85 protein-coding genes and 1 tRNA gene (2 of these 86 cut by a window edge) are annotated in these 115343 nt (G+C 40.6%); 40 read left to right on the top strand and 46 right to left on the bottom strand.

The features are described 5' to 3' along the window. Together dinB and CKW03_RS04655 are read right to left on the bottom strand one after the other, a co-directional pair. On the bottom strand, nt 1-1094 hold the 5' portion of the coding sequence (dinB, locus tag CKW03_RS04660) for a DNA polymerase IV (RefSeq protein WP_093098840.1). It extends 97 nt beyond the left edge of the window; only the first 1094 of its 1191 coding nucleotides appear in the window; it begins with the start codon at nt 1092-1094; the stop codon falls past the left edge of the window. Nucleotides 1095-1155: 61 nt separating this feature from the next. Then, nucleotides 1156-1959, bottom strand: a complete 804-nt coding sequence (locus CKW03_RS04655) for an alpha/beta hydrolase (RefSeq protein ID WP_093098838.1) — start codon at nt 1957-1959, stop codon at nt 1156-1158. Nucleotides 1960-2082: 123 nt separating this feature from the next. On the opposite strand from CKW03_RS04655, the gene CKW03_RS04650 reads away from it, so the two are divergent. After that, nucleotides 2083-4839, top strand: coding sequence for a DNA gyrase/topoisomerase IV subunit A (locus CKW03_RS04650; RefSeq protein ID WP_093098837.1), 2757 nt, complete (start codon nt 2083-2085; stop codon nt 4837-4839). A gap of 211 nt (nt 4840-5050) precedes the next feature. On the opposite strand, the gene CKW03_RS04645 is transcribed toward CKW03_RS04650, so the two are convergent. From CKW03_RS04645 to CKW03_RS04610, 8 genes are all read right to left on the bottom strand, one after another. After that, on the bottom strand, nt 5051-5947 hold the full coding sequence (locus CKW03_RS04645; RefSeq protein WP_093098835.1) for a fimbrillin family protein: 897 nt from the start codon (nt 5945-5947) through the stop codon (nt 5051-5053). Between the two features lie 236 nt (nt 5948-6183). Further along, on the bottom strand, nt 6184-7209 hold the full coding sequence (locus tag CKW03_RS04640; protein ID WP_236736518.1) for a clostripain-related cysteine peptidase: 1026 nt from the start codon (nt 7207-7209) through the stop codon (nt 6184-6186). A gap of 142 nt (nt 7210-7351) precedes the next feature. Then, complete coding sequence (locus tag CKW03_RS04635) at nt 7352-8395, bottom strand: endonuclease/exonuclease/phosphatase family protein (protein ID WP_093099073.1); 1044 nt, start codon at nt 8393-8395, stop codon at nt 7352-7354. A gap of 4 nt (nt 8396-8399) precedes the next feature. Then, nucleotides 8400-9749 (bottom strand): DUF5689 domain-containing protein, encoded by a 1350-nt coding sequence (locus CKW03_RS04630; protein ID WP_093098834.1) that lies wholly within the window; start codon nt 9747-9749, stop codon nt 8400-8402. A gap of 12 nt (nt 9750-9761) precedes the next feature. Next, nucleotides 9762-12509, bottom strand: a complete 2748-nt coding sequence (locus CKW03_RS04625) for a TonB-dependent receptor (protein ID WP_093098832.1) — start codon at nt 12507-12509, stop codon at nt 9762-9764. Nucleotides 12510-12583: 74 nt separating this feature from the next. Further along, nucleotides 12584-13981: a fimbrillin family protein gene (locus CKW03_RS04620; RefSeq protein WP_093098831.1), complete on the bottom strand. Its 1398-nt coding sequence runs from the start codon at nt 13979-13981 to the stop codon at nt 12584-12586. 31 nt (nt 13982-14012) lie between these two features. Then, on the bottom strand, nt 14013-15575 hold the full coding sequence (locus CKW03_RS04615) for a DNA/RNA non-specific endonuclease (RefSeq protein ID WP_093098829.1): 1563 nt from the start codon (nt 15573-15575) through the stop codon (nt 14013-14015). Between the two features lie 307 nt (nt 15576-15882). Further along, nucleotides 15883-16917, bottom strand: a complete 1035-nt coding sequence (locus CKW03_RS04610; RefSeq protein ID WP_093098828.1) for a glycosylasparaginase — start codon at nt 16915-16917, stop codon at nt 15883-15885. A 171-nt stretch (nt 16918-17088) separates the two neighbouring features. On the opposite strand from CKW03_RS04610, the gene CKW03_RS04605 reads away from it, so the two are divergent. From CKW03_RS04605 to CKW03_RS04580, 6 genes are all read left to right on the top strand, one after another. After that, a complete protein-coding gene (locus CKW03_RS04605; protein ID WP_093098826.1) occupies nt 17089-18306 on the top strand; it encodes a C40 family peptidase in 1218 nt (405 codons plus the stop codon). 2 nt (nt 18307-18308) lie between these two features. Beyond that, nucleotides 18309-19361 (top strand): dipeptide epimerase, encoded by a 1053-nt coding sequence (locus CKW03_RS04600; RefSeq protein WP_093098824.1) that lies wholly within the window; start codon nt 18309-18311, stop codon nt 19359-19361. Nucleotides 19362-19434: 73 nt separating this feature from the next. Then, nucleotides 19435-22608 carry a SusC/RagA family TonB-linked outer membrane protein gene (locus CKW03_RS04595; protein WP_093098822.1) on the top strand — a complete coding sequence of 1058 codons (3174 nt, stop codon included), beginning with the start codon at nt 19435-19437 and terminating at the stop codon, nt 22606-22608. An 18-nt stretch (nt 22609-22626) separates the two neighbouring features. Beyond that, the gene (locus CKW03_RS04590; protein WP_093098820.1) at nt 22627-24078 is read left to right on the top strand and encodes a RagB/SusD family nutrient uptake outer membrane protein; all 1452 of its coding nucleotides are present in this window, start codon (nt 22627-22629) and stop codon (nt 24076-24078) included. A 367-nt stretch (nt 24079-24445) separates the two neighbouring features. Beyond that, nucleotides 24446-27598, top strand: a complete 3153-nt coding sequence (locus tag CKW03_RS04585; protein ID WP_093098818.1) for a SusC/RagA family TonB-linked outer membrane protein — start codon at nt 24446-24448, stop codon at nt 27596-27598. 11 nt (nt 27599-27609) lie between these two features. Continuing rightward, nucleotides 27610-29031 (top strand): SusD/RagB family nutrient-binding outer membrane lipoprotein, encoded by a 1422-nt coding sequence (locus tag CKW03_RS04580; RefSeq protein ID WP_093098817.1) that lies wholly within the window; start codon nt 27610-27612, stop codon nt 29029-29031. Nucleotides 29032-29349: 318 nt separating this feature from the next. Here CKW03_RS04580 and CKW03_RS04575 read toward each other — a convergent pair whose 3' ends face one another. From CKW03_RS04575 to CKW03_RS04505, 15 genes are all read right to left on the bottom strand, one after another. Continuing rightward, nucleotides 29350-30858 carry a M14 family zinc carboxypeptidase gene (locus tag CKW03_RS04575; RefSeq protein WP_093098815.1) on the bottom strand — a complete coding sequence of 503 codons (1509 nt, stop codon included), beginning with the start codon at nt 30856-30858 and terminating at the stop codon, nt 29350-29352. A gap of 1 nt (nt 30859) precedes the next feature. Beyond that, nucleotides 30860-31906, bottom strand: a complete 1047-nt coding sequence (locus CKW03_RS04570) for a S66 peptidase family protein (RefSeq protein ID WP_093098813.1) — start codon at nt 31904-31906, stop codon at nt 30860-30862. Between the two features lie 3 nt (nt 31907-31909). Then, a complete protein-coding gene (locus tag CKW03_RS04565; RefSeq protein ID WP_093098812.1) occupies nt 31910-33244 on the bottom strand; it encodes a dihydroorotase in 1335 nt (444 codons plus the stop codon). 72 nt (nt 33245-33316) lie between these two features. Next, a complete protein-coding gene (locus CKW03_RS04560) occupies nt 33317-34036 on the bottom strand; it encodes an ATP-binding cassette domain-containing protein (RefSeq protein ID WP_093098810.1) in 720 nt (239 codons plus the stop codon). After that, nucleotides 34020-34310, bottom strand: a complete 291-nt coding sequence (locus tag CKW03_RS04555; RefSeq protein ID WP_093098809.1) for a hypothetical protein — start codon at nt 34308-34310, stop codon at nt 34020-34022. The genes CKW03_RS04560 and CKW03_RS04555 overlap by 17 nt, the downstream gene beginning before the upstream one ends. A gap of 388 nt (nt 34311-34698) precedes the next feature. Then, on the bottom strand, nt 34699-36468 hold the full coding sequence (locus tag CKW03_RS04550) for a RagB/SusD family nutrient uptake outer membrane protein (RefSeq protein ID WP_093098807.1): 1770 nt from the start codon (nt 36466-36468) through the stop codon (nt 34699-34701). A gap of 13 nt (nt 36469-36481) precedes the next feature. After that, nucleotides 36482-39733, bottom strand: a complete 3252-nt coding sequence (locus CKW03_RS04545) for a SusC/RagA family TonB-linked outer membrane protein (RefSeq protein ID WP_175486311.1) — start codon at nt 39731-39733, stop codon at nt 36482-36484. 335 nt (nt 39734-40068) lie between these two features. Continuing rightward, the gene (locus CKW03_RS04540) at nt 40069-41436 is read right to left on the bottom strand and encodes a sulfatase family protein (protein ID WP_093098806.1); all 1368 of its coding nucleotides are present in this window, start codon (nt 41434-41436) and stop codon (nt 40069-40071) included. A gap of 92 nt (nt 41437-41528) precedes the next feature. Continuing rightward, complete coding sequence (locus tag CKW03_RS04535; RefSeq protein WP_093098804.1) at nt 41529-41945, bottom strand: cytochrome C; 417 nt, start codon at nt 41943-41945, stop codon at nt 41529-41531. Beyond that, complete coding sequence (locus tag CKW03_RS04530) at nt 41929-42207, bottom strand: hypothetical protein (protein WP_093098803.1); 279 nt, start codon at nt 42205-42207, stop codon at nt 41929-41931. The genes CKW03_RS04535 and CKW03_RS04530 overlap by 17 nt, the downstream gene beginning before the upstream one ends. 2 nt (nt 42208-42209) lie before the next feature. Beyond that, complete coding sequence (locus tag CKW03_RS04525) at nt 42210-43208, bottom strand: cbb3-type cytochrome c oxidase subunit II (protein WP_093098801.1); 999 nt, start codon at nt 43206-43208, stop codon at nt 42210-42212. 11 nt (nt 43209-43219) lie between these two features. Continuing rightward, on the bottom strand, nt 43220-45355 hold the full coding sequence (locus tag CKW03_RS04520) for a cbb3-type cytochrome c oxidase subunit I (protein WP_093098800.1): 2136 nt from the start codon (nt 45353-45355) through the stop codon (nt 43220-43222). A 302-nt stretch (nt 45356-45657) separates the two neighbouring features. Further along, complete coding sequence (locus CKW03_RS04515) at nt 45658-46239, bottom strand: Crp/Fnr family transcriptional regulator (protein WP_093098798.1); 582 nt, start codon at nt 46237-46239, stop codon at nt 45658-45660. Beyond that, nucleotides 46240-47268, bottom strand: a complete 1029-nt coding sequence (locus CKW03_RS04510) for an SDR family oxidoreductase (RefSeq protein ID WP_093098797.1) — start codon at nt 47266-47268, stop codon at nt 46240-46242. A gap of 119 nt (nt 47269-47387) precedes the next feature. Continuing rightward, nucleotides 47388-47675 (bottom strand): DUF8817 family protein, encoded by a 288-nt coding sequence (locus CKW03_RS04505; RefSeq protein WP_236736517.1) that lies wholly within the window; start codon nt 47673-47675, stop codon nt 47388-47390. A gap of 412 nt (nt 47676-48087) precedes the next feature. Between CKW03_RS04505 and CKW03_RS20620 the strand changes: the two genes are divergently transcribed. The 4 genes from CKW03_RS20620 to CKW03_RS04490 all read left to right on the top strand — a co-directional run bounded on the left by CKW03_RS20620 (nt 48088) and on the right by CKW03_RS04490 (nt 55399). Then, nucleotides 48088-48420, top strand: coding sequence for a carboxypeptidase-like regulatory domain-containing protein (locus CKW03_RS20620; protein WP_197700977.1), 333 nt, complete (start codon nt 48088-48090; stop codon nt 48418-48420). Nucleotides 48421-48423: 3 nt separating this feature from the next. Further along, nucleotides 48424-51141 (top strand): SusC/RagA family TonB-linked outer membrane protein, encoded by a 2718-nt coding sequence (locus CKW03_RS04500; RefSeq protein ID WP_261772005.1) that lies wholly within the window; start codon nt 48424-48426, stop codon nt 51139-51141. A 17-nt stretch (nt 51142-51158) separates the two neighbouring features. Further along, the gene (locus CKW03_RS04495) at nt 51159-52781 is read left to right on the top strand and encodes a SusD/RagB family nutrient-binding outer membrane lipoprotein (RefSeq protein ID WP_093098795.1); all 1623 of its coding nucleotides are present in this window, start codon (nt 51159-51161) and stop codon (nt 52779-52781) included. Between the two features lie 212 nt (nt 52782-52993). After that, on the top strand, nt 52994-55399 hold the full coding sequence (locus CKW03_RS04490) for an ABC transporter permease (RefSeq protein ID WP_093098794.1): 2406 nt from the start codon (nt 52994-52996) through the stop codon (nt 55397-55399). A gap of 47 nt (nt 55400-55446) precedes the next feature. On the opposite strand, the gene CKW03_RS04485 is transcribed toward CKW03_RS04490, so the two are convergent. Further along, nucleotides 55447-56730 (bottom strand): Gfo/Idh/MocA family protein, encoded by a 1284-nt coding sequence (locus CKW03_RS04485; protein ID WP_093098792.1) that lies wholly within the window; start codon nt 56728-56730, stop codon nt 55447-55449. A 169-nt stretch (nt 56731-56899) separates the two neighbouring features. Between CKW03_RS04485 and CKW03_RS04480 the strand changes: the two genes are divergently transcribed. After that, on the top strand, nt 56900-57577 hold the full coding sequence (locus CKW03_RS04480; RefSeq protein ID WP_169918978.1) for a response regulator: 678 nt from the start codon (nt 56900-56902) through the stop codon (nt 57575-57577). On the opposite strand, the gene CKW03_RS04475 is transcribed toward CKW03_RS04480, so the two are convergent. Then, nucleotides 57574-59493: a sensor histidine kinase gene (locus CKW03_RS04475; RefSeq protein ID WP_093098789.1), complete on the bottom strand. Its 1920-nt coding sequence runs from the start codon at nt 59491-59493 to the stop codon at nt 57574-57576. The two genes, CKW03_RS04480 and CKW03_RS04475, sit on opposite strands and share 4 nt — an antisense overlap. A gap of 195 nt (nt 59494-59688) precedes the next feature. On the opposite strand from CKW03_RS04475, the gene CKW03_RS04470 reads away from it, so the two are divergent. After that, on the top strand, nt 59689-60483 hold the full coding sequence (locus CKW03_RS04470; protein WP_093098788.1) for an oligogalacturonate-specific porin KdgM family protein: 795 nt from the start codon (nt 59689-59691) through the stop codon (nt 60481-60483). Nucleotides 60484-60528: 45 nt separating this feature from the next. On the opposite strand, the gene CKW03_RS04465 is transcribed toward CKW03_RS04470, so the two are convergent. The 6 genes from CKW03_RS04465 to CKW03_RS04440 all read right to left on the bottom strand — a co-directional run bounded on the left by CKW03_RS04465 (nt 60529) and on the right by CKW03_RS04440 (nt 71506). Continuing rightward, nucleotides 60529-61644: a BT3233 family polysaccharide utilization protein gene (locus CKW03_RS04465; protein ID WP_093098786.1), complete on the bottom strand. Its 1116-nt coding sequence runs from the start codon at nt 61642-61644 to the stop codon at nt 60529-60531. Nucleotides 61645-61700: 56 nt separating this feature from the next. Beyond that, nucleotides 61701-62321 carry a hypothetical protein gene (locus CKW03_RS04460; RefSeq protein ID WP_093098785.1) on the bottom strand — a complete coding sequence of 207 codons (621 nt, stop codon included), beginning with the start codon at nt 62319-62321 and terminating at the stop codon, nt 61701-61703. A gap of 982 nt (nt 62322-63303) precedes the next feature. Further along, nucleotides 63304-63377 (bottom strand) — tRNA-Pro (locus tag CKW03_RS04455). A 142-nt stretch (nt 63378-63519) separates the two neighbouring features. After that, nucleotides 63520-66558 carry a beta-L-arabinofuranosidase domain-containing protein gene (locus CKW03_RS04450; protein ID WP_093099070.1) on the bottom strand — a complete coding sequence of 1013 codons (3039 nt, stop codon included), beginning with the start codon at nt 66556-66558 and terminating at the stop codon, nt 63520-63522. Nucleotides 66559-66768: 210 nt separating this feature from the next. Continuing rightward, nucleotides 66769-68253, bottom strand: coding sequence for a SusD/RagB family nutrient-binding outer membrane lipoprotein (locus CKW03_RS04445; RefSeq protein ID WP_236736516.1), 1485 nt, complete (start codon nt 68251-68253; stop codon nt 66769-66771). Between the two features lie 13 nt (nt 68254-68266). Continuing rightward, nucleotides 68267-71506: a SusC/RagA family TonB-linked outer membrane protein gene (locus CKW03_RS04440; protein WP_093098783.1), complete on the bottom strand. Its 3240-nt coding sequence runs from the start codon at nt 71504-71506 to the stop codon at nt 68267-68269. A 388-nt stretch (nt 71507-71894) separates the two neighbouring features. On the opposite strand from CKW03_RS04440, the gene rplS reads away from it, so the two are divergent. Further along, nucleotides 71895-72239, top strand: coding sequence for a 50S ribosomal protein L19 (rplS, locus tag CKW03_RS04435; RefSeq protein ID WP_093098782.1), 345 nt, complete (start codon nt 71895-71897; stop codon nt 72237-72239). Between the two features lie 76 nt (nt 72240-72315). On the opposite strand, the gene CKW03_RS04430 is transcribed toward rplS, so the two are convergent. Next, a complete protein-coding gene (locus CKW03_RS04430) occupies nt 72316-73305 on the bottom strand; it encodes a potassium channel beta subunit family protein (protein WP_093098780.1) in 990 nt (329 codons plus the stop codon). Between the two features lie 240 nt (nt 73306-73545). Between CKW03_RS04430 and CKW03_RS04425 the strand changes: the two genes are divergently transcribed. Together CKW03_RS04425 and yidC are read left to right on the top strand one after the other, a co-directional pair. Beyond that, nucleotides 73546-75156 carry a CTP synthase gene (locus tag CKW03_RS04425; protein ID WP_093098779.1) on the top strand — a complete coding sequence of 537 codons (1611 nt, stop codon included), beginning with the start codon at nt 73546-73548 and terminating at the stop codon, nt 75154-75156. Nucleotides 75157-75194: 38 nt separating this feature from the next. Further along, nucleotides 75195-77030: a membrane protein insertase YidC gene (gene yidC, locus CKW03_RS04420; protein WP_093098777.1), complete on the top strand. Its 1836-nt coding sequence runs from the start codon at nt 75195-75197 to the stop codon at nt 77028-77030. A gap of 274 nt (nt 77031-77304) precedes the next feature. Here yidC and CKW03_RS04415 read toward each other — a convergent pair whose 3' ends face one another. Next, nucleotides 77305-78654 (bottom strand): acyl-CoA dehydrogenase family protein, encoded by a 1350-nt coding sequence (locus tag CKW03_RS04415; RefSeq protein WP_093098776.1) that lies wholly within the window; start codon nt 78652-78654, stop codon nt 77305-77307. Between the two features lie 236 nt (nt 78655-78890). Here CKW03_RS04415 and CKW03_RS04410 point away from each other — a divergent pair, with 236 nt between their 5' ends. The 10 genes from CKW03_RS04410 to CKW03_RS04360 all read left to right on the top strand — a co-directional run bounded on the left by CKW03_RS04410 (nt 78891) and on the right by CKW03_RS04360 (nt 87857). Beyond that, nucleotides 78891-79109, top strand: coding sequence for a hypothetical protein (locus tag CKW03_RS04410; RefSeq protein WP_093098774.1), 219 nt, complete (start codon nt 78891-78893; stop codon nt 79107-79109). Between the two features lie 389 nt (nt 79110-79498). Then, complete coding sequence (gene purB / locus CKW03_RS04405) at nt 79499-80848, top strand: adenylosuccinate lyase (RefSeq protein ID WP_093098773.1); 1350 nt, start codon at nt 79499-79501, stop codon at nt 80846-80848. Between the two features lie 74 nt (nt 80849-80922). Further along, a complete protein-coding gene (locus CKW03_RS04400) occupies nt 80923-81477 on the top strand; it encodes a NifU family protein (RefSeq protein ID WP_093098771.1) in 555 nt (184 codons plus the stop codon). A gap of 490 nt (nt 81478-81967) precedes the next feature. Then, nucleotides 81968-82816, top strand: a complete 849-nt coding sequence (locus tag CKW03_RS04390; RefSeq protein ID WP_093098768.1) for a transketolase — start codon at nt 81968-81970, stop codon at nt 82814-82816. 25 nt (nt 82817-82841) lie between these two features. Next, nucleotides 82842-83795 (top strand): transketolase family protein, encoded by a 954-nt coding sequence (locus CKW03_RS04385; protein WP_093098767.1) that lies wholly within the window; start codon nt 82842-82844, stop codon nt 83793-83795. Nucleotides 83796-83801: 6 nt separating this feature from the next. Then, on the top strand, nt 83802-84347 hold the full coding sequence (locus tag CKW03_RS04380; protein WP_093098765.1) for an RNA polymerase sigma factor: 546 nt from the start codon (nt 83802-83804) through the stop codon (nt 84345-84347). A gap of 34 nt (nt 84348-84381) precedes the next feature. After that, nucleotides 84382-85317: a hypothetical protein gene (locus CKW03_RS04375; RefSeq protein ID WP_093098764.1), complete on the top strand. Its 936-nt coding sequence runs from the start codon at nt 84382-84384 to the stop codon at nt 85315-85317. Further along, nucleotides 85317-85748, top strand: coding sequence for a hypothetical protein (locus CKW03_RS04370; protein WP_236736515.1), 432 nt, complete (start codon nt 85317-85319; stop codon nt 85746-85748). Before CKW03_RS04375 ends, CKW03_RS04370 begins: the two co-directional genes overlap by 1 nt. A 121-nt stretch (nt 85749-85869) precedes the next feature. Next, nucleotides 85870-87057 (top strand): aspartate aminotransferase family protein, encoded by a 1188-nt coding sequence (locus tag CKW03_RS04365; RefSeq protein WP_093098761.1) that lies wholly within the window; start codon nt 85870-85872, stop codon nt 87055-87057. 44 nt (nt 87058-87101) lie between these two features. Further along, a complete protein-coding gene (locus CKW03_RS04360) occupies nt 87102-87857 on the top strand; it encodes an SGNH/GDSL hydrolase family protein (RefSeq protein ID WP_093098759.1) in 756 nt (251 codons plus the stop codon). Between the two features lie 139 nt (nt 87858-87996). On the opposite strand, the gene CKW03_RS04355 is transcribed toward CKW03_RS04360, so the two are convergent. Beyond that, nucleotides 87997-89181: a class I SAM-dependent rRNA methyltransferase gene (locus tag CKW03_RS04355; protein ID WP_093098758.1), complete on the bottom strand. Its 1185-nt coding sequence runs from the start codon at nt 89179-89181 to the stop codon at nt 87997-87999. Nucleotides 89182-89353: 172 nt separating this feature from the next. On the opposite strand from CKW03_RS04355, the gene CKW03_RS04350 reads away from it, so the two are divergent. Beyond that, nucleotides 89354-90499, top strand: a complete 1146-nt coding sequence (locus CKW03_RS04350; RefSeq protein ID WP_093098756.1) for a TlpA disulfide reductase family protein — start codon at nt 89354-89356, stop codon at nt 90497-90499. Between the two features lie 72 nt (nt 90500-90571). On the opposite strand, the gene thrC is transcribed toward CKW03_RS04350, so the two are convergent. From thrC to thrA, 3 genes are read right to left on the bottom strand one after another with little or no spacing between them, the layout of a single operon-like run. Next, nucleotides 90572-91879, bottom strand: coding sequence for a threonine synthase (gene thrC / locus CKW03_RS04345; protein ID WP_093099067.1), 1308 nt, complete (start codon nt 91877-91879; stop codon nt 90572-90574). A gap of 16 nt (nt 91880-91895) precedes the next feature. Continuing rightward, nucleotides 91896-92888: a homoserine kinase gene (locus tag CKW03_RS04340; RefSeq protein ID WP_093098755.1), complete on the bottom strand. Its 993-nt coding sequence runs from the start codon at nt 92886-92888 to the stop codon at nt 91896-91898. A gap of 19 nt (nt 92889-92907) precedes the next feature. Continuing rightward, nucleotides 92908-95355, bottom strand: coding sequence for a bifunctional aspartate kinase/homoserine dehydrogenase I (thrA, locus tag CKW03_RS04335; protein WP_093098753.1), 2448 nt, complete (start codon nt 95353-95355; stop codon nt 92908-92910). 480 nt (nt 95356-95835) lie between these two features. Between thrA and CKW03_RS04330 the strand changes: the two genes are divergently transcribed. Both CKW03_RS04330 and CKW03_RS04325 read left to right on the top strand, forming a co-directional pair. Beyond that, nucleotides 95836-96411 carry a C40 family peptidase gene (locus CKW03_RS04330; RefSeq protein ID WP_093098752.1) on the top strand — a complete coding sequence of 192 codons (576 nt, stop codon included), beginning with the start codon at nt 95836-95838 and terminating at the stop codon, nt 96409-96411. A gap of 103 nt (nt 96412-96514) precedes the next feature. After that, nucleotides 96515-97030, top strand: a complete 516-nt coding sequence (locus CKW03_RS04325; protein ID WP_093098750.1) for a phosphoribosyltransferase family protein — start codon at nt 96515-96517, stop codon at nt 97028-97030. A gap of 44 nt (nt 97031-97074) precedes the next feature. Here the strand turns inward: CKW03_RS04325 and CKW03_RS04320 are convergent, their stop codons facing one another. The 6 genes from CKW03_RS04320 to CKW03_RS04295 all read right to left on the bottom strand — a co-directional run bounded on the left by CKW03_RS04320 (nt 97075) and on the right by CKW03_RS04295 (nt 103608). Next, entirely contained in the window at nt 97075-98526 is a 1452-nt protein-coding gene (locus CKW03_RS04320) for a lytic transglycosylase domain-containing protein (protein ID WP_093098749.1), read from the bottom strand. 151 nt (nt 98527-98677) lie between these two features. After that, on the bottom strand, nt 98678-98893 hold the full coding sequence (locus CKW03_RS04315; RefSeq protein ID WP_093098747.1) for a Sec-independent protein translocase subunit TatA/TatB: 216 nt from the start codon (nt 98891-98893) through the stop codon (nt 98678-98680). 75 nt (nt 98894-98968) lie between these two features. Next, complete coding sequence (locus tag CKW03_RS04310; RefSeq protein ID WP_093098746.1) at nt 98969-100246, bottom strand: murein hydrolase activator EnvC family protein; 1278 nt, start codon at nt 100244-100246, stop codon at nt 98969-98971. Between the two features lie 109 nt (nt 100247-100355). Further along, complete coding sequence (gene lolB1, locus CKW03_RS04305; protein WP_236736514.1) at nt 100356-101138, bottom strand: lipoprotein insertase outer membrane protein LolB1; 783 nt, start codon at nt 101136-101138, stop codon at nt 100356-100358. Beyond that, a complete protein-coding gene (locus tag CKW03_RS04300; RefSeq protein ID WP_093098744.1) occupies nt 101116-102822 on the bottom strand; it encodes a tetratricopeptide repeat protein in 1707 nt (568 codons plus the stop codon). Before CKW03_RS04300 ends, lolB1 begins: the two co-directional genes overlap by 23 nt. Before the next feature lie 570 nt (nt 102823-103392). Continuing rightward, nucleotides 103393-103608, bottom strand: a complete 216-nt coding sequence (locus tag CKW03_RS04295; RefSeq protein ID WP_093098743.1) for a hypothetical protein — start codon at nt 103606-103608, stop codon at nt 103393-103395. 957 nt (nt 103609-104565) lie between these two features. Here CKW03_RS04295 and rplM point away from each other — a divergent pair. From rplM to CKW03_RS04240, 11 genes are all read left to right on the top strand, one after another. Continuing rightward, on the top strand, nt 104566-105009 hold the full coding sequence (gene rplM, locus CKW03_RS04290; RefSeq protein WP_093098741.1) for a 50S ribosomal protein L13: 444 nt from the start codon (nt 104566-104568) through the stop codon (nt 105007-105009). Between the two features lie 11 nt (nt 105010-105020). Further along, complete coding sequence (gene rpsI, locus CKW03_RS04285; protein WP_093098740.1) at nt 105021-105407, top strand: 30S ribosomal protein S9; 387 nt, start codon at nt 105021-105023, stop codon at nt 105405-105407. Nucleotides 105408-105425: 18 nt separating this feature from the next. After that, entirely contained in the window at nt 105426-106232 is an 807-nt protein-coding gene (gene rpsB, locus CKW03_RS04280; RefSeq protein ID WP_093098738.1) for a 30S ribosomal protein S2, read from the top strand. A 191-nt stretch (nt 106233-106423) separates the two neighbouring features. Continuing rightward, entirely contained in the window at nt 106424-107260 is an 837-nt protein-coding gene (tsf, locus tag CKW03_RS04275; RefSeq protein ID WP_093098737.1) for a translation elongation factor Ts, read from the top strand. A 515-nt stretch (nt 107261-107775) separates the two neighbouring features. Next, the gene (locus tag CKW03_RS04270; protein ID WP_093098735.1) at nt 107776-108840 is read left to right on the top strand and encodes an AI-2E family transporter; all 1065 of its coding nucleotides are present in this window, start codon (nt 107776-107778) and stop codon (nt 108838-108840) included. A 169-nt stretch (nt 108841-109009) separates the two neighbouring features. Then, nucleotides 109010-109753 carry an SDR family NAD(P)-dependent oxidoreductase gene (locus CKW03_RS04265; RefSeq protein WP_093098734.1) on the top strand — a complete coding sequence of 248 codons (744 nt, stop codon included), beginning with the start codon at nt 109010-109012 and terminating at the stop codon, nt 109751-109753. A gap of 231 nt (nt 109754-109984) precedes the next feature. Further along, nucleotides 109985-110851, top strand: coding sequence for a bifunctional transcriptional activator/DNA repair enzyme AdaA (locus CKW03_RS04260; RefSeq protein WP_093098732.1), 867 nt, complete (start codon nt 109985-109987; stop codon nt 110849-110851). After that, entirely contained in the window at nt 110838-111440 is a 603-nt protein-coding gene (locus CKW03_RS04255; RefSeq protein WP_093098731.1) for an alpha-ketoglutarate-dependent dioxygenase AlkB family protein, read from the top strand. The genes CKW03_RS04260 and CKW03_RS04255 overlap by 14 nt, the downstream gene beginning before the upstream one ends. A 153-nt stretch (nt 111441-111593) precedes the next feature. Next, the gene (locus tag CKW03_RS04250) at nt 111594-113183 is read left to right on the top strand and encodes an ABC-F family ATP-binding cassette domain-containing protein (protein WP_093098729.1); all 1590 of its coding nucleotides are present in this window, start codon (nt 111594-111596) and stop codon (nt 113181-113183) included. Between the two features lie 16 nt (nt 113184-113199). Further along, nucleotides 113200-113736, top strand: coding sequence for a dihydrofolate reductase family protein (locus CKW03_RS04245; protein ID WP_093098728.1), 537 nt, complete (start codon nt 113200-113202; stop codon nt 113734-113736). A gap of 224 nt (nt 113737-113960) precedes the next feature. Continuing rightward, a complete protein-coding gene (locus tag CKW03_RS04240) occupies nt 113961-114485 on the top strand; it encodes a hypothetical protein (protein WP_093098726.1) in 525 nt (174 codons plus the stop codon). A gap of 558 nt (nt 114486-115043) precedes the next feature. On the opposite strand, the gene CKW03_RS04230 is transcribed toward CKW03_RS04240, so the two are convergent. After that, on the bottom strand, nt 115044-115343 hold the end of the coding sequence (locus CKW03_RS04230) for an LptF/LptG family permease (protein WP_093098724.1). 1164 nt of this gene lie beyond the right edge of the window; the window shows 300 of its 1464 coding nt (coding positions 1165-1464); its start codon lies off the right edge, out of view; it ends in the stop codon at nt 115044-115046.

Genomic DNA, 115343 nt, shown 5'->3' with positions numbered 1-115343 from the left:
GCCTGGTACAGTCTCACGGCCTCTTCGGTATCTTCAAACAGATTGATCTGTTGTGAACCCTGTACCAGATGGCTGAATCGAACTCCGATCAACCGAACCAGCATCCGACGATCGTAGAGCTTGGCAAAAAGCTCTTTGACCTTCTTCAGCAGCACGGTATCCGAGGCGGTATAGGATATTACCATCTGCTTACTGACCGTATCAAAGTTGGCATACCGCAACTTGACCGTGACACAGCCGGTCAATCGTTCCTGTCTCCGCAATTGAAAAGTCAGCCGTTCGGTCATCCGGATCAATTCACTGTTCAGGAACTGCATGTTGATGGTATCTTGCACAAAGGTTTCTTCCGTACCGATGCTCTTTTGTTCAGAATAGGGAATAATCGGTGAAGGGTCGATGCCATTGGCTTTTCGGGAAAGGTCAATACCGTTTTTCCCTAGAAGGTTATGCATCATCGGAACAGGGATCTCACTCAATATCTTGATCGTTTTCACGCCCATCTGCAGCAAGAGCATACTGGTCTTGTCCCCTATTCCGGGCATCCGCTGAATCTTTAGAGGAGCTAGGTAATCTTTCTCCAGACCATGCAGGATTTCCTTGCGGCCATCCGGTTTCGCATCATCGGTCGCCACTTTACTGATCAGCTTATTGGAGGCCAGTGCATAACTAATTGGCAGGCCACTCTCCTTTTGGATCTTCCCTTTCAGGTCGACCATAAACTGACTACACCCAAAAAAACGGTCAACTCCTGTCAGGTCCACATAAAACTCATCCACACTCGCCTTTTCCATGACCGGAACAGTCTCCCGAACCACATCGGTCACCACCCTTGAATAATAGCTATAACTGTCCATATCCCCGCGGACCACAATAGCATGCGGACATAAACGCAAAGCCAACTTCATCGGCATCGCGCTATGCACCCCAAATTTCCGGGTCTCATAACTGCAGGCCGAAACGACCGCCCTATCGCTCATTCCTCCCACAATCAAGGGTTTACCAATGAACTTACTGTTCTTCAGACGTTCTACGCTTACAAAAAACGTATCCAAGTCCAAATGAGCCACAAACCGCTTATTATCAACCAAATTCATAGTAATTCCAAATATGAAACAATTCAAAATTACTAAAAATATTAGTAAAATAAATTTTTATTTATTTATTCAAGCGTTCGATTTCTTTCAATAAAAGAGGGAAAGCTGGATAGGCCATTCCATGATCGTATCCATCCATTTCCAACAATTTAACCTGGGGATGGCCTACGATCTTAAACATTCTGGCCAGGTAGGCATTCTCTTCATATCGACCTACCATTTCAAGCTCACGATCACCCGTAATCAAGGTAATGGGAACCTTGTTTTTTCGAACCCAATACAAGGGAGCAAACTCATCCACTACAGGCTGATTGATATTGATTCCTTTTTCGGCACGAGCCGTAAAATGGCTGATGCATTGAGCACTGAAGGGAACAACAGCAAATAGATCGTCTGCATTGATACCCTCATCAGCTAAATAGCGGGCATTCAAGGCAAGCATCAGGTTCAAATATCCTCCAGCGGAATGCCCTGAAAGAACAATCTTTTTATTACTGCCACCAAATTCAGCAATATGATCAAATGTCCAATGAACTGCTTTTGCAGCATCTTTGATAATATCTTCAACCTTGACCTTTGGTGAAAGTCGATAACCCACCCCTACTACAGCAACCCCTTTCTCTTTCAGATAAGCAGGAATTTCCTTCTTACCTTCCGTCAACCCACCACCATGAAACCATACGATGGTAGCAAAATCTTTCTTGTCCTTGGGGTAATATACATCCACTTGACAACGCTCCTTGCTATAGGCATCCGAGTCAGAGGACACATAGGCAATATTCTCTTTCAGTCCATAATTTGCACTTTGGGCAAAAAGAAAATTCAAGGAGAAGCAAAAAAACATGAGGGTCAAAAATCTTTTCATCTGTTAGGGTTTTGATAGATTGTAGAATAATCCTAAAAATAAGACAAATAAAATGAATTTTGTATTTTTACGAGGTTTGCGGAAATCAATCCTGCAAACCCATCAAAATCTTACGAAAATTTCATGAGTGACGAAATCAACGATATAGAAGAGAATAACGACTCAAACCCAAATCAAGACCAACAAAGCAATACCATCCCCTTATCGGGACTATATGAAAATTGGTTTCTGGATTACGCTTCTTATGTCATATTGGACCGCGCTGTACCTCATATCAATGATGGTTTCAAGCCTGTCCAGCGTCGAATCCTCCATTCCCTAAAGGAAATGGACGATGGACGGTACAATAAAGCGGCGAATGTCATCGGTAATACCATGAAATACCACCCTCACGGTGATGCTTCCATTGGTGATGCCATGGTTCAAATAGGGCAAAAAGATCTTTTGATCGATTGCCAGGGTAACTGGGGAGATCCCATAACGGGAGACTCGGCAGCTGCCCCTCGTTATATCGAAGGTCGACTGTCCAAATTTGCCAATGAAGTGGTCTTCAACCCGGATACCACCGACTGGCAATTGAGTTATGATGGCCGGAATAAAGAACCTATCACCCTTCCTGTAAAATTCCCTTTGCTTTTGGCTCAAGGTGCCGAAGGTATTGCCGTAGGTTTGGCAACCAAGATCATGCCGCACAACTTTATTGAGCTGATCGATGGTTCCATCCAGGTATTAAAAGGCGAAAGACCCGCAATCTATCCGGACTTCCCGACTGGAGGGATGGCTGATGTAACGGGATATAACGAAGGACAGCGTGGAGGAAAAATCCGTATCCGCGCAAAGATCGAGGAACGCGACAAAAAAACATTAGCGATAACCGAAATCCCATTCGGAACAACCACTGGCTCATTGATCGACAGTATCGTGTCGGCCAATGAAAAAGGGAAAATCAAGATCAAGAAAATTGAAGACAACACCGCAGAATTCGTTGAAATCATCGTCCATCTTGCACCAGGGATTTCACCTGATGTCACGATAGATGCCCTCTATGCTTTCACGGGCTGTGAATCTTCCATTTCGCCAAATACCTGTGTCATCAAGAACAACAAGCCTCATTTCATGAGTGTAAATGACATCTTGATCGAAAACACCAAGCAGACCAAGAACTTATTGAAACAAGAGCTTGAAATCAGGCTGCATGAACTTCAGGAAAAGATTTTCTTTAGCTCCTTGCTGAAGATATTTATCCAAGAAGGCATGTACAAGCATGCTGACTATGAGAATGCTGGCGATTTCGATACCGTGGTAGAAGTCTTGAATCAGTTATTTGAACCATTCTTTGATCAGTTCTATCGTGCAATCACCCCAGAGGATTTCAAGAGATTGATCGATAAACCGATGAGCAGCATCACTCGCTTCGACGTCAAAAAGGCTGATGAGCAAATGAAAGCGCTTGAGGATGAAATCAAAGAGGTTAAAAAGAACTTAAGAAATCTTACGGAATACACCATTAAGTGGTTTGAATATATCCGTGGAAAATACAGTAAGGGAAGAGAAAGAAAAACTGAACTCCGAGTATTTGATAAGGTAGAAGCAACTCAAGTTGCCTTAGCCAACGCAAAACTTTATGTTAACCGCGAGGAAGGTTTTATTGGAACCAATATGCGTAAGGATGAATTGGTTTCAGACTGTTCCGACATCGATGACATCATTGTTTTCCGTGCAGATGGTAAATATTCAGTTGTCAAAGTTCAGGACAAGGTATTCGTAGGAAAAGACATCATCCATGTTGCGGTCTTCAAAAAAGGAGATGACCGGACTGTATACAATGCCATCTATAAAGATGGAGCTTCAGGAACCAGTTACATCAAACGTTTCTCCGTTACGGCAGTGACGAGGGACAAGGATTACGATATCGGCAAAGCCAGTAAAGGCACTAAAATCCTTTACTTTACAGCCAATCCAAATGGAGAGGCCGAAATCGTAAATATCCAGCTTAAGCCACATTCAAAATTGCGCAAGCTGAACTTTGATATGGATTTTGCAGAAATCGCAATCAAAGGCCGTGCTTCCCAAGGAAATATCGTCAGCAAATACCCTGTTAAAAAAGTAACCTTCAAAAGTGCTGGGGTCTCAACACTTGCAGGGAGAAAAATCTGGTATGACGATATTTTAAAACGCTTGAATGCTGACAATCGAGGTAAGTTCTTAGGTGAATTCGATGGTGATGATAAAATCCTCATGGTGGTTAATGATGGTACTTATGAATTGACCAACTTTGACTTGAACAATCACTTCGACGAGAAGATGATCCGTTTGGAAAAATTCATCCCTGAACAAATTTATACAGCAATTCACCAAGACAGCAAATCTGGAACTTACTACGTCAAGAGATTCAACTTCGATGACAACCCAGTAGGCAAACGAGTTCGCTTCATTCCGGAGGAAAGCAAATTGCTTCTATTGACCAATAATGACAACCCAGTGGTTTCATTGGACATCTTAAAAGGCAAATCCCAGACCCATGAACATTTAGAGCAAGAATTAAATGAAATCGTGGATGTCAAAGGGATGAAAGCTCAGGGTAATAGGCTGTCTTTCCATACGGTACAAAAGATAAAACTCTTATCTGAAGAAAAGGATCTCTCGATTTCTCCAGAACCAGAGGAAAAAGAAATCATCGAAACTGCTTCTCCAATTGTGGAAGAGAAAGAGATCAAGACAGATAAACCGGTTTCGGAACCTGAAAAACCAAAGGAAACAAAATCTGCAGAGCCTGAAGACATCCCATTTGAAATCACCAATCCAGATGATATTCAAATCGACAATAATGGACAACTAGGGTTGTTCGGCGGAAATGAACAAGAGGAAGAAGATAATTAAAATAAAAAAATGGGGACTAGATCCCCATTTTTAATTTATTAACAATTTAGTTCCTGCAACCTTGGTTTAATCAAACCTGTAACTTTCGCTTACCTCATTTAGTATCACCAAACTTGCAACAAGACAAAAAACCATTTTTTTGTTTCTATCTTGATTTTTTATCATTTACATTATCAATATCTTTCTCGTTGATCAAAGCCTAGTATTTGAATCAGTCTGCTTGAATTACATCGACCTGTCCTGAAGGTACAGCAATCCAATTTGTGATAGTCGCGTTTCCTTCTAATTTTACTGCTTTAGAACCCAATAAGGTCACTGAATAAGCATATCTTTTTCCAGATTCCAGTTTGGTATTTGCAGGTATAGTCCATGTATAATTATCATTAGCTATGGAGAAAACAATCTTCTTACCTTCATAATTTCCAGGAATCAAAATAGCTTCAACCAATTGATCCGCTTTTTGAACTGAAACTTTGGCCTCTACATTTACTTCGGTACTACCTTGGTTTATTTTACCGGTTGCCAAATCCAATAATGATTTTGTAGGAATTGAAGTTAGGCCCGCCTTTAAACCAGTTAAATTTGCAATTCCCGTCCCAGCCTTAACCAAAATTTCAACTTTGGACAACATATGTGAAAACTCTAATTTCGCTGTTCCAGATTTCTTGTTTAATCCCCTAGCATTGTCTGAGTACATAACATCAATCTTTGCTTGATTCTTTTGATCAGCAACATTGATCTCCACCGAATTTTTACTTACTGCAGCAGAAAAAGGATAATAAGCAATAAAATCAACTTGTCCTTTTGCAGGATAATTTAAAATATCATCGCCAGTTGAAGAGAAATTACCATTACCTTTTGTAGTGAACTTTTTATTGGCTCCTAGAACTTTACTCAAACCAACACCTTGTTTCATAAAAACACCAATTTCATCATTAGCATCCCAACGATTTCCAGAAGCTTTTGTAGCAAGGTCACCCATAATCCTTGAAGTAAATTCTACTCCAGAATCTTTTACACTTTTGTTTTTTTCAAAATCATCTTTTTTACAAGAAGTCATAACTGCGGTAAAAACCAGCATTGCACTTAATAATTGTTTTGTTTTCATTGAAATTTATTAATTGTATTATAGTATATCTTGGTAATCAATCTTTTTGCCTTAAGCATACTTTATATTTTGTTTTTTAAAATATTTTATGAAACAAATTTACTTTTAAAAACTAATTATTTAATTAATAAGATATTAAGGAATTATTACAATAAAACATTCCTAATCCATAAAAAAAAAGGAGCCATAGTGCCCTATGAACTCCTTTAAAAAAACAATTAGTAATTATGTGATATTTATGATATCCAATGAAATAGTTTAAAATAGGATGAAGCTGAATTCCAACCTAATCTTTGGTAGTATTTACCAAATTCAGTCTCTGAATCTGAAGGAATATAACATGATAGACCAGAAAAAGAGTGAATAGGACTTTCTAAAAAGCTCGGTGTAGCCACCTTAAAAAGTACCGTTTTTTCGACTTGTCTTTTAATCAAATCTACATCCTGTTTTGGGTAATTCTTTTCACAAAAATCCAATAAGTCAAAAGCTGGAACGGAATTAGTCACCGAGACATCAAGATCCAATCTTTGCACACGATCCCTCGAAACCTCCATATTTGTCTGTTTATGAATAATCTCACCCATTACCCTTGCCAAATCCAACATCTCCTTCATGTCGATTAAAGAATAACTTGCTGAACGCAAAAGTCCATTTTGTTTATTATAAAAATCAAAGTACACTTGAGCGGCACCCATCAGCCCTCTTTTAATATTCTTGTCGAAAAAATGTGTTAAGATCTTGTCATAAGGAAGCCCTACACTGATGACCTCCGTTGGAGAAGCTAATACATAAGGCACAATATCCTTTAATTCATATAGGACTTCAACCGAACCCATAGAGCAGGCATCAAAAACCAAATAATCTAAGTTTTTTGGGAGTGCCTTTTTCAGGTCCAATACATCCATGGTCTGACCGTCATCATCTCCAAACGATTTAACCTTTGCCTTCTTTTTGTTACCAGGATACCAATTAGTGGCATGTGACCATAGGATTGCAGCATAGTTCTTTGCTTTCCCAAGTCGCTCCATATCTTCGAAAACCATTTTCATGATTGTTGGGTCAGACGCATTATGGTCTGGATAATCTTTCAAGACATGGCTGACAATCTTTGGGGAATCATCATGGATTATTTCATAGATCTTGGGATTCTGCCCAAATACCTTCGCATAGACGAGTAACTTGCCATCAATATCAGAATACCCCGACTCCATCTGATTGATATTATCATAGGCTTCTGAAGCCAAATTATTATTTGCTGACATATAAACCATAACAGTCTTGGAGACCTCTTTCTTATCATCTAAATTCGGTCTGCTACACGCATTCAGAAAATAGCTGATGATAAGAAATAAAACTATAACGAATTTGCCTCGACAATTTTTTCTAATATCTTTCATACTTGAATCAATTTAATTCCTTCAATAGATAAATCAATACCGGAAAATGGTCGGAATAACCATTCTGAAAAAGATTCCCAGAAAAAGTCCTTAAGGGATATCCCTTATACCTGCCATCTTTGGTAATTAAATAATCGGGATTATATATTTCAGATTTCCAAAACTTCAAACTGCTCCTATCATCTCCTAAAAGAGCCTCAGAAATAATTATTTGATCAAACAGACTCCATTTTGCGAGATAGCCCAGGGAACCGATACCTTGTACATAATGCTTGTACATGGTGTTATATAAATCCCCTGTCTTCAGGTTTTCACTTCTTCTTTTTGCACCCAGCACATCCTTGACACTGACATCTACAGGGTCATCATTAAGGTCTCCCATGATAATGATCTTCGCTTGGGGATTTTTCAGATAAATGGAATCCACTGCATTTTTGACTATACCTGCAGCATGTTCTCGAAGTTCAGAGGATTTAGAACCAAACCTTGAAGGCCAATGGTTGACAAATATATGGACCATTTCATTAGCCATCACACCCTTTACCATGAGCACATCCCGCGTCACGTAACTAGGTTTACTTGCCAATTTATAAGGCAATACTTGCGCGTCAATCAACCGAAAGAGTTTTGGATTATAGAGCATTGCAACATCTATACCCCGACGGTCAGGGGATTCGTAATGTACGATCTCATATTGGTTTCCTGCAATCTCATTTTGCATGATCAGGTCATTTAATACCCTTCTATTTTCTATCTCGGAAAGACCGATAATTGCAGGCCCCGATTTACCGTATTTCCGACCTATACTGCTCAATACAGAAGCTATTTTTTCTAGTTTCTTCCAATATTTATCGGGTGTCCAATTCATACCTCCATCTGGAGTGAATTCCTCATCTTGAATGCTGCTATCGCGTTCCGTATCAAAGAGGTTTTCAACGTTATAAAAGGCAATTGGATAAACCGAATATTGCTTTTGCTGACCAAGGCTGCAATAACAGATGGTTGTTAAAAGAAATAAAAGAAAATACTTTTTAAGAAGATTTCTCAGCATAACCTTATTTCGATTTAAGTACAATGACTTCTTCTTTTCCTCCCTTTCCAGCATCTGCAGCAAGCAATTCAATATTATCTAATCTAAAGCCAATTTTATTGTTGGCAGAGCTAGAAACAAACTCGATAGTCAGGTTATTGGACTGTTGGATTTTTGGAATACTAATAGTAAACCATTTATTATTGTCACCCGCAGCATTTGAAATTGCTTTACTTGGGACCGTCATCAATCGCCCATTAATCTTGACCTGGATCTGGTTCAGATCAGCCATCGCTGAAGCATCGAACAAGTTAGCCGTCAACTGATATTTAAGGGTCACCTCTCCTTTTCCTTGCGAATTGATTCCGGAGACAACCACAGTAGCGTCTCGGTTGGCTGGCAACCAAATATGGGCTCCATTTCCACCAGAGATACTTCTAATATCAGCGGTCCCAGCATCTTCCTTATATTGTACGGGTGGCTTCATGTCGAAGCCTTTAAAATCATTGATTTTCGGACGGTTCCCGGCTGTATAGATTCCTTCTCCAAATGTCTCTTTGAAAAAACTACCGACAGTAGGTTTTACTTCTTCTGGTTCAAGTCCATTAAAATGCAAAACATCCTCTTTCGTCCGGAGTACCAACTGCCAGGTCCCATTGAACCTACCTAAAATTCCAACTAGGTTCCCAGTTCCTTTGGGCAATAGATCTTGGGAAAAATTAGAATAATTGCTCGTCCGAACCACCAATACTTTCCCATTCTTGTCCCTTATTTCTTCATTACTGGTCTCATTCTTCCCTGAAAATGATTTCTTTCCTCCATTTACAAAGCTGACATCTTTGACCTCTACGAGCTGATGAACTAAATCATCGGTCAACTTATCAAATGTGACGAGCTTGGGTTTTACATTGGCAGGGTTGGGCCATCGATTCATCTTTACTTTTTCTTGAAAACCTTGCCATGAAATCCTATTGGCATTTGTTGTACCAAGGCCTATCTGTAATTCGCCTCCATATTTTATGATGTACAAATCCTTTAAGTTCACAAATACTTCCTGCCCCACCTGATAGGTTGCATAGACAGAATTCTGTTCTACCCCAATATTAATCCCAGCACTTCCATCTTGAACATATATTTGCTTATAGATATTTCCGGATTCATCGTTCCCTGTGACCACTCCTTTGATAATCAGCTCCTCATCCATGAATTTTGGATCTTTTAAATCCTTAAATCGATCTTTGAGCTCCTTGATACTAATGTTCTCCAGTTTTCCTTTATAAACAGGTTCTGATAAAGGTGGTGGAGTATACTCGCGTTCGCATGCAAAGAACAGCATGCTGAAAAGGAATAAATAGATTAGCCTAATTTTTTTCATTTTATATTTTTATTAAAACCTGTAACTCGTATTGAAGAAGACATTAAAGCCCTGCATATAGAAATATCGAGAACTGAATCGCTCTGGATAAACTAAGTCTAACCTGCCTTGCTCAAAACCGCCAGTCCCTATGTTCTTTTGGTTGAGCAAATTCATGATGGATAGATTGAAATTCAGCGACCGTCTTTTCTTCAGATATATCATTTTCCCTACCGAAGCATCTATGGTGAAATTACTTTGTAGTCGTTCTTGACTCGTCAATTTCCTGTACGATTCAAAATTCTCTTGTTGCGGACTTACTGTAGCATATACCGATGCCATTCTTCTTAAAGCAGCTGAGGACATATAATTCCATCCGACCAGATTCCCACTCATTTCCAGAAACCAATAATCATAGAAATATCTGGCCGCAATTATTCCAGCCGCCTGTGGAGTCCCGGAAACAAATAGGTTCTTCATGTAAACCTTTTCTTCCCTGTTCAGCAAAAGCCCATTCTCGGAATTCATTGTTCCCATTGGATTATTGCTGTAGAAATATTCCGCTAAGGTTCCTATAAAGTCAAAATTCCAATTCTGATTCAAACTATAGGTAAGACTTGCCTCCACACCTCTATGCTTACGGTCAACCCCGCTCAGATTATGGAAGACAAAGGTGCGTTGGGAATCATGGTAATAATTCATCCGCTCCAGTTGATCGTAAAAATTGGTCTGGAAAAGGGAAAGTCGCCCAGATAAATGAGGCAAGGAAAAAACGTAATTGATATCGTTATGAAAGATTCTTCCACTTGACAGACCCTGTACAACCCTATCCGTCACCCTTGGCATAACAAAGGAACGATCCGGTGCCGGTGGTTCAGTGATATAGGCTGAATTTGCAGAAAGGAAGTTCCTGCCATCAAATTTATAAGTCAACCCCGCTTTCACGGTGAAATCGACAAAATCATACTTTGGTCCTTTGCCAAAAGAATGATCTGGGAATCGACCATTTCTCATATTCCCGACCCGGCGAAAGTCGGTATAGCTTATTTTTGTGCCATAATAAAGTTCTAAATTCCTTGACTGAAAACTATTGCTCACCCATGCATTGACTGCCTGAATATCGATATCATAGTCATATCCGAAAATATCGCCTTCATATACCTTCCGATTTGGAAATTGTAGGTCATTCTGTTTGACATTTTCATTCCCAGGATTTTCTCGTTCTGCAAACTTATCCAAATCCAGGACATGGTCTGCACCCAGTAAATCGTCAATGGTCTTATATTGGTAAGATCTCGTTTTTCGGGCTTCAATACCTGCAGTAAGATTGAAATTATTTTGGTAGAGCTTGTTGAAAGTCACGTTTACCGTTCCTTCTAAAAGATCAGAATGCCTTCGCTCCAAAGTATATAAGGCAGCACCATTCATCTTCCTTTTATTTTCGGTGTTCAGGTTCTGCCTGTACAATTCCTCCCAGTTCAGCTGGGTCACATTTGGATCCCTGGATTTCCAAAGTTGAGTATACTGCTGAATGGTCCTTGCATCAAGGTTTGGAGTAAATCTAGAAAAATTAGACGGCAGATACCGGTAATAATCTGGCCTAGGATCCATGGCATTATACCAGTTCAATGCAGAATTGCTGTATCGGCCATAGTGTAAAATCCCACCAGAGGTCAAACTGCTTCTTTCATCAATTTTCCAACGATGGGAAATCACCATCGTAGGATCAAAAGCATGAACCATCCTTGAATTGCGGACCTTTCCGTTTTGGTATCCCCAGTTAGGATTGTATAAATTATTGCCGACCAGATCATATACTTCTTGAAAAGAAGATCCCTGCTGCCCCCGGATCACCGGAGATCCAAAAGTAAGGACGGAAAGGGAATGATCACCATCCTGCCATTGCTTTTCCATGGAAAGAGCATAGGACAGGTTTCGGTAGGAAGTCCCGGGGATATATCCCTTGTCCGAAAAGCGCCCGCCGACTGCTCCTGTAAATGCCCATCCTTTTTCATTCAAGCCAGTTGAATAACTGAACATGGACCTCGCATAATAATTCCTATTGGTATAAGACATGGTGAGCTTACCTCCTTTTGCATAGGAGCTCGCTCGCATATTGATATTTTCAGAACCTCCAATGGTTCCGAAAGTGTATGTTCCGATTTGATTGTAGTTGACCACATCCCCATTTCGGGTCAGGTCATTTAATGCTCCGATGGAAGCATAATTAAAAACTCGGCGATATTGGTCATTTGCCAAAATACCGTTGATATAAATCTGTTCATAATTGGGATCATAACCCCTAACCCTAAATCTGTATGGAAAGAGTTTAAAGCCAACCTTATTTAAATAAAGGTCATTAGAAAGAATGACAGATGCCTGAATATCCTGGGAACTCTTGTCTCCATCCGATGATATGACATCATCATCTATTACCCCCAAAACGGTTTGTACATCAATCTGGTTCTCGGCAACTAATGCTATATCTTCCAATTTCATGGAAGTGGAATCCTTTAATTCAAAATCCATTTCATAATTTCGAAAACCTGCCGACTGGATGATTATTTTTTCAGGTCCAGCCTTCAAGTTTACAAAGACAAACTCGCCCTCCTCATTCGTGCTGCTGTTCATCTTGTTTTGTTCCAGAGTAACCGAAATCCCCAGCAAGGGAACTTTCGTTCGGCTATGAACCACTTTACCTGTAAGTTGTATACCTCCTTGACCAAATACGGTAGTACATAAGCAGGTCAACAAAAAGATAATGGAAAAAATCTTTTGCATGTTCTTTATATTCTAAAGAATCTATAGAACAAGGAAGAGGGAAATTATTTCCCCCAACCTTGTATTAATAATGATTATTTTGTTCCTACTAATTTGATGTCATCGACACGATAACCATTTTTATTATTCGCAGATTGTGCATCAAATTCAATGGTAATAGCTGCGGCTGGAATACCAGAACTTATAGTTTGAACTGAAAATTCATTTTGACCGCCTAATACGCCTTTTGGCTGTAATTCATTCCCGTTAATTCTAACTTTCAAACCCTCAACAGGTTCACCTGAACCATTTGCTGCCAATATATAAGTCAATTTCAAATCTCTATAGCCCGTTGTATTGATACCTTCGATTTTTAACCCTGTAGTTCTATTCGCAGCAAACCAAACATGTGCATCCTGAGTACTAATTTTACGGATATCAACCCATCCCGTTGTATATAAATTTGAATACTTTACCGTTTTATTACTAAACCCAGTATATTGGTCAATTTTAATTCTATTTCCAGCACCCAGATCCCCAAAATTCTCCTCATAAATAGTCTGTTCAGTTCCAGTTGGTACTGGAGGAGTAACCGTTCCGCCATCTTTTCCAATGGTATGTGTTCCACCAGTTACCGAAATCCAATCTGTAATAATGGCATTTCCAGTTACAGCAACTGAACCACCTAATTGTAGGGTAATATTGTAAGTGTATTTCTTACCAGACTCATAGTTCAGGTTCGCTGGCAAAGTCCATTTATAGTTATCCGAACCAATACTGAACACAACTTCCTTAGCGCTATATTCTCCCGGAATCAAGATTGCTTCAACTAATTGATTTTCTTGTTGAGCAGTTACCTTAGCTTGAACATTTGCAGCTCCTGATCCATTCGCAATAGTTCCCGTAGCCAAATCCATGTTTGACAAGGTTGGAATATTGTTATAAGCTGTTTTTAGACCTGTTAAATTCGATACTCCTTTACCAGCCTTCACAATCAATTCAACTTTTGCCAACTTATGCGCAAATTCCAAACTTGCTGTTTTTGAACCTTTGCTCAAACTCTTTGCGTTGTTTGAATACATGACATCAATCTTCGCAGGGTTACTTTGCTCTGAAATATTGAAGCCTAAAGATGTTCCTTTTAAATCTGCTGAATAAGGGTAATAAGCAATAAAGTCTACTTGACCAGCTTCAGGATAATTGATCACATTGTTTCCAGAGGCAGAAAAATTTCCGTTTCCGTTGGTACTGTACTTTTTGTTCCCAGCCAAGATATTGCTCAAGCCAGTCCCTTGCTTCATAAATACACCGATTTCGTCATTAGAATCCCAGGTGTTACCATTAGCTTTTGTCGCTTGTGTACCTAAAATCCTAGAAGTGAACTGTACTTCCGAAGGGTTGGTTTTTTCCAACTTTCTGTAGTCATCCTTTTTGCAGGAAGAGACCAGAGCGATAAATGCCAAGGCGGCACCTAATAATTGTTTTGTTTTCATTGTAATTTATTTAATTGAATTATAGTAAGTCTTATCTCCAGATTGCATCATTGATCTTGTTTTTGGTTTCCCTAGGAATACCTGGGAAGAATTGATAACCAGTCTTCCTTTCCAATTCACTTACCGTCATACGGTAGCTCGAAAAATTAGCTTTCGTAGGGGTCACTTTATTCTCCATATAAAATCCGATGGTGTAATAGGCTGTACCGCGTTTTACCGCTAGGGCTTTATAGTAATATTTTGGTTTGGCAACTCTATTCCCTTGATTATCTTGCACGTAGTCAATGGACCCATTTGCGAAACTCAAGCCCGCACCAGTCACTACATACATGGTATCTACGCCAGAAACTGTAGTCCAGGACCGGATTTGATTTTCCAATTTTGCCCAAACACCTTGATTTAAGGAACTGGTCTGCGCTGTCATATTGGTATAATAAAAAGTCGTTGCGTTTTCTGCAGCATTTCTTGTCCGATCCGCACTCGGTATTTGATGCCCGCGGTCTATCCCTGACACCCCAAAACCTTTCCTTAACAGGGGCTGGGTATAGTCCGGAAAATTAGGGTCAAACGCCCAACGATTGGTCCTCGATTGCCTACCTAAATAATCTTTGCTCAAAGGATAGGCGACCCAATGGGCAATTCTATTTTTCTTGTCATATAGCATGGAGTAATTTCGCTTGGATCGATCTGGAGTCATTTTAAAGTTATACTCCAGTTCAGTTGAATTGGAGATGACAGGTAACTCCATATAAGATACAGCAGGCTTGGGATCCACTATCCCCCCATCCGATAAATTAATATCGTAGGAATACCTGTTCCCTTGCTCATACTCAGTCCCTAATTTTCCGATTTCCCAGGTATAGGTCTCACCCGTATTGCTCTTGAAAACCATTCTAGATTGGCTTTCCAATTTTCCTGGAAAAACAACCCATTCAATCACCGTTTCATCACCGGTTGATATGACCTTACCAGAAACATCTTTAAAAGTTTTTTGGGGATTTAATTCTGCCTGACCAATTTGGAATGTGGCCGCAGTCAATAGCGGACTTAATTTGGCCGTTACAGCCTGTATTCCTTTAGCTTTGACCCTTACTTGGATCTTCGCCATGACCCTTTCAAATTTCAGTTGGACCGCTCCCTGCTGATAACCTAAAGTACTGGCACTCTTGCCCAGCAAATAATCAATTTGATCCTGGTCTTCCTGATCGGATATATCCAGATCCCGATGGAAATCAAGGCTGTTTTTATAAGGATAAAATGCAACAAACCTAACCTCCTTATCCGCTGGGAAATTCATGGCATCCGCAGTTGTCTTCGGTGAAAAATTACCACTGCTGTTGGTAATAAATTGCTTATTGAACCCTTCAGACAAGACCGTATTTTGATTTAATGCATCACCATGATACATAAAAACAGAAATGGAATCATTATTATCCCATTGTGAACCAGACATACGAGTCAGTACCTGTCCAGAGATCTTACTTGAAAATAAAATGGATTTTTTTTGCTGGTCTGGAACCCAACCAAAGTCTTTACGACATGAACTAAAAAATAACAGTGTAACTGTGAAAATAAACAGTAATCTCCTAAACATTCTTAAAATATTTCTTTAATGGAAAACAAATGTTTCCTTATATAATTAAATTGGCTAGTAAAGCAGACTTTATTAAAAGAAGTCCTTTTTATTTGCACAACAAATTTACTTTTGAATTAATATAATTTAATTAAAAAGATATTAAGAATATGTTATATATCAGGAAATGGTTTAACTCCGTGTTAAGCAAAACGATAAAAACCAAAGGCTTGCCATTTGGAATTGGCAAGCCTGATCCTAAAAGGATTAAATAAAAAAGGCAGAAACAACCCCCTGTTTCTGCCTTCCTTTCCCTATTGTAGGAATATTATTTCGGTTTGTAATGAAACTTACCTTTTTCGATCAAATCTTGTTGCTTATCATCACAGATAGCGAAAGTAAATCCATCTTGTAAGGCATAGGATCCATATTCACCATTTTTATTTAAGGCTAAAAAGCCTACTTGGATATCTTTAGCGATTTCCGGTTTTTTCTTCACGATCCGCATCACGGCTTCCTTACAGGCGTCCTCGGGCGAATAACCTTGGCGCATCAATTCCACGACCAAGAAACTCCCCACATTTCGGATGACTTCCTCCCCCACACCGGTCGAAGTTGCACCCCCAACTTCATTGTCAACATATAAACCTGCACCAATAATTGGGCTATCACCAACCCTACCATGCATCTTAAAGGCCATACCGCTAGTAGTGCAGGCACCAGAAAGGTTTCCATCTGCATCTAGGGCCAACATTCCTATGGTATCATGGTTGTATTTGTTTCCCGGCAATCTTTCTGTCGCAAAGGATTTGTTCTCTATATTCATGACCGGTTTATAGTTCTTTTCCTTTAACCATTCCTTCCAGGCCTCCTCCGAACTAGGTGTCAATAAATTTTCCGCTTGGAAACCATTTTCTAACGCAAATTGTCTGGCACCATCTCCAACCAACATCACATGCGGCGTTTTTTCCATCACCAATCTCGCTACGGAAATAGGGTGAGCGATATCCTCCATTGCAGCTACCGAACCACAATTGCCCAGCTCATCCATGATACATGCATCCAAGGTAACATGTCCGTCACGGTCTGGATAACCGCCCTTTCCCACTGTTACATTCTTTAAATCGGCTTCGGGGATTTTTACGCCGGCTTCGACCGCATCTAATGCCCGACCCTTTTTCTTCAGGATCTCCCAAGCCGCTTGATTAGCAGCAACTCCAAAATCCCAGGTGGAAATAACGATCGGTTTACGAACCGATTTGGCAGCTTTTTCTGTCGCTTGACAGGAAATAGCAGAAGCTACCGTACCGATACTGGCAGCCCCAATGATACCTTGTTTTATAAATTTTCTTCTTGAATGCATAGTAATTACAATATTAGGAATACAATTTACAAAGAACAAGGATTAAACGATTGTAAATTATGCGTTATCTACAGTTAATTATTTGGAAAAAACGTAAAAATACGCTTAATTACAGTCTATTTTTCGCATATTTATGCGGTTTTACCAAGATAACAATTATTAAAGACTAGAATGATGATACGTATCACTGCGCTATTCTGCACATTTTTCTGTTTGAACACAACTTCTTACGCCCAAACAGACTCTACAATCTATAAAAAAGTTGACCAGATCGTCCAAGACGCTAAACAACAATTTGCACCTGATAAACGAACCAAAATCGTTGCCCTTACAGAGGCAAATGCCATCAATAATCAGTACGTAATTGAATCGAGTGTTGCTGAAGCCAGCAACTACATCAAGGTACAATCAGCTAATATCCCCGCAACAATCCGAATCAATGCTCTTCCAGATTCTTCAGTAGGCAAAAAAGTACATGGAGTGGTTAATTTATCTGTGGCAAACTTCAGGACAAAACCAGGGAATGCATCGGAAATGGCGACACAAGCTATTCTTGGAACAGAAGTCGACCTCTTACAAAAAGTGGATGGCGAATATAGAGCAAGGACCCCTGAAGGATATATCTCTTATGTTCCTGCTTCATCAATTGCAGCTATGGACCAGGCTGATTTAGAAAAATGGAGAAAGCTACCGAAATTAATCTATACTGCTGAATTTGGAAAATCTCTTTCTAAAGCAGACCCCAAAAGTGTGCGGGTTTCTGATTTAGTCTATGGAAATATCCTTGGCCTTTTAGCTGAGGAAGGAAATTATTATAAAGTAACCTATCCAGACCACAGAATTGCTTTCATCCCTAAGGATGAAGCATTAACTTTTGATAAATGGCTCAACTCAAGAGAATTGACAGCCGACAACGTTATCAGCAGCGCAAAGACCATGATGGGACTGCCTTATCTATGGGGCGGAACCTCGGTAAAAGGGGTAGATTGTAGTGGTTTTACCAAAACTGCCTACTACATGAATGGTTACATCATTCCTAGAGATGCATCCCAACAGGTATTGGCGGGACAGAATATTGACATCCTCGATAAAGACGGTCATTTCGATGCTAAAAAAGCACTTAAAAACTTAAAACCGGCTGATTTATTGTTTTTTGCTTCAGGCAAAAACAGTAATCCGAATGCCCGTGTTACCCACGTTGCACTCTATATCGGAAATGGCGAATTTATCCATTCTGCCGGAACTGTACGCATCAATTCTATGTTGAAAGATGCCGCAAACTACGATGACTTTCAAACAAGGACCGTGGTAGCCGCTAAAAGATATATTGGCGTAAAAGACCAACAAGTACAAAAGATCCAAGAAAACCCTTACTATAACCAAAAATAACCATGAACAGTAACGAGTGGCAAAGCAAAAAAATGGGAAAATTCACCCTTCGTTTCAAGCCTTATACGCTAGAACTACGCCATGTATTTACCGTAGCGTCTTTTAGTCGATCGACAACTCCAGTCGTACTGACTGAACTCGAATATGATGGTATAATAGGTTATGGCGAGGCTAGCATGCCTCCTTATCTTGGGGAATCCCAAGAGTCGGTCATGAATTTTTTGAACAAGATCGATCTTTCAAGGTTCAACTCCCCTTTCCAGACCGAAGAAATCCTACATTACATCGATCAGGTCGATGCAAAGAATACGGCAGCTAAAGCTGCTGTCGATATCGCATTACACGATGTATTAGGCAAAATAATGGGCCAACCATTTTATAAAATCTGGGGATTAAACCCTGATCTTATTCCTCCAACTTCCTATACCATTGGAATTGACACGGAAGAAATGATCCGCAAAAAAGTGGCTGAGGCTCAGCAATTCAAGATTTTGAAAGTAAAACTTGGTCTTGACACCGACAAGATGATCATTGATACGATCCGTTCAGTAACGGATGTTCCCCTTTGTGCAGATGTCAATCAAGGTTGGAAAAACAAGGAAGAAGCCTTGGAAATGTCCCATTGGTTAAAGGAAAGAAATGTTGTCTTTCTAGAACAACCGATGCCAAAGGAAATGATCGATGAAAATGCTTGGCTTACTGAACGCTCTCCCATCCCTACGATTGCGGATGAAGGCTGTCAGCGCCTTGCCGACGTGCCAGCTCTAAAAGATGTTTACACGGGCATCAACATCAAATTAATGAAGTGTACAGGGATGCGTGAAGCCAAGAGAATGGCCGAATTAGCTCGCTCTTTGGAGATGAAAGTTATGCTTGGTTGTATGACTGAAACCTCTTGTGCCATCACTGCAGCAGCACAATTAGCTCCCTTAGTGGATTGGGCAGATTTAGATGGAGCTCTATTGATTGGAAATGATATTTACGACGGGATGACCGTGAAGGATGGTTTATGCCACTTACCTGATCGTCCTGGAATTGGAATTTTAAAGATATAAATTACGCTAAAAAACCAAAAAACACATTACCTAGAAAAAACAGATTACCTAAGAATAACAAATTACCAAAATTATGAAACATCACTTGCTCACAACTTTGTGCGTAGTGGCTTGCACGTCTATGCAGGTCGTTAATGCGCAACAAATCGCTGTGGCTGGGAAAGTTTCTGGATCAGATGGCACTCCTCTCATAGGAGTAACTGTGTCTGTGAAGGGAACCACTATCAGTACCAGTACCAACGAGAATGGCTTGTTTTCTTTAAATGCAGATCACAATGCCACCTTGGTCGTATCTTATATTGGATACACAAGCCAAGAAATCCCGCTGAATGGCAGAAAAGCCATCAACATTACCTTAAATCAGGATGACCAAGCCATTGACGAAGTCATGGTTGTCGCTTATGGTACTGCCAAGAAAAGCTCCTTTACAGGTTCAGCAGCAACTGTAAATTATGAAAAAGAGGCAAAGGACATTCCTGTAACCTCTTTTGAACAGGCATTAACTGGTCGTGTACCGGGTGTTCAAATCAACACAACTTCAGGCCAGGCTGGATCAACTTCCAGTATCCGGGTTAGGGGTATCGGTTCCATGAATGCATCCAACGAACCATTATATGTAGTGGATGGAGTACCCGTAGTTTCAGGAAATGTTGGACAGATGAGTGGCGCACTTTCAGGAAGTAGCAACAACATTATGTCGACCATTAACCCCAATGACATTGAATCCATTTCCATTTTGAAAGATGCAGCTGCATCTTCATTGTACGGTTCTCGTGCGGCAAATGGTGTGGTGATCATTACAACCAAATCAGGAAAAGCAGGGAAACCAAAAATTGATTTCCGCACATCTTATGCTGTTACACCAACTTGGGCTACTGACAACTACAAACCTGGAAACCCTCAAGAACAAATTCAATACTTCTACCAAATTTTCCACGATTACAGAACCTCTAACGGATACACCCAAGAACAAGCAAATCAATATGCCTTAAACCGTATGAATACGAGATTCGGCATCCATGGCTATGAATTCTCTAGCGAAGGAACCGGTTTGTATGATAAAATTATCATCAAGGGTAAAACCGACGGGGTAGAAAACAGAGATGGTCAATATTTTGACTGGAATGAAGCCCTTTTCCGTACAGGAAAATATCAAACCAATGACCTTGCGGTAAGCGGAGCATCGGATAAAACCAAATATTATTCATCCTTATCTTACACCACCGACAAAGGTAGAGCTTATACCAATGAGTTTGAAAGAATCGGAGGTAGATTGAACTTCTCGCAAAAACTATCCGAAAAAGTTGAATTTGCTACCAATTTCAATTTGAACCATAACAACAAAGAAGGATACAATGATACGCGTAACACAGGTACCAACTACATGTACCTTGCAAACAATCTCTTGTTTCCTTTCTATTGGCCTACAGATTACAAAACGGGCAAAGAATACACAACACGCTATAATTCTTTAGGTTACAACCCATTATACTATGATAAACAATGGGAAAACACCTCAAAGACCCTACGTATTGTGGCTGCTCCCTCCTTGACCGTAAAATTCCTTCCAGAATTGACCGGTAAAACCATATTCTCCTATGACAATGCCGAGGTTAAGGATCATTTATATTATAGCCCATTGCATTACCATACAACTTATGGTGCTACAGCTAACGGAACAGTATTTGAGTACAGCACCAATTACAAGAAGTTGATTTCTTCTTCAACCTTGAATTATAACAAAACCTTTGCAACTGAACATACCTTAGATTTATTGGTAGGTTTTGAGGCTGAAAAGAATGAAACGAACTATCAATTCGCCAGTGGTTCTAATCTTCCTTCAAGTTCTCTCCATACGGTCGCTACAGCTGGTATCAAGGACGCAGATGCTTACATGTGGGGAAATAATATGATGTCGATATTCTCTAGAGCGGAGTACAATTATAAAAACACATATTTCCTTTCCGGATCTTTGAGAAGAGATGGGAACTCCAGATTAGGCCCTGATACGCGTTGGGGTAATTTCTGGTCCTTATCAGCTGCTTGGAACCTTAAAAACGAAAGCTTTATCTCAGAAATTGAGCAAATCAATCTCCTAAAGCTAAAAGCTTCATATGGAACCAACGGAACCCTTCCTACCTCGAATTTCGGTTGGAGATCCTTGGCATCTTATGGTTACAACTATATGGATCAACCCGGAGGAATCTTAACGACAATCGCAGACAAGGATTTGAAATGGGAAAAGAGTCATACCTTCAACGTAGGAGCCGAATTTGGTTTATTTAACAATAGATTGTATGGTACTGTTGAATACTTCAACAGAGATTCTAAGGATTTATTGCAAGATGTGAACATCTCCTTGGTTACTGGCTTCAACTCTACCCTATTGAACGTTGGAGAGATCAACAATAAAGGTATCGAAATCTCCTTAGGTGGAGACCTAATAAAAAAAGATGATTTCCGTTGGTCAGCAAATGTCAACACTTCATTCTTAAAATCTAAAGTATCTAAACTTTATGGCGGCAAAGATATCACATGGTGGGATCCTACAGGTGGAGATGCACGAGTACAGTTTATCTACAAAGAAGGAGAAGATGTTTACTCTTATTACATGGCTGAATGGGCTGGTGTAGATGCGAGCAATGGTAAACCAATGTGGTATACTAATGATGGAACAGAAGGGGAATTCCTGCATAATGGCCGTGGTGCTACCAATAAAGTAAGTGATGCGAAACAAGTCATCGTTGGATCGCCAATCCCTAAAGCGTATGGTGGTTTCAATACCGACATTGAATACAAAGGCTTCTCACTGGGCTTAAACTTCACATATAAAATCGGCGGAAAGTTATTTGATGCAGGTTCTAGAGATGTGGCTGAAGATGGTTATTATTGGGAAAGAATTCGTTCTTATTACGCCATCCAGAATGTATGGACACCAGACAACCCGAATTCACTTTATCCTTTTGTCAGTGGAAATGACCCAGAAGATGGTATCACACGTTCAACACGTCACCTATACGATGCCTCATTCCTACGCTTGAAAAACGTGAATGTTTCTTATAGATTACCTAATACGGTAGTAAGCAAAATTGGATTTAGTAATGCTAGAATCTTCTTCAATGGTACTAATTTATTAACCGCTTCTAAATTTAAATGGGCCGACCCAGAGGTTAACCAATACGGAACAAGAGGTTGGGAAACTCCTTTTGGAAAGACCTATACCTTTGGATTAGAAGTTAGTCTATAACCTTCAATTATTATCATCATGAAAAAGAATTCATTATATATCATAGCCCTTGCAAGTTTATCATTATTTTCTTGTAAGGATTTCTTGGACGTAAAACCAACCAACTCCACCGATTCCAGCGTAACGATCCAAACCGTTGCGGATGCAAAGGTGATGATCAATGGTTTGACAAGACAAATTGTAAAATCAAGCTTATTTGGTAGAAACTTAATGCTCTATGGAGATGCAAAGGGTGGCGATTTGACCATCGTTTCTCAAGGTCGCGGATTGGATGCTTTATATGTTTTCAACCATTCCATAAATAACAATAACTATTCAGACTTCTGGGCAGATGGATACAATGCCATCATGCAAGCAAACAATATCATCAAAAGTATTGATGACCTACAAGCAGCTGGAACTGAACTGGATTTTAATAATTTTGAAGGTCAAGCTTTGACCATCCGGGCTTTATTGCACTTTGAGTTGGTCAAACTTTACGGAAAAACCTATACGCAGGACCCGAATGCATTAGGTGTGCCTATTGTTACTGAAGCCTTAAGTACTTCTGCACAACCCCTACGTAATAAGGTTTCTGAAGTTTACGGACAGATCGTAAAGGACCTTACTGCTGCGGCAGATTTGCTTCCTAAAACGAAAGCAAACGGCTACATTAATTACTACGCCAATAGAGTGATACTTTCTAGGGTTTACATGACCATGGGTGACTTCGACAAAGCTTTGGCGGCAGCCGAAGAGGTTATTGATTCCAAAGTGTATTCTTTGTACTCGAATGCAGAGTGGGTACCTTCCTGGGCAAATCAATTTGGTAAAGAGTCTATTTTTGAGATCACTTTAGCAAAGGACCAAGGTGATTTAGGCTCTGCTTCCTTAGGTTTCTATTATTTAAGGAACAAGGACAATAATGCCTTGGGTAACTTCACCGCCTCAGACTATTTCTTGTCACGATTAGGACAAGATGAAGAAGATGTTCGTTGGGGAATTTTCACGAAAGATGAACTAGATCGTCAGGCAGCTTGCTATAAATATGTTGGCTCAGTTGAAAAAGACGGAGATGGCAAGGATACTTATACTGCAGTCAATATTAAAGTGGCTCGTCTATCTGAAGTCTATCTGAATGCAGCAGAAGCAGCCTTGAAAAAACCATCAGCAGATAAAGCTAAAGCCGCTACTTATCTTAATGAAATTCGCAAGCGTGCTCCAGAGTTGGCTCCAGCAACTGCTGCAACCGTTACTGAAGCCATGATCTTGGATGAGAAGAGCAAGGAGCTTTACGGTGAAGGTCAGCGTTATTGGGACATGATCCGCACGAATAAAACCATTACCTTTAACGATGAACATGTGGGTGTGACGATGTCACATAGAGAAAAATCCATCAACAGGACTTTCTTTAAAACCATACTACCTATCCCACAAGTAGAAATCAATGCAAACCCAGGTCTTGAAGCACAACAAAACCCAGGGTATTAAGCAACAATTTTTAAACAGAATTTGGCGGTCAGATTGACCGCCTTTTTTATTGAAAAAGTATGCGGGATCGACTCCGCACACCCAACAGACTCGAGGATAAACCAAGACCAAACCCTTTACTACCTGCTTATTCAGATGATTACAAAAAAGATGTAACCAGCGCCATCTCCAATAAAGGGATTTTTCAACAACACTTTATCTTTTTTGCCAAAATCTTCACAAAAACGCAAGGATTTTAACAAATCCCATAATATTACGCCAATACAGTAACGTTCCACCAATGACCTTTGCATTTTTTTGCAATTTTTTCATTGTTTTTAACATGAATCCGTTATATTCGTTTATCTAATAACCAATAACTCTAAAGATGAATTTACCAACTTGCTTATCAATTGCGGTTGCATCATTATGTTCCATACAGATGCTCTCCGCGCAACAATTGTCCATAGCTGGAAAGGTGACTAACGCCGAAGGTGAACCAATTGTTGGGGCTTCTATTTTTGTAAAAGGAACCCAACAAGGAACTTCCAGTAATGAAAGCGGATTGTTTACTTTGAATGCACCAAGCAGCGGGACCCTGTTGATTCGTGCTGTAGGATATGCCCCTCTTGAGGTCCCTATCAGCGGGAGAACGAACATCTCCATTCAACTTCAACACGACGACAGTGAAATCGATGAAGTTGTAGTGACAGCTTTAGGTATCCAAAGAAGTGAAAAATCGCTTGGATATGGTGCCCAAAGTGTGAACAGTGCCACTTTGAACTCCAACAAACAACCCAACTTAGTCAATGCCCTGCAAGGTAAGATTGCTGGCGCGACCATCAGCTCTACCGGTGGTGCTCCTGGTCAAGGTGCGAATATCCAAATCCGTGGTATCAACTCAATCGACCCTACTAGGGATAACCAACCGCTTTTTGTTATTGACGGTATCCTCATGGATAACTCGACTTCAACACAAGGTGGTGCAGAAGTACGCGGGATGAGTAACCGTTCTGTCGACATCAACCCTGATGATATTGAAACCATCAATATCCTTAAAGGTGGTGCGGCTACAGCACTTTATGGATTACGTGGTGCAAACGGTGTTGTCATCATCACCACAAAAAGTGGTAAAGCAGGATCCTTGAAGATTGATTATCAAGGAACAGTTGGCTTTGAAAATGTAAATAAATTCCCGAAAATGCAGGACACCTATACCCAAGGATGGAAAGGTGTTTATGATAAAGACGATTTCTGGCCTGCTTGGGGTCCTACTATAGCTGATGCTATAAAAGTAGATCCTACGCACCCAACAACCCTATACAAACCTTTTGAAGAAGCCTTCGAAACCGGAAACCAATTCCGCAATTCCCTAAGCTTCTCTGGAGGTTCCGAAAAATTCAGTTTCTTGACCTCCGTTTCCCAATTGAAACATAATGGTGTACTTCCTGCAACTGATTTCAAAAATTACCAAGCTCGCTTGAACACCAATTTCACTTTAAGTGAAAAGTTAAAAGGCGGTTCTTCCCTTGCCGTGACCAACTCTGGTGGTTACCGTGGAAATGCCAATCGCTATGCCGAGCAGTTGATCTATTGGACTCCAAGATACAATGTGAGGGACTACCTTATGGATAATGGAACCATGAAATCGTATGGTGAAACCGACAACCCGATCTATGTAGCACATACCAACAGATTTAAAGATGATGTATTACGTGTAATCGGAGGTTTTGATTTAACCTATTCACCAGCGAAATGGGTAGACTTGATGTACCGCGTGGGTATCGATGCTTACAGAGATAATCGCGAAGGAACAGCAATAGGTTACCAAGGCCTAGCGGATGAGCGCTTAGTTTATGATAATGGTGTTGAAGGAGCAGATGGTCGTGGATTTTACAATGTCTACAACAATAATTTCAGGGCTTTGACCAGCACATTCATTGCAACCTTCAAACATGATTTCAACGACGACCTGAATGCAACATTACGTGTCGGTCAGGACGTGTATGACCGATTCATCAAAAGAACAGCCACAGAAGGTGGTGATTTAACGGTTTACAACTGGTTTGACCTAGGCAATGCCAATATCATTAAAGCAGCTACCTACAATGAAAAATACAGATTGATGGGTTTCTTTGGTGAGTTGAACTTAGCTTATAAGGATTACTTATTCTTGACCTTGACGGGTAGAAATGATATCACCTCTACATTGAGCAAGAATAATCGTTCATTCTTCTACCCTTCTGCAACCTTGAGTTATGTGCTTTCAGACCAGTTCAGCATGCCTGAGGCCATTAACTTCGCTAAATTGCGTTTATCATACGCACAGATTGGTAAAGATGCAGCTCCTTACTCAACCAGTGCTGGATTTGCTCCATATACTAACTTACCAACAGGATATATCGGATTTACAAGACCTTCATTATTGGGTGATCCGCAATTGAAACCTGAATTTACCGATACTTATGAGGTGGGTATGGAGATGAAGTTCTTAAATTCTAGATTAGGGTTAGATGTTAACTTCTACAACTCAGTAAGTAAGGACCAGATTATCCAAGTACCTGTATCCTCCACAACCGGATTTGTTACTGCATCAATTAACGCAGGTAGTATCCGTAACAGAGGTTTGGAGATTACCTTGAACACAACACCAGTTAAGAAAGACAACTTCTCATGGAACTCTGATATCAACTTCTCCTTCAACAGAAACAAGATCCTGTATATCCGTGAAGATTTGGACGATGAAATCGTGGTTTCCTCTGAATATGGATACTTAAACTCTACCGTTTCCATGCGTATCCGTCCAGGAGAGTCTTATGGAACACTTTACGGTAGAACATACAAACGTTACTATACTCCTGATGAAATCGCTCAAGGATTGGACAAAACACGTGAATACGATGAAAGCCGTCCTATGTTGATCGGTGCAAATGGTTTCCCAGTATTGGAATCAACTTCTGTTCCTAAGAAATTAGGCAATGTTCAACCTAGCTGGGTTGGCGGTTGGAACAATACTTTCAACTACAAGAGCCTATCCTTAAATGTATTGGTTGATGCGCGCGTTGGACAATACCGTTACAACCAATTAGGAAACTTTATGGCTGCATTCGGAGAAGCCGATTACACGGAGAACCGTAATGATTACAAAGTATTTGACGGGGTATTGGCAGACGGATCGAAGAACACCAAAGAAGTGTGGTTAGGTCAAGGAAAAGACCCTAAAAATGGCGTGGATTATGGAAATGGTTATTACAGAGATAACTTCCGTGGTAACTCACAAGCCTTTGTGGAAGACGCTTCATGGTTAAGATTACGTTCTGTATCTATTGGCTATAGCTTACCACAACAATGGTTAGAAAACAAGTTTGTTAAGAATGCTAGAGTTTCTTTGATTGGAAACAACCTTGCACTTTGGACGAAATACTCAGGTTATGACCCTGAAAACTCAACCACAGCGAGTGGATCCAATATCGAAGGTTTCGCGGGGATGACTTACCCTGCTGTGAGAAGCTTCTTATTTAGCTTAAATGTTGGCTTTTAATTCTTAAGATCATGAACAAATTCATCAAAATAGGTAAAATTTCCTTATTGGCCCTAGCACTGTTCTCCTTGAACAGTTGTAAGGACTATTTCGAATTGACCGATAACCCTAACTTGGTTCAAACTCCACCTTTGAACGCCCTATTGACTACGGCCACACATAAGGCTGCATTCAACAACTATAGGATCGCATATTTCAACAATCAGTACTCGCAATATTTTGCGAGCCCTTCTGGTGGTTCGGATACCGATACGTATCAGATCACCAATAATTCCTCTACCTGGAACAATCTTTTTTATTCTTTAGCTGACCTGTATGACTTTATGGTCAAGTCTGAAGAAGCTGGTGCTACCCACCACTTAGCCGTTGCACAAGCCTTAACAGCTTACCAATTGGCTTTAGTTGCTGATACTTGGGGCTCTGTTCCATTCAGCAAAGCTTTTGGAAAAGAGGAAACACTGACCGTACCTTTTGACTCAGAAGAAGACTTGTATAAAGCTCAAGTGGACCTGATCAACAAGGCCCTAGAGAATTTCAAAAAAACAGATGCTACCCAAGAATTGAGTGAAAAAGATGATCTATTATGTGGCGGAGACCTTGATAAATGGATCAAACTGACCAATGGACTAAAAGCCCGTGTCCTGAACAAAATCAGCAAGAAAGCTGCATATAATCCAAAACAAGTTTTGGCTGCAGCGCAGGCCTCCCTAGAATCTAATGCTGAGGATGTAGGCATGTCAACTTTTGATGGTGTAAACCCATGGGCTTCGATTTCGATCAGTAACTTATTGAACAACTTGGATGGCTGGTTAGGCAGTAATTTCATCGATCAAATGAATGGAAAAACCTACGGAATTGAAGATCCAAGAATCTCCAAGATCACTGAAAAAACTGTGCATGGTGTGTATGTAGGGACAGTAAGTGGACAAGGAAATGTAGGTGCTGCGAATACCGTTCGTGATGAATGCTATATCAGCTCAAAATCACCGGTAAGCAGTGAGTCTTCTCCATTGATGATCTTGACCTATGCTGAAGTAAAATTCATTGAAGCAGAAGCCGCATTTAGAGACAATAACAAACCTGTAGCATACGCTGCCTTCCTTGCCGGTGTCCAAGCAAGTATGGATAAATTAGGTGTTCTTGAAGTTGATGCAACGAAATACATCAAGGCAATCTCCGTAGGACAGGCAAACCTGACCCTATTGGATATCTTCCGTGAAAAATACATCGTAACCTACCTCAATGCCGAAGCATGGAACGATGTACGCCGCTTTGATTACAAATACAAAGACTTCAAACTTCCAATTGGTGCTGTACTAGGCGACAAATTTATCCGCCGCGTAGCTTATCCAGCCGATGAAATCACCGAAAACGGTTCCAATGTACCAGCAGAAGTGCCATTAAGCACTGAGCTTTGGTGGGATAAACCGTAAGGGAGTATTGAGATATGAGATTTAAGTATTGAGATATTAACTCCTTAAGGTATTGAGATATGAGATTTGAGTATTGAGATATTAGCTCCTCAAGGTGAGATATGAGATTTGAGTATTGAGTATTGAGATATTAACTCTACAAAAAAGGGGACCAAAATTGGTCCCCTTTAAAATTTCTATAAAATCCATTTTCTCTATAAATGCCTTTCTATCTCAGATCTCATATCTCATATCTCATATCTCATATCTCACATCTCATTTCTCACATCTCATATCTATAACCTTTCTATCTCATATCTCATATCTCACATCTCATATCTATAACACCCTATTCTTCAACAGCCCCACTTCACCCAGTGGTTTGGAAAGATCGATTAAGTATCCATTGAGTATGGCGTATTTCAAATTTCCATTGGAGTCGCCGATATAGAAATTGGCGGTTCCGCCGAGGTCGATAAATGGGGTGGCCGCGAAGGCTTGGGTACCGAAAATATGGATCGGCAAGTTGTGCAGCATGCTGGCCTGTTCTGGTTTCAAGGTAGTCACTTGGACGCCCATATAACCTTTTTTCAAAAGGTCATACGCTATTTCCGGCGTAATGGACTCCAAGGTTGCGATAGGTTTTTCCGCTATTTTACCTTGGATAAATTTCAGCCCGTTTCCATCGACTTCATCATATCCAAAAGATTCAGGAAGGTCACCGATATCCTCAACCCTTCCGCGCACGAAGAAGTCTCTACCATCGGTAGTTTCACCACGTCTGATAGCGATATCACTCTTCAATGGAATAGAATCAGAGCCGAATTCCAAACCTCGGATAACGATATCATGCATATTGCTAGCATTGAATGGAATATCTTCATAACCCTTGGCATCGTAATTTTCATAGGTTCCTTGGGCTATTTCCATCAAGGCATTGAGGATAATCACGAAATTCAATTTTCGGATTTCCTGTTTCTCTGGATCTCCTTTCAAGCCTCCAGATTCAATTAAAACCGTACTTGCACCCCAAGATTGGAAATTATCCCCAAAACCTCTTGGCGTATAGGTATCATCATATTTTGCAACCGCATCTGGAATATACTGCTGCAACACTTTGTTCATTCCCACGATGATTTGCATGGCCCCTTCCCTTACCTCATTGATTTCACGCTCTGTATTATAGGCTGGAGCCAATAAGGAGATGGTCACAGGATTCTTGGTCCCCGGCACATTGTAATAAATATTCTGATCATGCAGGTTGAAACCATAGCGAGGCTTGATTTCCTTAGCCCTGGATTTCAACAGCGCCCCTTCAACTGTCTGGTTTGCGCGTGCATCCCTATTTAGATCTATGCTTTGGGCATTTCTCCGCAGATAGCGCTCGGCCCCATCTGGGTTCAACATGGGGATAAAGTGGATATTCAGTTTATCTTTCAGTAAAGTCCGGACGCTGTCAAAACCATCATCCTTTCCTTCCAAGAAATTAAACAGGTCAAACAATGCCATGGTGGCTGTTGGTTCATCACCATGCATCTGCGACCAGAGCATTACTTTTTTATCGCCATTTCCGTACTCCAACTCATTGATCGAACGACCTTCAACCGACTTGCCTATTTCCGTGATCTTAAACACATTGCTCTTCTTGTGCAATTGCAGAAGAGAATCAATGTCTTGGTGTTTAAATCGCCTAGAAACAAGGGCTGATTCTTTATAGGTTGAATGGATCTTATTCATTTGTGCGGTATCCAAATTGTACCCAGGAATATTTCCATTAGAAGATCCTGAAAATGGATTGCTGCAAGTCGTTGCGGCCAATAGGCCTAAGGAAATGACAAAAAATTTCATACTATACTAACGCTTTTTCTAAAATCTCTATTGTACCCTTATTGGCATCAATTCTAGCTTTAACACCAACCGGTAATAAGAATTGATCATTGATATGTCCAATAACCGCACCAGAGTAAGAAGGAATGTTCAGTGGTTTGATAAAATCCCTCAGGATCTGGTCAAGATTTAAGGAGCCATAACCACCTGATGGTGAACAATCGGTACACTTTCCAAACACAAAACCTTTGATTTGTGAAAGAATACCTGCATTCATCAATTGACAGAACATCCGGTCTACTTTTTCTGGGGATTCATTGATTTCTTCCAAAAACAGGATGCTATCTTTGAAGTCCGGCAGAAATTCAGAGCCACATAGTCCTGAAATCAGGGTTAGATTACCGCCTAATAATTTTCCTTCTGCAACTCCAGGGTTAATGGTCGTTATCCTATCCTTGTACTGGATAATATCGTCCCCTTTTTTAACCGGGTTGCTATAGCTAACCAATTTATTCTCAATAAATTGATCTGTAAAGGTCTTAGCTACAAAATTACTCCATGTACTGGTACCCACAGGCCCATGGAAAGTTACCATGCCAATTTTAGCTTGAAAAGCCATAATCAAAGCCGTGATATCACTATAGCCTAATAAGGCCTTTGGATTCTTAGCCACCAAATTATAGTCGATACGTTTCAACAAACGGGAAGCTCCTGCTCCACCACGGATACATAAGATCCCAGCCACGGACTTGTCCGCAAACATGGCATGTAAATCCTCTAATCGTTGATCATCCGTACCAGCCAAATTACCATAGCGCTCCCTGATATATTTACCTTCTTTAACCTTGAAACCAAAATATTCCAACACTTCTTTGGTCTGTGTAATGGAATCCTCGCCAGTCACTGCACTGGCAGGCGCAATGATTCCAATAGTATCACCAGTTTTCAAAACCTTGCCTTTCAGCAAAGGTTGGATCTGATTGGCTACTGCCATTGCTTCTGATTTTCCAAATAAAGGCATAGCGGCTAAACCTATCCCCAAAGATTTAATAAATGAACGTTTATCCATTGCTTAACGATTGAAAAGTAAACGATGTCCCGAACCTACCTCTTGAATCTTACCATCGGTATATGCCAATAGTCCGGAAACAATAGTATGTTCAATAGTAGATGTAAATGTATGATTTTCAAAAGGAGACCATCCACATTTGGATAGAATATTCTCCTTTGTAACGGTATATGGTTTGTTTAAATCAACCAATACTAAATCAGCCCAATATCCTTCGCGGATATAGCCTCGCTGTTCAATCTGGAACAATATCGCCGTGTTATGCGCAGTCTTTTGAACCAATTGTTCAAGGGTCAGCTTTCCTTCTTTTACCAGGTCAAGCAAAGCCTGTAAGGCATGCTGTACCAATGGACCACCAGAAGGTGCCTGTAAATAAGGTTGAGATTTCTCTTCAAAAGTATGTGGCGCATGGTCTGTTGCAATAACGTCAATATGCCCATCCAATACTGCATTAAGAATAGCATCACGATCATCAGCTGTTTTTACAGCAGGGTTCCATTTAATGAAATTCCCTTTTTTCTTATAATCGGCATCCGAAAACCAAAGATGGTGGATACATGCTTCTGCTGTAATACGCTTTTGTTCCAATGGAATATTGTTTTCAAATAATCCAGTTTCTCTAGCGGTTGAAATATGCAGGATATGAAGTCTGGTATTGTTCTTTTTTGCCAATTCCACAGCCTTGGATGAGGAAAGGTAACAAGCTTCAGCAGATCGGATCAAAGGATGCATTTCAATGCTTACGTTTTCGCCATATTGTTCCTTGAATTTCGCTAGATTAGCTTGTATGGTTGCTTCATCCTCGCAATGCGTGGCAATTAATGTAGGTGCCTGGCTGAAGATAGCCTCCAAAGCTTTTTCATTGTCCACCAACATGTTTCCCGTGGAAGAACCCATAAATACTTTGATACCACATACATCCCTAGGATTGGTTTTCAGCACCTCGTCCAAATTATCATTGGCAGCACCCATAAAGAAGGAATAATTGGCCAGGGAATTATCTTGGGCAATATCGTATTTATCTTGAAGTAACTTTTGGGTTAAGGTATTAGGAACCGTATTTGGCATTTCCATAAAGGAAGTTGTTCCCCCTGCTACTGCTGCCCTACTTTCTGTAAAGATATCCGCTTTGTGGGTCAAGCCCGGTTCACGGAAGTGGACTTGATCATCGATCAACCCCGGAAAAAGATGTAGGCCTTCTGCGTTAATGATTTGGTCGGCGTTGGTTTCAATGGTTTCGGCTATTTTTTCTATTCTGCCATTTTTTATAAAAAGATCCTGCACCTGAATGCTGCCTTCATTCACAACATGGGCATTCTTTATCAATATTGTAGACATGTAATTTATCTTTAAAGGTTATGCTAAGCAAATATACTAATTTCAAGGAGCCTATGGGAGAATAAGCGCGATTTAAAAGCTGTTTTTACTATCAGTATCAGGGGTATTTCCATGATCAAAAGTTCCTAGCGGAACATAGAATTGCTCCAGCTCTTCCTTTCGGTTGATCTTTCGACAACCACCATTCTCCAACAACAACAATTGGGTTGCAACATCCAGCACATTCATATAATCATGGTCGGAAACCAAGAAACCTTTTACTTTTGATTTTTCAACTAATAGTGCTTGGATTTTCTCTTTCAGGATGGGTGATATCCCTGAAAAGGGTTCGTCCAGTAGCAGGAAAGTTGCTTTTTGTTCTACCAATAGCATGATTTCCAAATAGCGGAGCTCTCCTCCTGCTAAATCTGCAATCTTATTGTCCAAAATGGGTTTGATCAACTCGTCACTTTCTACAATTGCCCTACTTTCTTGATCAGAGAGCATAAACGATATGGCATTTTTCACGCGGAATGAAGTGGGCAAAAAACTGTCTTGGGGAAGGTAGCAAACTTCTCTGGTGGGGAATGCCTGGCTCACCTTTTTGCCATTCACCCTGATATAGGCATTTTGGGCACGTAAGGATCCGAAGATAATCTTCATCAAGGTAGTCTTCCCAGTTCCGTTTCGACCTAATAGCCCGATGATATCACCTACTTTCAATCCAAGATATCCCCCGGTCAGCAACTGATTGTTACTGGTATAACTGAACTGCACAGAGTCTACAAACAATTCTTTATCCTTTATATCCATAGTGCACGATTAGAATAAGTAGAAATGAAATCAAAAGATTGGCAAGGAAGGTGTAAATGACCAGATGCTTACGGGATAGACCCAGATTAAAAAACAGGTATTTGGTATTGCCTTCAAAAAACCGAACCAATGCTGCCGAGCATAAATAACCCACCGTCATGAACACATAGGGGAAGTAGCCAAAATATTGAATGCTCATCGCAAGACTCAACACCAGGTTGATGAATAAAATTGGCTTATAGAATTGCCAGAGGTGTTTGAGTTCAATTGGCATGATTAAATCTACTAAGAAATTAACCAAGTCCAAAATAAATAATCTATAAATCAACGTCTTACTGAAAGTATTTTATGCTTAGCCTAAAAGCCATGCTGCTGGATTTATTTTTTAGTCTAATCCCAAAAATAACCAAGGAGCTAAATTTAATTTTAGATGCTAGATCAATATGGATTTATAGACCGAAAAACTGGACCTCATTCGAGGCATATTCGGGTCAGCTCCCAAAAGTTCCGAACTGGATAGAATTATTCTCGAACATGCCTCGAATGATTCTCGAAGCAGGTCAAAATAAAAACCACAAAATGGGAAGGTATTTTCCGCTGAAATTTCCAGAAAAAGAAAGGGCTACCCAAATAGGCAGCCCTTTCTCCATTTATTCATTTTTTTATTCCATAGTAGGATTGAACGCCCCACCCCAGTCTTTATTTTGCAGAACCTTAGGGTTTCTGTCAATTATAGATTGTTGGATTGGGAAGAAATAATAGGTATCAGGCACTTCACTTACCTTAACTCCATTTTTCGGAACTTGAAGGATGCTGTACTTGAAGTTAGCTTCCTTCAACTGATAAGTTTTAGCCAAGGCATTCGCCTGTTTGATATCCATATCGGATCCATCGGCATCGATCGCGATGGCTTCTACACCAAACTTGGTTCCTTTATCCAATGTTTTCAATTTACGGCTTCTTCTCAGATCCCAGAAACGATGGCCTTCGAAACAAAGTTCGATGTTTCTTTCTGCCAAAATAGCTTCACGCATTTGATCGCGGTTAGTCGCTGTGATACCGTATTTTCCATCGGTTCCAGCTTCGATACCGGCACGTTTCCTCAATTGGTTCAACATATCCTGCGCTGTGCCTAAATCTCCGGTTTCATTCGCAGTTTCGGCATAGTTCAACAACACTTCTGCTAAACGCATCAATACAAAATCAACATCATATTGAGTTTCCACTTCGGTTTGTTTTAGGGATAATTTACTGTTTTTCAAGATAAAGAAGCCACTGTAACGATCTTGGTTGGTGGAGTTGATACCTGCTGCAGGATTGATACCGAAGTTGTCAAGGGCATCAGCAATACCTAGGGAGGTATATTGACGTTTTCCAGCTTTTCCAGAAACTTCATAGATCTTTCCGTTCCAAACAATGGATTTATCAAACCTTGGGTCTCTATTCAACCAATAGGATTGCAAGAAATCATCATCTGATTTAAAGTATTTTCCGGTTGGATCTGAATAGAGCTTACCATCTTTCATAGGGAACTCCTTCACAAAATCCCAAGTAGGAACTGCCCCGGCAGGGCCACGGCTTTCTGATCCGGGACGCACACCATAATCCCAAGCAGCAACCTTATTTGGATAGGTATTGATTACAGCAAATACGACCTCCGGACCTTTTTCTTGCAGTGTGATGTTTGCATAGTCAGGAGTCAGTGTATAATTGTTTTTGATCAACTGCTCATAAGCTGCTTTATTGGCTGCATTGGCTTCTTTCCAATAAGCATTATTGTAAGGATTGGCAGGGTTAAACTGCGGAGAGGCTTTATAAAGCAATACTTTTGCTTTAAATGCCGTTGCAAAGTTACCATCTATCCTACCATAGTTTGAAGATGATTTCTCGATCGTTTGAGGAAGCAATTTTATGGCTTCATCCAAATCTTTCACTAACAGCTCGAAAGACTCTTTTGTTGAGTTTCTCGGCGTATTCAAATCATCTGTCGCTTGGTTCTGCGGCACGGTAATGTAGGGAATACCTCCGTAAAGCCTAAGCATATCAAAGTACACAAAAGCCCTTAGGAAATAAGCCTCACCCAAGGTGCTGTTTTTCACCTCTTGGCTCAAGCTTGTACTTTCCTGAACCTTTTGGATTGCGGTATTGATCTTACGGATATTGGTATAGTCCCATGTTTTGAAACCACCTGCAGTCGGCGATATGGTATTTAATTGGAAAGGAACACCTACCAATTGTTCACTATATACATCTGCACCGGCACTCCAATTACCAAAAACGGTATAAAGGTTTGCCATATATGCGTTTACTAAATTCGGGTCTTTCCACACCTTTTCTTCATCCAAGGATTGGAGATCTTCGATATCCAACACATTCTTACAGGAAGTAAAAATGGTTGATAGTCCTAGTGCTACTAATAATATTTTTTTCATGATTCAGTTCCGGTTAAAATTTAATGTCCAAGCCAAAGGTGAATGTCTTCATTAATGGGTAAGAGTCATAATTCAATTGTTCAGGATCATGAAACTCGGTCATTGGTGAGAAAACAAACAGGTTAGTACCATTGAAGAACAAATTGATACTGTTCATTTTGATTTTTTCAGTGAAGCTGGTCGGTAATTGATAAGCCACATTGAGGTCTTTCAATCTGAAGAAAGCGCCACTGCGCATCCAGAAGCTTGAAGGATTCGTTCCCGACTCCGCCCAGTTATAACCGATTGGTCTAGGATATTGCGCATTCGGGTTTTCAGGAGTCCATACATCATCTGCCCAAATTGGGTAATAAGGACGGAAAGTACCACCATGTTGACGCATACCGCCACCTTCTTGGTTGGAAATCATACGGTCGTAATTGAACACCCCTTGGAACAATGCATTGATGGAAATACCTTTCCAGGATCCGTTCAGGCCTAAACCATAATCCCATCTTGGAGAATTGTTGGTCGACAATAAGGTAACGTCATTTCCATCGATCTTTCCATCTGGGGTATCAGAGTAACCCTGTCCGCGGATATCTTCATAAAGGATCATCCCTAAATAAGGATCCCTACCATAGGTTTTAAATCCTTTGGCCAGCAAATCATCCAATTCTGCCTGCGTACGCACCAATCCTAATGAGTTCAATCCATAGATTACGTTGTTAGGTCTACCGATCCTTGATCTGAAATGTTCAAGTCCGCCTTCTGCATAAGCAGCTGGTTCATCAAAAACATCCCATTGATCAACGGCATAACCTAAGTTAGCAGAGATGCCATAAGCAACCTCGCCTACCCTGTCATTCCAGTTTACGGAAACCTCACCACCTTTATAACTTCTTGCGGCATAGTTTTCAGGCGCCAAGGCACGGCCGTAGGTATCTGGCAACAATACGGTTCTAGGGCCCAAGATATTGGTTTCAGCACGTTTGAAGACCTCAATGGAACCATTCAGTTTATTGTTGATGAATCCATAATCCAAACCTAAGTTGTAGCTTTCTGACCTTGTCCAAGTAATGTTCGGATTAGGGGTTGAGCCGTAGGCCAAACCATTGTAGTATCGGTCACCGAAAATAAAGCCTGTGGTGGTTGCATATTTTTCAGCAAAAGAGAATGGATTGATTGCATTTCCATTTACGTCCAAGTAGTTACCCGTAGCACCATAAGCAAAACGAAGTTTCAAGTCGGAGATTTTATCCTTGATCCCAGCGAAGAATTCTTCTTCAGAAATTCTCCAAGCAGCAGAAACCGAAGGGAAGAAACCGAATCTTTTTTGTTCAGGGAACAAAGCTGCTCCATCATAACGGAAGGAGGCTTCTGCTAAGTATTTACTGCCATAAGCATAGTTGAAACGGCCAATGATGGATTGTCTAGCATCAATTCCTTCCAGGCCATTGGTATATCTGAAATTACGGTCGGTAGGATAAACGTGCATTTGATCCAATGCTGTAATCGGGCTTTGCGCAGTGGAAGTGATATTGGTATACCCTTTTTCACCTTGCTCAAATACCAAGGTCGCTCCAACATCATGCTTACCGAAGGTCTGCATATAATTGATGAAGAAGTTCATTTGGTATTCCCATTTACGCTGGGTGTAATAATCCATAAATGGATTTTGCTGACTGAACGTGAAGATATTAATACGGTCTTCCGAAGGCGGAGCCGGGATAAATGGGTTACCATCAGGATCCAAAGAAGTAAAGGTATAGTTCTTTTGGAAGCTCATATAGCGCTTACGAAGGTAATCTTCTGCGATATAGCTACCTACAAATTTGGTAGATAGACCCGGGATCAATTTATCCAATTTCAAGTTGAGGGAAAGGATCGGGTTGATCTGTCTAACCTTACGGTCGATATAACGATCACCGATAACCTGGTCGATTACGTTCCAAGCTTGCCAGCTACCCATGGGCGTCTGTACGGGATATTCTGTTGGTTCATTACTAGGGGTACCATCTTGGGTCAAATAGAAAGGATACATTTTTGGCCAGTTGAAGGTCACGCGATAGAAATCGGAAACATCAAAGTCATCATCGTTCGATGAGGTACTGAACGGCCAGTAGAAACGATTGGAATTCTGCTGATTAGCAGAAATATTCATATCGATACTGAAAGCATCGGTAATATTTGCGGAAACATTGGACCTTAAGTTGAATTTTTGATGGTCCACCGATTTATAGGAACCATTTTCATTTCTAAAGCTCAATAAGTTATAATAGGTAATCTTTTCACTACCTCCGGAAACGGAGATGGACTGTCTATGGCTAACTGGGTTTCTCCAGATTACATCGTTTACACTATAACTTTTGTCTTTGAAATAGGCGAATTCCTCCTCACCGTTTGGAATAGGTAAACCTTGGAATTCGGCAACCCTATTTTGATAGGTCAATTCATCCGTGGCGGTCGTTAGATCTGCCAGCGGAGTCATGGTCGGGTTACTGATGGCCACATTGCTTTGGATATTGAATTCAGGTTTTTTGACCGTTCCTTTTTTAGTGGTCACAATCACAACCCCATTACCTGCACGAGTACCATAAACCGCAGCAGCACCGGCATCCTTCAAGAAGGACATCTGGTCAACTTCATTGGCTTCCAAGGCGTCGAAAGCAGCTTTATCGCGCACAATACCATCAATAACGAACAAAGGTTCGGCGAAACTACCCCTAAACCTAATTTTGGAAGTAGCCCCTGAAAGACCTGAAGTTCCTGTTACTTTCACCCCAGGAGCACGACCTGCGATGGCATTGGAAAGGTTGGATGGTGAAACGTTTTTAAGGGCATCTCCATTGACGGTGGAGATGGCAGAAGTAATATTTGCACGTTTTTGAGTACCATATCCGACCACAACCACCTCATCAATATTAGCATTGTCAGGTGCTAGGGAAATATTGATGTTTTGGGCGTTGCTTACTGTAATCTCTTGAGTCAGATAACCGAGGTTACGGATGACGATGACATCACCATTATTAGCAGTGATGGAAAATTCTCCATTGGCATCCGTACTGGTGGCTCTTGTTGTCCCCTTAACGAGCACCGTTGCCCCAACGATTGGGTTTCCACCATCATCTTTAACAGATCCTGAGATAGTTTGTTGCCGATTAGCAACAACGGAATGGGCAAAATCAGCTTTTTCGGCGAAGACTTCCGGTGAGCTCATCAATAAGCACATCGCAAGCAACGACAAGGACTTTGCCCCAAAAAAAACACGATTTTTTTGAGTCATTATAGTTATAATTGAGAATAAAAAGATTGCCTAAAAGGCTTTAATAAAGGTTCTGTTTGTAATAGGTGTTCGGAGTTAGGGTATCTTATTTCACGTTCATAATGTATTAGATTTTAATTAGATTTGGGGAAAAATAGGAGAATCAAACCTAAATACAAAATGATTTTTTTAGGCAACCAATTTAAATTGTAAATATATTTTTATAAGAAAAAAACGATAAATTTAAAGTTTTAAAATTTCAAGTTAATTAAAATATAAACATTTATTAAGCTTAATAAATGTATTTCAATAAGCAATTGTAACAAGCCTTATTAAGAAGGAGAATAGAAAGAAGGTTATTCGATTTTCCTATAAGGAGGCAATCCTTTCCACCATTGCGATAAAGCTTTGGTATATTTTATCACGAGCTGTTTTCTATTCGCCGCAAGATTGGTCCTTTCATTGGGATCGGCTTTTAGGTCATACAGTTCGGGATCACTCCCATCGCTGTTCATCATGAATTTCCAGTCTTGATCCCTGATTGCAAGCGCGGGACTACGATTGACTTTTTTAGGGAAGCTGAAAGCTGTTGAGTCATTCCGGCCATATTCCCAAATGAGCGCCTTGTTTCGGGCTATAGGATTTCCAAGCATGGCTTTGCTGAGATCCTGCCCATCGAGTCCCTTGGCATTCTTTAGTGGAGCTTTTGCCAATTTTGCTAAGCTTGGCAGGAAATCAAGCGCAGAAATAATGGTCTGTTCATCTACTTGACCAGCTTTAATCTTTGCTGGCCAGCGCATCAATAAGGGCATACGGATTCCTCCTTCATACAGGGAGAGCTTACTACCGCGTAAACCGGCAGAACGATCCTGCCTGAAATTGGGTAAGGGGCCATTATCGCTAATAAAGATGACCAAAGTGTTTTCATCTAGACCCATTTCTTTCAAGCCTTGCATCAATCTTCCGATCTCTCGGTCATATTCCTGAAGGACAAATTTAAAGCTCCTTTCCTCTTGGGGCTTCCAGTCGAATCTACCTTTTTCATCATCGCCAGCTATCCAAGGGGTATGGACATCATCTGTCCATACATTGATAAAACAGGGTTTATCTTTGTTCTTTTGCAAGAAATCAAGGGTTTTATCCACAAAGTATTTTGTGCGGTTCCATCTTTTTACGCTGTCTTGATCCGACCAAATCCAGTCAGTGGCCGTGATAGCCGGATCGGGATCAGGGCTTTCATAGGTTCCAGACCATGCATCGAAACCGTATTGGTCGAAGTTAGGCGCATTGTTTACATCCCGACCACCACCGAGGTGCCATTTGCCAAAATGAGCTGTCGCATAGCCATTAGCCTTCAGCACATCAGCCATGGTCAGCACAGAAGGATCCAGAAAATCAACCTGTTCTTTTTTCCGGTTATCTTCTCGGGTATTCAGGAAAGTGGTGAAATGTAGTTTTGCGGGACGTTGGCCCGTTAGGAGTCCTGCGCGCGAGGGTGAGCAGATTGGGGAAGCACTGTAATAATTGTTGAATCGAATACCTTCCTTTCCCAATTTATCCAGATTGGGCGTTTCATATTGATGGTAATAGGAACTTAAATCACCAATACCCAGATCATCGGCCAAGATCAGGATAATATTGGGTTGCTGATGCTGTTGTGCAAAGCTAAGGTGAAAACAAAGGCACCATAAAACGAGTATGGCAGGTCTTAAAGCGTTCTTCATGGCAATTGGGTTAGTATCCAAACAATTAAGTTACCCAATTAACGACAGAAAGCTCAAAAAGTTTGAAAAAGAACGCTTAAACCTGCTAACACTCAATTAACCGAAGTCGGTAAGTATAGGTACATGAACACATAGTACATGGCCCAACCCATAAAGACAATAATGATGATCCATACCCACCAAGGAATACCTTGAGGAGTCTCACTACCATCAATCATAAAGGTTTCGGAGTTTCCTTTCCCATAGGCGTTGATCATGATAGGGACTAGGTCGTCAATTACAGCGTTTTCTTTAATTCCAGTGATTTCGATCGCCGGACCATTACGGACTTCAAAAGGGATAATCCGAACTCCTTCCTTTCCACCTGGATCCTTGCTGACGATACGCAATTGGTGTTTTCCGTCTACTAATTTCCGTGTATCCAGTTCAAAGTTCACTGGGCTATAGGTTTCAGCAATCGGAATATTTTCGTCATCGATGAAAATAAATATTTTACTTCTTTGGCTCATAATTATCAGAATTTAAAATAAACCTTTTGATATGGTCCGTTTGTTTTTCTCCCGGTTTGATGATCATCTTTAAGAACATGCCCAATGCAATCAATGAAATCAGGATGATGGCGATGACCATAATATATTCCAGGTCGCTTTTTGGCGCTGTGCCATGAACCCAGCCCCTCAAAATTTTAGGTTGGTTTCTTTCGCACACCGGGCAGGCCATCAAAAAGGAGATGCAAATACTAAAAAGCAGTGTCAATTGAATTTTTTTCATGATTAGTTGGATTGAGTCTTTACGAAATCTACGATTTGCTTGATATCTTCAGCTTTTACTTTTTTACCATTATTACCCCAGCTGGTCCTTTCGTAATTGATGATAGCGGCTACTTCTTTTTCAGTAAAGCCGGCATTGACGCCCACTGCTGCCATCACACCATATTCAGGTCTGCTATCATAACCGTTCATAATGATATCGACATATAATTCGAGGTCATCCCCGGTTACGACGGGACTACCCTTTAAAGGAGGGAAAGCTCCAGGTAGCCCATTGCCATCAGCTTGGTGGCATGCTTGACAATGCGCTACATATAAGGCCTCGCCATCCAATTCTTCTTCAGCTGCACCTTGGCCAGCAGCGGCTTGAGCTTTCCTTTTATATAGAAATTCTGGAACATCAGCTTCCAGTTTAACTTGTTTCAATGACTGTAAATAGGCTATCAACTGCATAGCCTCTTTGCTTGCTACGACTTTTTTTCCATTACTGGGCGCAAAATCTTCTGGGATATTGACCACTACGTCTTCCTTGGCTGGTATGGATTTGTATTCAAACAAGAAAGGATAGGCCGGCATAATGGATTCCTTGACCACGATACGCGGATTGTAAAGGTGGACCAAGTTCCATTCTTTGCTGGGCTGGCGGTTACCTACATCGGTCAAGTCAGGTCCAGTTCTTTCAGTTCCCATCAAGGTTGCGGTATTTCTCCACACATCCAGTCTTTCATTATGTGCATAGTCAGCAGCTACACTAGGTCGCTGACCGAAAACCTTATCCATATCTACATTCCTGACCTGTTGGGTATGGCAAGCCACACAGCCGTTGGCAATAAAGATTGACTTGCCGGCTACAGCATCCGGAGAAAGGGGTTCAGATTGAGGAAGCGGTGCATTTTTCAACTGGTTGTTCAATGCTGGAAGAATGGCAACAAAGATCGTCAACACAATGAAGAAGACCGCTGCGGTTATAAATAGTTTCTTATGATCGTCGAAAAACTCCATGATCGTTTATTTTATTTTTGAACTTTAATAGTTGATTGATTTTCAAATTGGCTGGTAATTTCTTCAGCAATGTCTAATTCTTTTACATCCGCCATCATTTTGTACAAATTATAGGCGAAAATGAGGTGAGAAAGCCACATCAGGCTACCTCCGATGGCTCTCCATAACCAGTATGGCGCCATAAAGGTCACGCCATCGATAAATGGCTTGCCGTCTAACCACATGATTCCTTTCATGGTTGAACCATACATCAACGGCACGGTATACATGAGCATTCCGATAAAGGCAAACCAGAAATGGGCTCCAATACTGATCTGAGGCGCCTCTCTTCCGGTAAATCGCGGAACGATGGTATATATGGATGCCCAAAGGAAAAAGCTGATAATGCCGTACATGGTCAAATGTGAGTGGGCAACGGTAAAGTCCGTAAAGTGCCAAATCAGGTTGGTTTCACGGAAGGCTTCAGCAGTACCTTGCATCGACCCGGTGAAATAAAAGATGATTCCGACCAGGAAAAAAGGCAGGATATAACTATCTCCTAGCTTATACCAGGATCCTTTAAAGGTCATCAGAAAGTTGGTTGTACCTGCTATAACAGGAATTGCCATTCCAGCACTTCCGACTATGGCAACTGTCTGTAACCACCAAGGGATAGAGCTAAACACAAAGTGGTGGCTTCCGATCAGAGTATAAAATAATATCTGGGTCCAAAAAGCGAGAATGCCTAAACTATAGGAATAAATAGGCCTATTGAGTTGCTGGGGAAGGAAATAGTACACTAGGCCTAGACAAAAAAGCATAAACCACATACCAACACCTTGGTGCATGTAATAGCCTTGGATGATTGTCTCTCCGAGGCCATTCTGCCAAAAAGGTAAATAGGCTGCTAGACTAATCACAATAGTAAAGATTACCGCAGCGACTATATACCAGTTTGATATATAAATTTCCCGAGTTGTTCTTTTTGCAATGGTTTTATAGTAATTGATTAGTGTCAAAACCAATGCAATTCCAAACAGCAACATAATAGGCCAGATATATTCCCTATACTCGCCTCCGCTATTGTTAATTCCTGCCATTAGGGAAATGGTTCCCACGAACACACAGACATTGATCAAAATTAGGCTGTACCAGCCCAATTTTAAGCTATAGAGTTTGGTGTTACTGACACGAGGAACCACATAATAACCCAATCCGATCATTGCCAGGGATGCCCATCCCCAGAAGACAGCATTGGTGTGGACTGGCCTTAACCTCCCGAAGCTAAGCCAGCTAAAGCTCTCCATATCCGGAGCAACAAATTTAAAACCGAGGTATTCGCCAATGGTGGTTCCAAAAACCAACCACACGGTTGCCGATATCAAATACCAGTTGACCATTTTAGAGAGGTCTACATCGAAGTTGGTTCTATCGGTTGATCTTTTCTTTTTGGAAACGATCGGGATACCATGGTTTTCATTGATGGACAATAGCCCTTTAGGGTCCACTGCTTTTTTGGAACCGGACAGCACGTCGGGTTTCAATCTATAATCAGCGGCTTCTTGGAAGGCTAATAGTTCTTTTTCAACCTCAGCTAAAGGCCTGTTTTCCAATTCTTGGACAATTACTTTTGCTTCATCTTTTTGGGCGTTAATGTTCAATTTAGATAACCTCCGATTGATTCTGACGAACAATAAAACTAGAATGAAAATGGTCGGTATCAAGAGCAACACTAAAGTGATAATAATGCCTGCCTTAGACCAGATGGATTCACTGGTACCATCAATGGATACAGTCTGCGCTAAGGATTCCAGGGGAAACAAGGGTATTCCAAAGAGGAAAAAGGCCAGTAACCAAGATTTCAGCTCCTGCCTGCTCTTTTGTTTGATAATTCGGGCAATTTGGCTGGAGTTCATTTTCTTGAGTGAGTTTTTCCAGAGGTTCACATTCAGTTTTGATTTCTCTTTTAAAAGAAAGGTGCTGACTTGTTTAATTCGATCAATCAGCAGGAGGACCACAATGAGAATGGACAGGAAAACTAGTAGTAGAAAACCTATCCAAAACTCAATCGGACTGATCTTGGAATGGAAAAAAATGGATTGTGTGAGTAAATCTTGGACCGATTTACCGTCCGAAAGGATTAAATTAAGAGTTAAAATAGAATTCATGTTAAATTCGATATGATCTTTGAATTTAGATTAAGCCATATTTCTAAATAAAAGGAATTTGAAGAATTCGCGATTTGATGAAAAGTCTAGTTTTCAGGAAGTCGTTAAAGTATTGCATGGAATGCAACCTACCCTCGCTTGGATTTATTTGAATAATTCAATGACTTAATTGAACAAAGTTAAGACATGAATTAATAAAAGACAAATTTATCTTTTATTAATTGCAAAGAAATTTAAACCACGTTGTTTATAGATGATTTACAAAAAAGCTGGTCCTATTTTCAGAGGGTATTTAAAGGGGTTTATTGGTTTGGCTGGGCAAGTTCGCGTCGAATCCTACTCAAGGATTGAGGCGTGATTTTGAGGTAGGATGCGATATATTGTTGCGGAACCTGTAAGGCAAGTTGAGGGTATCGCTTCACAAATTCAAGATACTTGGTTTTGGAATTTCCAAAATTTAAGAAGTCGTTGTCTTTAATCTTATTCAATAAAGTAGCTTCCGTAATCGTTTTAAGGAAGATAAAGAAATTGGGGATCTGTTGGCATAATCTTTCCACAACTAACTTATGGATAGCATATATTTCTGTTTCGACCACAGCCTGGAAAGCTTCACTTGCGGGGATACTGGAATAGTAGCTTTCCAGATCAACAAAGAATTGATTTTCCTTAAAGAAATACTTGGTGATTTCATTCCCATCCTGATCAGGTTTAAAGATCCTGACGATACCGGATTCAATAAAAGCGATTTCGTGAGCAATCTGCCCTATCTCTAAGAAATAATCGGATGCTGCTAAATGTTTTTGCTTGAAGTTGGAGGCAATTACCTCGATGTCGGCATCGGAGAGAATTGCCCCAAATCTCAATATGGATTTTAACTTTTGCATCTACTTTACGATTCCTAGTTTAATAACACTATTTGCACAATCTAATATTGCCTTCTCCATTGAATGTCCTTTCCAACCCAATTCCCTTTTGGCTTTGGAAGCATCGACCTTTCTCCTAAGACCTAAATCCAATAATACAGGTTTTAAGGCAGGTTCAAAAATGGACATCAATCTAGCCAAAAAATTAGGGAGGTTGGCGGTACTGATTTTCCTTTCAGGGAAATGGGTTTTTAGGACTTCAGCTACCTCCTTCATCGACATATGACCTTCGGATGCCATGTATCTATTTCCACCTGCTTTTTCTATTTCCATCGCATCTACCAATAATTTGGCAACAGAACGCACATCCACTATTTCAAATCCTATTTTTGGCATAGCAGGCATGTTACCCGATAAGATCTTTACGATAATATTGGCGGAGGTACCAAAATCATCCTCCAATATAGGTCCTAACATAGCCCCCGGAAGAATACTGACCAATTCCATTCCCTTTCCTTCTTCTTTGATAAAATCCCATGCAGCTTTTTCAGCAATGGTCTTACTTCTCATATATGGAGGGGTATCCCGTTTATTGCTTTCATCGGTCCAATGATCCTCTGTAAACACACTGTCCAATTCATCAATTTGCTTTCCATATACCACAGTGGAAATGGAAGAGACCAAAACCACTCTTTTTACCTGGTTTTGCTTGGCTGCTTGAAGAACACGCAATGTCCCCTCTTTTGCAGGGATGATTAATTCATTCTCATTCTTTGGTAATTCACGAGGAAAAGGTGAGGCAGTATGGATTACATAATCCTGATTTTCACAAGCTGCTACCCATGCCCTTTTATCAAGCAGGTCAGCCTGTACGAAGGATAGGTTACTTATACTTTGTGTATGGGTGGCAATTACTTTCTGAATAGCATCTGCACGCTTCATATCCCGTAAAGAACCGGTAACCTGATATCCTCTGTTGAGCAATTCAATAGCGGTATGAGAACCCAAGAACCCGGTCACCCCTGTCAACAATACTTTTGATTTGTTCATGACTTTGAAATTTGATTATTACAAAGTACCAGAACATTCAGAAGCTCTCAATTACCAATTGGTAATAAATGAAAACAGATTATATCGCTTGACCAAAGGTAATTAGGTTATTGTCAGGATCAAGTATAGCAAATTCCTTCTGACCCCAAGGTTTTTCTGCCAAACTTCCATTGGGATGTATGGTTACACCACGTGTCTACCAATTCTTGATATAATTGTTCGATATGGTTTACTCGGATATAAACCTGACCATAGTTTTCCTCAGGAATCAAGTCCAAAAAAATAAAGAAATGAAGTTCTGCCTCATCTTTTTTTAGGATCATATAGCTTTCAAAATTAGCAAATCCTATTTCTTGAAAACCTAATTGCTGAATGTAAAAATCCTTGGTTACGGTTTTTACTCTCATGGGTAGTTTTGGGCAAGCAGCTGTTAACATAGTCGAATATTTTATATGGTTAAAATAAGTATAAAATTTTAGAGCTGAAAAAGTGACTTTTTTTGAACTCCTCTCTTAAAAAAGTAAATAAAGACATCCAAACATTATACCATTTTGGTTAATATTTTTACATCATTAAAAAATATTAATGTTAAAAGAATATTATTTGGTTAAATAAATTGTATTGAAAATAAATTTTTATTTAACTTCAACAATAATTACAATCAATTGATCATGAGCCCAATTACACTAATCTGTTCAACAATCAACCTATATTCATTCGTATTTAATTTTAAATGACAAAATTTATTCAAAATAAGTTCGTTTTCTAAGAAATTGTATCATAGCTGTTACATTATTTACTCATTTATAAACTCACATTATGTTAAAAACACTAACTTATCTATTCCTGTGGCTTTTTGCCATACAATTAACTTATGGACAGGAACGAACCATTAAAGGCAAAGTCGTTGACGAACAGACCAAGTCGGCTATAGTCGGTGCGACAGTCCGGTTGGACGCAAGCTCTAAAGCGACCCAAACCGATGAATTAGGAGCCTTCAGCCTTGAGGTTCCAGCAGGAGACGCTAACCTTACGATCAGTATCTTGGGATACAATACTGTAAGGCAGGTCGTAACAGCAGCAGACAGCATTATTACCATTTCCATGACGCCACAGACCGCTAGGATTGACGATGTTGTAGTGACTGCCTAAGGTATTCAGCGAAAGTCTAAAAGCTTGACCTATTCCACCCAATCGATTAAGGGCGATGAACTAACCAAAGTAAAGGATGTCAATCCAATGAATAACTTGACGGGTAAAATCTCGGGAATGCAGATCAATCGGAGTTCCTCGGGGATTGGCGGATCGGTTAACATTGTTCTACGTGGCTTTAAATCGAACCGTAACAATCAACCACTTTATGTGATCGATGGACTACCGATTACGAATACCTCAGGCTCGGGTTCGGAAGGTCCTTTTGGCGGTGGACCTGATCGTGGTGATATCCTGAGCACATTGAATGCGGATGATATCTTGAGCATCAATGTCCTAAAAGGAGCCTCGGCTTCTGCCTTATACGGTAGTCAAGGAGCTAATGGCGCCATTATGATCACGACCAAGAAAGGTGCTGAAGGAGTTCTAAAAATCGATGTGTCATCGAGCATCACCGCGGACCAAGCGTTCTATCTTCCGAAGCTACAGTACCGGTATGGACAGACCGCAGAAGGATCAGAAGAGAGCTGGGGTGATAAAGGCACTTTTGACAACCCAGTAGATGGCTTTTTCAATACAGGAACTACCTTGATCAACACGGTTTCCTTGAGTGGGGGAACTGAAAAAATGCAAAACTATTTTTCCTATGGTAACACCACGAACAAAGGAATCTTACCAACCAATTCTTTCAAACAGCATTCGGCAACCTTTAGAAATTCCAGTAATTTCTTTGACAATAAACTAAGCTTTGATGGTAGCATGATGTACTCTAAACAAGACATCCAAAACCGTCCTACTTCTGGCTTATACTTTAGCCCCATATCGGGTCTTTACATGTTTCCAAGGGGTCTGGATTTTAATAAATACAAAAACAATTACCAATACCTATCTCCTTCGAGAAACCTATACTTACAAGACTGGTGGAACATCAATGCAGATGCCGGCTTGACTGGAACACACCATTCACAGAACCCATATTGGGTATTGAACCGAAATCCAACCTTCCAATTAAGGGACAATATCATAGCACAAGGACAATTGAAATACACTATCAATGATTGGCTTTCAGTAAGTGCCCGCGGAACCCTGAACAAACGATGGGACAAATGGGAAAGACATGTATATGCTGGTACCCAAGGTGTTTTGTCTGGCGAGAAAATCGAAGGTGTTTTAGATGATAATGGTCGTTTTATGAGGGATGAGACCGAAAGTACTGCATTGTATGGAGATTTTCTTTTCATCGGTAACAAAACCTTCGCTGGGGATTGGGACTTGAATTTTACGGCAGGTACCTCCATCAATGACACCCGTTCAAAAGGTTGGAATATCGATCAATTAAAATTGGCGGTTGCCAATAAATTCTTGTTGAGCAATATCTATAGGGATGCTCCCATCAATGTGTTAAACGAGTCCATCATTAGACGCCAGTTGCAATCTGTATTCGCGTCAACCAACATAGGCTATAAAGACAAAATATTCTTAGACCTAACAGCACGTAATGACTGGGCTTCCACCCTAGCCAATACACCTGAAGAGAAGAACGGCTATTTCTATTGGTCAGCAGGTTTATCAGCTGTTCTTTCTGACATGCTGAAAATGCCAAGTTTTATCAGCTATAGTAAATTAAGACTGACCATGGCGGAAGTAGGTAATGATGTAGGGATCTATAGTACTATTCCAACCAATACCTTGGCAACCGGTATTTTGAATGCGAATGTTTCAGGACCTTACCAAGGATTACCATTGCGTCCGGAAATCAGCAGAAGTTATGAAGTGGGTTATGAAGGTAGATTCTGGAATGACCGCATCAACTTCGATTTAGCCCTTTACAAAACCAATACTAAAGATCAATACTTCTCTTACGAGGCGCCTGTCGGGCAAATATTCACGACGGTATTCCTAAATGCAGGTAATGTGGAGAACAAGGGTATTGAAGCAGCGTTAGGCGTTGACGCTATCAAGAAGGAGAATTTTAACTGGAACACTTCCCTGAATTTCACGGCAAATCGGAACAAGATTTTGGAATTGGCGCCAAAACTAGGCGAGCGATACTCCGTTGGAGGCAACTACAACGTTCTAAGATTGAATGGCTCTTTCGGTGATTTCTGGGCAAGAACCTTCTTGCGCGATGAGAATGGAGTCATGGTGGTGGATGATGAGGGAAGGCCTCAGATCGGACCTGAAGGATATATTGGCAACAACAACCCGAGATCTATTGTGGGATGGAACAACACGATCAATTATGGCAAATTCGGATTAAGCTTTACAATCGATGCTCGATTTGGGGGACAGGTTATTTCGCTTACTGATGGTTACTTGAATTCATTTGGGGTCAGCGAAGAAAGTGCTGCAGCTAGGGATGCTGGTGGCTTGGATATCCCAGCAGTAAAGAAAGATGGTACACCTTGGCAAGGAAAGATTCCGGCGCATGCTTATTATAGTGCTGTTGGAAATCGAGATGGTATTGTAGAGGGTCAGGTTTATAATGCTACCAATATCCGTATGCGTGAAATATCATTGAGTTATGGACTACCCATCAAATGGAAGGGTGTCAAGAGCGCAACGGTTTCATTGACCGGTAGGAACTTGTTTTTCTTCCGGAATGATGCCCCATACGACCCTGAATTAAATACCACTACAGGTGTTGGAGGTCAAGGTTACGACTCTTTTGCCCTACCAACTACCCGCAGCTATGGACTAAACTTTAAAGTATCCTTTTAACAAGCAAGAAAAACGAAATGAAGACATTAAAATCATACTATAAACTAACCGGAATATTATTGAGCAGCCTTTTCTTGACGTTAAGCTGTACCAAAGATTTCAGGGAATTAAACACAAACCCAGCGGGAGTAACCGATGAGGAGGCAATGGGTGATTTTGCCTTGGTGGCATCATTTTTAGCTCAAGGCCAAAGGGCAATCCTTCCAGAAAATGTAAATGAGTACCAGGTTTCATACAATTTGGCAGGCGATTCGTACGGAGGATACTTTGGCGCGCAAGCACCATTTGTTGGTAATGCAAACAACTTGACCTACAGCCTTGTCCCTGGATGGTATTCCTCCCTTTGGGTAGATCGCTATATCCGAGGGATGAATCCGATAGCTAGGGTGGAGCTGATGACCAGGAATGACGAAAAGTTGAGCGATATATTTGCCTTTTCAAAAATATTGAAGGTTTCTGCAATGCACCGTACGTCCGATAAATTTGGCCCCATCATCTACAGTAAATACAATGCTCCAGATGACAATGACCAAATCCAGTACGACAGCCAACAGGATGCCTATATGAACTTCTTCAAGGATTTGGACACCGCAACCACTATCCTAAAGACTTACAAAGGCAAGGAGGTGTCAGCAGCGATGAAAAAGTCTGACATGGCTTACACCGAAAACAATTACGACCGTTGGCTTCGAATTGCAAACACTTTGAGGTTGAGGCTTGCCCTTCGAATCGCATTCAAGGATGCTGCACTAGCCAAGACTGAAGGTGAAAAAGCCTTAAATCCAGAAAACGGCGGATTATTGGAAGCCACAGCAGATAACTGCTTTATCAAATTAAGCACCGACCATCCCCTGAATATCCTCACAACAACATGGAGTGATACAAGGATGAATGCCAGCATAGAGACATTTCTAGGTGGCTATAAAGACCCACGTCTAGCAGAGTTATTCCTACCAGCAACAGATCCTGCGGTTAGAGGCCAATTTAAAGGGATCCGTACCGGTATTGATATCGATGCAAAAAGCAGGTATGACAATTATTCGAAATTGCTTCCCCAACCTAATCGCATGCAGTTAATGGTAGCATCGGAGAGCTGGTTCTTAAAGGCTGAGGCAGCCTTGAGAGGATGGAGCAATGCTGGCGATGCAAAAACCAATTATGAGACCGGAATTGAAAGGTCTTTTGAAATGTATGGTTTAAGCGCACAAGCGGCAGCTTACAAAAACAATGCTACCGATAAACCTATGCCTTACATAGACCCAAAAGCAATCAAAGCAGGACAAAATGATATCCTGCTAGGCTCTCCATATTTGAGTACCATTACCATTGCTTGGAATGAAGGCGATAGCAGGGACAGAAAATTAGAAAGGATCATCACCCAGAAATGGATTTCAATGTTCCCTGATGGAGATGAAGCCTGGGCAGAGTATCGTCGTTCGGGATATCCTATACTTTTTCCAGTGGTTGTCAATTACAGTAACAACACGATTCCATCGGTTCCAGGAATAAGAAGGATGCCTTATCCAGAAAGGGAATACAATAGCAATAGTGCAGCAGTGAATGAAGCTGTGAAAATGCTAGGAGGACCAGATAATGGCGGAACGAGACTATGGTGGGACGTAGAAAATAAAAAATTATAGTTAAATAATTGAGTGATAATTTGATGAGCGGAGAGGATAATTCCTACTCCGCTTTTTTATTTCATTCTCGTTCATTTCCGAACAGAATATGTCCGAAAATGAACAGCACCGGCCCCAATCAAACTACAACCGGTTGATATTAACCCTCTTAGCTCACTGGCAATAATATTGCTAATCGAAACAAAACATTAGCACTATTAAAAGACCTGAGCATGAAGTGGAGTTATATAAAAATTGCCTGGCGGAACATCAGTAAGAAAAAACTTCAGAACATCATCAATTTAATTGGATTGATCTGCGGTATCACCTTCGTTATGATTGTCGCTGCCTACATTTGGGATGCTAAGCAGGTTAATGCCCAGCTCAAGAATAAGGACCAGCAATATTTATTGCAGAGCACCTATAAAAAAGAAGGACTAGGATTAGATCTAACTACCCTAGGCGCACTACCAAAAGCTTTGGCAGAGGAATATCCGCAGCTTGTCAAAAATTATTATCGAATTGATGGATTGACCTGTATTGTTTCCAATGGCACTGACAAGTTTGAAGAAGGGGCTAGTTTAGGAGATCCGACCTTATTATCCATGTTTGGATTCGAGCTTCATGCCGGAGATGTCAACACCGCTTTAAAAGATCCTTTTACACTGGTTATTACCGAAGCTGCAGCCGTAAAGTACTTCGGTCGTATTGATGCCTTAGGCGAACAGCTATCAATTAGAAATTTCAATGGAGAAAAGCATGATTTTATGGTGACCGGGATTATTAAACCCAGTTATCAAAATTCAGTATTGGAGTTGACTCCTGCCCTGAAAAGTGACTTCTTTTTACCCATTGCTTCCGAGAAATATTTTGGTCGAGACATTGATAATTGGGAAAATCCATACATCGTGGGATTCGTTGAATTGCAAAAAGATGTTTCTCCAGCTCAGCTTAGCCCTGCCATAAAAACCCTAGTCAGCAAACATACAGACAAGGAATTTTCAGATAATTACAGCCCAGACTTAAAGCCATTGAAGTCCTATTACTTGGAAAGTAACAATGGCGCCATTCAAAAAATGATTGATATCCTGCTTTACATTGCCGGTTTCATCCTGCTGATGGCTATTATTAATTTTATCAATTTCAATCTAGGTCAAAATATCGGTCGCTTAAAAGAAATCGGAATTAGGAAGATCATGGGTGCTCGCGCTAATCAAATAGCCAGCTTATTACTCACCGAATATGTGATTCTTCTCTGTCTGATTTTATTGATCTGTCTCCCATTATACGTCCTTGCTTTGCCGCTTTTTGAGAGTATTTTCATGCGAAAGCTGCCGCAGATTACGGAATTGCCTTATTACTTTTATTTAGGAATCTTCTTATTTTCCATACTGATCGGCTTATTATCCGGCTTTTATCCGGCCATCAAACTTTCAAGAAACAGCCTATTAAACTCTGTAAAGCTTCAATTTGACAAGGTAAAAAACAAACAAAACATCCGGAAAGCTTTGCTTTTCCTTCAGTTTACCACAGCAATCGTTATTCTGACCTCCAGTATTATTATTGCTAGACAAATCCAATTGTTTGTCAATAGTGACCTGGGTTATAATAAAGATTATGTCCTTACGGTACAAACCACAAGAGATTGGAGTCCGGAGGGTGTCCGCAAAACGCAAACCATCCAACAGGAATTAGAAAAGCTGAATGAAATAGAAGAGATCAGTTTATCTTATGAAACCCCAAACAATATCGTTGGGAAAGCTGAAATCGCCTTAATGGACAAGTCAGAAGAGGCAATCAATTCTCAAATGATAATATCAGATTCCAAATTTGCCGACACCTATCAGATCCCGATGGTTGCAGGTCAATTTTTCACCTCCAAACTGGTTGATTCCATGGCTCCACAGGAGGTGGTCATCAATCGGAAAGCAATGCAGGTTTTGGGGATTGAGCAGGCCGACGAATTAATCGGTAGAAATTTAAGAATTAACGGTTCCCAAGATCCTGTAAAAGTCGTTGGGATCACGGAAAACTTTATCCCTAATTCCATGCACAGTCCCAATACCGCAATTATCTGGCTGAATGTTGCTCAAAATAATTATTACCGATATTTCAACATCCGCATGAAACCGGGATCTATTTCAAATTCCATCCAAAACATCGAGAAGAAATGGCATTATCTTATGCCTGAAGCTCCCTTTGAATACCATTTTATGGAAGAGAATATCCGCAAAATGTATGAAACCGAATTGCAGCTGTACAGAGCCTCTATATCAGCGACAGTTATCACGCTTATTATCGTTTGCTTAGGCATCATGGGATTGGTTTCATTATCGATTAGCGCCCGCAGTAAAGAAGTAGGGATGCGGAAAATACTAGGTGCAAAACTGTCGGATTTGCTGGTATTATTTTCCAAAGAGTATTATCTGTTATTTATCACCTCTGTACTGACGGCTGTACCTATCAGTTTCTTTATGATGAAGAAATGGCTCACCAATTATGAATTTAGGATACAGATTTCTGCATGGAATTATTTGTTGCCTATCCTCCTGCTTTTGGGCTTATTGGCGGGCTTAATCCTCATTATCTTATACCGAAATGGAAGAGGCAATCCTATTCAAAGGTTAAAGGAAGAATAAAACATGATACAATAAAAAAGCCGGCATGAACCGGCTTTTTTATTAGTTTATACTGTTGGCAACTGATAGCCATTATGGTATTTGGCTGCTAAGTAACCATTAGCTTCTTCATCTGTAAATTTCGCTTTGTTTTTATCCCAATAGAGCTTCTTCCCTGTTCGGTAAGCGATATTCCCCATTTGGGACAAGATGGCGATATGCGCTCCAGCCTCCACAGGTGCATGCAGGATGCTCTTTTCTTTAGTGCGGATTGCGGTTACAAAGTTTTCCATGTGCTTTTCCAAGCCATTATCTTTTGAAGGTTGATGCGGAACAGCTTCCATCCTACCTTTCTCCGGAATGACTTCCCATCCCCCTCTATTCACCACCAAGGTTCCATTGTTTCCAATGAAAGAAACGCCATGATCCTTTCCATAAGGACCTAAGTCTATCCCTGTAGCCTGTTCCCATTGCAGGTAGAAGTCATCGAAAGCGAAAACAGTGGTCAAGGAATCTGGAGTCTCCGCAGCATCATCTGGATAGGCAAATTTACCTCCAGTCGCCATAATGGAATTAGGATTTGAAACCTTCATTCCAATTAACGCGAAGTCTAACATGTGGACTCCCCAGTCGGTCATCAAGCCACCTGCATAATCCCAGAACCATCTGAAATCAAAATGGAAGCGATTGGGATTGAAAGGTCTTTTGGTAGCTGGACCTAACCATTTATCATAGTGGACGCCAGCAGGAGCAGCGGAATCTGGCTTCACGGGGATACTCTTCATCCACCCTTGGTAAGCCCAAGCTTTTACCGATCTGATCTTTCCTAATTTACCACTGTGCACAAAGTCCATCGCATCCCTAAAATGCTGTTGACTCCGTTGCCATTGACCAACCTGCACAATCTTATTATACTTTTTATCGGCTGCCAGCATCACCTCACATTCCTTGATCGAATTACCTAAAGGCTTTTCCACATACACATGCTTCCCAGCTTTTACCGCATCGACCATCATCATGCAATGCCAATGATCAGGCGTACCAACAATAACTGCGTCGATATTAGGATCTTTCAATAGATCTTTATATTCAATGTATTTTTTGACTTTGATGTTTTTTTGTTCCAATTCTGCCGCCCTTTTGTTCAGCACATTCTCATCTACATCACATAGCGCTGTACAGGTAACATTATTTATTTTCAATATCGCATTCAGGTTTGACCAGCCCATGCCATTTGCGCCGATCAGTCCAATACGCAATGGTGCCTCCTGATTTGCGAAAGCTTCGGTTTTAAAAAGCAAAGTCGAGGCGGCAAGCACGCCGGCACTCTTGAGAAAATCTTTTCTTTTCATTTATAGTTGATGTTTTAGGTTTTAAAATAAGGTGTATAATAATGGTGTAATTTACATTTCATTAAGATACAAAAAATCTGAAAAAATAAGCGGTTTTTAATTTCAAAGAATTGACTCCTAGTAGTTGAGGATATTTTAGTATATTGTTATAAGCAAAAAAATGTACCCTATGGAAGAAAGTACTCCTTTTAAGCCGATAAACTTACTCATCGTCGAAGACCAACAGATTATCGTAGATGGCCTGATCATGATCTTGAATGGTCATCCAAAATTTGGCGAAATCAACTCCTGCACGGACACCAACGAACTTTTAACTGCCATCCAAAATTACAAGCCAGATGTGATCCTAATGGACTTCAACATGCCCAATATGGATGGTATCCAATGTATAGAAGCCGTCTTGGAGACCAATCCTGAGCAGAAGATTTTGATGTTGACTGGTTATGATGATACCGAACTCATTCGGGAGGCGTTACGAAAAGGAGCTTTAGGATACGTTTTGAAAAACATAGCCAAGGATGAATTGATCAAAGCAATTGTAGCAGTAAATGACAGGAAACGACACCTGGACCAGCAGGTACAGAACAAGGTGGTGGAAGCTTTCTTGATGAATGAAGACCATTGGAAAGTTGAACAGTCTTCGAATAAAGATGCATTCAATCTATCAAACCGAGAAATTGAAATCTTGAAACTGATCGCTGAAGGAAAACCAAGCAGCAAGATCGCCGATCAACTATTTATCAGTGCCAACACCGTGGATACGCATAGGAAAAACATCATGGCTAAATGTGGCGTCAAAAAGATCACCGAGCTTATCACCTTTGCCAACAAAAATCAGCTGCTTTAAGCCTTGAGCGGAAGGGTAATCGAAAAAAAGGAACCCGCATCCAACTTGCTATCTACTTCAAACTTCCCTCCGATCAATTGAGATCTGGTCAAAATACTCTTTAAGCCCAAACCCATTGTATTCTCTGGTGCATAAACAAAACCTTTCCCATTATCTTCTAGACTGATGATCAGCTCCGATTCATTGTCGATCAATTGAATATTGATTTCGGTTGCTTGAGCGTGCTTCACCATATTATTAAGTAACTCTTGGATAATCCTATAGATGTGGACTTCCATATTCGCAGAAAGGTTCTTGGAATCATATTGCTGGAAAAGATTGAACTTGATATTAGGGTAACTCGACTTGATATGATTGACCAATTCCTGGATGGCAGCTTTTAACCCCAATTTGCTAAGCGAAATAGGCATCAGGTTATGCGAGATTGTACGGATATCGGCATTGACCCGATCCACATCCTGCATCAATTTATGGATATCCTCGGCTGCTCTTGGATCATCCAATTGATCTTGCAGATGGGTCAGCTTCATGCGGATTGCCGACAATTGGACTCCAGAACTATCATGCAGTTCTTGGGCTATCCTCTTTCGCTCCTGCTCCACGGTCGCCATCAACAATTTGGTATCCTCCTCCTGCTTCTTGCCCAATTCCAACAGCATGGCATTATGCTGCTCGTACATTTTTTTTAATCGCAGCATCATAAGTGTAAATACGATCAGTACTTCCCAGACCATCGACCACAGCATCATATTCTGTACATGGATGGTCCAAAGGAAGAATGGGACCTTAGAGATTACATCCAATTCTAGATTGAAATAATACTGGCCCAATTGCCTAATGCTGGTCGTGAGGATCGTATAGGCATGCGGAGCAAATGCAATCATAAACCAGATTGTTTCGGTCTTGTTCCTTTGCCTAGTCAATAAAATGACCAATATGTACAAAATGATTCCACAGGTAATGGAGAACATGATGGTGTTCAGCTTTTGGATCCAGGAAAATATGGTATGGGGAATCCATTGATAGAACATAGCAATAATGGTCAAGACCAAAGAACAGAGTACGAAGATCCAAAGTACCCTATCTAATTTCTTGACAAAGCGGCGGGTAACAAAATATTCCCGAAAGAAGCTGACACCAAAAATCAGGTACAGATTGGTAAAGATATAACTGGATATATTCTGAACCGAAGGATATTCTCCCCACAGGTACTTATAAGAAAGCCCTAAATCTGAATAGATATAACAGGCACCAAAGAGGATATAAAAGAAGAAAGCCCATTGCTTTCTTTCCTTGGTGAGCACCAATGTGATTCCCAAGATAAAAAGAAAAGCGGTAGTGATAAAAAAGAAGTAAGAAATGGTGGTGGTCTCTTTAAGGTAATAGGCCTCACGCTCATGTTTATCCCAGAGCAACAAATTGAAATTGATGGCAGAATAGTCTGAATGAACCTTGACATAGTAACTGCCTATCTCCAACGGCTGCAATTCTATGGAGAAGATCAGGTTTTGATGCTTTACCGTCCGATTACTAAATGGATAACTCGATCCTAGGATCTTAACCAAAACAAAGCGCTCCCCTATTTTTTTGTACAGGGTGAGGGAGTTAAGATTGGGATTGGTAAATTCTAGATACAGATTTCTAGCAACGGAATCCTGATTGGCAAGATTGACCCGAACCCAGAGATTTCCATCTTCCTTCCCAAAATTATAGATAGGCTCTTGAAAAGCTTGGAATTGGTTTTCGGCTGGAAGGCTGTCCTTTGCCGACCTATCGTAATAGAAGGCAGTCGAACTGGCAATATTGAGATGTTCTGCAGTATCTGGCAACAAGAAAGTTTGCGCTTCCAATCTATTGGAAAACAAAATGAGGAGCAGACTAACTGCCATTGTCCATATCAAACCATGCAGCTTCATTATCCTAATTTACAGTTTAATCTCGTAGAAAACCTAGCTAAAGCACTATAAAATAAGGTCTTTTAGGGGAATATCACCTTTTCAGGTTAGTCAAATACACCAAAAAAGGGATTTGATCAAAATCCTCTTTTCGGATGTTTTATGCGGATAAAAATAGTCGTCACTTTGAGTTAACAAATCAGAAAGGAGAAAAACATGAAAACCTTAAAAATAAAATCGCTCTTGTTCGGCCTAGCTTTGATCGGCTTAAATTATCTTCAAAGTTCATGTAGCCGCTATTACTATCAGCCTAATGCTGTCAATGCTCCGATGATGAAAGAAAAAGGGGACCTAAAAATTGGTATATCCGGAACAACCAGTTCCGAGGATTTAAACGGTACCAATACCAGCTCATCCATTATCAATCTACAAACCGCCTACTCACCTATCAAGTATTTGGGTGTGATGGTCAATTACTCCAATTACAACTATAACTTTAATGAAGAAGACCCATCCAAAGGAAATGTGGATGCGCATGCAGGGCTCTTTGAAGGTGGAGTTGGTGGTTATTATCCCATTATTGCACGTGAAAACGGATTTGGTTTGATCGCAGACACCTATGTTGGATATGGTGGCGGTAAATTGAGCAGTGATGTGAATATGAACTTTAACAGAACCTTTATCCAACCTGGAATAAATCTAACCTTCCCTTATTTCGATGTAGGTTTAGCAACAAGAATTTCAGGTATTAAATACAGTAATTTTGATGCCAATGGAATGACTCCTGAATATATCAGCGAACATAAATTGGATAATATCACAGATAAAAGGCACTATTTCTTTGAACCCGCCTTTACCTTAAGGGCCGGATATAAATTTGTCAAGGCCGAGTTACAAGTCGTGGGCAGTACGCCAATGAGTGAGGTAGACTGGGAAAGCAAGGGAACGGTAGTTACATTCGGAATCCACTTCTCCTTGATGGATGCGATAAAATTTGCAAAAGAAAAGTAAGGGTATATAGCTAAAAGATCGGAGCAAACATTTGCTCCGGTCTTTTTATTTAAGTACCCACTTCAAGGGTTTCTTGATTTTTTCGTGCTTTTGTTCCACTGCTTTATTCCATTCTTCAGCCGAACTGACCTTTCCTGCTCGGTTCCAAACAGCGCCATTGTAATACACAAAATCTTGACCATTCACTGCCTGGCTTGATAGTAAAAATTGCTCAGGTCGGTTAGCATCTATACTGATCTTTTTCTTTGGAATGATGACTGCTATTCCAGTCTGTCCATTTTTAGCAATTTCAGGTTCCCAATAGGCCAATGTTTCATTTTTTGGTCCAATGGTAAATTTTGGTTGATCTTCTTTTCGTCTAGCAACACCAATGGCAATAGCAGTGGAATTAGCCATTTTATTTTGAACCTGTAACACTATCTTATTGAAATTGCTGCCCGCATCCAAGCTTATAATCTTAGTCAATTTCACTTCCTGCCCATCCAGCTCTTCCGGATCATACTCCAACTTAAACGTGCTCCTTAAGGGCCCATTATCCAATACCTGGTATCGACGATAATGTTTCGTATAATGCAAGCCATTATTGGATAGCAAAGCTACATCTCCTGCCCCGAGCGTTTGCCCAACGGTATAATAATCCATTCCTTCTCCCGTATCTTGATGATAGTTTTCAACCTTATACCATTTATTTACTATCAACTTATCGGTCCTTTTAGCCCAGTAATCCATCCCTTGTCCATCATCTTTTCGACCTTCCAATGCCTTTCCATATAAGCGGAAAGCCACTACATCATTTTCCCAGGCAAAATCGTCAAGGCGTTCAGGAACATAGCGAGCAAAAGTCATTGGCTCTATCCTATTTCCAGGTTCTTTCTCCAACTTATATTTTATCGTAGAACGCGCCGGTAGCTCCACTTGGATCAGTACATTCACAGGAATAGCAGTCCCCAATTTTTCTAATTGAAAGGGAATAAGCTGATTGTTTTCATCACGAATAGTAAAGACAGTATCGACCTTAAAATGTTCCTTGAAATTTTGAAAAGGAATGGAAATCAATTCTTTTCTAGCATGCTTACTCGGATTTTTTACCTGAATAAATTGGGCCTGGCAAAATGCCAAACAGTTGACTATGATTAGGCAGGTCAATAGGATTCTCTTCATAGCTACTAATTTCAGAAAATGTATCTATTGAAAAAAGAGATATTTTAGCCAAACCATTAACGAATCGCCTGAATGCTTTTGATATTTATGCCATTGAAGCAACCATCTTGACAATTACCTACCACATAACCCGCAGTAGATATCATACCGTTATTTTTGGTTTCAAAATACACCTTTGCATTTGCACGTTTTATGATCCAGTCAGTTTCGGCTAATTTATAAATTTCATCCAGAGTCTTTATTTGTGATGCGTAATCTACCTTGGTCCCCAATTTCCCAAGATTATTTTCATCCTCAACCCACTGTAAATATTCAAGTAGTGTAATCCCATCTTTTTTTAAGGATTCCTCAAATTCTTTCCCCCTTTTCTTTAAGATCTCATCCAACTCTTTTGCAGTCCAGCCATTTGGCGGCAATTGCACAGATTCAAATTTTGTAAAATAAAATTCCCGTTTTACAACCTTTCCGGACTTGACTGTTAACTTAGTTTCCCAAGAATAACCAAAAAAGGAAGTCCCCGTAACAATGTAAAAGTAGCTGTTGTTGCTGCTAGCTTTAAATTTCTGAAAAACATCATAACTATCCTTAAATTCAGACTCAAATTTAATGTCAGACTTCTCGCAGGATAGAAATAAAAAAGGAATCAGCAAGGCAATAATAATTGATTTAATTCGCATGGCTAGAGATATTTAGATGTTCAAATGTTGGTTTTTTATTATAACGGATGATGGTAGGTTTTTGCCACAGGTGGTTTTAAAAAACTGGAAGAGGTTGATGGGGTTTTATTTCTAGATTTTTATTAGAAGGAAATTGTATTGAATCACATTTCATCGGAATAGAGGCAAATTACTGCATTTCCTTTTGACCTTATTCGAGACACATTCGGAATTTTTGCAAGCTGTATTAAGGGTTGGTTGAGGAGGGTTCGGAAGATCAACGAAAAATGATCGGATTTTGATGGGTGAAGTGTTGGAATAAAATGAGAAAATATCGGAAGGATTTTGGAGCTTTTCCCGAATATGCCTCGAATGAGTCTCGAATGAGAGTAAGGTGATTGGGTGATTTTATCGGGAGAAATTGGATGGAAAATGGAAAGGGAAAAAGTACGATTTGAATCGAGATTTATTTCTATTACCTTCCTTTAGTAGAACAGCAGAAAGGCTCTAAATACTAAATACTCTCTACTAAATACTTTGGAACCACGGTTCGAATCTGCCACACCCGGACACAAAAAAAGCTCGACCAATGTCGAGCGTAAATCCTGTTCCCCAACATGAATAGCACAGCAGAAAGGCTCTAAATACTAAATACTTTCTACTAAATACTCCCCAAAGGTGGCAGGATGGCTTCAGCCCCACCAGACCCAAACTCTAACCCTGAAGCTCCTTCGGATCGAACCACGGTTCGAATCTGCCACACCCGGACACAAAAAAAGCTCGACCTAAGTCGAGCGTAAATCCTGTTCCCCAACATGAATAGCACAGCAGAAAGGCTCTAAATACTAAATACTTTATACTAAATACTATTCACCGGTGGCAGGATTGCTTCAGCCCCACAAGCCCCAAACTCTAACCCTGAAGCTCCTTCGGATCGAACCACGGTTCGAATCTGCCACACCCGGACACAAAAAAAGCTCGACCTAAGTCGAGCTTTTTTGTGTCGGGGTGGCAGGATTCGAACCTACGACCTCCACATCCCAAATGTGGCGCGATACCGGGCTACGCTACACCCCGAAAAGGTATCACCTTTGATTTTGTGTGGCACAAATATAAGGGGATATTTTTTAAATCCAATACCTTAAATAAATTTTCTCTGTAACCCACTGACTATTTGATTGATATTTTTAAAATCCATCGTAAAAAGCTGTTAAAAAGGCTATTTTAAGGTCACATCCAGGTACACCGAATGACGTCCATAGGTATCATAGAAAGGCTTATAAACCACTCCATCGATCTTGAACTCCAATGCCTCTGGATTGCCACTGATGGATTTCCCTAGATCTTTTGCATCCAAAGTAACCTTTCTCCACTCTTTTTGAGGCTCAGTTTCCTGTGCCGCCAATAAAATCGGTCCGTAGAATAAACTTGCAATATTGGGTTGGTCCATTACTGGATCTAAATGGAAGTCAAATGGCATGGTCAATTCAATAGTATCTCCATTTTTCCAATCTCTCTCAATGGCCAAATAGCTTCCTGGTTTAGCATCAACTTTTTGATCCTTGCCATTTATTTTCACAAAGAATCCTTTCTTTGCCCAGTTTGGCACACGAACATTCACAGCAAATTTTCCATTGCCCTTGATGTCCAAACGCGTACTATTCTGTTTTGGATAGCTGGTAGTCTGTGTTACTGTAATGCCTTTTTCCTTCCAATCCAGTGTAGATGGAATAAACAGGTTCACATAAAGTGAATTATTGTCTTTACTCTTAAAATAGATTGTGTTCTGCAATTTTGTACTGCTTTCGATTGCGGTACCATTACAACAGGTAAATCCTTTCATGTCGGGGTTTCCAAATTGCTTATTTGCCCCCGGCCTCAATGATACGTGATAGGTATTCGCTGGACTATTCTCGGCTACTGAAGCAAGGATATGGTTGTAAAGCCCTCTTTCATAATAATCCATCAATTCTGCTCGCTGATCGAAACGGAACAAATCACTTGTTAATTTCAGCATGTTGTAGGTAGCACAGGTTTCATTCTGTCCACCAGCTGAAAATCCGTTTTCATATAGGGTAGCTGGTTGGCTGATGAAACATTCCGCATTCGCTGGATTACGCGCTCCTGCAACTCCACCAATGCTGTACATATAGTCGTTGACTGCCTTGTACCAAAAGTTATCCGCAATCTTGAAATAATTAGGGTCATTAGAGGCTTTGTACATTTCGATACTTCCTACAATCTGCGGAATATGCTGGTTGGCATGCAAACCACGGAAGGTATCCACATTCTTTGCCAGACCATGCGAATGCTCTGGATCGCCATAGAACATCTTGATATTATCAAACAATTGAGCGGTAGAAAGGAAATGTGGATTCTTAGTGATCTCATATAACCTCGCCATGGATTCATTCATCCCTCCAAACTCACCTGCGATATAGGTATTCCACATTTTGATCAGGTTATCTTTCGGGATTTTATTCAATCGCTGGTAAACCCACTCACCCATTCCTTCAGCTACCTGTAATGCTTTTTTGTTACCAGAAACCTGGTAAATATCGATAAGACCTGCCAATATCTTATGCAGCGTATAATATGGAGCCCAAACTTGGGTAACCTTTGTACCATAGGTAGCTCCATTTTCAAGCATGATAAATTGGTCTGGCGGATAGGCACTGATAAAGCCTTCGCCCCAATTCCAATAATCCGTACGGATTCCAGCTTCGGTCAGGTCAGAATCAAAAGCGGTTTTGCCTGGACCAACGGGAATAGCAGTGGGATCAGAAACATGTTCGCCTTCATTTTCTTTTGCCTTTCCAGATAATTGCGCCAGATCATACAGGGTATTGACCATGTAATCCATCTTTTGGGCAAAGTTGTCTTGGAGCGCCTTATCATAAGCTGTACTTGCATAGGCTTGTGCAATAGCTGTAAGATAATGCCCTGTGGCATGTCCACGGAGTTTGGTATCCTGACTGTCCCACACCCCTAATGGAATGGCTCCAACAGGCTGTTTCTGACCAAAGGCATGGCGGAACATATACAAGAAAGAATTGGGATCCGTCTTGGCCAAGGTATTAACGAACTTATCGCGGTTTTCGATGAATTTAGTTTCTTCATTATGGCTATCCGAATTCAAAGTAACTTGGCTCAGCTCAAAAGGCAATAATTTTTCAGTTGGGGCTTTGGTATTCGCAAAACCTTTCACAGTTACAAAAGCCTTCGGTTTCAGATCAGTGCCTGGAATGCGTCCCGTTACCACATATTCTCCTGCCTTCAGGACCGCATCATTATCGATGTCTGCAGGCCAAAGGACGCGAACTTTAGGTCCTTTCATGCCTTCTTTATAATCACCATCCACATAGGAAGGCAATCGTGGAAGCTCACCCAAGCCAGTCTCCACTTTGACATCCGAGACCTTAAGTAAATATTGATTGTACAACTGCGCCTTTGTCAATTCATAGGTTGGCAGGTCATCCTCAGCTTTACCCATCGTCTTCTTGTCCTGACGAACGGCATTCTGACCATTAAAATAAATTCCAGAAACTTGTTTTTTAGTCAATGCAACTCTATAGATGCGGAAATCATGGACTAAAGCATTTAAGGTAGGACCCTCAGCTGACAAGGATTTACCGATATTGAACTTCCCAGAGCTATCAAAAAGCTTGGCAATCTCTTGCGGGATTTTATTGCCTTCGGCAACTTGTTTTCCATCCGCATAAGTAACAATGTTTTTCGAAAACACATCGACTACAATAGCAACATGAAGCCATTTATTCAATGCAGGCACCGGCGCGATGGCCCCTGCTTTAGTTTCTCCTTGATCTGTAATCAAAGCCTGAAAGCCTTTTTGGGCAGAAGTACCAAAAGGTGCAGCAAAGAAATGTTGGTTTTTATCCTTTCCAAAGTCAAAGATATATTGCCCAGTGCCATCTGATTTCAAGGAAAGCCAAACCGAAATACTTAAAGACTCCAAGCCGTTTAAGGTACCGGAAGGCAAGGTCAGATAATCATCCTTTGCCCCAGAAAGTGAAAGCACATTGCCAAACTTTTCATCTTTAATGAATTTGGGCTGGTTGTTTTTGGAATTGGCATGCAAGCCATTCCTTGACCAATCCTTGAGATTGCCATCAAACACATATCGCGCGATCATGCCCGTTTCACCAATTCCATCCAATATCTGATCTCCTGACTCTTGAGCAACCAACAGGTTTACTCCACCAATCCAAATGATCAACAATCCAAATATCTTTGCCATGCTATTTGTAAGACCCATAAAAATTCTTGAATACTTAAATAAATAATGTTTTTCCTAATCCAGATTTCTCAGATTATAAAGTTGAAAAAAAACTTCCTACATCTTCAATCCCTTTTTAGCCATTATTTGCAGGATTTTAACTTCCGTAAAAAAACAAAAGAGCCATCGGTTGATGGCTCTTTCTAGGTTTAGGTTTTAGTTTAACAATAATTAAAATTTTCCAGTTCTTTTATCCCACCACATCTGTTCACCCCAAACAAAATCTTTCAGTTTTTCTGCTTCTTTATTTACATTGACAGCATTATACAGGTATTCATTGTTTGGATAGGGTAATCGGAATGGCTGATCGTTATGCGCATTGCCATAAATAGAGTTCAGTGAAGGGTAATTGGTAGATGGAATTCCGGTACGACGGTACAGGGTCCATGCTTCGAAATTATTCTTGAACAAGGCCACCCACATATCCCAATAGATACGTTCTTTCGTATTGTTCCATTTTCCTTTGCCAGCCAAATATTTCACGATATCAGCTTCTGCAATCTGGTTGTCTTCCATAGAAATCCTGACTGCTTTTTCATAAGCCTGTTGAGCGGTCATTTTCACATTGTAACCAAGCATCGCCGCTTCAGCTAGGATATAAAAAGTCTCAGAAGATTTATAGAATGGCGTAAATCCAACAGGATCATTCATGTATTTATCACCAATGAATGAAATGGAAGTTAAGGGAGTAGGTCCGCTTTTTGCTCCATTTTGAAAGCCACGGTAAACTCCATCGGAAGTTTTGTTGGCTACTTTGGCAATCCTTGGATCTTCAGTTTCCAATAAATGATCGATAAAAATATCAGCCATCCCAAAATTGTCTATACGCTTGCCTACGATACCGTTGTTATACCAAGGTTCGTAATATGGAGCTGCTCCAGGATATTTCAGGTAACAGTTCTCGGCATTGGTTTCCAAAACTGGGTATTTGGTTGAATTGCCTGCAATCTCTTCAATGGTCGATTTGGCTAAAGCTGGAGCTACCCCCGAAATACGCATGGCAAGGCGAAGGCGAAGGGAATTACAGAACTTCTGCCATTTTTCCATATCACCCTTGTAGATAAAATCGCCGGCACCCAGCTCATCTGTCCCTAATCCTGCCGCCATTTCATCAGCAATGGTTTTTAAGTCTTGCAAAATCTTAGGATAAATATCTTCTTGCTTATCATAAGCTGCCTTTAGGATATTGCCCTTATCTTCCGCTCCTTTCAAGGCCTCTGAATAGGGGACATTGCGCCATCCATCGGTTAAATAGGACCACATATAATTTTGCCAAATACGGGACACAAAACGGATGTTTTTATAACCATCCGGACTTGCATCGGTTAATTTCATCAGTTCCTGCAACTGCGTGTTGTTATAATAACATGCAGCCCATCTATTACCGAAGGTATTATTCGTAGGGACCAATCCTCCCATATAGTCCATGTACTGGATCTTCACAATATAGCCTGCAAACGTTCCGTAGCCATCCACATCACCCCCAAACGATTCACCGGTATTGCGCAAAACATTGGCTAAGATATTGGTTGGCGGCACCTCGGTCAGCGCATCAGGATCAGTGTTGACTTCTTCAAAAGATTTGGTACAACTTGATGTTGCCAGCCCTATCATCAAAAAGCAAGCAACCGTATATCTATTAAATTTAATTCTCATGATTTCTGTTTTCTTAAAATGTAACCCCCAACTTAAGACCGATACTACGTGAAGAAGGCACTGAAGCTTGCTCAAAACCTACCCCACGGCTATCACTCGATACCCCTCCTGTTTCAGGATCTATCCGCATTGTATTGGATTTATGTGTCCAAAGAAGCGCTAGATTGGATCCGATCAAAGACAGATTTACTCGTTTGATACCACGCATGTTCTGTAGGTATCTAGAAGGAACATTGTAGGATAGATATGCTTCCCTTAGTTTCAAGAATGAACCATCAAAAACATAGGTCTGAGCAATACCACCGCTTTCAAACCATGTTTGCGCGTCAGTTTCGATTGTATTTTCAACCCAGTTTCCGTTAGCATCCTGCATAACGAATTTCTCATCGGTCATCACATCTCTACCTGCCACGATAGCCTTTTCACGAATTCCGTTCTCGGCAGTGATGGCAGCTACCCCCGCTGTATAGGAGTGGCTCATGGTTTGTGACCAGATATCCCCACCAACGCGTAGGTCAAACATAAAGCCCATTGAGAAGTCCTTGTACCTGAAATCATTTCGCCAACTGGCTAAAAACTTAGGAGTAGTATTTCCAATGATCTGGGCATTCTTATTGACTACCAAACCTCGGTTATTAACTTTGATCGCTCCTTTCATCGGTCCGTCTTCAACACGGTCGTATCCGCCACCAATCAACGAGCCCCAACGTTCGCCTTTGCGGGCAACATTGGCAATACCCCATGTCCATCCAATCTGATAAACATTTAAGTCCAGCTCTGGATAGAGTTCGATAACCTTACTGTTATCTTTGGCATAATTGATATAGGTCGTCCAATTAAAGCCTTCTTCTTTTCTAATCACATCCCCTCTTAATTGCACCTCAATACCTTTATTCTCAATTTCTCCAGCGTTAAGCAACATGGAACTAAATCCAACAACATTGGAAGTGGTTACTGCCAAGATCTGATCTTTGGTTGATTTATAGTAGTATACTACATCGGCATGGATTCTATCATCCAAGAAACCGATTTCGGTACCAATCTCCCAGGTCCTAATTTGCTCTGGTCTCAGGTTCGCATTCGGGAATACCATCGAGCGGAACATTTGTGCTACCCCACCAAATGCATTGTTCTGTGGATAGTAATATGCTCTATTCTGGTATGCTGTCGTACCCGCACCAATCTCTGCCCAACCACCTCGGATCTTCCAAAAGTTCAATACACTATTTCTCAGACTCGGGAAACTACTCGTAGGCAACCAGCTCATACTGATAGATGGATAAAAGAAATCATCCTTGATCGTCGAACTCCAATCATTTCTGGCCGTCAAGTCCATATAGATCTGGTCCTTCCAGCCTAGATTTGCAGTCGCAAAAACAGAATTCGAACGGACATGGCTATGGTCCATTGTGGTAACCGCATCACCAACCCTATTTGCAATGGTATATACTCCCAGAACCGTCAAAGCATCCGCTCCCATTACATTGGTTTCCCACATCAGGTTCCTGTAATTCGCTCCAGCAGACGCCAAAACGTTGAAATCACCGAATTGCTTGTTGAAGGTTGCAATGAAATCGAGGTTTAATTCTGTATTGTCTGTCTTGCGGTCACGGAATCCACCATAAGGAAAGGCACTGTTGTAATAATTCTTTTCAAAGGCCTTTAAATTGTAATAATCCAAACCGGCACGTCCTTCGAATTTCAAGAATTCAAAAGGTTGGTAATACAAGGAACTCTTTCCGAAAAAACGATCCCTTTTATAGGAATTCGTATTCTCATAGATATTGAAATAAGGGTTCACATGGTAATTGGTATTCCAGTTGTAATAGGTATAGTTTCCTTGTTCATCTCTTTGGTCCCAATTATCTTTTAGGCTTTGCATATTGATTTGCCTACCCGACCATATAAAACCGTTCATTGGGTTGTTACCATCGTAACCTTGGTTTAGGATGTTATCACTTTCTGTACGGGTATAATTGGTGCTGACATCAAAGGAAACCTTTTCTGAGATGTTGGTATTGTTGTTCAGCTGTAAACTATATCTTTTTTGGTCCGTATTCGGAACTGTACCATTTTGATCCCTAAATGACAAGGAAGCACGGGTGCTTGATTTATCGCTTTGGGCCAAAATAGAAAGGTTATGATTCATCGAGAATCCAGGCTGGAAGAAGTCACGGATATTATCTTTTTGGGAAACCCAAGGTGTAGGAGTCCGAACGCCATTATTCACCGGACTATCAAATTGCGGCAAATTCAGGCCAACATCTAAACGTGGTCCCCATGACTCATCGAATCCATCCCAAACTCCTGTTTGCCCTGTTCCATCCACATAGGCGAAACCTTTAGTTTGCGCATAATCTTGATAAGAGATTTTGCCATTCGATGCTTGAAAGTCATTATAGTGTTTTTCATCACCATTATAACCTTGACCATATAGGTTTTGGACCTTAGGCAAGTAGGCAGCTTGATCGACTGAGAAGTTACCATCATAGGATAACTGTATGCCCTTGTCGCCTCGTTTACCCGATTTGGTGGTAATTAAGATTACACCATTACCAGCACGCATACCATATAAAGCAGCTGAACCACCTTTTAGGACGGTGATGGTTTCGATATCTTCAGGATTGATATCATTGATCCCTGATCCATAATCGACACCAGAATAGGTATTGTCGCCCGAACGCTGGGTATCGTTGGAAATAGGTACTCCATCCACCACGATCAAAGGTTGCTGATCAGCCTTTACAGAAGAGTTACCCCTTAAACTGATCCGGGATGATGCACCTACCGTTCCGCCAAATTGATTGACCTGAACACCTGCTACCTTTCCAGATAACGCACTGGTCACATTCAGCTGGCCAGCTTGGGTCAACTCTTTCGCCCCGACTTCCTGCACCGTAAAAGGCAAGGATTTCTTTTCCCTGGAAATACCTAATGCAGTGACAACGACTTCGTCAAGTCCTTCTGTACTGGGGTCCAGAATGATTTCAAGAGTCGTCTGATTTGATAAGTTGATAACTTTTCTGCTGTACCCCAAAGCCGAGACATTCAACTGTCCAGCTTGATCATAAGAGAGGGTAAATTCACCATTGGCACCAGTTTGAGTCGCAGTACCATTTTTCAATGTTAATGTAACTCCTGAAATTGGTGCTCCGCTTTCGTCGACAACTCGGCCTTTCAGTTGCGTTTGGGCAAACAAAACGGTCGAGAAGAATAGACTAGCTGCCAAAGAGGTAATAAGTCTTTTGTTCATCTAGTTAGTGTGTTTATTGGTTATTCAATTTCTGACTAGCTAATTTCCAAAGATTTAGGACAGGATAGTGACCGTATAATACCCTATTCCAACCATATTTTAACCTTAACATTTATAAATTAACCTTTCGATAAATATTAGCGCAATCAAGAAAAACACCCTTAACAAGCTCATTTATTGAACTTTATTCAGGACAAAAAATAATAATTGAAAAAACAGGTGGATATTCAGGAATAAATATGGAATTGGTTTAGAATTTTTTTACTTTTGCAGGCATTCTACGAAATGTAGAACATTTTTAAAAAAGAATTTTCAAATATCAAAATAAAGCTGTAATATTGCATTCCGATTTTTACAGGTTAAATATCGTTATTAATTACTCAGAATCATGGATTTAGTAAAATTTGTAGAAGAACAAGCGGTAGTAAAAAATGAAAATCCCGCTTTCAAAGCCGGAGATACCATCAGCGTTCATTATAAAATTCGCGAAGGAAATAAAGAGCGTGTACAGGTGTACCAAGGTGTGGTAATTCAATTAAACAGCGAAGGAGCTAATGCTACTTTTACCGTTCGTAAAATCTCTAACGGTATTGGTGTAGAGCGTATTTTCCCTGTAAACTCTCCTAACATTGAGAAAATAGAAGTTAACAGCATTGGTAAAGTACGTCGCGCTAAATTATTTTATTTACGTGGTCTTACCGGAAAAGCTGCTCGTATCAAATCAAAAAGATAATCGAGAGACTTTAAAAATTATATTTAAGGGCTTCGCATTTGCAAAGCCCTTATTTATTTGCCCTTTACCCAAGCAATTAATTCTGAATTACCTCAGGCTTGGTTCCCATAATCTCATCTATCTTTTCTTTCACTTCTGTCGTAATCAAGGGAAGGACATCCAACGCTTTCAGGTTTTCAGTCAACTGACTTTCTTTGGTCGCTCCCAAGATTGCCGTTGTTACATTCGGGTTACTGATACACCAAGCGATGCACAAAGTTGGCAGTGAAACTCCAAGCTCATTGGCGAAATCTCCTAGCGCTTTTACCCTATTTAACTTTTCATTCACTACGGCCTTATCCCGCAGCCATTCATAGCCTTCCAGAGACATCCTAGAGCCTTCAGGGATCCCATCATTATACTTTCCAGTCAGAAGACCAGAAGCTAATGGGCTCCAAATGGTCGTGCCCATGCCTACATTCCTAAATATCGGCGCATAATCCACCTCAATCTTTCTTCTATTGAACAGATTATATTCAGGCTGCTCAACGGATGGCCCTTCTAGCCCTAATTCCTTAGCAATCATATGTGCCTCCATGATCTCAGCTGCTGACCACTCTGATGTACCCCAATAAAAAACTTTGCCTTGTTGGATCAGGGTATTCATCGTTCTCACGACTTCTTCTATGGGTACATTTTGATCAGGGCGATGGCAATAATAAAGATCGAGGTATTCTACCTGCATCCTTTCCAAGGCTTCATGGCAGGCTTCCATCAAATGCTTCCTGCTCAATCCATGTTGATTAGGTTTTTTATCCACTCCTTTCCATCCAAAGTAGGCCTTACTCGACAGTACATAAGAAGACCTATCCCAGTTCAGCTTTTTCAACACCCTGCCCATCATTTCTTCAGAAAGACCAGCAGAGTACACCTCAGCATTATCAAAGAAGTTTACACCAGACTCGTAAGCCTGCGCCATAAGGCGCTCATTGGTGTTATCATCAGTTTGTCTGGCAAAAGTAACCCACGATCCAAATGACAGTGCACTCAGCTGAAGGCCACTCTTTCCCATTCTTCTGTATTCCATATTATTTGATTTTTATCCTAAAGTTAGCAGATTTCCATTTCCCCAAGCATCTGTGGAAAGTAAAAAAACGAGCAATTATACTCCCAACTGATTGACTTTCGTTTCGTTAACCTCACAATTGGTCTCGAACGATTTTTTTTAGACCTTATTTAATAAAATTTCGTACCTTTGTATCCCGTACATAGAGCAGATGAACGATGCTTTTTATCTAGGCATCTAAGTTAGAAATCCATTATTGTTATGACTAAATATATCTTTGTTACGGGCGGCGTAACTTCGTCGTTAGGGAAAGGAATTATTGCAGCTTCCCTTGCCAAGCTTCTCCAAGCACGTGGTTTAAAAGTAACCATCCAGAAATTTGACCCGTACATCAATATTGATCCAGGAACATTGAACCCTTATGAACATGGCGAATGTTATGTTACAGAGGACGGTGCTGAGACGGACCTTGACTTAGGTCACTACGAACGTTTCTTGAATGTTCCTACATCCCAAGCAAACAACGTTACAACAGGCCGTATCTACAGCCATGTGATCGAACAAGAACGCGCTGGTGCCTATCTAGGCAAAACCGTTCAGGTCGTTCCGCACATCACAGACGAGATCAAACGCCGTATGTTACTATTGGGCCAGTCTGGAGAATATGATATTGTCATCACTGAATTAGGTGGTACTGTTGGTGATATCGAATCCCTACCTTTTATTGAAGCAGTACGTCAATTACGTTGGGAGTTGGGCAATAACGACTCTTTGGTAATTCACTTGACATTGGTCCCTTACCTAGCAGCTGCAGGTGAGCTTAAAACCAAACCTACGCAACACTCCGTTAAAACATTATTGGAATATGGTGTTCAACCCGACATCTTGGTATGTAGAACCGAGCACAAACTGAACAATGATATCCGTAAAAAGTTAGCCTTGTTCTGCAATGTAAACATCAATGCCGTAGTGGAATCTATCGATGCCCCTACGATCTATGATGTGCCATTGAACATGTTGAAAGAGCAATTAGACAAAACTGTCTTGGCTAAATTGAAACTTTCTACCAAGAATGAACCAGATCTAGAAAACTGGAAATCCTTCTTAGGCAGATTGAAAAACCCTACAGACGAAGTCAATATCGGCCTAGTAGGTAAATATGTAGAGCTTCCAGATGCCTACAAATCTATCGCTGAAGCATTTATTCATGCAGGTGCTACCAATGAGACCCGCGTGAAAGTAAAATATATCGCCGCTGAAAGTGTTAACCAAGAAAACGTCGGAGAAAAACTGAAAGGTTTGGACGGCGTATTGGTTGCTCCTGGATTCGGAGAACGTGGACTAGATGGTAAATTAGAAACCATCCGTTACGTGCGTGAAAACAAAATCCCTTTCTTCGGAATCTGTTTAGGAATGCAGTGTTCAGTTATTGAGTTCGGAAGAAATGTATTGGGCCTTAAAGGTGCAAACAGCTTCGAAATGGACGAAAACACTCCACATCCTGTTATCAACTTGATGGAAGAGCAAAAGAACATCAAAAACATGGGTGGAACCATGCGTTTGGGTGCTTATGACTGTGAGATCAAAAAAGGAACCAAGGCATACGGCGTTTATGGCAAGTCGAAAATTACAGAAAGACACCGCCACCGTTACGAATTTAACAATGCGTATCTAAAAGATTACGAAAAGGCCGGAATGATCGCTTCAGGTATCAATCCAAGCACTGGCTTAGTAGAAATCGTGGAACTGAAGGACCATCCTTTCTTTGTTGCTGGACAATTTCATCCAGAATTAAAGTCAACAGTGGTAAATCCTCACCCACTTTTTGTTAGCTTTGTAGCCGCTGCATTAACGCATAAAAAATCAAAGTAGAGTTTAGACCTCTATATATTAATAGTAATTATTAAACAATGGATAGAAATAACATTCTAGGTTTCATCTTCATCTTTGCCATCTTGGCTGGATCCTTCTACTTCCTGAAGCCATCCGATGCCGAGATCAAAAAAGAACAACAACATCAAGATTCAATCAAAAGAGCAAAAGAAGGACTAGCTCCAATCAGCGATTCCTTAAAAGCTGCTACCACTACCACCCCTGCCGTTCCAGATTCTGTGCTGTTGAGCCAACCTTTTGGCTCTGCCTCCGTAGGATCGGAGCAAATCGTTACTTTGGAAAACGAACTCCTAAAAGTAAACGTGAGCAACAAAGGTGGTCGCGTAAAATCAGTTGAACTTAAAGGTGAGACTAATTTCGACGGATCTAAACTTATCTTATTCGAAGGCGATGAGAATCGTTTTGGCCTTGAATTCAATATCCCAGGAAAGGCTGTAAAAACAAATGACTTATTCTTCCAAGCTCAAGGAGCTAGCTTCTCCGTAGCTGGACAGGACGCTAAGTCATTGACCATGCGTCTTTCTTACGCTGCAGACAAATACATCGATTACATATACACCTTAAAAGGCAATGATTACAACGTACAGTTTGATATCAAAACCGTTGGAATCGGAAGCTTAGTTGATGTAAGCTCAAATAAAATGCTATTGAACTGGGAAACCACTTTGATGCAAAAAGAGCGTAACGTGAAGTCTGAACGTGAGAAATCTGGAATCTTCTATAAAGAAGTAGATGGCTCAGTAGACCACCTATCAGAAACCAGTGACGATGAAGAAAAACTAGAAAAGAAAGTTTCATGGATTGCTTTCAAACAGCACTTCTTCTCGAGCATCTTGACTAGCAAAGAAGGTTTCGTGAATGCAGACCTTAAGTCTACCTTAATCACACAAGATAGCGTAGTTAAGCATTACCGTGCTTCAACTGAATTAGCATTAAACAAACAAAACGAAAGCCTACATGGCTTCAGCTTCTTCTTCGGTCCAAACAAATACAAAACGTTAAAGGCTGAAGGTAATGGTTTTGATAAGATCATTAACATGGGCTGGGGACCAATGGGCTGGATCAATAAATTCATCACGGTTCCTATCTTCGATTTCTTAGATGGATTCAATATGAACTATGGTATCGTGATCTTGATCCTTACCTTGTTCTTAAAACTTCTGATGTTCCCATTAACTTACAAATCTTACCAATCAATGGGTAAAATGCGTGTGTTAAAACCTCAGTTGGATGAGATCAAAGCTAAGGTTGGTGATGACAACCCAATGCTGTTGCAACAAGAACAAATGAAGCTTTATAAGCAAGCCGGTGTAAACCCACTTGGTGGATGTCTTCCTTTATTGCTTCAGATGCCTTTCACATTAGCCTTCTTCTTCTTCTTCCCGAACTTGTTCGAATTACGTGGAGAAAGCTTCCTATGGATTAAAGATCTATCAACATACGATGCACCCATCACATTTGCACCTCTTCCTTTATTAGGTGTAGACCACATCTCGTTCATGTGTATCTTGATGACTTTGACCACCTTGTTGACCACTTGGTACAACAACTCCACTTCAGGAGCTGTAAACAACCAAATGAAATACATCGGTTACATCATGCCATTGGTATTCTTCTTTGTATTGAATAGCTTCCCAGCAGGTCTGAACTACTACTACTTCTTATCAGCTGTTCTTACCTTCTTAACCCAAGTGATCATCCGTCAATTCGTAAACGATGACAAGATCCTTGCAGGTATCGAAGCCAACAAAAAGAAACCAGCATCCGAAAAGAAACAATCCTCCTTCCAAAAGAAAATGGAAGAAATGATGAGAGCACAACAAGCCGCTCAACAGAATAAGGATAAAAAATAAAAACAAAGATCCCCGGTTTTAATAACCGGGGATCTTTGTTTTTTATTAGTATTGAGATTTGAGTATTGAGATATGAGATATTAACCTTTCTATCTCAAACCTCACATCTCATATCATTAGTATTGAGATATGAGTATTGAGATATGAGATATCAACCTTTTCTATTTCAAATCTCACATCTCATTTCTTATATCATTAGTATTGCGATGAGTAATGAAATATGAGATATTACCCTTTCTATCTCAAATCTCATATCTCATATCTCACATCCCCCTTACACAAAAGCACTAAATCCTGTGATACTTCTTCCGACGATCAAGGAATTGATCTCTTTGGTTCCTTCGTAGGAGTAGATCGCTTCTGCGTCGGCAAGGAAGCGCGCTACATTGTATTCCAATAGGATTCCGTTGCCGCCCATTACTTCACGGGCTTTGGACACGATATCGCGCATCCGAAGAGTACAGAAAACTTTGGCAAGGGAGGCATGTTCGTCTTTAAGTTTTTCATCATCCTGCAATTCGGACAGACGGAATACCAGGGTCTGCATAGCGGTCAGATTGGACAGCATTTCGACCAGATGGTTTTGGATCAATTGGAAGGATGCAATAGGCTTACCGAATTGTTCTCGTTTGATGGTATAATCCAAGGCATTCTCATAGGCACCACGAGCACATCCAACAGCCATCCAAGCCACTCCGGCCCTGGTCATCTGTAACACCTTGGCCGTATCCTTAAAGGAATTGGCATTAGGCATACGATCTGATTCAGGAACCACACAGTCCGTTAATGTTATCAGACCGTTCTGAACGATACGCAATGCCATCTTATCTTTGATTTTCTCGACCGAGAAGCCTGGATTCTCCTTGCGGACAATAAATCCCTTCACCTGTTGGTCATCCAGATCCCTAGCCCAAATAATGGTAATATCTGAGAAGGTCGAGTTACCGATCCATTTCTTTTGTCCGTTCAAAATCCAATTGTCCCCATCCCGTTTACAGGTTGTTGTCAATCCACCGGCTGTTGCAGAACCCACCAAAGGCTCTGTCAATCCGAATGCACCGATCTTATTCAGTTGCTGCATGGCAGGCAACCATTCATTTTTCTGTTCATCCGATCCGCACATATAGATCGAACCCATTGCCAATCCACTTTGAACACCCAAAAAAGTTGCGATGGATGGATCGACACGGCCAAATTCAGCGGCAATAATACCATCCATTAAGGAAGTACCGCCCGCACAGCCATAGCCATCATATACATAGCCGCAGACATTGAGCTCCCTTAACTTGGGAATGATCTCAAAAGGAAATTCATCGTGCAGCCAATATTTATTGACGATAGGTTGAATTTCAGTTTCCAAGAACGTCCTGACTTTCATCTGCAAGGCCCTATCTTCTTCGGAAAGTTTTGCGGATATATCGTAAAAATCAGCATTTATTGGGGGCGGATCTTTTTTCTTTTTACTTCCAGTCAACATTTTCATGGCCATTTTGAGCTGATTTTCGTCCATTTTGGAAACTGCACCCAAAACTTCGGCCAAATCCACCTTCTTCGATATCTTCTCCAATTGCTCCAAATCCACTGATTTCATGAGCTTTAGGATGTTCTGTAGTCTTTCTAGCATAGTATTCTTTTAAAAATTTAACAGAAATATAACAATTTTTGTTTTTTCTTGTTGCAAATCAACAAAACAGTAGTATATTTGCGCTGCCTTAAGGAAAATATTTAAAATCAAACGACTGAAAATCAAAAGGTTCAATAAAAATTTTAAAAAATTATCTTTTCTTGGGTTACCTTTTTAGGTATTGGGTATTAAGAATTAAATAAACAAATTTGTTTCAACTAAATAGAAAATTAAAAATGAAAAATTTATTCAAATTCGGATTCTTAGGTTTAGCATTAACTATCGCTGTTGCTTCTTGTAACAACGCTGAAACTAAAACTGAAGCTACTGCTGACTCTTTGTCAAACGTTGTAGATTCAACTACTGAAAACGTAGCTGACTCTTTAGAAAATGTTGCTGATTCAGTTCGTGCAACTGGTGATTCTATCGCTGATTCTTTGAAAAACGTTCAATAATCCGAACAGATTTTAAAAATACATCAAGAGCTCGTTTAAGAAACGAGCTTTTGTTGTTTATGGAAGAGATATGAGTATTGAGATATGAGAATTGAGATATTAACCTACACTTTTATTCTCTCACATCTCAAATCTTAAATCTCACATCCCCATTAACCTAATACTCCCACTGTCTCACATCTTAAATCTCACATCCATCCCCATTAACCTAATATCCCACAGTCTCCCATCCCCAATTTCACATCCATCCCCATTAACCTAATATCCCACAGTCTCCCATCCCCAATTTCACATCCCCCCAAATAAGCTAACACGCTCACTGTCTCCCATCTCATATCTCAAATCTCACATCTATTTCTTATTTTTGCATCCGTACTAAAGAAAATAAAATGACTTTATCCCCATTGACTGCAATCACACCCATTGATGGCAGATATTACAATACCAGCAAAGATCTATCGAATTACTTCTCAGAGTTCGCATTAATAAAATACCGTGTCTTAGTTGAAGTAGAATACTTTATCGCGCTTAGCGAATCAGGTATTCCGCAATTGAGCCATTTTGATGGTAGCTTAAATGATAAGTTACGTGATATCTACAAAAACTTCAGTCTGGAAGATGCACAATGGATTAAGGAAACAGAAAAGGTGACCAACCACGATGTGAAAGCCGTGGAATACTTCCTGAAAAATGAATTTGAAAAATTAGGTCTGCATGACTCCCTTGAATTCATCCACTTTGGTCTGACATCACAAGACATCAATAATACCGCCATCCCTCATTCTTGGAAGGATGCCTTGAAGGATGTATACCATCCTGCCATCAATGAATTGTTGGAGGAATTGAAAAAACTGAGTGCAGAATGGGAGAATGTTTCCATGTTGGCCCGTACACATGGCCAGCCGGCCTCTCCTACCCGTTTAGGAAAAGAAATCAAAGTATTTGTAGAACGTATCGAAAAACAGTTGACCCTGTTGAAACAAGTTCCATTCTCGGCCAAATTCGGTGGAGCTACTGGTAACTTCAACGCTCACCATGTTGCCTACCCAAACAATGATTGGGTTGCCTTCGGAAACAAATTCGTTAACGAAACATTAGGCCTTGATCGATCCCAAACGACTACCCAAATTGAACATTACGATAACTTCGCTGCCAGCTGCGACGGCTTAAAGCGCATCAACAATATCATTATCGACCTTTGTCGTGATGTATGGACCTACATCTCCATGGATTACTTCAAACAAAAGATTACTGCAGGGCAGATTGGTTCATCAGCCATGCCTCACAAAGTTAATCCGATCGATTTTGAAAATGCAGAAGGAAACTTAGGTTTAGCGAATGCGGTATTGGAACATTTAGCAGCCAAACTTCCGATCTCCAGATTACAGAGAGATCTGACCGACTCCACCGTGCTTAGAAACATCGGCGTTCCATTCTCTTACACCTTGATCGCGATCAAATCAACATTGAGAGGATTGAGAAAATTGATCTTGAACGAAGCAGCCTTTCAAGCAGACCTTGAAAACAACTGGGCGGTGGTAGCAGAGGCGATCCAAACTATTTTGAGACGCGAAGGATATCCAAAACCTTATGAGGCATTGAAAGACCTGACTCGTACCAATACCCACGTAACCAAAGACACGATTGCGGCATTTGTCGATCAATTGAATGTTACAGAAGAGGTTAAAGAAGAAATCAAAGCGATCTCTCCAAGCAACTATACCGGCGTAAAGCTGTAAGCTTTTACGAAGTAATGACGCTTAGCAATAGGTATTAACAGTATATTTGTGTTTTTATTTTACTATTAGAATTCATGGCAACGATTAACGTATATACAGAAAGCACCCCCAATCCAGCAACAATGAAGTTCTTGGTCAATAAATTATTGATCAACGGAAGCTTGGATTATCCAGATAGAGAGAAGGCGCAGGAATCTGCTTTTGCAAAGGAACTATTCAAGTTCAACTTTGTGAACGGCGTTTTCTTTGCCAGCAATTTCGTTACCATTACCAAAACTGAAGATGCAGAATGGGATGATATCGAAGCCTTATTGAAAGAATTCGTTAAGGGAGCGGTAGAATCTGAATTGGCAGTGAAACCTGTTGAACATTCCGAAGATGTAGTTTTCGAAGGAAATGACGTGGAAATAAAAATCCAACAGGTATTGCATGACTATGTTCGCCCAGCGGTAGAACAAGACGGTGGTGCAATCGCTTACAAGTCTTTTGACAATGGAACGGTTACCGTTGAATTACGCGGATCATGTTCGGGTTGTCCTTCTTCAACCATTACCTTAAAGGCCGGAATCGAAGGTTTATTGAAGCGCATGGTCCCTGAAGTGGAAGAAGTTGTTGCAAATGCAATGTAACATAGAACAAAAAGTATTTAGTAATTAGTATTTAGACCTTCTGTGTAGGGATATGGATTTTAAGTATTAATAAACTAAATCAGAAAATACAAGGAAGAGTCGCCCAAAATGGCGACTCTTTTTTTGTGCTCTGGGCTTTCAAAATCGATCAAAAATCGGCGAGGTCCTTCGGGAATGCTTTTGGTCTTGTTCGAGGCATATTCGGAAATTTCAAAACATGGCTCGAACAAGGTCAATAGGAGCTCCGGAAGAACTTGCCAATGCCCTTCGGAATTTAAAGCTTTAGTAGAGTTAAACAATTCCAAAATTTTTGTATATTCAGAGCAGGTCAATTGACCACCTAGACTTATAATTTTTGGATAAATGTGAATTGTGGACAAAATTCCTTTGGAACCGTTGGTTACGGTCTAAATAATTCAGCTTTTTCAAGGGCACTCCATTAAAAATCACTAACTTTATCGGCAAAATAATCGAAACTTTATACTTTAAAATGAGTGCAGATATAAACAAATTAGAACAGATCGCTTCGCAAGTAAGAAGAGACATTGTTCGTATGGTGCATGCATGCCAATCAGGACACCCAGGGGGATCATTGGGTTGTACTGACTATTTTGTGGCCTTGTACTTTCACGCGATGAAACATGACCCATCATTCAACATGGATGGCATTGGTGAAGATATTTTCTTCTTGTCTAACGGTCACATCTCTCCGGTTTTCTACAGTACCTTAGCTAGAGCTGGTTATTTTCCAGTGAGCGAATTAGCTACCTTCAGAAAAATCAACTCTCGTCTTCAAGGACACCCAACTACGCATGAGCACCTGCCAGGAATCCGTATTGCTTCTGGTTCTTTGGGCCAAGGGCTTTCCGTATCGATCGGTGCAGCACAAGCTAAAAAGTTGAACAAAGACAACAGTTTAGTTTATGTTTTGATGGGTGATGGTGAATTGCAAGAAGGTCAGGTTTGGGAAGCTGCTATGTATGCGCCTCACAATAAAGTAGACAATTTGATCGCTGCAGTGGATTACAACCGCGCGCAGATCGATGGTTCAACTGATGATGTATTGTCATTAGGAAATCTTCGCGCTAAATGGGAAGCTTTTGGATGGGACGTATTGGAAGTGGATAAAGGGAATGACATGGCATCTGTAATTGCTGGATTGGACGAGGCGAAATCTCGTACCGGAAAAGGCAAACCGGTGATCATCTTATTGCACACTGAAATGGGTTCAGGTGTTGATTTCATGATGGGATCGCACAAATGGCATGGGGTTGCTCCTAACGATGAGCAATTAGAATCTGCCTTAAACCAAATCCCTAGAACCGTAGGCGATTATTAATCACTGTTTAGACGATAGTTTTGTAATGAAAAAATACACATACACAGAATCAAAAGATACACGTTCAGGTTTCGGAGCTGGTTTATTGGAAGCTGGCCAGAAAAACGAAAACGTAGTAGCCTTATGTGCTGACTTGATCGGTTCATTGAAAATGAACGACTTTATAAAAGCTTATCCAGAGCGTTTCTTCCAAATTGGTATTGCGGAAGCCAACATGATGGGTATCGCTGCTGGTCTTACCATCGGTGGTAAGATTCCTTTCACTGGTACTTTTGCCAACTTCTCTACTGGCCGTGTTTATGACCAGATCCGTCAATCTATTGCTTATTCTGGCAAGAACGTTAAGATCTGTGCTTCACACGCTGGTTTGACACTTGGTGAAGATGGTGCTACCCACCAGATCTTAGAAGATATCGGTCTGATGAAAATGTTACCTGGAATGACAGTGATCAATCCATGTGACTTCAACCAAACAAAAGCGGCTACTATTGCGTTAGTAGACCATGAAGGTCCTGTTTACCTTCGTTTCGGACGCCCTGTAGTTCCTAACTTCACGCCTGCTGACCAAAAATTTGAGATCGGTAAAGCGGTGATGTTGAACGAAGGTACCGATGTAACGATCGTAGCAACAGGTCATTTGGTATGGGAAGCGATCCAAGCGGGTGAAGAATTGGAGAAATTAGGCATCAATGCTGAAATCATCAATATCCACACCATTAAACCATTGGATGAGGAAGCGATCCTAAAATCAGTGACTAAGACTGGATGCGTGGTTACGGCTGAAGAGCATAACCGTCTTGGTGGTCTTGGCGACAGCGTGGCGCAATTATTGGCACAAAAATTACCGACTCCACAAGAGTATGTTGCCGTAAACGATAGCTTCGGCGAATCGGGAACGCCAGCACAGTTGATGGAAAAATACGGTTTGAATGCCGCAAATATTGTGAATGCAGTACGTAAAGTAATTACAAGAAAATAACAATCTATGGAAGATTCCCTGATAATAGCAAAGTTTGCGGATGAAAAAACTCGTGAAGAGGCATTCCGCTTGTTGCTTAAAAAATATCAGCAAAAGATTTATTGGCATGTCAGACGGATGGTCATTGACCATGATGATGCCGATGATGTTGTACAAGATATCTTTATCAAAGTATGGCGCAATCTTGAGAAATTCAGGGAAGATTCGCAATTGTATACTTGGTTATACCGCATTGCTACCAATGAGTGTATCACCTTCTTGAACAAGAAAAAGCAAAAGCAGAGTGTTTCATTGGATGATGAAAGCTCTGCTTATCTTTCCGATTCCTTGGCAGACGGTGCCTACTTCAACGGCGACAAAGCACAAATGAAATTACAGCAAGCTCTTTTGACCTTGCCGGACAAACAAAGATTGGTCTTTAACATGAAGTATTTCGAGGATATGAAGTACGAAGAAATATCCGATGTGTTAGGAACCAGTGTCGGAGCCTTAAAAGCTTCATACCACTTAGCAGTAAAAAAAATAGAGAACTTTTTTGCCTCAAACGATTAAACCTTTTGCCGCAAAAACCATCTATTATGGTACTATGAAAGAAAATAACACATATTACGAAAATTTAGGAGGCAACCAACTACCTAACTCGTTGCGTGTCAACCCTTTCATTGTACCTGAAAATTACTTTGAAAAGCTAACCGAAAGAAGTCTATTCTTCGCTAAACTTGATCAAATTTCAGACACAGGAAAAGCAGGATTGAGCACCCCAAATGGATTCTTTGAACAACAAGAATCCCAACTGTTAGGTCAAATCAAGATCGACCAGTATAGAGTTGCTGAAAGCTTCAGTGTACCTGAGCAGTATTTCGATCAATTGAGCGAGCAGATCCTTGGCCAAGTCCATATAGACGGGCATAAAGAGGTGGAAGAAACAGAAGTTCCTGCCGGTTACTTTGATAACTTGACTGCTCGTATTCTAAACAGAATTGAAGAAGAAGAGTTAACGCTAGAGATAGCAGAACCTGGATTTACAGTTCCAGAAGGTTATTTTGAAGAAGCCGACGATCAGATCATGGCTTCCATCTATACCGAAGAACTGAAATCAAAAGTTCAGGCAGATGGATTTGAAGTACCTGCGGGTTATTTCGACCAGATGTCTACCGCTATCCTTGACAAAGTTCAGGACAAGAAGGTAATTACCTTGCCTTCACGTAATGAGTCTGAAACTTCAGTTTCTGGGAAGAAAGGAAAAGTCTATGCTTGGTTGACCACAGCCGCTGCTGCCTGTCTTGCTGCAGTGATCGCTGTATCTGTTTACAACGCAGAATACAACCAACCAATGCCAACGGAAAAGGTGTCGTTGAATGAAATTCCAGAAGATGAAATTATCAACTACCTATCCAGTTACAGTGATGCTTCGGACATAGAGTACTATGCAGAGTACATCTATCAGCCAGAGGAAGCACTTAACGTGGGGGAAGGAATCGATAAGGAAGTTTTAGAAGATTACTTAAATTATAATTTATAATGATTCGTTTAAAACATATTATTTCAACGCTTTGTTTGATTTGGATAGCTTGTTTTGTTGCGAATGGACAGTCACGCCAGGAACGATTTGATGCAATTGAAAAGCAGAAGGCGGCTTATATTACCAAACAACTGAGATTAACTCCAACGGAAGCACAGCAATTCTTTCCACTGTACAATCAGTACTCGAAAGAAATCAGAGGTGTCAAGTCCAAGAAATCGCAAGGCCACAACAACAGTGGCAACCGCGGTAACTCCTTCAGACCCGGCAATGATGTAATAGAATATGATGCCCAAGAAGTTGATATCAAGAAAAGATACCGGACCAAGTTTGCAGATGTCCTGGGCCAATCCCGAGCATCGCAATTCTTTGCCGTAGAACAGGAATTTATAGAATTGCTGTACAAAGAACTCAACAGCAGAAGACATTAATATAAAGAAGCGCTAGCGCTTCTTTTTTTATGCCTTATTTTATAATATACCTGTAAATTCATGGGCCATCCTGCCCTAAAGGTTCATGAAAGTTTCTGTTTATGCCTATCTTTGCCACATCATGATAAGTAATAGAGAACTCTTCCTAAAAAACACTGCCCAAACCTCAGATTCACCAAGATTATTAGAAATCGACCGTGCTGAAGGTATTTACCTATATGGGCCAAACGGAGAGAAATATATGGATTTGGTCTCTGGTTTCAATGTGAGCAACATTGGCCATAGACATCCCCAAGTTTTAAAAGCCATTCAGGAACAGCTGGACCGCTTTATGCACGTGACGGTTTATGGCGAGTTTGTCCAATCCCCGCAGGTGCTGTTAGCTACGGAACTATTAGAAGTCCTTCCGGATTCATTCCAATCGGTATACTTTACCAATTCGGGAGCAGAGGCCGTAGAGGGTTCCATGAAAGTCGCTAAGAAATTTACGGGACGCAGGGAGATCATTGCTGCCAAACATGCCTACCATGGTAGTACGCAGGGCGCATTGAGCCTGATCGGCAATGATGAATACCGTGTGGCCTATGCCCCACTCCTCCCTGAGATTTCCTTTATCGAATACAATAGCCTTCCTGACCTGGAAAAGATCAGCGACAAGACCGCAGCGGTCATCGTTGAAGCCATTCAAGGTGAAGCGGGTATTCGCGTGCCTAGCAAGGATTATATGCAAGCCCTACGTCAGAAATGCACGGAAAAAGGTGCGCTCTTGATCTTTGATGAAATCCAGACGGGTTTCGGAAGGACCGGGAAATTATTTGCTTTCGAACATTTTGGGATCGTTCCAGACATCCTGATGCTGGCCAAGGGTATTGGCGGCGGGATGCCATTGGGTGCTTTCGTAGCTCCTAAAGAAATGATGGACGTAATAAAAGCGAACCCTATGCTGGGCCATATTACCACTTTCGGTGGACATCCTGTGAGCTGTGCGGCAGCTAGGGCTTCCCTGAAGGTGATACAAGACGAAAAACTGATAGAAGATGTGGACCGCAAAGCCAAGCTTTTTAGGTCGGAACTCCAAATACCACAGATCAGGGAAATCCGTGGTCTCGGTCTGATGATGTGCCTGCAATTGGACAATTTTGACCAGGTGTACCAGGTCAGCAACTACTGTGCTTCTAAAGGACTCATCATTGATTGGTATCTGCATTGTGAAACAGCCTTGCGCATAGCTCCTCCATTGACGATCAGTGAGGATGAAATCATCCATTCCTGTAAAATAATTAGGGAAGGGATTGAAAAATTCTGTTAGAATAACTAAATTGCTGTTACACTATCAACCTATTTAAACATAAAATGGATAACAGAAGAGACTTTTTAAAGAAAAGCTTGTTGACACTGGGAGCAGCCGGCTTAGGAACATCATTCGCTAATGCCATAGATTTTTCTACTGGCGCTAAAGCTAAACTGAGCATCAACCAAGGTGATGTCATCTTGTTCCAAGGTGACTCGATTACGGATGCAGGCAGAAATAAAGAAAACCTAAACCCTAACGATGGCAATGCTTTTGGAAACGGCTATGCTTTTATGGCAGCGAGTACCCTTCTAAATAAATATGCGGACAAGAATATCAAGGTCTATAACCGTGGGATCAGTGGAAACCGCGTTCCTGATCTGATCAACCGCTGGCAAAAGGATGCTTTGGATCTAAAACCGAATATCCTGAGCATTATGATCGGTGTCAATGACTTCTGGAGAACGATGGATAGTGGTGCAAAAAACTCTCCTGAGCAATATAAAGCACAGTATAAGGAGTTGCTAGACAAAACCAAGGCAGCCCTGCCTGATGTAAAATTGATTATTATCGAACCTTTCGGGGTCAAGAACGTAAAACATGTTACGGATGCTTGGTTCCCTGAGTTCCCAAAATATTTGAATGCAGCCAAGGAAATCGCCCAAGAATACGGCGCTATCTTCTTGCCTTACCAAAGCATCTTTGATCAAGGCTTGAAAAGAAACAGCAATGGCGGCTACTGGACCACCGACGGTGTCCACACCACCATGGCCGGCGCCAACTTGATGGCCGAAGCCTGGCTTAAGTTGATAAAATAAAAAAACCTCGCCTCAGATAAACTGAGGCGAGGTTTTTTTATTATTAGATATGAGTATTGAGATTGGAGTATTGGGATATTAAATTTTTCAGACTTTCTATCTCATATCTAATATCTAATATCTCAAATCTCCTGTCTCCCTAAAGCACCCTAACCAACAAGCCTTTCAAATACTCACTTTCAGGGAAGGAAGCACGAACGGGATGGTCTTCGGGTTGGCAATATTGATAGATGAATTGAATTTCTTTACCGGCGTCTAGAGCGGCCCAGGCGATGACTTGTTTGAAGGTGTCGATATCCATGGCTCCGGAACAGGAGAAGGTAGCCAGCAGGCCTCCACTGTTTAAGAGCATCAGTCCACGACGGTTAAGGTCCTTGTATGCTCGAGAGGCTTTTTCTAAAGCAGACCTGGTAGGGGCATATTTAGGTGGATCTAAGACGATGACATCAAACTTCTCTCCTTGCTCGCCCAATTCCCGCAGGTATTTATTTACATCAGACTGGACGGCGGTATGCTTGCTGCTATCGAATCCATTGAGCTTGATATTGTTCTTTAAGGTTTCGATTGCCAGTCCTGAGCTATCTACAGAAGTGATGGATTTTGCTCCTTCGCGGAAGGCATTCAAGGTGAAACCACCGGAGTAACTAAAGCAATCCAGTACCGTTTTGTCCTTTGTATATCGTGCTGTAATGGCTCTGTTCTCACGCTGATCGCAATAGAAACCCGACTTCTGCCCTTCTACGATATTGACTTGGTAGTGGATACCGTTTTCAATGACATCAACAAATTCTGGAGGAACAGCACCGTACAAGATTCCATTGGTATCAGGAAGCCCTTCATACTCCCTAGATTTCAGGTCACTGCGTTCATAGATACCTTTGGGTTGTAATAGTTGGACTAATTGGTCAACTATAATATCTTTTACCTTTTCTATTCCCGCGGAATGAACCTGAACGGAAATAAAGTCGGCGTATTTATCGGCAATCAATCCTGGTAGGAAGTCGGCTTCCGCAAAGATCAATCGAACGGTATTGTTGGTGTCATGAAGTAAGCTCAAGCGGTTATTGACCGACTTGCTTACCCTATTGCGCCACCATTGCTCATTGATCTCCTGACTAGGATCCCATTCCAATAAACGGACCGCGACCCTAGAGTTGCCGTTATAAATACCGTAAGCAATAAATTCATCTTCTATGTTGTAAACAGAAACGATATCTCCATTTTGTGGTTTGCCCAGGGCAGCTGAGATTGCTCCGGAAAAGACCCATGGATGTAATTGCCAAGCGGCTTTATCCTTTCCTTTGTTCAGGATTATTTTATTCATGAATGCAAAAATAAATAGAATTGAAAGAAATTAATTCATCATGGACTAAAAAACTTTGAATAACAGACCCCTTTTCTTGATTTTTATCCTTTTCTTTTCTTACCGTTGGAACCTTTATTCTCTTTCAACATTTATTTTCATTATATTCATAACAACCACTAATAAACTACTTATGAGATTTCTTAGCACTATCTTCCTATTTGTTTCCATTTTCTTTCAATCTTTATCCGCTCAAGAGATAACCCTCAAAGGAAGCATCAGCAACCTTGGTGACAGCATAAAGTATATCCACCTTTCTAGTTTTAATGGTTTTCAAGTCCATAAATTGGATAACAATACTTTTGAATTTAAGATAACTGGAGAATTGCCTCAGGATAAAGTAAACCATTCTTTCATCGTACTGAGTAAAAATGAATATAAGGATTCAGATAGTTTGGTAGCTGCACTAAACGAAAGGAAAGAATTGCATATGGGCAAAGACCCCATTCGGTTTATTGTAGATGCTGAGAACATGAATCTTGAGGTTGACGCTAAAGAGAAAACTGCTTCCGTGGAAGGCAGTAAACTAAATAAGCAGAATTTGGAGTTAAATGCGGCGAAAACAAAAACGATGAAAAGTTGGCAGGAAGGTAAATTATCATTTGACGACATGGTAGAGCAGACCTTTTCGGAGTCATTAAAAGTCCTTCAGAACTACCCGAATTCATTACTTACCCTGGAGTTCCTGAACAATACTTATAAAGATCCATTTATGGAAACTGCGCTAAAAAACCTAAACCCCCAAAATATTTATGCCGCTCAAACCTTGATTGCAAAAATTAAAGAACAAAACCTTCCTAAAGAAAAGGTAGATGAATTATTAGACAACTATAAAAAATTATATATAAGCAATGAGGAGATGGTAAATATTCCTTTCCCTGGAATAAAGCTAACCTCTTTAAATGATGACAACATCAATATCAAAGACCTATATAAGGATGCTGATTATATTGTCGTGGATATATGGGCGACATGGTGTGTTCCTTGCCTTCAACAGCATCCGGAGTACGAAAGAATTGCTGGCAATAGCAAAAAGAACGTCAAATTTATTGGCCTATCCATTGATGAAAAGCAAGCAAATTGGAAAAATCACTTAAATGAACATCCAAAGAAGTATGAAAATTATTGGGTAGATAAAGCGGAAGTAAAAGAGATGCATGATTCCTTGGGTATACAAAGCTATCCAACATATTTGATCATCAATACGAAAACGGGGAATCTAGTGCAGATGAAATTCCCTATTGAGAGGATGGAAGAGTTTCTGGCAGCATTAGAATAAAATGCACAGTAAATAACAAAAAGGATCAATACGATATTACTCGCATTGATCCTTTTTGTATTATAGAAGATGTTAATTGTTCTCTATTAAATAAGCTTTGAAGGCGTCGTAATCTACTTTCAGCTCTTCAGCTAACTTTGGTTTGCCTTGGAGCTTTTCTGCTCCTGCTGGCAGTTTAACTTCTTTATATACATCTTTCGAAATAGCTTCTGGGAACTTACATGGATGTGCCGTAGATAGGAACACCGAAGCATATTCGCCAGGATGATCCTTTCGGTACGCCTTGGAGGCTAAATAAGCGATAGCTGTATGCGGACAGGCCACATATTTGAACTGCTCATACAGCTCATCCATACCCTTTTTAGTTTCTTCATCATTGTAGGTGTATGAACTGATCATTCCCTGCAGTTCCGAAAGATTATTATGGAATAAGTCTTGGATACGGACCCAGTTACTTGGGTTTCCCACATCCATCGCATTCGCTAAGGTCTGTACGGAAGCTTTCGGCTCATACTGTCCGGATTGCAAGAAACGAGGCACCGTGTCATTGACATTCGTACCTGCTACGAAATGAGAAACCGGTAATCCCATCTTATAAGCCAACAAGCCTGCACCTATATTACCGAAGTTACCACTTGGAACTGTGAACACTACCTCTTGCATACCCTGAGCCTTCAATTGAGCATAGGCCCAGAAATAATAAAAGGTCTGCGGGATCAATCTGGCAATATTGATAGAATTCGCGGAAGTAAGCCTTAGTTTTTGGTTCAGCTCAGGATCATTGAAAGCCTGCTTAACTAAAGCTTGGCAATCATCAAAAGTACCTTCCACTTCCAATGCCCTAATGTTTTGTCCATTGGTCGTTAATTGTTCTTCCTGCACTTTGGAAACCTTTCCTTTTGGGTATAGGATGGTTACCCTTGTGCCTTCAACAGCAAGAAATCCTAAGGCAACGGCACCTCCGGTATCACCTGAGGTAGCAACCAGGACGTCCAGTAACTGCTCTCCTTGTTTCGAGAAATAACCCATTACACGGCTCATAAATCGAGCACCAAAGTCCTTAAAGGCATAGGATGGACCGTGAAAAAGTTCCAATACAGCAGTATCGGGGCTTAAGAACTTCACTGGTGCATCAAAGTTGATGGCCTCATTGATGATAGCCTTCAAGTCTTTCTCCGCAATATCATTCCCTATAATAGCATTGGCGATCTGAAATGCAATCTCCTGAAAGGAATATTGCTGTATATTTTTAATGAAATAAGGATCTAGGCTAGGGATATTCTCAGGCATATAGAGTCCCTTATCTTGAGGAAGGGAATTAAATACTGCCTCTTGGAAGGAAACGCGTAGATCTTTATTGTTTGTACTGTAAAATTGCATGGTTTTAAGTTTAGGTTTAAGAAAGAATTTTGGGTCCTTCAGCATTGACTGCAGAAACAAACTGCAAGCTTTCGATACCATTAGCAGTCAAATGCTCCTGAATACGATCAACCGCCACTTGAGCGGCTTCAGATCCCTTGCTGATGGCAACCACAGAAGGTCCTGACCCTGAGATGCCAAAGCTTAGCACTCCTGCTTCCATCGCTATGCGCTTCATTTCATAGAATTCAGGGATCAGGATAGCCCTAGTAGGCTCTATCAATACATCGTGCATGCTTCTACCGATCAATTCGTAATCGCTACGGTATAAGCCCGCAACTAAGCCAGCTATATTTCCCCATTGGTTAACGGCATCTTTCAAGGATACTTTTTCCTTGATCAATTGCCTAGCGTCCCTAGTTGGCACATCCACTTGCGGAAACACAATACCAGCAACCAAATCTTCCGGAACCGGCAGATTAATGATATCCAAAGGTTCATAACCCCTGATCAATGTAATGCCACCCATCAACGCTGGAGCAACATTATCGGCATGTCCATGGCCACAAGCCAATCGTTCGCCTTCTACGCAGAATGGCATCAGTTCATTCTTGGTCAACGGATTACCCAATAAAGCATTTATTGCAAACAAACCAGCAACGGTACTAGCCGAACTTGAGCCCAATCCGCTACCAATGGGCATGTGCTTGATCAGGTCGATTTCAATACCAACCTCTTCTTCAAGACCTAAATGGCTCAATAACATCTTGACACAGGCACTCACTGTATTCTTATCCGGGTCTAATGGCAAGCGGCCATCATCTCCTTGGATAGAACGAATCCTTACACCGGACTCTTCCACCCTTTGCATATAAACCTCGTCTCCAGGTTTATCCACCGCAAAACCCAATATATCAAAGCCACAGATCATATTTGCTACCGTAGCCGGAGCAAATACGCGTACTTCTTTTAACCATTTGTCTGGATTCAATGTATTTTCCTTTTTTATTAATTGTTCAGGATTTGACATGATTTCTATTTTTTATGAATTAAGCGCCGACGTTGACTAAATCTGCGAATACACCTCCTGCAGTAACTTCTGCACCTGCACCTGGACCTTTCACGACCAATGGCCTTTCCTTATATCTTTCAGTCGTAAATGAAATGATATTATCACTGCCAGATAGCGCATAGAATGGATGGCTCTCATCGACCATTTGCAAACTAATGGCTACTTTACCATTTTCTAAGGTACCGATATAGCGGATAACCTTGCCTTGTTTTTCAGCTTCCTCTTTCAAATTATTGAAGTACTCGTCAGCCTTTAACAATTCAGCGTAGAACTCATCCACGGAATTTGCCTTCAAGCAGCTTTCCGGAAGTATATTACCTAATTGAACATCAGAGGACTCGATAGGATATCCTGCATCTCTTCCTAATATCAGCATCTTACGCATAAAGTCGATACCGCCTAGATCATCACGTGGATCGGGTTCTGTAAAGCCTAGCTCCTGTGCTTTCTTCACCACATCGTAGAATGAAGCATCTCCTCTGAAATTATTGAAGATATAGGAAATAGTACCGGATAGGATAGCTTCTATTTTCAACAAGCGGTCGCCGCTCATCATTAGGTCCTTCAGAACCCTCACTATCGGCAAACCAGCACCTACATTGGTTTCATAGAAGAAATCTACCCCATGCTTTCTAGCGGTCTCATGTAATAGTTTATATTGCGCATAATCGCCTGAGTTTGCAATCTTGTTACAAGTTACAATTGAGATATTCGATTTAAAGATATTTTCATAATAGGTCGAAGGCAATTTGCTTGCTGTATTATCGATAAATACACAGTTTGGCAGGTTCATCTCTTGCATCTTAGCTATGAACGTAGCTAGATCAGCAACCTCTCCATTCGCATCCATTTCTTCCTTCCAATTTCCTAGATCCACTCCATCAGCATTGAAATACATCCTTCTGGAGTTAGAGATACCCACAACCTTTACTTCAATATCATTTTGTTCTTCCAAGAAAGCATGTTGTTTATGTAATTGGCTGAACAAAGTAGAACCAATATTACCAGTACCGATATTGAATACGTGAAGAGTTTTCTTTAATTCAGCAAAGAACGCATCATGTACAGCATTGAGTGCCTTAGAAAGATCCTCCTTATTGATGATAACGGAGATATTGAACTCTGATGATCCTTGAGCTATTGCACGTACATTGATACCGTTACGGCCAAGCGCATGGAATAACTTACCAGACATGCCAGGCGTACGTTTCATGTTCTCCCCTACGATAGCCAAGATCGATAGATCGCTCTCTACCACTGGCAGGGATAACTTATTAGCCAAGAGCTCCAGTTCAAACTCGTTCTGGATAAGCTCAACGGCTTTTTGCGAATCACTTGGATTAACAGCAAAAGTGATACTATGTTCAGAAGAAGATTGGGTAATCAAGATGACGTTAATCTGCTCTCTAGCTAATAGGGTGAATAGGCGTCCACTGAAGCCAGACTTCCCAACCATGCCGCTACCCGTCAAGTTGATTACTGAAACATCAGAAATCGAGGATATCCCCTTTATAGGAAAACCAGACTTTCCGGTTTCGAACTGAATAACCGTTCCAGGAAATTTAGGCTGAAACGTATTGCGGATAACGATAGGGATCTTCTTCATAAAAGCCGGAACCATCGTCGGAGGATAGATAACCTTTGCTCCGAAATAAGAAAGCTCCATAGCTTCAGTATAGGAAAGTACAGGCAAAGAAAAAGCTTTCTTAACGATTCTAGGATCAGCAGTCAACATACCGTTCACATCGGTCCATATTTCAATGGCTGTTGCATTCAGTACCGAACCGAATATGGCAGCGGTATAATCCGAACCACCACGACCTAAAGTTGTGATCCTGCCTTTGTCATTAGAACCGATGAATCCAGTTACAAATAGGAGTTTATCGGCGTGAGTTTGAGAAAGAGCTTGGATTAATTGTGCGGTAAGGGGTTCGTTCAGGTGGGCATTACCAAAATTGGAGTCTGTCTTGATGTAGTGGGAAGCATTGATATACTCTGCTTCGGGAACCTCTTGCTCCATGATCTTGGCGACCAAATAATTGCTGCAACGTTCGCCGTAAGAGATGATCAGGTCCTTACTCTGATTACTCAGTTCCTTTAGTGCGGTTACCCCTTGCAACAGGTCTTCCAATTCATTGACCAAGAGCTTTAATCTGGTTAACACCGGATTTTGGAACTTCACAGCGATCAATTTCTTGACCACCTCAAAGTGTTTCTCCTCCAAGAGTTTCAGATCTTCGGCAAAAGGTTTGCCTTCAGCTGCATCTTCAGCCATTTTTGTCAACAGGTTGGTGATTCCTGACATCGCTGACAATACGACCAATGGCTTCTCTCCAGCTTCGTAAGATTCTTTTACGATTGCTAATACTGCTTTGATACTTTCTACGGAACCTACGGATGTCCCGCCAAATTTTAGGATTTTCATGCTTTCTTGCTCTGTTTATTTACTGTTTGTTTTTTCGTCATAAAAAAAGCCCTCCTCAAAAGAGGAAGGCTTCTAATATCTGTACTAATTACTATACAATAGAATCACTTCCTCCTGGTATTGCCCCCGGTGGTAATGATAATTGTAATAATAATAGATGCGTTTAACATTAATTTTGCTTTTGAATGCCCAAATATATTATTAAATTTTATATAACAATGTAGTTTTATTAAAAAAATTTAAAAAAATTGTAAAAAGTAGCCTTATATCAAAATAAGCCATTATTTAGATGTAACTCGACAAATAAAAGGTTGAACAGATAAAAAATACAAATGTTAAAAGTGTTAAAACTTTGTTAAATTTCTTTAAGAATGTTTTGAATTCTATACAGTATGTATTAGATTTGCTTCAGCTCGTTTGAAAAATTACAAAAAAATGAAGGTTTTCAGGGAGCTTATGGTTGTATAAATTAGCGATTTAATGAAAACAAAGAAACTAGTGGCAGTGATGCTATTCATAGGCTTATGTCTATTCTCGCAGGCTCAAACCAGCCAAAAATCCTCAGACCCTGATAACCTAGCAAAAGAATACTTCTCTCAAATCATGGGCGTTGCATCAAACGCTACTACGAACACAAAACTTTATCAATTTGTTTACGAATGGTTAGGAACTCCTTATCGCCTTGGTGGTGATTCTAAAAGAGGGATCGATTGTTCTAAATTCTCATTGGCAGTTTACGAAAATGTGTTCAACACTACGATCGGTTATAACAGCCGCAATCAATACTCCAACGTAACTCCTATTCGCAAGAATGATTTACAAGCAGGAGACTTAGTGTTCTTTAAGATTAGAAGCAGAAGCATTACTCACGTAGGTGTTTATTTAGGAGACGACAAATTTGCACATGCATCCTCAAGCAAAGGTGTCATGGTTAGTAACCTAAATGAAGCATACTGGAAAAGATATTATTACAACGGCGGCCGTCCTAAATTGGAAGATGGTGAGCGAATCATGACTGCCGATGCTAATCCAAATCAAAAAAGCAATCTTCACTAGATCAAACTAGAATTATAAAATATTAAAATAAAGTCCGAAAGTCATGCTTTCGGACTTTATTTTTTAAATTTTTGCTAAATTTACCCTTATCAAAAAAGCAACAATGTCATCTAAGAAAACACTTATCCTAAATAAAGAGCAGATCCACCAAAAGTCTAAACGTATTGCTTATCAAATCGTAGAAGATAACTTTGATGAGTCTACAATTGTACTTGTTGGTCTTGCTGACCGCGGTTATGTATTTGCTGAGCGCTTACAGAAGATATTAATGGAAATAGCACCTGATAAGACCTTTGAATTGATCAAGGTTACGGTGCAGAAAACCAAGCGTAATTTGGAGGCTACAACTGATGTACCGGTTGAAACAGCAAAGGATAAGGTAATTATCTTGATAGACGATGTTTTAAACAGCGGTAGGACGCTAGCTTATGGTCTGGGCGTGTTCCTTAATGTTCCCTTGAAACGCATGCGTACAGCCGTCCTAATCGACCGCAGCCACCATCAGTTCCCGGTGTTCAGTGATTACTATGGATTAAAGCTTTCAACCATCCTTAAAGAACATGTTGAGGTGGTCTTGGAAGAATTCGATAAAAAAGAAGATGCGGCCTATTTATCATAGCCGCATCTTTTCTTTTAAATTCTATTTGTTTAGGTAATCCCTCTTTAACTCTTACCCTTATAAATCTTCAGTTTCTGACCAATGCGAAGGTTTGACCCACGCAGGTTATTATCTGATTTTATCTTATTGACTGTTGCACCACGGTGCTTACCAGCGATCTCCGACAAGGTATCCCCTTTGCGCACCACATAGGTTACATAGGTAGGATTACTTTTCACCGTAGCCTTTGCACGGGTTGCAGCCACTACATTCTTCGTCAATTCCTCATCTATTGCTCTAGATACCACCAAAGACTTGCCGGTAATTGAACTCCTTGAGGTTAGATTGTTCCAAGCCATTAGGTTTTGGACAGTCACCCCATATTTTCTAGAGATCGTCTGCAGGGTCTCCCCTTTGGCTACCTCATGGTTTTTATCCTCTTTAACATCCACAGCGGCGATGGCTTTTTGAATAGCCTCATCCTGTGGATTATGCAGAGCAGCATAAATCAGGGAATCACTCATAGCCTCGTTCACCGGAATCACCAAGCGCCTTTGCTTCTCAGGACTGGCAATCACCACCTCACGCTTATAGCCTGGGTTCAATTGTTTCAGCAATTCAGGAGAACAGGTCAAGGCCGAAGCAAGTTGCTTCATATTGATCGATTTATCAAGCATCAACACCCTATGATCTGTTTGCAGGTCATTCACTTCCGTATTCAAGCCATACAGTTCAGCATGGTTCAAAACATAGGTCATCGCAATAAACTTAGGAATATAGTTTTGCGTCTCTTTAGGAAGGAAAGGAGACAATTCCCAGTAGTTCGGGCTATTCAATCCAGAACGGATAATTGCTCGACGTACACAGCCCCTACCACAATTGTATGAAGCCAGAGCCAACAACCAATCATTGAACTCATCATAAGCCTCCTTTAAATAACTGGATACTGCATAGGTTGTCGAATAAACATCCTTACGCTCATCAAAGTTAGAATCCATGGTCAGGTTATAAACCTTTGCCGTACCATAGATAAACTGCCATGGCCCTACAGCTCCAGAAGTTGAAACGGTATGTGGATTAAGGGAGGATTCGATGACTGACAGATACTTGACCTCATCAGGCACGCCTTGTTCGGCAAAGATCTGGTCATAGATCGGGAAATAATACTCGCTCAAGCCAAGCAGCTTTTCCATGTAAGGCTTATAGTTCCTGGAAATATACTTATCCAAGTAAGCCTTCACGCGGGCATTATATTCCAAGGGAACAGTTTTCTGTATCCTTTGGATACGTTGGGCAATATTGACGTCCTCCTCACTGAAGACAACGCCGCCACCTGCCAATTGCTTGACAGAATCCAACATCAGGAAAGTCTTTTCCTTATCTTTCTCTAATTGGTCAATAATATTGGCCTGAAAGGTGTCCCCAAAGAAGCTGGGGTCCGACTGCTGTTCCTGTGCGTATCCAAACTTCAGGACACACAAGCCTATTGTAACTAGGAAACTAATTTTTTTGTTCATAAGTAATCGCTACTGTAAAAACTATCTGTGTTAGTTCTTCGCTTATCGTTGGCAAATTGTGCCAATTCTTTTGGTTAGCTATAAAAAAAAAAGTTTCACCAGACACATTACATATCTAGTGAAACTCTATAAAATCTTTTAATGAATATAATTAACCTTGTTTGTTAACTGTATCATTATTAGCTGTTGTATTTGTGTTGCCTTCAGCATTTGGATCATCTTTTTGGCCTTCTTTGAATTCTTTCACGCCACGTCCTAACCCACGCATCAATTCAGGAATTTTCTTTCCCCCAAATAACAATAACGCCAATACCACGATAATGATAATCTCATTGGTACCGATAAATAATAATCCTGATGTATACATATTCTACTAATTTACTGATTCTTTTCTTTTAGTGTATCTAACAAATATATAGATAAATAATTTAAAACCCTGTAACTATCTTGCTATCCATATTGATGGATTCATCGAAGTTGTACCGCGATAAACACTCAAGTCAATGTAGGAATATCCCACCTCTGGATCCGAGTCTGCAGCACCGATTACGGTACCTGTCGAGATCTTCTGTCCCTTGCTTACGTTCACCGATTTCAGGTTAGAATAAGCTGTCAGATATTCACCATGTTGAACCACGACCGCATAAGATCCGATATTGATAACCTGCAATACAGTACCCTCAAATACGGTTTTTACAGGTGCCCCATCCGATGTACGGATACGGATGTAATCATAGAAGTCACGTACTCCACGTTCCACCGTCACACTACCGTAATTACGAACGATATTACCCTGTCCAACCGGCCAAGGTAGACGTCCTCTGTTGGATGAGAAACCAGCCGACAACTTGGTTGCTTCCGGCGAGTTGTTCAGCACGGCAGAACCAGTTTTCTTTTCAATTTTTTTCTCCGCTTCTGTAACAGTGGTACCCGTTTTCTTAGCTTCAGCTTCCGCCAATCTTCTTCTGCGCTCTTCCTCTGCTCTACGAGCTGCTTCCACCTCACGGGCAATGGCAGTTTTGATCGCTGCATCCAAACGCTTCTTCTCTTGCTGTTTCTTGGTCAATTGACCACGGAAGGTACGTTCCTCACGAGCCAATTGGTTCAGCTCTTGCGAGTGGGCTGCCTTATCCTTGGCAATGGTATTGCGCTCCGCTTCCTGTTCTTTCAACAGGGACTGTTGCGTCTTTTTATCTCTTTCCAATTGAGCAATCTTCAGCTCAATCTGTTTCTTCGTCCCTTCAATCTCGGCTACTTTTACCTTTCTGGCATCCGTAAATTGCTGTAGATATTTCACCCTTTTAAAGGCTTGGTTAAAGTCCTTTGAGGCGAAAATAAACATCATCTTATTGTAGGAGTTCTTGTTCCTGAATGCAAAGAGGATCATTTTTTCATAATCCTGTCTCATTTTTTCCAACTCCCCTTTAAGCTTGTCTACGATGGCATTATTCGAAGAGATGTTTTTGTTGATGATGCGCAACTCCGAGTTGATTGTACTGATTTTGTTCTCCCTTAAGTCCAACTGCTTACTCAGTGCAGAAACTTCCTTTTGTGAAAGTATCTTCTCTTGGGTCTTTGCACTTAATATTTTTTGGAGCTCAGCAATTTCTCTATCTATTCTTTCTCTTTGTTTCTTTAACTCCAAACTACTTTGTCCATAGCTCAAGCCAACAAATAGCAATAAGGAAAATATACTGAGTACAATCTTTTTAAAATCCATGAAATGTTAAATTCTTTCGTCTCTATTTTACAGAACTTCCAAAAATAAGGATATAGTTAATACGAAAATAATAAAAACACAATTTCTTTACATTCAATCGCCCTAGCAATTAATTGATTGCCCTATATCGGGACGGAATACTGAAATTCAGTTCCACGCCTTTATTGAATTCAGACTTGTTGTAAAGCATATCTGAGGACACTTTCGCACCACTACCTTCAATGTTTAACGTGAATCTTTGTGGAAAATTATGTCCGTCGATCACTGCAAATTCACTGTATTGGGCTTCCAGTTTATTGGATTTGCCCAACTCCATCAGGTTGAACAGCGTTGGTCGGTTGCTCTTGTTCACGCCATAATGAAAAGTTAAACCATCTTTAACCCCAATAACCTGTACATCTTCTTCACTGGTTGCAATCTGCAATTGATCGGTACGCAACATCTCTGTGGATATATTACCCACCAAGATATCTTGTAACATCCTAAAGGAAATACCTGGATTGGTATACCTATATATATAGGAAAAAGGTTTAGCGATATATTCGCTCTGCAATCTATTGATGATCTTCACACTGTCTGGAGTAATCAATACCCGGGCAGCTTCAATCCCCAACAAAGCAGTAACGGAAATCCAAATGGCTTTATCCCTTTCCATACGCACATTCAAGGTCACGTTTTGAGTTTCTTCACCAAACTGCACCCTCGCCTTTGCCCTTCCCGAAAAGGTTATAAAGTTCAAATTGTTCAATTCATAGGTACTCAAAAGGTCCTTACCCTTTGCTGTAGTCCCTGCATTGTCTTTCTTAACGGTTGCCTTTTTACTGGCACAAGCTGATGCAAGCATCAATACCGCCAAGACCAAACTGATTTTACTCAATATATTTCTTCTCACTGATTTTCTGTTTTAGCTTTTCCTTATCCAAGGCACTTCCCTCCGAAAAGGTCATCGCCTTCTCCCATTGTTTTAATGCTTCCTTAGTCTTTCCTAATTTGATCAGGATATCTCCATAATGATCAAACAATACGCCTGAAGGTTCTGAATTTTTGATGGCTTTCTCGATCCAGACCAAGGCCTCTTGATACTTACCTTGTTGGAACAGTACCCAAGCATAAGTATCTTGGAAAGTTCCAGAATTTGGCTCCATCTCGTTCGCCTTCTTGGCATATTCGGCAGCTTTTTCCAAATCTTTCTTTTGTAGCGAAAGGTAATAGGCCGCATTGTTCATCACCGTGACATTATTGCTATCCAATTTGATGGCCTCATCGTACGCCACTTCAGATGCCGATTCCATTTTGATTTCATGGTATAGATCACCCAGTCCACCATAAATCATGGATTTCACAAAGTCATTTTCATTGCCACTCTGATCCAGCGCACGCTCCAAGAACAACCTGGCATTGTTGGTATCCTTTTTCATCATATAGGCAACCCCAACAAAATAAGTGATGATCACATTCCCAGGATTATGGCTCAATGCCTCTTTTCCATCTACAATCGCTTCATCCAATTTATTCTGCGCCAATTCCACATTGATCAGCTTCCGCCAAGCATCCACATGCTGCGGGTTCATGCTTACCGTTGTTAGGTACAAAGATTTTGCCTGGTCAAGGTCGCCACGCATCCAAAGGATATCTCCCTTAAACATATGGCTATCTGGCATCCTAGGGTGCTTTAACACCAACGTGTTCGCCAAGTCCTGCAATTGATCCTTCGTAAAATCCTTATTGTTGTTCACCAAGTTCATCATGACACGATGCTTGTCGATAAAGGTAACCGCATCAGACTGGAATGCTTTCTTGATATTCTCAAAAGCCTGCGAACCTTTTTTCATCGCCATATTGGCGTCTGCCATATCCAAGTATAGCAGATCATCTTTGGTAGTGGACAACCCCTCTTCCAAAACGTTCAAGGCATCCTTCGGTTTTTTCTCGTCCATCAAGATGTAGCTCAGGCTGCTGTACACCTGGCGGATTGGCGACTTTTTCTTTCTCCATTGCTGAAGAACCTCATTCGCCTCTCTTGGGCGGTCCATATCCATCAAGATTTCAGCCTTCAGGACATCGAGCGTATCCGTTTCACCAAACTTGGCTTTCGTTTCCTCATATGTCTTCAATGCATCTTCCGATTTTTTACCGGCATGCTGCATCATGATCTTTTCGCGATATACTTGGGGATTGTTGGGCTGCTTCTTGATGAACTCATCCAATAACTCAACCGCAGAGGCAAAGTCACCTTTGCTCTTGTACAGTTCCAAAAGATGGTTGTTATAGAGAATGTTCTCAGGGGAAATCTTCACGGCCTCCTCAGCGGCAGGCAAGGCAACATCAAAGTTTCTAGCTTGAGCATATAACAAGGATTTGGCATAGTAGACCTCTGCCCCATTCGGATATTTTTCCAGGGTCTCCTCAATACTTTGCAAGGCATTTGCTAAATCACCGCTTTTCAGCTTGGACTCAATTGATGCCAATTGCTCCTTATAACCCTTATCATCCTTCAATTCTTGCGCAAACAACACTTGTCCCGCCATCAACATTATTCCCAGAACCAGGGGCTTGCACCATTGTAATATTCTCATCTAAATCTCTTTAATTATTCACCTTTTATCTTGCTTAGCGCACAGTCTAAGGCAATTCAAGGTAATAAATTAATTTTAAAGAGTACAAAAATGCAGAAAAGTTTAAATGAATATCTTTAAGAAATGTTAAATCACGATAAAATCACCCTTCATAATGTTTAATCACGCGTAATATTTCTGTGATAAGCTTATAATGCCAAAAGTCCAATTCATAAATAATTTGAAGGTAGAATTATACTAGGCAACCCCTTAGTTTGTTTGAATCCTTTATGTCCACAGATTGAAATCAACGGGTCTTTCATTATAGGATATTTGTAAGTTATTTCCCTCCCATTTTACCCAATGAAAATCTGCTTTAACTATGCGACCAAAACAGGGGTTTTATTCGAGGCATATTCGAGAATCATTCGGGAATGCTTCGGGAAGTTATCAAGGATATGGTTGTGCATTTTGCAAAAATTCCGAATGAGTCTCGAATGATGTTAAAATCAGCATTGCAAAGCTTGCAATAACTAAATTCAAGCTGGCATCCAATATTAGCCAAAGTGCATTTGAATATCAAAGGATTTTCTATGTTACTTTTGAAGCCCAAAAGTAACCAAACCGACGAAGGAGCTCAGTGACACCAATCGTATTGTTACTTTTGGAGCCCAAAAGTAACCAAAAGGCTTCGGCCCATTTAAGGTGGCTTTTCGCACAATCATCCACACATGAAAAGAATGCCTTGTTGTCGGGAATATCTTTCAAAAGACCATCCCTTTTGATGGGATGATCTTTTGGAAGCATTCCAAGGCCAATCCCATCGCACAGGTCGACGGCATTCTCTCCATCTCTCCGCCACTGGAAATGAGCCGGAGGCTAAAGGACTTCCTACGGAAGGATTGTGTTTGCAGAAAACCCCCAGCGGGGGTGACATCTTTGTAGAAAAATGTACCGTTTACCGGATAACCCCTGGAAGGGGTGAAATATTTTTCAATAAATCTACCCTAGGAAAGGAAATAGTTCGTTCGCTATGCTTTCGATGACAACAATTCTATAAAAATAAAAAAATAGATTCTTCGCTGTGCTCTGAATCCCTCTCAGGAGTATTAATTCTGAACGATTAGTGAAGAATCTGTACGATTCTCCACCTCATGACCTTGTCATTCTCAATCGAAGATTGAGGACCTGTACGCCAATGCAGCAATGGATGTTTTTCTTTTTGAAGGTTCTCATCTCTCCGAGACACTTCGTTCCTCAGTGTGACACCGGAAAAGAAAGGCCTTTTTAGCGATGTACTGCCCTAGAAGGGCAGAATTATTTTATAATTGGTATTGAACTATAAAGGGCTATTACAAAAATGATGTTCGATTAATCGAACATCATTTTTGCGCTACCTCCAGGCTAACGTGCCATGTCTGCTAAAATAATGGAACCCCAAAAGGGGTTATACCTCTAAATATAAAAAACCAATTTTTCGTATTGAACCTTGCTCTCCTCCTTCCCATAAATTCAGTCCAAATTTTATTCCCACGAATTGTCCAATCTGACAATCGCTTTAGTGAATACATTAATACACTTTGCTTAAGGAAAACCAAGGCCTAGTCTGGGATTTCTGCCATGCGGCTAAGACCATGAAAAACAGCCGTAAACAAAAAATAAAATTGGCTTTGAGAATTAAATTAAATTATTGTACCTTTGCAGACCTTATTGTAGTGATTACAGAAGGATTTAAAACATTATTAATTAATTAAATAAAAGCAAGTGAATACGTTAAGTTACAAAACTGTCTCTGCTAACAAGAACACCGTTAACAAAGAGTGGATCGTTGTTGACGCTGAAGGCGAGATTTTGGGGCGCTTGGCAAGCGAGATTGCGAAAGTGATCCGTGGAAAGCACAAGCCTTCATTCACCCCACACGTAGACTGTGGAGATAACGTGATTGTTATCAATGCAGACAAAGTTAGATTGACTGGAAACAAATTGGGCGACAAAGTTTATGTTCGCTACACAGGCTACCCAGGTGGTCAGCGTTTCGTTTCTCCAAAAGAGTTAATGGCAAAGCACCCAGAGCGCATCATTGAGAAAGCTGTTCGCGGGATGTTGCCTAAGAACCGTTTAGGACGTCAGTTATTTAAGAACCTATATGTTTATGCTGGAACAGAGCACAAGCATGAGGCTCAGAATCCAAAACCAGTTAAATTTTAAGGAGAACGATTATGTCAACAACTAACACTTCAGGAAGAAGAAAAACTGCTGTTGCCCGCATCTACTTAACAGCTGGCAATGGAAACATTACCGTAAACGGTAAAGATTACAAGGAATATTTTCCTACATTACCTTTGCAATACATCGTTACTCAATCCTTATTGGTAGCTGACTCTCTTGCAAATTTTGACATCAATGTTAACGTTCAAGGTGGTGGGGTAAAAGGCCAAGCAGAAGCAGTTCGCTTAGCGATTGCAAAAGCTTTGGTAGAGCTTAACCCAGAAGTAAAACCTGCTTTACGTGCTAAAGGTTTGATGACGCGTGATGACCGTATGGTTGAGCGTAAGAAACCAGGACGTCGTAAGGCTCGTAGAAGATTCCAATTCAGTAAACGTTAATATAAGGAGGATCAAAAAATGGCAAGAACAACATATCAAGAATTATTGGATGCAGGTGTTCACTTTGGTCACCTTACTCGTAAGTGGGATCCGAAAATGGCTAAGTACATTTTCATGGAACGCAATGGTATCCACATCATCGACTTGAACAAGACTCTTACAAAATTAGAAGAGGCAGCATCAGCGATCAAACAGATCGTAAAATCAGGTCGTAAAGTTTTATTCGTAGCTACAAAGAAACAAGCGAAAGAAATCGTGGCAGAACAAGCGAAAGCAGTAAACATGCCTTTCGTTACAGAACGTTGGTTAGGTGGTATGCTTACTAACTTTGCAACTGTTCGTAAATCAATCAAGAAAATGTCAAACATCGATAAAATGCAAAAAGATGGCACTTACGATGTATTGTCTAAAAAAGAAAAATTGATGATCCAACGTGAGCGTATCAAGTTAGAGAACCTTTTAGGAGGTATCGCAGACTTGAACCGTTTACCTGCTGCATTATTCATTATCGACGTTAAGAAAGAGCATATTGCGGTTGCAGAAGCGATGAAATTAAACATCCCTACTTTTGCAATGGTTGATACAAACTCTGACCCTACAAACATCGACTTCCCTATTCCAGCGAACGATGACGCGACTAAATCAATCAGCTTAATTGCAAGCGTAATTGGTAAAGCTATCATCGAAGGATTGGAAGAGCGCAAGCGCGATAAAGAAGAGGACGCGGAAAAAGAAGCTGCTGCTGCTAAAGCTGCAGTGGACAATGGTGAAGCTACTGAAGCGACTCCAGGAAAACGCACTCGTAAAGCGAAAGACGTAGAATAATCTTATTCTATAATATAAGCCGGATAGACAAGTGTTGGTTTCTGGAAGATCTGCTTCCTTTTACCGCCCCTGTCTTTCCGGTTTTTTTGCTGAAAGGCAAAAACCTATTGAACATTAAAAGTTAACATTCTGTTGATTTTAATTCAAGGAATGCTTAACACATCAATTGTAATTTTAACAAAAAATATACTATGTCAGTACAAATTTCTGCATCAGATGTAAACAAATTGCGTCAACAAACTGGCGCTGGTATGATGGACTGTAAAAAAGCATTAGTGGAAGCTAATGGTGATTTCGAAGCTGCTGTTGACTACCTACGTAAAAAAGGTGCTAAAGTTGCTGCTAGCCGTCAAGACCGCGACTCAAACGAAGGAGTAATTATTGCTAAAGCTGCGGCTGATGGCAAATCAGGTATCGTAGTTGAAGTAAACTGTGAGACTGACTTCGTAGCGAAGAACGCTGATTTCGTTGCATTTGCTGAATCAGTAGCTGACGCTGCGTTAGCGAACAGCCCTGCTACTCTAGAAGACCTAAAAGCATTGGAAATCGGTGGTACTAAAATCGCTGACTTATTGATCGAACAAACTGGTAAGATCGGTGAGAAAATCGACGTTTCTAAATTCGAAACTGTTGCTGCTGATAAAGTTGTTGCTTATATCCACGGTAACTACCGTCTAGGTGTATTGGTAGGCCTTTCTGCTGATGCTGCTGGTGTTGAAGAAGCTGGTAAAGACGTTGCTATGCAAATCGCTGCAATGAACCCAGTGGCTATCGATAAAGATGGCGTGGACACAAAAACTATCGAACGCGAACTTGAAATCGCTAAAGAACAAATCCGTGCTGAAGGTAAACCTGAAGAAATGGTAGAAAAAATCGCTCAAGGTAAATTGAACAAATTCTACAAAGAAAACACTTTATTGAACCAAGAGTTCGTTAAAGATTCTTCTAAATCTATCGCTCAGTTCTTGGATTCAGTTGCTAAAGGATTGACTGTCACTGCTTTCAAACGTGTACAATTAGGCGCGTAAGCATTATAAAATAAGAAAAGCCCATCCCCTAAAAGGATGGGCTTTTCTTGTTTTATAGATTTGAGATGTGAGATATGAGTATTGAGATAGTAAATTTCCCAAAATAGATTTGAGATGTGAGATATGAGTATTGAGATGGTAAACTTTCCAAAATAGATTTGAGATGTGAGATATGAGTATTGAGATGGTAAACTTCCAAAAATAGATTTGAGATGTGAGATATGAGTATTGAGATAGTAACCTTTCTAGCACATTTTATTAAAAATAGATTTGAGATGTGGGATATGAGTATGGAGGTAGTAAACTTTCTATAAGCTTTTTGAAAGATTTGATTTTAATTTTTCTCCAATCTGCAAACCACATCAACCAAACTACAGTTTAGTAGATTATAGATATAAGGAAAGGAAATGAAGTGAGTGATGCTTGGTAATGTTTTAGCGTTATGCTATCTCCTATCCCAAATCTCACATCTCATATCCCATAATTCGCATCTATTCCTTAAATTGCTACTGAATATGAGAACGAAGCAGATTAACAACAATTCCATCAACCAGATCATGTTGATTATCATCATTATCCTGGTATGTATCCTAATTTTCAAGAACCTATACTATTATTTGCCGGGCTTCTTAGGAGCGATTACTTTATATGTGCTGTTCAGAAACAGCTATTTTAAGCTGACGGAAAGGAGAAAATGGAACAAGATCCTGACCAGTCTCCTGTTTATTCTCATATCGATAGTCTTTATTGTATTGCCGATCTGGGCCCTGGTGGATTATTTGGTCCCACAGATTACCAGTTTCCTGAACAATACGGATAAGATCGTCTCTCAATTTAATCTCTTGAAGGAATATATGGCAGACAAGCCCTTCCTGAAGGATATAGATATGTCTGATGAGGCCTTGCTCAATATGTTGCAACGGTTTACCAAATATGTACCCAGCATCTTGAATTCAGTGGCGGAGGTCATGATCAATATTATAGTGGCCTTGTTTGTGCTCTATTTTATGTTGGTCTATGGTAGACAAATGGAAAGCTATATTTCCAGCGGCGTGCCTTTCTCGCCAAAAAGCAAACTAGAACTATGGAAAGAATTTGACTCCATGGTTCGTTCCAATGCCATCGGTATTCCAATTTTAGGATTTTTCCAAGGTTTGGTGGCTATGCTAGGCTATTGGATCTTCGGGGTGGATAACTTTATCCTGATGGGTATGCTGACTGGTATTGCTTCCATTGTTCCAGTCTTGGGAACCATGACTATCTATGTACCATTAGGAATCATTACCCTAGCTGGCGGTGAAACCGCCAATGGTATCGGTATTCTCCTATATGGCTTCCTGTTGATCGGAAGTATCGATAATATCTTACGTTTTACCATCCTTAAGACCTTAGGGAATGTCCCTCCGCTGATCACTGTATTTGGGGTGCTATTGGGATTGAAATTGTTTGGTATGTTGGGATTGATCTTCGGACCATTGATCCTTTCTTCTGTGGGGGTATTGATCAAGGTTTACTCCAACGAATACGGCAAAGGAGATTCCATTATCTTGAGTACAGACAGTCCCGAAAAAACCGAATAAAAGAAATACTATTCATATCAGGTAAGGCTTGAGTTTATGATTATCAAAAGATTGTAAGCTTTGACTTGCACTTTCCTATTAAAGTCATAATCAGCTTTTTGGATGACAAAAGTCACATAACTGCACTTGTTTTCTTTGTATCTTATTATCAAAATAATAAGCGAACAATATGAAACAACTAAATGACAAAGTGGCTATTGTAACCGGAGGTGTTTCCGGCATTGGGAAGGCGATCGTTGAACTTTTTGTAAAAGAAGGTGCTAAAGTTGTTATAGCGGATCTGAACGAAAAGTTAGGTGAAGAATTGATCAATAATCTCGGCGAAGGGAATGTCATCTTTATTAAAGCAGATGCATCTTCTGCTGAGGACAATAAAAAAATTGTGGAGGCTGCCATCGAGAATTTCGGAGCCCTACATATTGCAGTAAACAATGCGGGTATTGGTGGAGAGTCCAACGCTGTTGCTGACCTATCCATCGAAGGTTGGAAGAAGGTTATCGACATCAATCTCAATGGGGTATTCTATGGCATGCACTATCAGATCCCAGAGATTGAGAAGGTGGGCGGTAGCATTATCAATATGGCATCCATCCTTGGAGCAGTTGGTTTTGCAAAATCTTCGGCATACGTTGCAGCCAAACATGGTGTAGTGGGATTGACCCAAGCGGCAGGTTGGGAATATGCGACCAAAGGAGTTCGCATCAATGCCATTGGTCCTGGATTTATTGCCACCCCATTAGTGGAGGCTAACCTGGACGCAGATTCCTTGAAATATCTAGAAACACAGCATGCTTTCCAACGCTTGGGTAAGCCGGAAGAAGTAGCCGAGTTGGCTTTATGGCTGGCTTCGGATAAAGCTTCGTTTGTGACGGCATCCTATTATCCAGTGGATGGCGGTTATTTAGCGAAATAAAAAAAACGAAAGGCAATTGAAAAAATTGCCTTTCGTTTTTTTAGATGGGAAATGTAGGAAGCGGGCGAATTCAATTCGCCCTACGAAAATTGGGAATCTTTCTAGCGGAATAATGATCTTGGTCCATCCTCCCATCTCGAACATCCTGGTTCAACCTCATATTATTCTAGGTTCTTTGTAAATTAGCAAGATTCGGATTTTTATTATTCCGATTAGTGTGCAAATTTGAATATGGAAAAGTCGCAACAAGAGTTAAACTATGATCGTATTGCCAAGGCGATACTGTTTATCCAGGATCACTTTCAGGAGAAACCTAGCTTGGAAGAGATAGCGGAGCATGTTCATTTAAGCCCTTTTCATTTTCAGCGTTTGTTTTCGGATTGGGTCGGGACCAGCCCGAAGAAATTCCTTCAGTATACACAGGTCAATTATGCCAAGAAATTGCTGAAGGAGGAAAAACGGACCCTATTTGACACCCATATCTTGACCGGTGTTGGCAGTACCAGCAGATTGCACGATATGTTTGTTCAAATCGAAGGCATGACACCAGCGGAATTTAAACAAGGTGCTGAGGGACTATCCATCGCCTATAGTTTTCAGGACAGTCCTTTTGGAAAATGCCTGATTGCCTCTACGGAGAAAGGGATCTGTTACCTGGCTTTCGTCGATGATGATGCCGCAGGGTTGGCTGAGTTAGAACACTCCTTTGAGAAGGCAGTATTTATCGCCGAGGAGAAAGCCATCCATCGGGAAGCCCTATCAATCTTCAACCTGGAAGATTCTTCCTTAAAACGCATTAAACTGCATCTAAAAGGAACGGCATTCCAGCTGAAGGTATGGCAGGCCTTGCTATCCATTCCAATGGGGGAATTGAACTCCTATAAGGAAATCGCAGAAAAGGTAGGTAATCCTAGTGCGTCGAGGGCAGTCGGAACGGCAATCGGGAGCAATCCAATCGCCTATTTGATTCCTTGCCACCGCGTTATACAGACTTCGGGGCACACTGGAGGATATCGATGGAACCCTTTGCGCAAAACACTGATGTTGGGCTGGGAATTTGCTAAGACTGATAAAGAAAATCACAATGAAGTTATTTAATACTGCTGATCCTAGTAAAAATCTATTGCCTTATGATGGATGCGTTAACTATTACGGCATAGTCTGTGATTCCGAAAAAGGTTATTTTGAAAAGTTAATGTATGGCATTGAATGGAAAAATGATCAGGCAGTCATCTTCGGGAGGCATATCGAAACCAAGCGAAAAGTAGCTTGGTATGGTGATAAAAGATTTGAATATAGCTATTCCAATATCCTGAAAATTGCACAACCCTGGACAGAGGTATTGCTTGAACTAAAGGAAATCGTGGAAAGAGAATCCGGAGAGACTTTCAATTCCTGCTTGCTCAATCTTTACCATGATGGTTCCGAAGGAATGGCATGGCATAGTGATGGAGAAAAGGACCTGAAAAAACATGGAGCAATCGCCTCCCTTACCTTTGGTGCAGAGCGCAAGTTTTCATTCAAACATAAAAACTCCAAGGAGAAGATTGATATTTTCTTGGAAGATGGCAGCTTGCTGATCATGAAAGATCAAACCCAGGACCATTGGTTACATAGGCTCCCTCCCACTAAAACCATACATGGGGCACGGATAAACCTAACTTTTAGAACAATAGAAAATGCATAAGGCAATAGAAATCATGCATTAAAAATAAAAATTCTATATTTGCAGTACTATTAATCAAAACAGGATATATGTAATACCCAATTTCTTTCCGAAAACAGTTAACAAAGCATTTGAATGCTTTTCGATGGTTTTATCTCTTAAGCGAAAGGAATTATGGTTATTATACAGAACGCAACATATATCCACCCCAATAAAGATATTTTATTTCAAGGCCTTAACCTGGTCGTCAATAAGCAAGAAAAAATTGCACTGATCGGCAATAACGGTGTAGGCAAATCCACTTTACTCAAAGCCATAGCTTCGGAGGTCAAGCTGCATGCTGGTTCGATTGATTGTGCAAGTACGCCTTACTACATTCCACAATTATTGGACAAGTACAATGCTATGAGCATTGCGCAGGTATTGGCAATTGAGGATAAATTAAAAGCTTTTCATGCTATACTCGAGGGACAGATGGACGAGCAGCTCCTCGACATCCTCAATGATGATTGGACTATTGAGGACAGGGTTCAACAGGCCCTAAACCGATGGAACCTAATAGGATTAAAATTAGATCAGCCTTTATCGACATTAAGTGGTGGACAGAAGACCAAGGTTTTCTTGGCGGGCATCGACATCCATGATCCGGAACTGATCTTGATGGATGAACCAAGCAACCACCTTGATCTGGAATCCAGGGAACTGCTTTATCAATTTATAGAAAATTGCAACAAAACACTATTGCTGGTAAGCCATGATCGAGCACTTCTAAGGCTAATCCCAGAAATGGCAGAGATGAGCAAAAATGGCATCTCAAAATATGGCGGGAATTACGAGTTTTTTGCTGAGCAGAAGGAAATTGCCCTGAACGCCTTGGATCATGATGTAAAATCCAAGGAAAAGGAGTTACGCAAAGCCAAAGACAGAGAACGTGAAGCCCTAGAAAGGCAGAACAAGCTCAATGCCCGTGGGAAGAAAAAGCAGGAAAAAGCCGGTATCCCGAAGATCTTAATGGGTGCCTTGAAAAATAAGGCCGAGGGTAGTAGCGCCAAACTAAAGGGTGTACATCAGGAAAAGATCACAGGTATCCAACAAAACCTGAGAGATCTCAGGTCGAATTTACCGGAAATCGACCAAATGAAATTCGGATTCGAGGAATCTGGTCTTCCAGTTGGGAAAATTCTACTGGAGATAGATGGAGTCAACCTTCAAATCAATGGGAACGACCTTTGGAAACAAAACTTGGATTTCCAACTAAAATATGGAGATAGGATCGCGATCAAAGGCAATAACGGGTCTGGAAAGACCAGTTTAATCAAGCTAATGATTGGCGAAATAGCTCCGAGTGAAGGCAAGATTAAAAAAGCAGACTTTAATTATGTTTATGTCGACCAGGATTATTCTATGGTCAGCTCTTCAAAATCAGTCTATGAGATGGCACAGTCCTTTAACCAATCTGGTTTATTGGAGCATGAGGTTAAGATTCGTTTGAACAGATTTTTATTTCCCAAAGAAAGTTGGGACAAAAGTTGTCTGGTACTGAGTGGTGGCGAGCGCATGCGACTTTTATTGTGTTGTTTAAACATTAGTAGCAAATCGCCTGATATCATCATATTGGATGAACCTACAAACAATATCGATATTCAAAATATTGAAATACTAACCGCAGCCATACAATCCTACCAAGGGACCTTGATTGTAGTATCCCATGATCAATACTTTTTGGAGGATATAGGCATCAAAGAGAACATCACCCTACACTAAAAGAAGAAAGGAAAATATGAAAAAAATCATTTATTACGTAGCCTCCTCCGTAGATGGATTTATCTCTGGAGAGCAGGATAATGTGAGTGGATTTACCTATGAAGGTGAAGCCATAAAGCAATATATAGAAGATCTAAAGGCATTCAATCATGTATTGATGGGGAGAAAGACCTATGAATTTGGCTATCAATTCGGTGTGAAACCAGGTGATCCCTCTCCTACTTATGCCCACATGACGCAATACATACTTTCCAATAACTTGACATTTGAAAATAAACATGAACAGGTAAAGGTTGTCCCATTGGAGATTGAACGAATCCAGAAACTAAAGGAAAAAGCAGATACTGATATCTATTTATGCGGAGGTGGTCAATTAGCAGGTTGGTTGTTAAACAACAATTTATTGGATGAGGTAAAAATCAAGCTCAATCCGGTTATCATTGGTTCTGGCACGAAACTATTTGAAGGAGTCAAAAAGAACTATGCGCTATCCCTAATATCCGATAAAAATTATGATGATGGAATGAAAATCGTGCATTACGCTATTAAGTAGTGAGTTTGTTAAATTTAATTTCAAAAATATTTTATTACTTAAAAGAAAATATACATTTTTGTAATGGGCATGTTTGAATTATTATAAAAATGAATAATCATAATTAACCAAACAAAAATTTATACATAAGTGTTTGATTGTAAAACACTTTAGCTTAAATTTGAAGTAATCAAATATTAATTAACCAGCTTACCAGTATCAGTAACCAAATTTGGGATCATATCATGAAAGGAAGATTGCTACTCTTTTTAATTTTTACCATCCTTATAGGATGTAAAGAGGAAGATATGTCTCCTATCGAAGGTGAATTTGACAAGTCACTCTTGGAAAAATACATCTGGAAAAATGATATCCTGATTGATGAGGTTTTCACAGACAACAGCAGTCCAGAACATTATAACCGTGTAACGACCTTAAGTTTTACAGCAACCCAATATACCCATACGGTTCAGGATTCAGTGAACAATAGCTTTGTGTTGAAAGGGAATAAGGATCAGGTAAAGACCGCCGATAGGATTTCGGAATATTGGGGTGATTATTCTTTCAATGGTCAGGACTCGACCTTGGTTTTTTCATATCGGGTGAACGAAAAGCTGTTCAACAGGTTAAATCTTTCCAGCGATTCAATGATTATTTATAATACCTATAAGATCATCAACCTATCGGAGGATGAATTGACCTTGAAATTGACAAATGATTCGGTGCTGCATGGTTATAATCCAGTCATGACTTTTAAACCGATTAAATAATCGGAGATATTAAATACAAGAAGGAGCTAGTGAAAATTCATTAGCTCCTTCTTTTTTTGAACCAGGATGTTCGGGATGGGAGGATGGACCAAGATCATGGGAAGAACCAGGATATTCGGGATGGGAGGATGGACCAAGATCAATTTACCAACAGAAAGGTATCCAATTTTCGTAGGGGCGAATTGAATTCGCCCGCAACATACATTTGAACCAGGATGTTCGGGATGGGAGGATAAGCCAAGATCATGGGAAGAACCAGGATGTTCGGGATGAGAGGATGGACCAAAATCAATTTACCACCAGAAAGGTATCCAATTTTCGTGGGGATGAATTGAATTCGCCCGCAACATACATTTGAACCAGGATGTTCGGGATGGGAGGATCGACCAAGATCATGGGAAGATCCAGGATGTTCGGGATGAGAGGATAAGCCAAGATTATTATTTGCTTGAAAGCTGTCCAATTCTGTATGGTCGTATCGAATATGCCCGCTTAGAAATAAAAAGAAAAAGGAGTTGTCTGGGTAGACAACTCCTTCTGATTTACTCGTAATTATTATTAAGAAGTAGTACTTTTTGTTTCTTTCTTTTTCTGGACAAAACCAAGGATCTTATTCCAGATGGCTTGTGCCTTCATCTTATATTGATCTGCATCAAATAAGGCAGAATCTGAGGTTGATTTATAAGTCAGGAAGATGGCTAGTGGTGTCAGGACGATAATGGCCATCCACATGCCCCACATTGGGGTCAGACTAGCATCCTTCGCTGCTTTCTCGGCTAAGGTCGCAATAACATGGTAGATTAGGAAAAATATAATCGCCATAACCACTGGCAGCCCTAAACCTCCTTTTCGGATAAT

This window comes from Sphingobacterium mizutaii, assembly GCF_900187125.1.
In the GTDB taxonomy this organism is placed as follows: domain Bacteria; phylum Bacteroidota; class Bacteroidia; order Sphingobacteriales; family Sphingobacteriaceae; genus Sphingobacterium; species Sphingobacterium mizutaii.
The sequence above is the reverse complement of the archived record's forward strand: the minus strand, read 5'-3'. Positions and strand labels throughout refer to the sequence as shown.

Excerpts from the sequence above, each read along its gene's own strand:
- CKW03_RS04655 (WP_093098838.1), bottom strand. The coding sequence starts at position 1,959 with ATGAAAAGATTTTTGACCCTCATGTTTTTTTGCTTCTCCTTGAATTTT.
- CKW03_RS04650 (WP_093098837.1), top strand. The coding sequence starts at position 2,083 with ATGAGTGACGAAATCAACGATATAGAAGAGAATAACGACTCAAACCCA.
- CKW03_RS04645 (WP_093098835.1), bottom strand. The coding sequence starts at position 5,947 with ATGAAAACAAAACAATTATTAAGTGCAATGCTGGTTTTTACCGCAGTT.
- CKW03_RS04640 (WP_236736518.1), bottom strand. The coding sequence starts at position 7,209 with ATGTCAGCAAATAATAATTTGGCTTCAGAAGCCTATGATAATATCAAT.
- CKW03_RS04635 (WP_093099073.1), bottom strand. The coding sequence starts at position 8,395 with ATGCTGAGAAATCTTCTTAAAAAGTATTTTCTTTTATTTCTTTTAACA.
- CKW03_RS04630 (WP_093098834.1), bottom strand. The coding sequence starts at position 9,749 with ATGAAAAAAATTAGGCTAATCTATTTATTCCTTTTCAGCATGCTGTTC.
- CKW03_RS04625 (WP_093098832.1), bottom strand. The coding sequence starts at position 12,509 with ATGCAAAAGATTTTTTCCATTATCTTTTTGTTGACCTGCTTATGTACT.
- CKW03_RS04620 (WP_093098831.1), bottom strand. The coding sequence starts at position 13,981 with ATGAAAACAAAACAATTATTAGGTGCCGCCTTGGCATTTATCGCTCTG.
- CKW03_RS04615 (WP_093098829.1), bottom strand. The coding sequence starts at position 15,575 with ATGTTTAGGAGATTACTGTTTATTTTCACAGTTACACTGTTATTTTTT.
- CKW03_RS04610 (WP_093098828.1), bottom strand. The coding sequence starts at position 16,917 with ATGCATTCAAGAAGAAAATTTATAAAACAAGGTATCATTGGGGCTGCC.
- CKW03_RS04605 (WP_093098826.1), top strand. The coding sequence starts at position 17,089 with ATGATGATACGTATCACTGCGCTATTCTGCACATTTTTCTGTTTGAAC.
- CKW03_RS04600 (WP_093098824.1), top strand. The coding sequence starts at position 18,309 with ATGAACAGTAACGAGTGGCAAAGCAAAAAAATGGGAAAATTCACCCTT.
- CKW03_RS04595 (WP_093098822.1), top strand. The coding sequence starts at position 19,435 with ATGAAACATCACTTGCTCACAACTTTGTGCGTAGTGGCTTGCACGTCT.
- CKW03_RS04590 (WP_093098820.1), top strand. The coding sequence starts at position 22,627 with ATGAAAAAGAATTCATTATATATCATAGCCCTTGCAAGTTTATCATTA.
- CKW03_RS04585 (WP_093098818.1), top strand. The coding sequence starts at position 24,446 with ATGAATTTACCAACTTGCTTATCAATTGCGGTTGCATCATTATGTTCC.
- CKW03_RS04580 (WP_093098817.1), top strand. The coding sequence starts at position 27,610 with ATGAACAAATTCATCAAAATAGGTAAAATTTCCTTATTGGCCCTAGCA.
- CKW03_RS04575 (WP_093098815.1), bottom strand. The coding sequence starts at position 30,858 with ATGAAATTTTTTGTCATTTCCTTAGGCCTATTGGCCGCAACGACTTGC.
- CKW03_RS04570 (WP_093098813.1), bottom strand. The coding sequence starts at position 31,906 with ATGGATAAACGTTCATTTATTAAATCTTTGGGGATAGGTTTAGCCGCT.
- CKW03_RS04565 (WP_093098812.1), bottom strand. The coding sequence starts at position 33,244 with ATGTCTACAATATTGATAAAGAATGCCCATGTTGTGAATGAAGGCAGC.
- CKW03_RS04560 (WP_093098810.1), bottom strand. The coding sequence starts at position 34,036 with ATGGATATAAAGGATAAAGAATTGTTTGTAGACTCTGTGCAGTTCAGT.
- CKW03_RS04555 (WP_093098809.1), bottom strand. The coding sequence starts at position 34,310 with ATGCCAATTGAACTCAAACACCTCTGGCAATTCTATAAGCCAATTTTA.
- CKW03_RS04550 (WP_093098807.1), bottom strand. The coding sequence starts at position 36,468 with ATGAAAAAAATATTATTAGTAGCACTAGGACTATCAACCATTTTTACT.
- CKW03_RS04545 (WP_175486311.1), bottom strand. The coding sequence starts at position 39,733 with ATGACTCAAAAAAATCGTGTTTTTTTTGGGGCAAAGTCCTTGTCGTTG.
- CKW03_RS04540 (WP_093098806.1), bottom strand. The coding sequence starts at position 41,436 with ATGAAGAACGCTTTAAGACCTGCCATACTCGTTTTATGGTGCCTTTGT.
- CKW03_RS04535 (WP_093098804.1), bottom strand. The coding sequence starts at position 41,945 with ATGAGCCAAAGAAGTAAAATATTTATTTTCATCGATGACGAAAATATT.
- CKW03_RS04530 (WP_093098803.1), bottom strand. The coding sequence starts at position 42,207 with ATGAAAAAAATTCAATTGACACTGCTTTTTAGTATTTGCATCTCCTTT.
- CKW03_RS04525 (WP_093098801.1), bottom strand. The coding sequence starts at position 43,208 with ATGGAGTTTTTCGACGATCATAAGAAACTATTTATAACCGCAGCGGTC.
- CKW03_RS04520 (WP_093098800.1), bottom strand. The coding sequence starts at position 45,355 with ATGAATTCTATTTTAACTCTTAATTTAATCCTTTCGGACGGTAAATCG.
- CKW03_RS04515 (WP_093098798.1), bottom strand. The coding sequence starts at position 46,239 with ATGCAAAAGTTAAAATCCATATTGAGATTTGGGGCAATTCTCTCCGAT.
- CKW03_RS04510 (WP_093098797.1), bottom strand. The coding sequence starts at position 47,268 with ATGAACAAATCAAAAGTATTGTTGACAGGGGTGACCGGGTTCTTGGGT.
- CKW03_RS04505 (WP_236736517.1), bottom strand. The coding sequence starts at position 47,675 with ATGAGAGTAAAAACCGTAACCAAGGATTTTTACATTCAGCAATTAGGT.
- CKW03_RS20620 (WP_197700977.1), top strand. The coding sequence starts at position 48,088 with ATGTTAAAAACACTAACTTATCTATTCCTGTGGCTTTTTGCCATACAA.
- CKW03_RS04495 (WP_093098795.1), top strand. The coding sequence starts at position 51,159 with ATGAAGACATTAAAATCATACTATAAACTAACCGGAATATTATTGAGC.
- CKW03_RS04490 (WP_093098794.1), top strand. The coding sequence starts at position 52,994 with ATGAAGTGGAGTTATATAAAAATTGCCTGGCGGAACATCAGTAAGAAA.
- CKW03_RS04485 (WP_093098792.1), bottom strand. The coding sequence starts at position 56,730 with ATGAAAAGAAAAGATTTTCTCAAGAGTGCCGGCGTGCTTGCCGCCTCG.
- CKW03_RS04480 (WP_169918978.1), top strand. The coding sequence starts at position 56,900 with ATGGAAGAAAGTACTCCTTTTAAGCCGATAAACTTACTCATCGTCGAA.
- CKW03_RS04475 (WP_093098789.1), bottom strand. The coding sequence starts at position 59,493 with ATGAAGCTGCATGGTTTGATATGGACAATGGCAGTTAGTCTGCTCCTC.
- CKW03_RS04470 (WP_093098788.1), top strand. The coding sequence starts at position 59,689 with ATGAAAACCTTAAAAATAAAATCGCTCTTGTTCGGCCTAGCTTTGATC.
- CKW03_RS04465 (WP_093098786.1), bottom strand. The coding sequence starts at position 61,644 with ATGAAGAGAATCCTATTGACCTGCCTAATCATAGTCAACTGTTTGGCA.
- CKW03_RS04460 (WP_093098785.1), bottom strand. The coding sequence starts at position 62,321 with ATGCGAATTAAATCAATTATTATTGCCTTGCTGATTCCTTTTTTATTT.
- CKW03_RS04450 (WP_093099070.1), bottom strand. The coding sequence starts at position 66,558 with ATGGCAAAGATATTTGGATTGTTGATCATTTGGATTGGTGGAGTAAAC.
- CKW03_RS04445 (WP_236736516.1), bottom strand. The coding sequence starts at position 68,253 with ATGAGAATTAAATTTAATAGATATACGGTTGCTTGCTTTTTGATGATA.
- CKW03_RS04440 (WP_093098783.1), bottom strand. The coding sequence starts at position 71,506 with ATGAACAAAAGACTTATTACCTCTTTGGCAGCTAGTCTATTCTTCTCG.
- rplS (WP_093098782.1), top strand. The coding sequence starts at position 71,895 with ATGGATTTAGTAAAATTTGTAGAAGAACAAGCGGTAGTAAAAAATGAA.
- CKW03_RS04430 (WP_093098780.1), bottom strand. The coding sequence starts at position 73,305 with ATGGAATACAGAAGAATGGGAAAGAGTGGCCTTCAGCTGAGTGCACTG.
- CKW03_RS04425 (WP_093098779.1), top strand. The coding sequence starts at position 73,546 with ATGACTAAATATATCTTTGTTACGGGCGGCGTAACTTCGTCGTTAGGG.
- yidC (WP_093098777.1), top strand. The coding sequence starts at position 75,195 with ATGGATAGAAATAACATTCTAGGTTTCATCTTCATCTTTGCCATCTTG.
- CKW03_RS04415 (WP_093098776.1), bottom strand. The coding sequence starts at position 78,654 with ATGCTAGAAAGACTACAGAACATCCTAAAGCTCATGAAATCAGTGGAT.
- CKW03_RS04410 (WP_093098774.1), top strand. The coding sequence starts at position 78,891 with ATGAAAAATTTATTCAAATTCGGATTCTTAGGTTTAGCATTAACTATC.
- purB (WP_093098773.1), top strand. The coding sequence starts at position 79,499 with ATGACTTTATCCCCATTGACTGCAATCACACCCATTGATGGCAGATAT.
- CKW03_RS04400 (WP_093098771.1), top strand. The coding sequence starts at position 80,923 with ATGGCAACGATTAACGTATATACAGAAAGCACCCCCAATCCAGCAACA.
- CKW03_RS04390 (WP_093098768.1), top strand. The coding sequence starts at position 81,968 with ATGAGTGCAGATATAAACAAATTAGAACAGATCGCTTCGCAAGTAAGA.
- CKW03_RS04385 (WP_093098767.1), top strand. The coding sequence starts at position 82,842 with ATGAAAAAATACACATACACAGAATCAAAAGATACACGTTCAGGTTTC.
- CKW03_RS04380 (WP_093098765.1), top strand. The coding sequence starts at position 83,802 with ATGGAAGATTCCCTGATAATAGCAAAGTTTGCGGATGAAAAAACTCGT.
- CKW03_RS04375 (WP_093098764.1), top strand. The coding sequence starts at position 84,382 with ATGAAAGAAAATAACACATATTACGAAAATTTAGGAGGCAACCAACTA.
- CKW03_RS04370 (WP_236736515.1), top strand. The coding sequence starts at position 85,317 with ATGATTCGTTTAAAACATATTATTTCAACGCTTTGTTTGATTTGGATA.
- CKW03_RS04365 (WP_093098761.1), top strand. The coding sequence starts at position 85,870 with ATGATAAGTAATAGAGAACTCTTCCTAAAAAACACTGCCCAAACCTCA.
- CKW03_RS04360 (WP_093098759.1), top strand. The coding sequence starts at position 87,102 with ATGGATAACAGAAGAGACTTTTTAAAGAAAAGCTTGTTGACACTGGGA.
- CKW03_RS04355 (WP_093098758.1), bottom strand. The coding sequence starts at position 89,181 with ATGAATAAAATAATCCTGAACAAAGGAAAGGATAAAGCCGCTTGGCAA.
- CKW03_RS04350 (WP_093098756.1), top strand. The coding sequence starts at position 89,354 with ATGAGATTTCTTAGCACTATCTTCCTATTTGTTTCCATTTTCTTTCAA.
- thrC (WP_093099067.1), bottom strand. The coding sequence starts at position 91,879 with ATGCAATTTTACAGTACAAACAATAAAGATCTACGCGTTTCCTTCCAA.
- CKW03_RS04340 (WP_093098755.1), bottom strand. The coding sequence starts at position 92,888 with ATGTCAAATCCTGAACAATTAATAAAAAAGGAAAATACATTGAATCCA.
- thrA (WP_093098753.1), bottom strand. The coding sequence starts at position 95,355 with ATGAAAATCCTAAAATTTGGCGGGACATCCGTAGGTTCCGTAGAAAGT.
- CKW03_RS04330 (WP_093098752.1), top strand. The coding sequence starts at position 95,836 with ATGAAAACAAAGAAACTAGTGGCAGTGATGCTATTCATAGGCTTATGT.
- CKW03_RS04325 (WP_093098750.1), top strand. The coding sequence starts at position 96,515 with ATGTCATCTAAGAAAACACTTATCCTAAATAAAGAGCAGATCCACCAA.
- CKW03_RS04320 (WP_093098749.1), bottom strand. The coding sequence starts at position 98,526 with ATGAACAAAAAAATTAGTTTCCTAGTTACAATAGGCTTGTGTGTCCTG.
- CKW03_RS04315 (WP_093098747.1), bottom strand. The coding sequence starts at position 98,893 with ATGTATACATCAGGATTATTATTTATCGGTACCAATGAGATTATCATT.
- CKW03_RS04310 (WP_093098746.1), bottom strand. The coding sequence starts at position 100,246 with ATGGATTTTAAAAAGATTGTACTCAGTATATTTTCCTTATTGCTATTT.
- CKW03_RS04300 (WP_093098744.1), bottom strand. The coding sequence starts at position 102,822 with ATGAGAATATTACAATGGTGCAAGCCCCTGGTTCTGGGAATAATGTTG.
- CKW03_RS04295 (WP_093098743.1), bottom strand. The coding sequence starts at position 103,608 with ATGCTTCCAAAAGATCATCCCATCAAAAGGGATGGTCTTTTGAAAGAT.
- rpsI (WP_093098740.1), top strand. The coding sequence starts at position 105,021 with ATGTCAACAACTAACACTTCAGGAAGAAGAAAAACTGCTGTTGCCCGC.
- rpsB (WP_093098738.1), top strand. The coding sequence starts at position 105,426 with ATGGCAAGAACAACATATCAAGAATTATTGGATGCAGGTGTTCACTTT.
- tsf (WP_093098737.1), top strand. The coding sequence starts at position 106,424 with ATGTCAGTACAAATTTCTGCATCAGATGTAAACAAATTGCGTCAACAA.
- CKW03_RS04270 (WP_093098735.1), top strand. The coding sequence starts at position 107,776 with ATGAGAACGAAGCAGATTAACAACAATTCCATCAACCAGATCATGTTG.
- CKW03_RS04265 (WP_093098734.1), top strand. The coding sequence starts at position 109,010 with ATGAAACAACTAAATGACAAAGTGGCTATTGTAACCGGAGGTGTTTCC.
- CKW03_RS04260 (WP_093098732.1), top strand. The coding sequence starts at position 109,985 with ATGGAAAAGTCGCAACAAGAGTTAAACTATGATCGTATTGCCAAGGCG.
- CKW03_RS04255 (WP_093098731.1), top strand. The coding sequence starts at position 110,838 with ATGAAGTTATTTAATACTGCTGATCCTAGTAAAAATCTATTGCCTTAT.
- CKW03_RS04250 (WP_093098729.1), top strand. The coding sequence starts at position 111,594 with ATGGTTATTATACAGAACGCAACATATATCCACCCCAATAAAGATATT.
- CKW03_RS04245 (WP_093098728.1), top strand. The coding sequence starts at position 113,200 with ATGAAAAAAATCATTTATTACGTAGCCTCCTCCGTAGATGGATTTATC.
- CKW03_RS04240 (WP_093098726.1), top strand. The coding sequence starts at position 113,961 with ATGAAAGGAAGATTGCTACTCTTTTTAATTTTTACCATCCTTATAGGA.